Consider the following 115343-nt stretch of genomic DNA (forward strand, 5'->3'; position numbering starts at 1 on the left):
GGCTCGGTCAAGGACAGCACGAAAACGGTATCCGCCGGCGAGACGATGGCGCCATTTTCCCGCACGCGGGAAAGGATGACGCCGTCGTTCGGGGCGCGCAGTTCGGCATCTTCCAGCGAGGTGCGGGCCGAGGCCAGGGTTGCCTCGGCAGCCTTCACCTGCGCGTCGGCGGCCGCGATATCCTCGACGCGTGACCCCTCCTGCAGCAGTTTCAGCGCCTCGTTGGCGGATTGGGAGCGGGCGGCGGCCATCGCCCGTGCAGCGGTCGCCTGGTCGAGGCTCGCCTCGGAAATCGTGCCCTGCGGGCGCAACTGGCGGGCGCGGTCATAGGCAAGGTTGGCATTCTGGAGATCGGCGAGGCTTTCGTCATAGGCGGCGCGCGCCTGGGCGATTTCGGTCGGCCGTGGGCCGGCCTTCAGCTTGTCGAGCGTCGCTCGAAGGGCTGCTGCATTGGCCTCTCCGGAGCGGACGGCGAATTCATAGGGGGCGGCGTCGAGTTTCGCCAGAACCGTTCCGCTCTTGACCACATCGCCCTCGTCGACGCGCAGTTCGGAGAGGCGTCCGCTGACGCGGAAGCCGAGCGAGACCTGGCGGATATCGACATTGCCGTAAAGGACGAATTCTCGGCGGGCCTCGGCTTGCCAGCCGAGCTTTTCGGGCAGGCCGTACCACCAGGCGGCGGCACTCGCCGCAAGGAGGAGGATGGCGAGAGGAAGGATGCGTTTCATGCTGCGCCTCCCTTCGGCGGGCCGAGGACATCAACCAGTTCGGCGGCGAGGCCGCGCAGGGTTTCCACCTGTTCCGGGCCGATGGTGTCCCATTCCATCTGAGCAAGCACGGCCGCGTGGGTGACGCGAAAGACCAGGATGCTGCCGAGAAGATTGAAGGTGCGCAGGCGCACATGTTCCGAGGCGGGGTCTTCGCGAAGGATCGCGCCGATCAGCCGCCGGCCCATCTCGATCATCGGCCGCATAATACCTTGGTAGACCTTCGCAAAAGCCTCGGTCGGCTCCATCTGCTCGCGGATCAGGAAGCGCGCCCACGATTCGGATTCCTTGCCGACGAAAAGCGTCACCATGGTCTGTAGAATTTCGGTGAGGAAGAGGCGGGCCTGAGCTTCGGCGAGGCGTTCGCCGGCGGCGTCGAGCGCCAGCAGATGCGTGCCGATGCGCGCCCTCATGTCGCCGACATGCGTGTCGATGCGGGCCATCAGATACTCGGCGGTGGCGATGTAGAGACCTTCCTTGCTGCCGAAATAGTAGGGGATTGCCTGCAGGTTCACGCCGGCCGCCTCTGTCAGCTGGCGTGTCGAAGCACCGTCGAAGCCATACCGGCCGAAGACGTCGAGAGCGGCGGAGAGCATCTTCTGCCGCGCGATATCGGCGCGGGCGGGGGCCGGTGGCTGTGTGTCATGTTCTTGGGTCATGACAGATTTATAACGCCGCCAAACAAATAAGTCAATCGATTGATATATTATTAAGCCGAGCCGGCGGTCTACGCCTTCGCTGGTACAAAGGCAAAGGCAGAAACGTGGCATCGTTTCGTGGTGGATGCGTTGGCCGGATTGGGATCGAGATGGGCGTTCAGCGGTTCAGCGTGGATCGGAACAGGTGATCTCGGCTGTTCTGGAAAACGATTCGAAAGAAAGCAAAGAGGCCCGTGGGGAACGGACCTCTTAGGGTTCTCGGAGTGGGAAGAGGAACCAAGCCTCGGGGTCGGCTGCTAACAGGGTAGTGCTGCAATATCGCTAATTTTCACGACACTAATGTGTCTGGTATCAGCCGGCTGCGACCCAAAAGCCTGCCACTTTTTCGTGAAGCCTATGGCCATGTTTTGACACAAAACTGCCTTGCTCTTTCCGTATCGCCGGTTCGATGCGTATTCAGATTTATATCATTGCGCTCCTGCTCAGCGCCATCATGTGGTCGATCTCATTCGATGCGGCCCGGGAATCCTATCATGCCGCGCAAAGCGCGGGATTGATGCCGAACCTGCATATCAACAAGAAGCTGGATCGCATTCTGTAGACTGCGATGTAGCTCCCAGGTCCTTGCCGATTGCGTTCTCGGCCCGCGGCCGGGACCCTGTTTCTTTCTGCGTATCGAGCCCTTCCGGACAGAAAATCAAATTTCTTAAAATTTGACCGATCCGCTTAAAAGCGCTGAAAATACTGATGTGTAGAGTGATCTCATGAAAGCGACCGAAGCGTGGACAGACGCATCGATCGTTTGGAGCCGGGCTGAAAGCCCGCCGATCCGCAAACGGGGACCTCGACATGCGCAGAACTCTTACCGCCATCGCCTTGACCGTGACCATCAGTGCCGCTGCCGGGCCGGCGTTCGCTATGGGCCCCGCCAGCCTTGCCCGCGACCTGATGTACACATCCGCCATCGGCCATTCGCCTGAGGTTCCCTTGACCACACGCGCCGGTTTCGTGCGCCCCGGCATTCCCCTCGTTCTGCGCAGCCCCGTGACGGTCGAGGGTGAGGGTTATCGGCTCAAGACCTATTCGCGGAGCCTGACCGTTGTCGTCGACTATATGTTTTCGAAGGCGGTCGATGTCGTGAGCGCGGTGACATTTCTCCGCTGACCGGATCGACTGGAAACAGTTCAGCAATAATTAGGCGCCAAGTTCGCCGCGTACGTCGAGATACCAGTCGACGAAGGCCTTGACGCCGACATCCAGGGTCGTATCCGGCTTGTATCCCGTCAACGCGACGAGCAGATCGGGGGCGGCGAATGTGCGCGGCACATCACCCTTCTGCATCGCCAGCATCTTGCGGATAGCGGGACGGCCGAGCGCCTTTTCCACCGTTTCGACAAAATTCATTAGGCTGACCGGCTGGCCTCCGCCAATATTGACGACACGAAAGGGTGCCTGGCGCGAAAGCGTTTCGATGCCCGCGTCGTCGAGGCGGTTTTCTTCGCTCGGGGTGATTGCCGACAATCTGACGATCGCTTCAATGAGATCGTCGATATAGGTGAAGTCACGGCTCATATTGCCTTCGCCGTAGATCTCGATCGGCTGGTCTTCCAGCATGTTCTTGGTGAATTTGAACAGCGCCATGTCGGGCCGGCCCCATGGGCCATAAACGGTGAAGAAGCGAAAGGCCGTGGTCGGAATCTTGTGAAGATGGGCATAGCTGTGCGCCATCAACTCCATCGATTTCTTCGTCGCGGCATAGATGGTCAGCGGCTCGTCGGCCCGATCGGTCTCGCGAAAGGGGACGGTCTCATTGGCGCCGTAGATCGATGACGTGGAAGCCAGCATCAGGTGACGGACGTCGACGCGCCGCGCGATTTCCATGATGTTCCACGAGCCTTCGACGTTCGAACGGAGATAGGCCTCGGGATTTTCCAGGCTGTAACGCACGCCGGCCTGCGCGGCGAGGTGGATCAGGATGTCGGGCTTGGCTGCCAGAACAGCCGATTCCAGCGCCGGCCGGTCCTCGAGCATTGATATGACGGGTTTGAACGCCGGAAACTGGGAGAGTGCCGCATGGCGCATCTCCTTGAGCTTGATGTTGTAATAGGGAGTGAGGCCATCGAAGCCGGTGACGTCATGCCCTTCCTGCAGCAGGCGCCTGGCCAGATGAAAACCGATAAAGCCGGCCGTACCGGTAATGAAGTAGCGCATTCCCACCTTTTCTCGGCTCCCTGCCGACGGCAAAGAGCCGATTCCGCATCAAAGTGCCCCCACTTACAAGATAAAAAGAGGCCGAGTCGATAGGTCTTTGAAAGAGACGGCAAGAGCTTCGTCTCGGCTGCCGTCGGCCCGCCCGCCGCTGTCTTGCCGGATGACGGCCGGCCGCCGATCTTTGCCGTGCCGGCCAGCCGTCCCTCCCGGGCATTATGCTGCATTGCAACATTGAGGCTTGCATGTTATGGCCGGCTGGTCGTCTGCAAGCAGGTCAGGATCGATGAGAAACATAATCTATTGGATTCTCTGCGCGTTTCTGACCGTTGCCATCTCGATCGTGTCGCTGCGCTATGTGACGAACTTCTGGCTGCTGTCCTTCGTCTACAGCTTTCAACTCCACCTCGGTGTCGTCTTCGTTGCCGCCAGCCTCGTCATTCTGGCCGTCAAAAGGCAGATCTACGGCTTTATCCTTCTGCTTGTCTCGCTTCTTCTCATCGCACACGGCGTCGTCATGCTGCGCGAGTTCTCGCAGGATGGCAGAGCAGCGGACACGCCGCCGCTTTTTCGTCTGATGTCGTTCAACATTGCGATCGATAACTGGAAAAACTCGACCGAAATTACCGATATGGTGATTGCGTCGAATGCCGATGTCGTCAATCTGCTCGAAGCCAAGCCGCTGACATTCCATCTGCAGCAATTGTTCAAGGCCTATCCCTATCATATCGGCTGCGACAGTGGGAAAGATACGTGCGATACGCTGGTGCTGTCCAAGCGCCCGTTCGTCAGCCGGCAGGTCGCAAGCATGGGCAGCCTCCGAAAAAACAGGCTGGTGATATCGAGCGTCGACTTCGGCGGCGAGACCATCAATCTGGTGTCGGCGCACCTGACCAAACCATATTTCGACGATTTCCAGATGGCCGAATTGGAAGATCTCGGCAAAGTGCTGGGTTCGATCGACGGTCCGCTGGTGTTGTCAGGCGACTTCAACTCCTCGGTGATCGCTCCAAGCATCCAAGGTTTTCTGCGTGAACAGAAGCTGAAAACGATCGTGCCGGAACCGGCAACATGGCCGGTTGCCGCCGGCGCGCTCGGGATCGCCATCGACCATATATTTGCCCGCGCGCCGCTTCATCTGCGATCACTGAAACGTCTCGATGACAATCTCGGCTCGAACCATTCAGGCCTGATCGCCGAATTCGTTCTCGACAAGGGTGGCGAAACTTCACCGGCAAAGTGAGCTAGCCGGGGGCAAGATGACCTTGCCCGGGGCAAGAGAGCTTGCCGGGGGCAAAGTCAAAATCTCGTTCTGCCGCCTTTTTTGTCGATCATCTGAAATTTCTCGCCGTCGGTCTTCACGCTGACGCAGTCGGTCGACTTGTTGGGAAACCGGACACACACCTGGCCGTTGGTGATCTTATAGCCATTGGCGTTGCCCTTGCGATATTCGTAACCGTTGCTGCTTTCTTTCAGCTCCGACGTGCCCGGCAGGTGCTGGCGAATTTCAGCCTCGCTTGCGGTTCGCATCTTTCCCGTTTCGGCTAACGCAATTCCCGGCAACATGACTGAAAGAAATCCGGCGAGGGCGGTCATGATACGCATCAGGGGGATATCTCCAGTCATGTCTTTCGGTGCGCCCATTCTACGAGAACTCCGAGAGCGAATTCAACAGCGAAGGTGGTCGCGCCGCAGGCCGACCAGCGGCTGCGGCTGCGATTTTACGTTCTTCCGAACTCATCGACGATACGGATGATGTCGTCTTCGCCGAGATAGGAGCCGGTCTGCACCTCGATGAGTTCGAGGACGATCTTGCCGGGATTGGCGAGACGATGAACTTCGCCGAGCGGAATATAGACGCTCTCGTTCTCGCGCAGCATCCGCACGGTCTCGCCGACCGTCACCTCGGCGGTTCCCTTGACGACGACCCAGTGTTCGGAGCGATGGTGGTGTTTTTGCAGCGAGAGCTTCTTGCCCGGCGTGACGAAGATGCGCTTCACCTGGAAACGATCGCCGTTGAAGATGGAGGTATAGCCGCCCCAGGGACGGTAGGACGTCGGATGGGTTTCGGCGAATTTCGCCGTGGCGGACTTAGAGGCCAGCATCTTGACCAATTGTCCGACATTCTGGCTGTCTTTGAGCGGCCCGACATAGACGGCGTCTTCGCTGGCGATGACGGCGACATCATCCATGCCTTGGACGGCAAGATGCACGCCATGGGTCATGACGAGCGAGTTGCGGGTATTGACGACGGTGGTGTTGGCGGCGGCGACGTTGCCGTTGTCGTCGCGTGCGCCTGATTTCCAGACGGCATCCCAGCTACCCATGTCCGACCATTTGAACGGTGAGGGGACGACAGCCGCCTTGGACGTTTTTTCCATGATCGCATAGTCTATGGAGATATCGGGGCTCTTGGCGAAATGGTCGGCGTCGAGGCGGGTGAAATCGAGGTCGCGGCTTGCTTTCGAAACGGCCTTGCTGGCCGCCTTCAGCACATCGGGCGCATATTCCTGCAGTTCGGCGACGAGCTCCGCCACCGGGAACATGAAGATGCCTGAATTCCAGTAGAAGCCGCCGTCGGCGAGCATCCGTTCGGCCGTTTCCAATGCCGGCTTCTCCACGAAGCGGACGACCTTGTGCGCACCATTTTCGAGGGCATCGCCGATCTCGATATAGCCGTAACCCGTCGCTGGCTCCGTCGGCGTGATACCGAAGGTTACGAGCTTGCCGTCGGCAGCGGCGTCGCGGGCGATGCGGATGCAATCGAAATAGCTCTTGTCGGCGAGGATCTCGTGATCCGAGGCGAGCATCTGGATGATGGTGTGCTTGCCAAAGAGGTCAGCTGCAAGCGTTGCGGCCGCGGCCACCGCTGCGGCTGTGTTGCGGGCGACCGGTTCGAGCAGGATCGCTGCGAGCGGGATGGCGCGCTCGCGAGCCTGTTCGGCGACCAGGAAGCGGAATTCCTCATTGGTGACGACGATCGGGGCTTCATAGAGTTCGGGATCGGAAACGCGTTCGAGAGTTTCCTGAAACAACGTCTTGTCGCCGACGAACTGGATGAATTGTTTCGGTGCGGTGGCACGGGAAAGCGGCCAGAGCCGCGTGCCTTTGCCGCCGGCCATGATCACGGGAACGATTTTCTGCGTCATAGGCGGGTTCCTTGAGATAAACGGCTTGTTCGTCACATGTTACCGGGCGCCTGCCCAGTCTCTTATTCGATTGAGCCCTGTCTTCAGCAAGTCCAGGGCTGCAGCTTCGCTGCCGGCCTCCACGTAGCAGCGCATCTCTGGCGCATTGCCGGATGGGCGGAAGTGAATGATCCCGCCATCTCCTAGCGTCACCCGAAGTCCGTCGATATCGGATTTCGCGGCCACCTCGCCGATCGGCTGCAGGAAAGCCCGGAGATTTTCTTCCGAGGCGCGCAGATGCTCCATCAGTGCCGCGCTCGTCTCCACCGGAAAATTCTCCAGCCGATCGGCAGCGGCAAAGGGCAGGTGATAGGAGGCGGCAATGGCTGAGAGCGGCTGCCTGCGAATAGCGGCGAGCGACAGGATTGCGAGCATCGGGACAAAACAATCACGCGTCGGCAAGGCGCGCACGGCTCTGCCGTTGATATCGAAAGGGGTTGCTGTCAGCAGCCCGCCATTGGCTTCAAAGCCCATGACATGATCTTCGCCGGCCGCTACGGCCTCTTCCATACCGGATATGACGAAGGGCGAGCCGACGCGGGTGCGCCTGACGGCGAAAGAGCCTGCGGCCTCGATGCCGGAATTTGACGTAACCGGCGTCACCACCGTCCCGGCGCGCAAGAAATTGGCTGCCACAAGGCCGAGAAGGTCGCCGCGCAAGGGGGCGCCGGTTTCGTCAGCGACCAGCGGACGGTCGCCGTCGCCATCGGTCGAGACGATTGCATCGAACTTGTGCTCGGACACCCAGCGCTTCATCAGCGTGATCGTCTCGTCGGAAACAGCCTCGGTATCGACGGGGATGAAACTCTCCGAACGTCCGAGAGCGGTGATCTCAGCGCCGTAATGAGCGAGAACGTCAACCAGCAGATCGCGGGCGACGGTGCTGTGCTGGTAGACGCCGATCTTCATGCCGGACAGCGCGCCTTGCGGAAGCAGGGCGGCATTGCGTTCAAAAAAGAGCTGCCGGCAGATCGCTTCATGATCCTCCGTCTCGGCCGGCGCCTGCGTCACCGCTTCACCGGTTCGCTCGATCTCGGCGGCCGATGCGGTAATTGCCGTCTCGTCCGATTTGTCGATCTCGCCATCGGGACGATAGAACTTGATGCCGTTGCGGTCCGCCGGAATATGCGAGCCCGTAACCATCAGGCATGCGGCGTTGCTCTCGAGGCCATAGAGAGCAAGAGCGGGTGTGGGGACATTGCCGCAGTCGAATATCCGGAAGCCGAGCGCGGCGAGCGCACCTGCACAATTTCCTGAAATTTCGGGGCTTGAATCGCGAAAATCACGGCCGATCAGAATGACGTCGCCGGCCTGCGCCTTGCCGGTCTGCAACAGATATTTGCCGAACGCGGTGGCGTAGAGAGCAGAGGCGCGTCCCTTGAGATCGACTGAAAGTCCGCGAAGGCCGCTCGTGCCGAATTTCATAGGAAGACATGGCTCCGATTGCACGATCAAGTTTCTACTCAGGCCGCCTGCCGGCGTAAACACCAAAGCTCACATATAGTTAAACACGGAGGATGATGTTTCACGCAGGCTTTTGCAATCTTCTCTTGCTGAATTCTGAGGGCGTAGCCCCATTGCTGATCCAGCAGGCATTGCAGCGTAGATCGATTTTGTTAGAACCGTGTGTCTGTTGTTTCGTCCTATGCGAAGGATTTTCCTAGATGAGCGATACATCCGTCAGTCTCGAGGAGAGTTGGAAGGCTGCGCTGGAGGGGGAGTTTTCAAGCCCCTACATGCAACAGCTCAAATCTTTCCTCGTCGCGCAGAAGCAAGTCGGAAAGCGGATTTTCCCCAAGGGCAGCGAATATTTCCGCGCGCTCGATCTGACGCCGATCTCCAACGTCAAGGCCGTCATCCTCGGCCAGGACCCCTATCACGGGCTCGGGCAAGCCCATGGGCTGTGCTTCAGTGTCCGGCCGGGTGTGCGCATCCCGCCCTCCCTCGTCAATATCTACAAGGAGATGGAAACGGATCTCGGCATAGCGCCGGCACGTCACGGTTTTCTCGAGCATTGGGCAAGACAGGGCGTGCTCCTGCTGAACAGCGTGCTGACCGTCGAGGAAGGACAGGCGGCGGCTCATCAGGGCAAGGGATGGGAGCGCTTCACCGACGCCGTCATCCGCAAGGTCAATGATGAATGCGAATCCGTCGTCTTCATGCTCTGGGGTTCCTATGCCCAGCGCAAGGCCGCCTTCGTCGATACGACGCGGCATCTCGTGCTCCGGGCGCCGCATCCCTCGCCGCTTTCGGCCCATAACGGGTTTTTCGGCTGCGGGCATTTTTCGAAGGCGAACGCCTTCCTGCAGTCGCGCGGACGCGACCCGATCGACTGGCAATTGCCGGCTAATCCCCATGAAGCCTAGATGTGAACGTAAGCGAGCATTCGTTCACTAAAAGAAGACAATGCGTTTTGATCTAAGGGTCTGTTCCGCAGGAGCTGCAGCGCGCATCTTAGCCTCATCGAAAGCCCGCAACGGCGGGCATGAAAGGGGTCTCACATGCTCGATCAGATCAAGGGTCTGCACCACGTCACGTCGATGGCGCAGGACGCCCGCACCAACAACCAGTTTTTCACCAATGCGCTCGGCCTGCGCCGGGTCAAGAAGACTGTCAATTTCGACGCGCCTGACGTTTATCACCTTTACTACGGTGACGAGATCGGCACGCCCGGCAGCGTGATGACCTATTTCCCGTTCCCGAAGATGGCGCAGGGCCGTCCCGGCACCGGGGAGGTCGGCACGACTGTGTTTTCCGTTCCGCAAGGCTCGCTCGGCTTCTGGAGCGATCGCTTGGCCGCGCTTGGTCTCGGCGGACTGAAGGCGGAGGAAAGTTTCGGCGAAAAGAGGCTGAACTTCTCCGGTCCCGATGGCGACGGCTTCGCGCTCGTCGAGGTCAGGGATGATGCGCGTCAGCCCTGGACACAGGGCGGCATCAGCGAGGACCATGCCATTCGCGGCTTCCACTCTGTCGCCATGCGGCTGAGGGACGAGGGCGCCACGGCCGAACTCCTGAAGTTCATGGGCTACGAGGTCTCTGAGGAAAGGGATGGCGTCAAGCGGCTGATCAAACCCTCCGGCAATGGCGCGCATCTCATCGATCTCGAAACCATGCCGAACATTGCCCGCGCGCTTCCCGGCGCCGGCTCCGTTCACCATGTCGCCTTCGCCGTCGAAAACCGCGAGAAGCAGCTCGAAGTGCGCAAGGCACTGATGGACACCGGCTACCAGGTCACACCAGTGATCGACCGCGATTATTTCTGGGCGATCTATTTCCGCACGCCGGGCGGTGTGCTGTTCGAGGTCGCGACCAATGAGCCCGGCTTCGATCGCGACGAAGATACGGCCCATCTCGGCGAAGCCCTGAAGCTGCCGCAGCAGCACGCCCATCTTCGCGCGCTGCTCGAGCAGCATCTGCAGCCGCTCGAAGCGTAAGGAGAGGCGATATGACCGAAACCGGATATGTGCACCGGCTGTATGCCGGTGCACCGGATAAACCCATCCTGTTGATGCTGCACGGCACCGGCGGTGACGAAAACCAGTTCTTCGACTTCGGCCGGCGCCTGCTGCCCGAGGCGACGATTCTCTCGCCGCGCGGAGATGTTTCCGAACATGGCGCGGCGCGATTCTTTCGCCGCACCGGGGAGGGGGTCTACGATATGCCCGACCTTTTGCGAGCGACGGAAAAGATGGCCGCCTACGTCAAGGCGTTTGCCGACGAGCACCGGGCTTCCAAGATTCTCGGCCTGGGTTTTTCAAACGGCGCAAATATTCTTGCCAACGTGCTGATCGAGAAGGGTATCTTCGATGCTGCGGTTTTGATGCACCCGCTCATTCCGTTTCAACCTGAAGCCCAGTCGACGCTTGCGGGAAAAAAGGTGCTGGTGACGGCAGGGCAGCGAGATCCGATCGCTCCCGTTCCCATGACCGAGGCGCTGTCCGACCATCTTAAAAGCCGCGGGGCTGATGTCAGGGTGATCTGGCATCCCGGTGGCCACGAGATTGCGCCGCTTGAGATCAATGCGGTCCGCGATTTTCTCGGCGCTTATTGAAACGTACACCGCTAAAGCGCGTCGCAATCTTTACAGATTCGCTCCTGGCGCTTTAGGTCCTTGGTTTTACGCATGTCATTGTCGCAACACCGCTGCACACTTTTGGGCGACAAGCTTTAGCTGGCGGGAGACTGATTTGCGGGACCGACGATTGCCGGTCCCGCATCTTTGCTGGCACGATGATCCCATCGTCCGTTATCGATAAGACTTCAGGGGCGAGGAGGATATTTGCCCCTGATTGCCTTCATATAAAAATTTCCCGGGGATTCCGCCATCGTCAACCCGACGACGACACCCTTGGGAACGCCTTCATATTCTCGTCTCTGACCGTTGGTCAGATAGACCCGTAGATGCCGGCTGTCTTCGTCGTAGGTGATTGCCTCGATAAGTTTCGAATCAACCGCAGTTTCCACTTTGCACCCCGCAATTTTGGATCTGAGATTCCCAATCAAGAATGTCATTCACGCTCGCAACGCACCATCTTTATGCTGCCCCGCGGGGGCGTCAAGCGCGATCTTCTTTAACGTTCATTTTTTCGTGTACGCTCTCGTTATAGTTGATTAATACAGCTTTTTCGAAGGTCTCTCCTGTGGAAATCCGACAGCCGCGATTCTTCCACTCGGGAAATATTAACCGCAAAGATGACGTGAAACACCATATGCGCTCCGCTTAACGACGGATTAACCGTCATATATTAAAATATAGCGGAATATTAACCGTAGCGCTCTCCCAGATATGAACAATTACAGATTGCTGTTTCTCGCGACAGTAGTGTTACTGTCACTGGCGAGTTGCTTGAGTGGGCGTGGCCACGTGCCTCCGACAACCGATCTGCCTGCAAAATTTCGAGAAAGCGCCATCGAAGAGGTCGAGAATGCATTGTCGTCCGTTCACCGCGACACGCAAACCGGTCAGGCGCTACGCGCTCAGGCGAAGACTACGCAGGATTCCCTTGCGCTTTCAATCGGCAGCTACAAGGATGGACAATCATCCTTCACTGAGCCTCATGCCGTTGCAGCGATGGACAAGAGATGGATTATTTCCGACAGCCCGTCATCCGGTCGGGTCTCATAAATGGGTTACATGTTTAACTATCTAGGGCCGTGGCGACAACAGATACCGATACTGGCTGGCAACCGTAAAAGACGCGCTCGGCTGACGTTTGCCGAAGGCGAATTCGCTGCGGTCTACGCGATGAGCGATGTTCACGGATGTTACAATGAGCTTGTCGAGGCGCATCGCCGCATCGAGGCGGACGCCGCCCGCATTCCGGGACCGAAACTCATCGTCATGCTCGGCGACTATGTCGATCGCGGGCCTGATTCGAGTGCTGTGCTGGAGTTCCTGAGCAAGAGCCCCCCGCCGGGATTTCAGCGGTTCGTCCTGTGCGGCAATCACGATTCGGAACTGGTGCAGCTCTATCGCAAACCGGCGCGTATTCTCGAATGGCTCGGCTTTGCCGGAACGGAGACGTTGCACTCATACGGTATCGATATCGAGCATCTGCTGCAGTCGGCGGCCGGAAGCGAAACGATTGCCCGCGTCATTCGGAACATGATTCCCGAACGGCATATCGAATTCCTGGAATCGCTGCCGATCATGCTGCGGATGGGAAGGGTCCTCTTTGTCCATGCGGGCATCAAGCCGGGCATCGACCTCAAGAAGCAAAAGGACAGCGACCTCATGTGGATCCGTCAGCCCTTCCTGGAGGAAGGGCCGCAGCTTCCCGTCCTCGTGATTCACGGCCATACCCCGGCGCGAACCCCGACATTCGGTCCGCAACGCATCGGCATCGACACCGCGGTTTCGGCGACGGGCCGGCTCACCGTGCTGACGATAAAAGGGACGCGGGTCGGGATCCTCTAGCGCATCATGCTTTCCGAAAATCGGAATCGATTTTCGGAAAGCATGATGCGCAGGTTCAACGTGTTAGAGCGTCCTTTGTGCGTCCGAAAAGGACGCGCGGCGCTCTAAATCGACGAGCCCGGTGTCGGCCGAAAACCGCTTACACTGTTTCGACATCACGCTCTAAAAGCAAACGCCGCGGGCTATGCTCCGCGGCGTCAGGACGATCAGATGTTCATCTATTTCAGGAGTGGGTCACGTCCTGGTAGAGATTGGTGCCAATACCGGTATAGGTGAAGCCGTATTTGCGGACCTCATCACTGCGGTAGATATTGCGCAGATCGACCAGGATCGGAGCGCGCATCGACTGCTTCAGGCGATTGAAATCGAGCGCGCGGAACTGGTTCCATTCGGTGACGATGACAAGCGCATCCGCGCCGGCCGCCGCTTCGTAGGGGCCACTTGCATATTCGATGCTCTCGATCACCTTGCGGGCATTCTCCATGCCCTCGGGATCGTAGCCGACCACCTGGGCTCCGGCGTCCTGCAGGGTCTGGATGATGGCGATCGCCGGGCTGTCGCGCATGTCGTCGGTGTTCGGCTTGAAGGTCAGGCCGAGAATCGCGACCTTCTTGCCGCGAATGTCTCCGCCGACGGCCGAGATGACTTTGCGTCCCATCGCGCGCTTGCGGTTGTCGTTGATCGAGATTGTCGTCTCGATCAGCCGGACCGGCGCGTCGTAATCCTGCGCCGTCTTGGCAAGGGCAAGCGTATCCTTGGGGAAGCAGGAGCCACCGTAACCCGGGCCGGCATGCAGGAACTTGGCGCCGATACGGCCATCGAGACCGATGCCGCGCGAGACGTCCTGGACGTTTGCGTCGACCCGTTCGCAGAGATCGGCGATCTCGTTGATGAAGGTGATCTTCATCGCGAGAAATGCATTGGCTGCATATTTGATCAGTTCCGAGGTGCGGCGGGTGGTGAAGACCAGGGGGGCCTGATTGAGATAAAGCGGACGATAGACCTCAGTCATGGTTTCACGCGCCCGATCGTCGTTCAGCCCGACGACAATGCGGTCAGGGCGCTTGAAATCTTCGATCGCCGCGCCTTCGCGCAGGAATTCGGGATTGGAAACCACGGCGACATCCGCCGCAGGGTTGGTTTCGCGCATGATGCGTTCGACTTCGTCTCCCGTGCCGACCGGAACCGTCGACTTGGTGACGATAACGGTGAAGCCTTCCACGTAGGTGGCAATCTCGCGCGCTGCGGCGTACACATAGGAGAGATCCGCGTGGCCATCGCCGCGCCGGGACGGCGTGCCGACTGCGATGAACACGACGTCGGCGCTGCGGACGCTTTCGCCGACATCCGTCGAAAACGACAGCCGGCCGGTGCTGGTATTTTCGGCGACCAGTTGCTCCAGGCCCGGTTCGTAGATCGGAATGCGCCCTTCGCGAAGGGCTTCGATCTTGCTCAGATCCTTGTCGACGCAGATGACGTCGTGGCCGAAATCCGCAAAGCAAACGCCTGAAACGAGGCCGACATAGCCTGATCCAATCATCGTGATGCGCATATTTCCCTCAAATCATTAGAGTAGAACGTCATGCTGCGTCGCAGCATGAGTTCGTCTTAGTTAATCTGGACGAAAAGACAATACCGAAGATCGCCTTGGTACCCACATCGGACATCGAACTCCGGGCATCGCAGCTTGCTGCCGGCTACCCCGTCGACAGCCAAAACATAGGTTTATGTGGAAGATATGACAAGTCGAGCCGCTCGTCAGAGCGGCTCGACTTCAATCCGGAAACAGGATCAATCGGTCTGTGTCGTTGCTCGGCTGCTACAGCCGGTACCAGACGTAGGGGTCTGTTCCCGATTGAATCTTGTCCCAGCGCAGGTCGGTCTCGCGCCAGTTCTTGATGGTGCTTTTCCTGTTGTCGAGGACGAGATCGCCCTTGTCGGTTCTGACGACGAGGACCGCATGTCCTTCACCGGAGGGCGTATATGCGGTCGCGATCCGCAACGCGCGCGACGACCAGCCCATCGCTATCAGGCGGCTGCGTTTGGTCAATGCGAAATCTTCGCAGTCGCCGCTGCGCACATTCACTTTCCAGACGTCGCCATTCAGTTCGCTGCGGGAGTCGTTCCGGCCGATCATCGTACGATTGACGGCGGTGTTGACATCCTTCAGTTGCAGCATTTGCTTGTCCGTCAGCGCAATGACTGCCAAGCCATTGTTGTCGCGGCATTCGGCCGGGTTCTGGGCGCAGAACAGCACCTGGGCAAAAGGCGGAATGATCTTGTCTTTTTCCGAGATATAGCTGACCGACGAACTATCGGTCAGACCGCGGGCAAATCCTGCGGGACCGGCGGCAAATGCCGAGCATGCATTGCCGGCTGTAAAGGCCAGTGCCAGAAGTGTAACGACTGTTTTCTTCATCTCTTAAATCCCCGTTACGGGCAACCGATTGAGATCAGGCTTGCCTTTTGTCTCAGTCAATGGCATGGCGATTTAGTGATCTGCCAAGTATTGGCTGCAGAACGTCTGTCCCGTTCCTGCTGCTTGAAGGAGCATAGCCGGGGCTTGTCTCGATTGGTTTAAACCTTTCGCGACAATTTTAAACGATATGGATTTCTGTCAGACCTTAACATTCAAGCGCTTGATCTGCAACTTAAATTAGCATGAATAAATGATCGCAGCGGTTGCCTCACGTCTTTTGATCGCGTTTGCTTTGGTAAATAAACTCTGATGCTGTCCAATCTGATCAACAGGCCGGTCTTGCGAGAGGTTCTTCTCTCCGCCTTTATTAGCCTGGTTATACTGACACTCATTCCGTTCGGCAGCGTCACGCCCTTTCCCTTCGCCTTCGCCGCGATCGCAATGTTTGCGCTTGCCATCATTTCAGCACTGCTGTTCGGAGAGCCGCGACAAAGCCGATGGGTTTTCAGTGTCGCTTTGCTTTTGCTTGTCGTGCTGACGGGGTGGACCTTCGTCCAGACCATCGAGCTGCCTTCCGATTGGCTGGCAAATCCTGCCTGGAATGCTGCCCGGGACCTGGCAGATGTCCAGTATGCGGCGATCTCGGTCGAACCGGCCGATACGCTCGCGTCGACCCTCTGGGTCGCGCTGCCTTTTGTCACGTTCCTGACCGGGCTTCTGTTATGCGATACAGATCAGCGCGCGCGGAAAGTGCTCGCCGGCCTCGGGCTTTCGGCAGGCATCATCGCTGTTTTCGGTCTGCTGCAGTTTTCGCTGTTTCCCAACATCCTGATCGTCGTGGATAAACACGCCTATCTCGACAGCCTGACCGCGGTCTTCGTCAACCGCAATACCGCTGCGACCTTCCTCGGGCTTGGAACGCTGCTCATGCTGACCCTGGTCCGGGACATTTTCCGAACCTATTCGAACTATCCGCCCGGCGAACCGGGCCGAAACGCGCTTCTCTTGAGATCGTGGATCTACATCCTGCTCTTATGCGCATGCTTCACCGCGCTGATGCTAAGCCGCTCACGCGCCGGGATATTTGCCACCTTTGTTGCCGCCCTCATCTATTTTCCATGGCTTGTTCTCAATTGGCGCGGATCGAGGCGTCATCTGAAGCCGGCGCCAAAATGGCGTTCGATGCTGAAATTCCTTTCGGCGATTGGTTTCGTCGTGGTGCTCTTGGCGATGTTTGCAGGCCAGGCGATTTTGCGTGCGCAAGAGCGGCGGCTCGAGGATGATGATCGGTTCTGCATCCTGCCGGGCATATTGCGTGCCGTTTCGGACCATTGGTTGACGGGGACGGGGCTTGGAACCTTCCGGACCGTGTTTTCCGCCTACCGCGATCCGGCCTGCGGGATTTTCGGGATCTTCGACCGCGCACACAATTTCTATCTGGAAGGATTTCTGGGCCTCGGAATATTGTTCCCGATCGCGGCGATCCTTGCCTTCTCGGTCCTTGCCAAAGTTTTCTGGCGCGGGTTCGCCCAAAGGCGGCGCCTCAGGCATTATGTTCTTCTTGGTCTGGCGGGGACGGTTTTGGTCGCCCTTCATGCAGCGGTCGATTTCTCGCTGCAGATACCGGGTTTCGCCGTGTTTTATTCGGCCTTTCTCAGTGCGGTTGTCGCGATAAGTCTCGGGCGCAACAATGGAGAGGCGGACATGGCATATGAGCGGCCGTTAACCACTTAAAGTTTAAATGGATGGATTTTAATAAGATTTTCGGAAAAGATCGATTGTGCAGGTGCGAACGGTTGACTCTGAAACCCAAGAAATTTTATAGCGGGTGCAGCCTTCGGATTGTTGCGACGCCAGAAAAGTCGGACCGAAGTCGTTTTTCGCTTCCTAAGGGGCTCGGCGTTGCCAGCCTGCCACAGTTAGGGGAATGTTAATCGGCTTTCAGTGTTATTGATCGGGGATCGTCTTGTATTTTGTCAGATTGCGGGGCAGTAGCTTCAGGGGCGTCAACACAGGTTATTCTATGGGTTGTTCTCGTATCGGTAGTACACGCGTCGCCATTGTTGTAGCGCTAACGACTATATTGGCAAGCTGCACCTCGTTGCCAAGATCCGGTCCTGATCACAAAGATGTTGATCGGGATGCGGCAGTGAAAGTGACAACGAAGGAGCGTCGCGTCGGTATCGACTACGCCCTGATTGATCTCAGCAAGAACGTTCTCCCGTATTTTACTTCTCCCCAGCCAACCTCCTTCAAGGGCTTTGGCGGTGGTCGAGGCGGGGCGCCCGAAATTCCGCTTGGGTACGGTGACGTCGTTGAGGTCGCCATCTTCGAAGCTCAGTCCGGCGGTCTGTTCATTCCGTCCGATGCCGGCAGTCGACCCGGCAACTACATCTCTCTGCCGAGCCAGACTATCGATAGAAACGGAACGATCACAATTCCCTATGCGGGCAGGGTTCCGGCTGCCGGTCGCCTCAAAGAGACCGTGGAGCAGGATGTCGAGGATCGCCTGGCGAGCCGCGCGATCGAGCCGCAGGTGGTTATTACGACAACGACGAGCCGCTCCAGTCAGGTGGCTGTGCTCGGTGATGTCAATAATCCCCAGCGCATCGAGATCAGCCCGGCCGGCGAGCGTGTTCTCGACGTCATTTCCGCCGCTGGCGGTTTGACCACCAACAATATCGAAACGAATGTGACGCTGCAGCGCCGCGGCAAGACGGCAACCGTCGCCTACAATACGCTCTTGAAGAACCCGGCGGAGAATATCTATGTTGCGCCGGATGATACGATCTCGATCGATCACGAGCGTCGCACATTCCTTGCCCTGGGTGCCACAGGCACCAGCGGGCGCTTCGATTTCGAAGAATCCGACCTGACCCTCGGCGAGGCTATCGCCAAGGCGGGTGGCTTGCGTGACGACCGCGCGGATCCGGCCCAGGTCATGCTTTATCGCCTCGTCCCCAAGAAGACGGTTCAGGCGATGCATGTGGACACGACGAGATTTGCGGGTGAAACAGTTCCGGTGATCGTCCGTGCCAATCTTCGCGATCCGGCCACCTTGTTTGCTGCTCAGCAATTCAAGATGGAAGACAAGGATATTATCTATATTTCCAATTCGGCCTCTGTTGAACTGGTCAAGTTCCTTGACATCGTAAACTCGGTATCGTCCACTGTTTCCGGAGTGGCCGACGATGCGAATGATACCCGCAACGCGGTACAGGATCTTGGAAATTGATTTGAAATAGGTGCCGGCATCGATCGCGAATGTTCAATGCCGGCGGCCTATATAGCGGATTTGATGAAGGGCTATGGTTGTGGCAAGGTCAGGTGTTTATCGTAAGCTTGCATATAGCGGAATTGTCATCGCGATGGTTGCCGGCATGAATTCAAGCGCTTTTGCAGCAGCTTGTTTGGGTCCGGCAAATCTGACTCCGGTCGACGTCAATGGATTTACGGCTAACCCGGCCGTTCTGCTCGATATGTCCGATCCGCTGGTTTTGTCATCGCGTGTCCGTGCGCTGGTCGGAAGCAGCAATGACGCGCTTGCGCCGGTCATCGAGCAGGCCAAAAAGGCCAATGCCGCACAGATGGCGGCGATCGGTTCCGGTCTTGGCCGGGCTGCAAACAGCTGCCTGGTGTCGGATCCGCAGTTCAAGCTGGCAATCGAAAAGGCGGTCGCCGACGCTGCCACGGCCGATCCCAATCTGGCGCCGCTGCTTGCAGCCTTTGCGAAGGTTCTCGCCGAAGGCGGGACCGCGGCACTCGGCCCGGGTGCAAGTGCTTCTGCAGCAGCAGGTATCGGCAACGACGGCTCGGTTGGTCAGACGGGGCCGGGTTCCGACGACGGTACGCCCTTCGAGGGCGCCGAGACGACTGCCGGTACGCTGAAGGTTTCGAATGCCGACTCGGATTCAACGACCACGACTGTCATCGTTAGCACAGGCTCGGGAGGGCAGTCGTCTACCGATACGACGGAGTCGACGAGTCAAAGTGTGCCGGTCATACAATAGCTGGAATTGCCCTTAGATCTTAGCGCTTGACGCCTTTGTTGGAGATCGAAATTGCTATCGCCAGATAAACTTACGCCACGTATCGACCCCTCCCGCGATACGGGAAACGAAGCTGACTTCATCGATTTCGATAAGCTCATCGCAATTGCCCGCCGACAGTGGCGGATGGTTGCGGCGTGCGCTTTCGCCTTCGCCATTCTCGGCATTGTCTATGTCCTGACTTCGGTGCCGGTCTACACCGCTGATACAAGCGTGCTGATCGACCGCAGCGACAGTCAGGTGATCAACCAGCTGGCGGCTTTCGGCCAGATGGACGATGACGAAGGGACTGTGCTCAGTCAGGTCGAACTGTTGAAGTCCGACACGATCGCCTATGCCGTCGTCGACAAACTCAAACTCGTCGACAATCCGGTGTTCATGGCGCCGAAAAACTCGCTTTTTTCCGTCTCGACGCTGAAATCCTTCGTGAATTTCCGGTCATGGTTTGCCGATGACGCAGTCGTCGCACCCGATCCGGAAGCGAAGCGGCGAAGTGCTGCGGAGACTGTCGCAGGCAACATCGATGTCGAACGCGTCGGCAAATCCTATGTTCTCGATGTCAGCTATACCTCGCAGTCGCCGGATCTGGCGCGTGATATCGCGGCGGCCATCGCCGACGTCTATCTGGTTGACAAGCTCAATTCGAAATATGAGGCGACACGCCGGGCCGGCGAGTGGCTGCAGGAGCGTATCGAAGAGCTGCGCCAGCAGGCGCTGGACACCGACCTTGCGGTTCAGAAATTCCGCAGCGAGCATGGGCTTGTCGAGGCCGGCTCCGGTACGCTGCTTAGCGAGCAGCAGCTCTCCGAGATCAACACCCAATTGATCAATGCACAGGCCGAGACGGCGAAGGCCGAGGCAAAATATGCGCGCGTCAAGTCGATCATCGACGCCAAACAGACCGATGCGATCGTCACAGATGTGCTCGACAGCTCCATTTCGAACGACCTGCGCAAGAAATACCTGGAGGCTTCCAAGCTCGAGACCGAAATCGAGGCGCGGCTTGGTCCCGATCACGTGCAGGCCGTTCGGCTTCGTGCGGAAATGGAAGAATATAAAAGGCTCATGTTCGATGAGTTGAACCGCATCGCCGAGAGCTACCAAAGCGAACTGCAGGTCGCGAAATCGCGCGAAAATTCCTTGCGCGACAGTGTGACACAGGCGACGGGCGTTGCCGCGTCTGCCGGTGAAACGCAGGTGCAGCTTCGCGAGCTCGAGCGCACGCGCGATACCTACAAGAATCTCTATCAGAGCTTCTTGACGCGCTACCAGGAAGCCATTCAGCAACAGAGCTTCCCGATCACCGCCGCACGCATCATCACGACGGCGGAGACCCCGACGAAGCCGAGTGCTCCGAAGCGCGCCCTGGTCGTCGCTTTTGCGATGTTCCTGGGATGTGCAGTCGGAAGCGGCATAGGCGCTTTCCGCGAATTCCGGGATCGGTTCTTCCGCACCGGCGATGATGTCCGCGAAGTCCTCGACGTCGAGTCTCTCGGCGTCATGCCGCTGGTTGAAAATAACGTCGAGGATCCGACGCTCGTTGATCCCAGCAATCCACGCAGCATCGCCAGGGGCGGGAAGACCACGACCTATGTCGAGGAGCATCCGCTTTCGGCATTTGCCGAGACGCTTCGAAGCGCCAAGATTGCCATCGACCTCAGTGCAGCCGATCAGCGCTGCAAGGTCATCGGCGTCGTGTCGAGCTTGCCCGGAGAGGGTAAGTCGACGACATCCATCAATTTTGCCAAGCTTCTGGCAATGCAGGGTGCGCGTTGCTTGCTTATCGATGGCGACATGCGCAATCCCGGCGCCACCCGGGCGATCGGCCGCCATGCCGAGGCCGGCTTGCTCGAGGCGATCGTCGACGGTCGTCCGCTCAAGGATCTGATCCTTCTCGATCCGAAAACTAAGCTTGCATTTTTGCCGACGGTGGCACGGTATCGTGTTCCGCACTCGTCGGAACTGCTTGCGTCACGCGGCATGGATCAGCTTCTTGAAACGGCGCGTCAAAGCTTCGACTATATTATCGTTGACCTTCCACCCCTCGCGCCGGTTGTGGATGCGCGCGCAATCAATTCGAAGCTCGATGCGGTGGTTTTCGTTATCGAGTGGGGCAAGACGTCGCGCAAGGTCGTGCAGTCGACCCTGCTGTCCGAGCCGGAACTCTACGCGAAGTGCGTCGGCACCATATTGACCAAGGTCGACCCGTCGCAGATGAAACTTTACCGGACATTCGGTTCGAGCGAATATTATTATAAGCGTTATTCGCGATACTATACCGAAAGCTGATGGTCCGCAGTCAGTTCGTTTCGGTCAGCAGGATCGCTTTCATCATCGTCACCGTCGTCTTTGTGATGCTGGCCGGTCGGGAGCTCTACGCTTCGATCAGAACGGCCAGCATCTCGATCGTCGCCGAAAGGATCGAGCACGGCGACACCGTAAGTGACGATGTCGTGACCAGATATGCGTCACGCAGTGCCGAGGTGGTTGACGAGCATTACTGCCGATCCGACATTGTGGCTGCTGGCGTGACCCTTGTTCTGGCGCAACTTGACCGCCAGAACGTTAATGTCAACTACGACGCCTGGGCCGCTGCGGCGTCGAGTGCGGACCGATACCTGCGGTATGCGCTTTCGTGCATGCCGACGAACAGCAATTTTTGGCTTCGTCTTGCGGCCGTGCAGTCGATCATCGCCGAAGAGCCGCTTTCGCTTGCGGGAATGATGAAGCGTTCGGTCGCTCTCGCGCCTTACGACGAGTCGATGATTCTAACCCGGTTCTATTTCTGGAACGATTTTACCGATGCGACGCTTTTGGCGGCAAAGAGTGCCCTCGATAGCGATCTTATGACGATGCTGAAACGGGGCGATCGTTGCCGGGTCAACGCCACCATAAAAGAGATCAGCCCGCAACTCCGCCCTGTCTTCGATCGAACCTGGGCAGCCGTCGGTGATGGAGCGACAGCGCGATTTCGGCAACGCTGCCGCAAGTAATCCGCCGGCAGTTTTTCCGAGAACAGTTCCAGATGCACGTCGGCTTTGGACCAAGTGTTTACGGGCAGCAACGCCCGCCGCTTAGGGGGGCGTTGCTCATTGGATTGCTTTATTGACGATCAGACGCTGACGCCCGAAACAAAATCCGTGCCCGTGATATTCAGCGTCAGAACGCCGACATCGGTGTGGCCTTCGCCGTCGGAGATCTTGTAATACTGGATGGTTTCCGTGACGTGATCGCCGGGGGCGATATCTGCAGCCAGATCGTAAGTGAAGCTGCCGTCCGCCTTGACATGGAACGTGCCATAGGTGCCGGCGACGTCAGTCGTTGCGCTCGGGCTGCCGCTAACGTTCGTGCCGGCAAACTGGCGAAGAAAGAGATGACCATTGTCGCCGGCAATGTCGTTGTCCAGAACGTTGCCGCCGATGGCGCTGCCTTCGTTGAAGCTGTAGTGGTCGTCGACGGCGATCGGCTTCACCTGGGTTACGCCCTGAATATTCAGGGTAAACAGGCCGACGTCGGTATGACCTGCTCCGTCGGAAATCTTGTAGGAGACCTTCTCCTGAAGCAGTTCACCATTGGTGAAGTTGACCTTGGCAGCGTCGCTCAGGACATAGGTGTAGCTGCCGTCCGGCTTGACGAAGAAGGTGCCGTAGTCGCCCTGGATTTCGGTGACCTGGCTGTTGCCTTGCTTGGCGCCAACGCTTTGCTGGTCGAAGAAGCGAAGGAACAGGTTGCCGTCGGAGGTATCGTTGGCAAGCAAATTCCCCGAGATGGCGTCAGTTTCCAAGAATGTTGCAGTATCATCGGTTGCATGAATGGCCATTAATGTCTCTCCTTGAATTGTTCTTCACTGGTCAATTCTGACCTTTAGCGAGCGGCTCGATTAAGGATATCTTAATACAGAGAGTCAAGGGCGTAATTAACAGGAGATGAACATTTTCGGGTGTATCGTGTAATAATGACACACGTACAATGTGCACAAGGCGATGAAACGCCTGGTTATTATTTCATTAATAATAAGTGAAAACGCCGATGTGTAGACATGAATTCATATTTCTTCAGGGTGTAAGAATCTTTATTCAAAAGCAATTTATAAGAATACGAATCCAGGCTGATGCGCAGATGAAATTTCGATATAACCACTTCGGATTATCGATGTGGCGGTTCGATCTTGTTCGACTAGCCTCAGCTTGGCGCTTTCGATCCGCCGAAGTAACTGATGTCATTTCCTTGTCACATATGTTTACCAAGTAACGTTTCTTGCTGATCGAAATTCTGCCGACTGACCTGGAAGATAGACTTACATCCTCTACAGGTGTGAGGTAACGGATCTCGCAATTGTGCGGTGCACCTTTGTTGCAACGCGATATATTCAATACATAAAGATGTTTATGTGGAAGGCGTAAGAATTATTGCGAGATGTCACGCATTTTAGTGTTTCATTTTAGCAGGCAGAGAGAGATGCGCGATTAAAAGATTTTCCAATACCTTTGGGAGATCGCAGCATGACCGTCTATTACGTGAATTCAGCAACAGGGTCCGACCACAATAGCGGAACCAGCGAGAGTTCAGCTTTTGCGACGTTATCTGCCGTCGAATCCTTGAGGCTGAACCCCGGCGACAGCGTGCTGCTTGCTGCCGGAAGCGTATTCAATGAACAGTTCGACCTGAAATATTCAGGCAGCATTGCCGCTCCGATCACGATCGGCAGCTACGGTATCGGCGATGCGCCGGTCATTCACAGCAGCAATGATGGCATCCACGGTTCCAAGGCTTCGAATATCGTCATCGAGAATATCAAGATCGCCGATACCGGCGCCAATGCGATATATGCAGGGAATGTGTCGAACTGGACGGTGCGCAACGTCGAGGTGACCAATACGGGCCTTTCTGGAAAGCCCGGCTCGATCAGCTTCCAAAGCAGCCAAAACATCACGATTGAGAACAGCACCCTGACCGGCGTACATGCCGATGGCATTTGGATGGACAAGGTCAACGGTGTCACCCTGATCGACAATACCGTCACCAACAGCCAGGGTGCAGCAGCAGACGCCATCCAACTCAACAACAGCAGCAATATCCTGGTCAAGGACAATCATCTGGAGCAGACGGAGACCAACAGCGCCAAGGGTGTCCTTGTGCTGGTTCGGGCTATAAATGCCGTGGTCGAGGGCAACACGCTGGTCGGAGGCGGCTTTGGGTTGAGTGCTCAGGCAGGCACGAACATCGCCATCCATGACAATGATATCTCGGGATACGGCGGTTATAGCTGGTCCTACGGCATCGGCCTTGGCGATCAGGGTGACGCCAAGAACTATGATATCAGCGGAAATTATGTACATGGTGGCGTGTATGGCGTCCTCGTCAGCGCCGCTGGCAATCCCAGCTATATCCGTGAGAACATCGATATCCATGACAATGTCTTTGACGACCTGTCTTCGTCAGCGCTGAAGGTTGACAGGCCTGCATCAGGGTCCTTCTATGACAATATCATCGACAGCTTGGTCTCGACGCTGACGATGCCGGCAGCAATTGCTGCTCAGAACACGTTCTCGATCGGCGAAAACAAAACGCTCGAACAAGCGCAGGCCGAACTCGACAGCGCCGCTGGCAGCACAAGCAGCGATACGTCATCGAACAATGAGCAGACGCCCGCAGTGCCCGTCGTCGAGCAGCATGTGGAAGCGCCGGCGCAGCCGCAGACAAGCACCCCGCCGGCTACGACCGAAACGCCTACCGCCACGGTGGCTGCGGCCGTCGTTCCGAAGATTGTCGCGGTCCATGACAGCCTGAAGATCTCGGCCGACACCGGCAGCGCCTATCACGGCAATCTCCTTGAGAACGACAGTGCCGTCAACGGGACCGTGCTGCTGCGGCGTTTCGGTGACAGCGCGGTGGACAAGCATGGCCTGACGCTGACCGGGAAATACGGCGTCATCCATGTCGACAGCGATGGCGACTATACCTATACGGTCGATGCCGCTAAACTCGCCGGCCTTAGCGGAAAAGTCAGCGAATCCTTCCAGTACAAGATTTCAGATGGTGCGTCGCACATCGATACGGACTCGTTGAGCGTTGGCATCAATGTGGACGCGTTCCATAGCAGCCAGGCTTCGCACCTGCTGGTCTGAGTCCCGCCAATGCCAGAGAGTGTCGGTCGTCTTCGGCCGGCCGACCGTTCCCGGCTTGAAGGCCCGATCATGAATTGATGTCGGGGGTCGGGACCGGGGAGCTAGTCGATGACAAAAGATTTCCGCCGTTCATCAGAAGAATAAACTATAGGTCGAATTTATAGTTAATAGCCTAGTAAACATCCGATCTATGCGCGCGACACGTTCATCTTTCTGAGCCGTTATTGGGCGGTTTGCGATTTTCACTTGCTTCGGCCGGTGTATTTAGCGTAGCGTTAGGCTAGAATCCCTGAAATCGCTCGCTATAAATTGGAATATTTGGTCACTTTTCGGTTGGATTCATGCAATAAGCTATGGGCTTGCAAGCGGAGTTCGGCGCCGACGCCGGGATCCAAAGGCAGTCGTGTGATTGATCGGGCTTGATGGACCCGTAGCTGCGGTGCGCGCTCGCATATTTGCTTGTGTGCGATGCAGTAAGAGAGGGATTATTTCGTGTTTCAGAGTTCAGCAGCGGATGTCAACGAGCCGTCCAAAGCCTTGCGGAAATGCAAGGGAGGGCTTGTCTTCATTGGTATAGCAAGCGCGCTTGTCAACATCCTTTATCTTACAAGTTCGTTCTTTATGCTTGAGGTATATGACCGCGTCATACCCAGCAAAAGCATACCGACGCTGGCGGCTTTGGCAATACTTGCGCTCTTTCTCTACGCTTTTCAGGGGGCGTTCGAAGTCCTGCGCAGCAGGATGTTGGTGCGCGTTGCCGGCGCGCTCGACGAGATGACCAACGGACGTGTGTTCCGGGCGCTCATCAAGGCACCGTTGAAGGTCAAAATCGGCGGGGACGGGCTTCAGCCATTGCGCGACTTTGACCAGATCAGAACCTTCCTGTCCGGCATGGGCCCGACGGCGATGTTCGATCTGCCCTGGCTTCCGTTCTATATTGTGATCTGTTTCCTGTTCCATCCGGCGATCGGATATATCGCGATCGGCGGATCGCTGGTTCTCGCCATCCTGACGTTCATGACCAACCAGGGAACGCGCACGCTCTCAAAACAGCAATCCGAAGCCGCCAATATGCGCAATGCCTTTGCGCAGAGCTCGATCCGTAACTCGGAGGTCATTCATGCCATGGGCATGGCCGGCACCATGGGTGAAATCTGGGATCGCAAAAACGCGGAATATCGCAGCATCACCCGGCAAGCTTCGGATGTCGGCAACGGCTATGCGACGCTGTCGAAGATTTTCCGTATTGCCCTGCAATCGGGAACGCTGGCGACCGGCGCGATCCTGGTCATCCAGGGGCAGGCGTCCTCGGGCATTATCATTGCGGGTTCGATCCTGACGTCTCGGGCTCTGGCGCCTGTGGAAGCGGCGATCGGAAATTGGCGCGGTTTCGTTTCCGCCCAGCAGAGTTGGGCGCGGCTGTCGAACCTGTTGAAGACAATTCCGGAGATTCCGACTCCGCTTGCGCTTGCGGCTCCGACCAAGCAGGTCACGGTCGAGGGGGTGGCAAGCGGGCCGCCGGCGGGCCAGCGCCTCGTCATTTCCGATGTCAGCTTCGGCCTGAGGGCAGGAAGCGCGCTTGGGATCATCGGTTACAGCGCCTCGGGCAAGTCGTCCCTGGCTCGGGCGATGATGGGGATTTGGCCGACCGTCAGAGGATCCATTCGTCTCGATGGCGCAGCACTCGACCAATGGGATGGCGACGCACTTGGCCGGCATATCGGTTATCTCCCACAGGACGTGGAGCTTTTCTCAGGAACCGTCGCGCAGAATATCTGCCGTTTTGCGAAGGAAATGTCGCCTGAGGCGGTGGTAGCCGCGGCGCGGGCGGCGCGTGTTCACGATCTCATCCTTCGTCTGCCGAACGGTTATGAAACCGAGATCGGCGAAGGCGGTGCTGCGCTTTCCGCCGGCCAGAGGCAGCGTATCGCACTTGCAAGAGCCCTTTACGGTGAACCATTCCTCGTCGTGCTCGACGAACCCAACTCCAATCTCGACGAGGAAGGCGAGCGGGCGCTGAGTGCCGCGATCATGAGCGTGCGTGCACGCGGCGGCATCGTCGTCGTCATCGCGCATCGATCCGGCGTTCTGGCGGTGTGCGACTTCGTGCTGATGATGCAGGACGGCCGGATGATCGCATTCGGTCCCAAAGAGGAAGTTATGGCGCGGGTTAGCCGACCGGAAACGGCGCGCACGCCGATTGCCGAGCGCGTGGCTCAGCTCAAAGTCGTCGTCGACGGCATGAATGCGGCCGAATAGGCCGGAGGGAAGATTGTGACTAAGCTTATCAGTGAATCCAGGCGTTCTCTTAATCGCCATGTCGCGGTTGTCGGCGCATTGTCGATAGCCCTCGTTTGCGGCATTGGCGGTTGGGCGGCGACGACAGAGCTTTCGAGCGCAGTCATCGGCGAGGGCGTGGTTGTCGTCAACGGCGATGTCAAGAAAATCCAGCATCTGACTGGCGGCATCGTGTCGGAACTTCTGGTCTCCGAAAATGACCACGTGTCGGCCGGGCAGGTCCTGATACGGCTCGATGGAACGTCGACGAGAGCGAACCTTTCGATCGTCGAAAGCACGCTCGCCCAGCTCTATGCGCGCCGCGCCCGTCTGAAGGCGGAACGGATCGGTGCCGATTCGTTCGAGGTTCAGGAGAACATCAGCGATCTCACATCATCCGGCACAGCCGCGCAGGATCTTCTCGATGGCGAGCGGAAACTGTTCGACAGCCGCAGGTCGGCGCTTATCGGAATGAAGAGCCAGTTGGCGTCGCGCAAGGATCAGCTGGCCGAGCAGGTCAAAGGGTTGGTCGTTCAGATCAATGCCACCAACGATTCCCTGGGTTTGATCGAAGAGGAGCTCGAAGGAGTCGACACTCTCTACAAGAAGGGGCTCGTAACGCTTCAGCGTTTGAATCAGCTCAAGCGCGCGCGCGCCGATCTCCAGGGCAATAGTGGCCAGGAAATTGCCGCAAAGGCGGAAGCCGAAGGCAAGGCGATCGAGATCGATCGTCAGTCGATTCAGCTGGACGAGGATCGTCGTTCGGAGATCGCAAAGGATCTGACCGACGTCGAGGCGAAGATAGCCGAAAATGAAGAGCGCCGTGGGGCCGCGGTCGACCAACTCCGCCGTCTCGACATTACCGCGCCGCTGAGCGGGCGGGTTCACGAACTTTCGGTCCACACGGTCAATGGCGTCATCGATCCGGGCCAGACGCTGATGCTCGTCGTCCCTGAAAATGACGACCTTACGGTTGAGGCGAAAGTCGCTACTCGCGATATCGATCAGGTTCACGTCGGCCAATTCGTCGATGTGCGATTCAGCGCCTTTGATCAGCGCACGACGCCCGATGTGCGTGGCGAGATCACCTCCATTGCGCCTGATATCGTCAAGGATGAACGGACCGGCATCAGCTACTATCCTCTTCGCGTCAAGCCGGAGGCTGCGAGCATCGCGAAGCTGAAGTCAATAAAGCTCTATCCCGGCATGCCGGCTGAAGTCTTTATCAAGATCGGCGACAGGACGGTTATCTCCTATCTCACGAAGCCGCTGACCGATCAGATGCAGCACGTATTTCGTGAGGAGTGATTGGCGGTCGTATCGGATCGCCAAGAACGCCAACGTTTCAAAGTAGCCGTTGTCATCCGCTAAAGCGCGTCGAGAATCTTTCAGATTCGCGACGCGCTTTATGTTAATGCATGTCGATATCGTAACCGCTGCACAGTTCTGCGGAACATGCTCGAGGCTTGGGTTTGGTTATTTTGCCACGATCGAACAGGCATGAGCGGCCATTTCACGAAATTGTCTCAAGCCAGCTGCAGGGTCTCCCGATGATTGGTTTGCGGCTTTGGCGAACAGTGCGAATTCGGAGACGACGGGCTTCTGGGCTGGTTTTGCTTTTGGCTTGCCTCGGGATGTTTTCAATCACCAGGAACAGTTATGCCGAGGGTCTTGCGCCGTTGAAAATAGTGGCTTTCGGAACATCCTTGACGGCCCGCGGGGGATGGCAGCCCGCCTTGGAGGCCGAGCTTGCAGCCTGTCTGCGCCGGCCCGTGAAGGTCGACAGCGTTGCAAAGAGCGGCGAGACGTCGCTATGGGCTCTTACCCAAGTTGATCGCGTCGTTGCCGAGCAGCCGGATATCATCCTCATCGAGTTTTATGCCAATGATGCGGCATTGCAGCGGTTCGTGTCGCTCGCACAAAGCCGAAAGAATATCGGCGACATTCTCGACCAGCTTCGGCAGCGCCTGCCGCAAGCTCGGATCATCGTCATGGCGATGAATCCGTTTTCAGGATTACGTGGGCTGATCCGCCCCTTTGTGGATAGTTACATTTCGGTTCATCAGGCGGAGGCGCAAAAACGGGGTCTGGAGTTTGTCGACCACCGGCCCAACTGGCAGCGTCTTGCGCCGGATGACCTGGCCGCGGCGATTCCTGATGGCTCGCATCCTCTGCCCGACATCGCGTCCAGGATCATCGCGCCTGAACTTGTCAAACATATCGCTGGCAACAACTGCGGAGAATGAAAATTCCTGACTTGCCCGTCACCGTCGGTGACTGCAGCCGGGTTCAGGCCGTTGCGATATAGTTTTTCAGGTAGCTGACCAGCGAAGCCCGACCGGCTTCCGAGGGGTCTTCGTGAGACGGACTATCCAGGTCTTCGAGGAGATAGTTTCTGAGATCGTCATCGCTATGCGCGACGTAGATTCCCGGCCGGCCCGCAAGCTGGCTCACCGTGGCAAGCTGGTGATCGTTTCGGTGCTCGCCGAGAGCCGCTTTCCGGGGGACGAGAATGATCGGTTTCCCAAAACGCTTGGCCGTCAGAACGGTGCCGATCCCGGCATGAGAAACGATGATGGTTGCATCGCGAAAGACTCTGTCGAAGTCCTGCGGCTCGATATTCTTGATCCACTTCATGTTCTGTGGCGTGTAGCTGCCCCTGCCGATCTGTGCCAGAACCGGTTTGGACAAATCCTTTGCGAAGGTGTCGACAGCCTTGACGAGGCGATCGAATGGCAACTGCGTTCCGACGGTGACAAGGATCAAAGCACAGCTCCTGCGTAGTGGGGGCCATCCGGCCGTGAAAGATGCTGCCATTGCGTGAGCCAGAGTGTCGCAATATGGCCGGCCAATTTACCCGATAGGGAAAGCTTCTCGACATTGGCGACGCTGTCGATCCAGATCGTTCGCTTGCCTGTCAATTTGCCGGCTAGCAGGCAAAAAAGTCCGGGCGCGGCGCCGGTCGAGATGACGACGTCTGGCCTGTGCCGGAGGACGATCGAGAAGGCGCTGAAAAAACATCGGATCGACATCGGAATCGAGTCGCGGCTGCAATCGGGAAGCACCAGACCGTCACGAATGTCGTATTTGGCAAGCAGCCCGGGGATGGTCGTTGCAAAGATGATATCGCAGCCCTCGAATGCGCTGCGCATGGCCATCAGCTGCTCCCAGTGGCCGCCTCCTGACGAGGCTGCGAGAACCTTCAATTTTTTCTCAGTCATAGACAGGCATCTCCTATATTTGACCGATGATAAGAGCGAAAAACCATTCTGTTCGAACAGCGGTGGTGTCACGATCGTTCAGCGGAAGTGTACCATTTTTGGCCCGGTTGATTGAAGCCTTGAAGTTGATAAACCGCCAATTACGCATGATGTTTTCGTCCGAAACAGAATAACGGCCAAACTCGCTCAAGCGCGCCCCGCAAACGATATCAGTGAGCGGCATTGGGCCTATATTCCTGATATGCATGTCCGAGAATCCCGTTAACCATGCCCGCGCCGCGCAGAACATGGGTGAGGGCACGCATGCCCCAATAAGGTGAAATCAGGATCGCCGGCAGCATGACCAACCCAAGCACGACTCTCGTGGCGCCATAGGCCGCGCGGTAGATCCGGCGCTTCAGGTTGCCGTGCAGGACTTCGCTGACTGCGAAGGTATTGCCGAGCCGGTATTGTCTTTGCAACACCCATTTCCAGGTCATCCGGTTCGCAGGCACGATGTCGTAGACAAGTGCCTTGTCAGCCCAGAAAACCTGCATGCCCCGGCGGATGGCCTGGTTGAAGAAAAGGTAGTCCGTGCCCCCGGTAAAGCGCATCTTCTCTTCAAAACGCAGGTTCCATGAGCGGATCAGCGGATAGTCGAACATGACGTTGTTCGAGGCCGCATAGGAAATGCGTTGACCGTCGGTGTTCTTCTTGCGCTCGAACACCCTTGCCCTGATGAAATATTCCGGCGGGTTTTCGGGATAGACCGGTTGGACGGGACCGTAGACGCAATCTGCGCGGTTTTTCTCCCGGGTCTCCAGCATCGCGTCCAGCCAGCCGTCGACCGGCCATTCGTCATCATCGAGAAAGCAGAAGAGGTCGGTGCCGGGAGGCGCCGAATCCAGCGCGCGATTGCGCGCAAAGGGTATGCCCTGGTTCGGTTCCACGACATAGATCAGGTCGTAGGCGCCTGTCTGGCCAAAGGCCTCCACTGTCGCCTTTGCGCTGCCGGTCGCATCATTGTCCACGATCACCATGGTGAGATGATAGGGACGATCTGGATGCCTGACCTGGCGCGTCATCACGTCGAGCAGCTTGGCGATCCCGTCCAGGCGCCGATAGGTCAGCACGCCGACGGCGATCTTCAACGGCGAAACACCTGCCTGACCGGCGCCGACGGAGGAATGCGGGAAGGTTTCTTGCTGGTTCATGACCGTCCTCTCCGCAGCATATTTCCCAAGCGCTTGCGCGCGGCCATCAAGGCCACTTGGGTTGCGGCATCCTCGCCGAACGGACCGCCGGCCAGCGTGTTGCGCGCTTCGCTGCGAAGCTTCAGCAGCGAAGTCGTTTCGGCAATGCCGCCGGCGACCAGGCTCTTGCCGAGCGCCTGCAGCCCATCATAGCGACGCGCCAGTTCCAGCCCGGTCGCGATCATGATCTGCGGGCGTAGCGTTTTTGCCCTGCTTGTGCCCGTGTAGCGGTTCGACGCATGAATGCGCTGGAATGTCAGAGGCGTTTCGACGATGGCGCCGCGGCCGAGAAAGGCAGCGGCGAATTTGAGATAGTTGTCGCTGAGCACGACGCCATCTGCCGCGGACATCGGCAGGATCTGGCGCAGCAGGTCGCGGCGGAAGCTCAAGCCCGATGTCGGAACGGGAAGAGAGGGGAAGCCACCTTTGCCAAGCGTTTCCCGCTTGTCGAACAGCGTCACCTGCAGTTCTGCAGGAGGCTGGTCGCCTTCATTGGTCGTCACCCGATCGAAGCACCAGTCGATCTCGTTGCGATCGTAGATCTCGGTGATCCGCGCGAGCTTGCCGGGCAAAAACGCATCGTCGGCATCGAGGAGAAAGATGATGTCGCCGCTTGCCGCCGCGAAGCCTGCATTGAAGCTCGAGGCCTGGCCGCCGTTTTCCTTCAATACGGTCCGGATCTGTTTCCCGTAGGAAGCAAGGATCTCGCGGGAATCGTCCGTCGACCCGTCGTCGACCACCACCACTTCGAAATCAGGGTAGCTCTGCGACAGAACGCTGTCGATGCATGGGCGCAAAAACTGCCCATAATTGAAATTGTTGATCAGCACCGAGAGTTTCAAATTATCGTCTCCTGGACCAATCGATCACCGCGCCAGCGTCTGGGGCGCGTATCTGCGAATTCCGGCACGATAACCACGCATGTAGTAATATTTCCAGATGGCCCAGAAACGCTTCTTCGATTGCGGCAGGAGATAAAGCGTGGCTGCCCGACAAGCCCATTGCGCGCTTTCGACCCAGGTTTGCAGCGGAACGCCACTTAGCCTCATCCCTTCGGGAACCTCATCCGGGAAGAGTGCCGGCATGCCGTAGCCGAGCCGTTCGCCCCGTTTCTGTACCCAATCCTCGGTGACACTTGATGCCGGAATCCAGTGATGGACCACGGCTTCGGCGCATCGATAGGATTTGGCGCCATTTGCCGCCAGGCGAATGATGATCTCCGCATCTTCACCCATGGCGAACATCTTTCCGGGAAGAGGACCGATATCTTCCCGGTAGCGCACGCTCGTTCCAAGCAGATCCCGCCGAATGATCGTGTTCGGACCCCAGACTTTCGTCGGATCACACGGTCCGCTTTGCGTTTCGTCGACGATCGCGAAGGTGGATCCCATCGGAATCCAGTCGATAAAGCGGCCCTTCGGTTCTTTTTCCCAATCGGGGACGATACGGCCTCCGAAAACGCCGTAGGCCGGATGAGCGATGGCGCAATCAACGATCGCTTTCAGCCAGTTCGGTTCGGCGCGTATGTCGTCGTCCGTAAAGACAACGAGATCTCCCTTTACCCGATCCAAACCCAAATTCAGCGCGCCGGATTTCCCCGGCTTGCGCTGCTGCAGGATGGTGATTGGAAGCGTCTCGCTATACGATTTCAAAAGATCAAAGGTGCCGTCATTGCTGTTGTTGTCGACAGCAATCAATTCCCATCGGTCATGGGGAAGCTCCTGGCGCACCAAGGAATCCAACATGTGGCGCAGCCGCCGGCTGGCGCCATTGTAGGATGCAAAGAGCACGCTGACGAATAGATCCGACATCAGTTACCAACCCTCTTGGTGAAGTCGAAAGAGAAAAGCGTCATATTTTGACTGCCTGTGCGATGTTCGAACGGGACTGATTCCTTACGCGGGGTTTGACCGCGTCTTGCCGAAAAACTCGCGCCTATGACTTTCACCGAGTACCCTCAGCTTACGAAGATTGCGCAACCACCGCCGCGGTTTTGTCAGCACGCCGCGGTTCAGGAAATACTGTCGTAGCAGGCTCGGTGCCTGGCTATGCGATCCGCCATGGGCAACCCGATAGACCGCCCCACGAAAGGGAAGCTTCGTGAGCGGCGCTCCGCGTTGGGCAAGGATGTTCGCAATGCGGACATGGCTGCCGAGCATCGACTTGATCCAGTCGAGCGAAGCATCCTCAAAGCGTTCCGGCAGTTCATAGAGATCGGCACGAATGATCAACGAGGTACCGCAGAGATGGCTGAAGTCGTCGTGGCCAAACAGGAAATTGCCGCCATCGTCCCAGATGTAACCGTGGTCGATCGTCCATCCGTTGGCGTCCCGATGATCGGATACGTGCTGAACGATCCTGGAGCTGACGAAGTCATCGTCATCGACAATCATGAAGAAACGACTGTCGGTGGCGTTCAACATGCCACTGAGTACGCGACGGCCTTTGTCTGCCCGGAACGCATCAAGGAAGTCTTCCTTGCTGCCCTTTCCGAGCTCATGCAGGTCGTTCGGCGGAAAGGTGACGCGCACCGCGGAAAATTTCTCCGGCAAATCGGGCAAGTCGGCCCCTTCGTTTGCGACGATGATTCCGCGCCAATCTCCATTGGTCTGGTTGGAAATGGAGGTCACGGTCTGGCTGAGGTTCGCCTTCAGCCTGCTCCAATCACGGGCATTGTCCTGATGTCGGACCGGGATAATGAAGGTGACAAGTGGCATCGAATGACCCCCTTAAGCCCGCAAGCTCACAGCTTCTTTTTGATCGGCACGCCCCTTGGACGCCTGACCACGCGCCCACTCGATTCCGTCCTCGAGCGAGGTTGCCTTATATGAAAGGTCGGTTCCGCCGGAGAAAGCATTCATGAAGCGGCGGATCTTTCCATAGCTGTTATCAAGCACGGCATGCGGGCGACCGAGCAGCAGCGAGCAGATATGGACGTGCAGGCGATCGGTCACGATTGCGCGGGCGCGCGAAATCTGACTGATGCCGCGCTCGAAGCGGTTGTGTGCCGCAGCATCCAACCTGCGCAAGGCAACTTCGCTCGGCTTCAATGCGAGATAAGCCGAAGCTACCCCCAACCTCTTGGCGATATCGACCTTCCGTTTCGACTCGGTAATCCAGTCTTCCACAGGAATATCGGAAGGAATCTCGCGATCGGTACCGCCCACCCGTTCCGCATCCTCGCGCAACATGGCGAGGACGGGGATCTGTGTCGCCCTTTCCGGGAGCGGGCCGATGGCAAAAGCCATATCGGGGCACAGTCGTACGGCGCAGTCGAAGTGTTTTTCGGAAAACTCCTTCGATTCCTCGTCGCGCACAAGCAGCACGAAATTCTTGTGGCGCCCGATTGCCCGTTTGGATTGCTCGATGCGTTCAGGCGAGCTGTAGTGGATCGATTGCGGGAACTGGATGATCTGCCGATCCGGAAAACGCTCCATGATGGCTTCGCGAAAATCCTGGTGGGCAACCCAGATATCGCCGAAATTGCCGCCGCCGTGAATGAAGATCGGGCCGGTCGGTACCCGCCGTTTCAGTTCGTCGGCGGAGAAGTCGTACAGCCTGGAAACATAGTCCGGGCGCTTGCCGAAGCGATCCTTGAGATAGGCCATCTCACCCAGCCAGATTGCCGAGTCGCCGCAATTGCGGATGTCGGGAAAATCGAGAATCGCAAGCGGTTCGTCGCGCGAGACATAGTCCTTCAGGCAATCATGGATCATGCCATTGAGTTTTGCGATCAGCTCCGATCTGGATTGGCTGGTCATTCTGCCTCTCTTGTTTGTGTTCGTTTAGCTTCAGGCCGACTTGGCTACGGCAATACGTTTGGCTTTTGACAGGAACTTGACAAAGATACGCTGAACTTCGGTTTCCGGCCCGTTTGGCTTGTTCATCGCGAGCCAAAGGACAAAGCTGGAACCGATATAGATGATGCCGCCGGTGATGAGCAGAATGGCCAGATGAAGGGTCAAGCCCAGCTTATCAGTAGGCATGCTGAGGAAATGCGACAATCCTAGGACGCCGACTGCCATCAAGGCAACACTGGCAAGCGCGCGGAAGTTGGCGCCGAGCTGTTGGAAGAATGGCAAGTTGATCAAGCGCTTGACGAGAAGCATGTTGACCACGGTGGAAATCAGGCCCGTCAACACGCGCGCATAAACGACGCCAGGAAGCCCGGCCATCATGAGACCAGCGATGATGATGGGAACGCGAACCACCAGCATCTGCGTGTCGCGGATGAACAGCATCTTGGTATGGCCCTTTGCCATGCCCAGCGGCTGCACGAGCGAACCCAGGGTCTGCAGGGCGAAGACCGATGCGAGCGCCTGGACGATGAAGATCGCGGGAACCCACTTCTCTCCCAGGGCAAGCCGCATCATTGGATCGGCCACGACGGCCATGCCGATTCCCGCTGGAAGCGCCACCGCCGCCAAAAGCGCCTGGGCGCGCTGATAGGCCGCGATCAGCCGGACCGGGTCGTTGCGGACTTTCGAAAAGCCGGGATAAATAGTCTGGTTCAACGGTGCGGTCGCTTCGCGCGTCGGCAGCGTCGACAGGGTGTTGCCGACCGTATAATGGCCAAGCTGTGTGGCGCCCAGCATCTTGCCGATCAGCAGGTATTCGATGCGCCAGTTCAGCGTGTTGACGATCTGTCCGGCCGTCAGCCACACCGAGAACGAAAACAATTCGCGTGCATGACGAAAGGTGATGCGAGGCCAGAACGGCAGGACGGTGTAGGAAACGATGATATTGGTCACTTGATAGGCGAGGGTGCCGATAACGAGCGCCCAATAGCTATGATAGATGGCCGCGATTCCCACCGTGACGACAAATCCGACCAGCTTTTGCGAGACGTTGAGGACGAATTCCTGCCAGAAGATCAGGTCACGCTGGAGCATGACACGGCGCGGATTGGCTAGCCCGCTGAGCAGCAGGCTGAAACTCAAGGCAAGCATCACGCTCGTCAGCCGCGGCTCGTTATAGAATTCGGCGATCGGATAGGAGGCGGCGGCAAACAGCAGCGCCAATACCGCGCTTCTCGTCACGCTCAACGTCCACACCGCGCTGAAATGCGTTTCGCTTGGAGATTCGTGGCGGATAAGCGCCTGATTGAGCGAGAGTTCGGTGACCGAACTCAAGATGACCTGGATCGTCGTTGCAATGGCGACGAGACCAAAATCAGCCGGCACGAGATACCATGCGAGCACAAAGGTGCTGAGTGCCGAAAGTCCGTTGACGATGGCGCGGGACAGACTCAGCCACATGCTGCCCTGAATCAGGCGGTCGGTAACACTGCTCATGGGCGAACGGCTCCTGAGGTCAACAACATCGACCGTCCAAGCGGGCTGCACACCCATTCCGAGTGCGTCTCCCTCTTGCAGGAGCAAAGGGTGTTGATGGAGTTGGAAAGCATCATGCTTTGTTGCCTCGTCACGGGGTCTGCGACATTAAAGGGCGCTTGCCGTCTGCGTGGAAAAATCTTGCTTCAGCCGGCCCAGTTCGGCCAGCATTTTCTCGTGCGCTCTTACGATAGCCTCGTCGGAGCTGAGCTGTCCTTGCTTCTCGGCTACCCGCTGCAGCGTCTTGACGGTAGAGCCGAAGACATAGTTGCCGGTCAGCTGCCGGATGCGGCGGTGGCGGAACGTGATGTTTTTCAACAGGTAGGTGTTCTTCCGCACCAGCGACGCTCCGGCTTCAACCAGGTTCGACGGGCCGATCGGATCGAAATCGATCTCCAGATCCAGCGCACTCGCCCAATCATACCATTTGGCGCGATTGCCGGGTGCGATCGGCCGGATCGCCCGCCAGGGAACGCGGAGCGCATCGGATATGATGCAGCCATGCATCGCCTCGGAGACGACCTTATGCGATGCGCTGATCTCGGTTAGAACCTTTTCCACCGACCAGCGGGGATCGATATAGTGGATGCCGGCGAGATCGCAGACTTTATCCCAGCTGCCGTACATGGCGCTTTCGTAGTGCGGCATGAAGGAGACGGGATAACGCTTCTCGATGCTTTTGGCATCCCAGCAGCTGCGCGTGAGGATGCCCGAATCGCCGATCGCGTAGCTTGGGTCGATGCCGAGGATTTCCGCGGTCTTCTTTCCGCGCACGAAATAGAACGTCCAGTTGCCGTCGACTTTCGGCGGGTTGGTATATCCGCCATAGCCTGAGCCGAAGACGATCTTCTGCATCTTCGGATCGAAATTGTCGTAGAGGATCGAGCCGATGCCGAGAAAGAGCTGGCTTTCGTCTTCGTCGAAGAAGCCGGGCAGCAGACGCTCCCAAAGCCAATGGTTCAGTTCGTCGCCAAAATTCTCGTGTTTCCCCCGGTAGGCAAACATCTTCATCGTGCTTCTCCAGTCGGCAAGTGCGTCACGATCTGCGAGACCGTGTCGTCTTCGCGGGCCATGCGTCCGTAACGCGAAATGATCTTGATGTCGCTGCGGATTATCTTTGCCGGGTTGCCCGCCACGAGCGAGCGCGGCGGAACGCTCTTGGTCACCACCGAGCCGGAGCCGATGACGCATTCGTCGCCGATCTCGACGCCGGGCAGAATGATGCTGCGGGCGCCGATGAAGCAGCGTTTGCCGATTCTCGTGTGAAGATAGAGCCCGCGTGTGAGATCGTGGGTCAGGATAGCCGCCTCAAAGGCGACATAGGTTTCCGCGCCGATATGCAATCCCTTCGGATTGGTCTTGTCGAACCGCACGCTCAACGAAAAGCTGGCCGTCGGATCGATGTCCATTCCCCAGAACTTCGTATAATAGAGCCATTTGGCCTTCACAAATCCGTTCCGCAGCGGGCGAAATACGTTCAGTCCCCACTTCGGCTTTTTTCCTGTCTGCACCATCAAGTCCGACCCCGGCTGGCAAATTCGTCTAGCACGGAACTGTAATAGTCCTCGAGCATCCCCGTCTGACGACGTAAGTCGAAGCGCTCGGCCACCAGAAGCGGTGCCCGCGCGCTAAAGGCTGTCCACAAGGCCTGGTCGTTGAGCAGCCTTCCGACCGCCTCCGCCATTCCCGCGACATCCCGCTCCTCCACGAGATAACCAGTTTTCCCCTCTTCGATCGCTTCGCCCACGCCTCCCGAGCGAAATGCGACGACCGGAGTCCCGACGGCTTCCGCCTCGAGATTGGCGAGGCCGAAAGCTTCGGCGTGACCATTATCGAGGGTCACGCTTCCATGGAGATAAAGCTCCGCACTGGCGAGCAGATCCCTTATCTCAGTCTGCGACAGATTTTCATGGATCGTGACGCTTGGCAAGGAACGACGTGCCAGTGCTTCGATTTCCTCCTTCAACGGACCCTGGCCGACCATGACGAATTCGACCGGGGTACCGGCGGCAGCCACGCGCGAAAGCGCATCGATCATGAAACGATGGCCCTTGTAGTCGACGAAACGGGCAATGGAAACCACGAGCCCTTTTTTTCGCGGACGAGGCTCCATTTTGAAGAGGTCGAGGTCGATGCCGATATGATGGCGATAGACGCGCTCGGCGCGAAAGCCGAGCGCTAGCAGCCGGTCGCGGATGAAATCGGAAACGGCGATGTTCCAGCTGTTCCAGCCGGCCATCTCGCTTCGGCCTTTGGCGAAGAAGCGCACCTGATTGAAGCCGCCCGGCTTTTTCGGATCGCCGCCATAGGTGGCGTCGAAGCCGTGGAACGTCGTGACCAGCGGCTTGCCGGCGGCGCGCGCCAAGGGACCGATGACATAACCGTTCTTGCCGAAATGGGCGTGAACGAGATCGGCTTTGCCGATCGCAGGAAAGAGGAAGGGAAGGCCGATCTGCGGGATTTTCAGAAGCAGTTCACCGACTCGCGCAACGGGGGATCGACGGATGTCATGAACCGGAACAGTGGATTTTTTTGTATGGGCCGAAGAAATGCGCGAGCCGGCAAGAATTTCAGCTTCGAAAGAACGAAACGCTACTGCCTGGTTGAGAACAAATGCCTGGCTGGCAGGCAAAAATTTTTCCACATAAATAACGGCCTTTTTCATGAATCTGTTCGCGTCTCCGTTGTCTTGCGCATCACATTGCCTCTATTGCCCGCCGGATACCATCAATCGCACTTCTCGGCGCATTATTGTCGTCGTAAAGATTAACGCGCTTAGTGCAAGCCGCATTGGGATCGGCCCCCTTCTCATCGCGATCGGCATATTTTTCCGACATGCCCCATACTGTCACGCCTTTCAAGTCGCCATGCTCAGCCGCCACGGTGATCACGTCGCTGAAAATATCGGCGTAGGACGCCGGCGTGAAGCCTTTGTCGCGGTTCAGGAAGTGGCAGGAGGCATCGAGCTCGGTAATGAAAACGCCGATTCCCATCTCCTTCAGCGCCGCACAGAAGCGCCCCATTCCCTCCGGATCGATCCGGTCGAGGCCGGGGCGGAAATGCGCCTGCAGCCCGACCGCATTGATCGGCGTTTTCTTCGCGACGAGATCCTCGACGATTTTCAGGATCCGCGCGCGCTTCTGTTCGAACACGTCGGATTTTTTCTCCAGATGCGTTTCGTTGAGCACCAGCGTCGCGTCGGGATTGGCCTGGTGCGCCATGTCGAAACTCATGCGGATATATTCATCGCCAAGAAGGCGTCGGAAAACGCAATCCCGCAGGTCCGGTGCATCATACTCCAACGGCTCGTTCACCACATCCCAAGCATCGATCGAGTTCTTATAGCGAGTGACAACCTGTTTTATGTGACGGTTCATGGTCGCCTGAATGGTCTTTGCATCCGTGATATCAGACACCCACTCCGGGACGCGATACCAGATCAGCGTATGTCCATAAACCCTCATGTTGTTTTTGCGTGCAAATGCAACCATACGGTCGGCGCTGCCGAAGCTGAAAACGCCGGGTCTCTTTTCCGTGGCATTCCACTTCAGCTCGTTTCGCGGCGTTATTGAATTGACGTTGTCGATGTAGATCTCGGAAGCGATTGGATCGTTGATGTTTTGCAGATCGATTGCCGATCCGAATCGGAACGACTTCCTGTCGGCAAGGGCGCGTAGCCCTGCAGCCGGAGGCACCTGTGCAAAGGCGTGGCCCGCCCTGGCATATAACAGAGCGAGCGGAACCGAGGCGAGGAAACGTCTTCTATTCATTCTATCTCTCACTGTTGGCTTTTTTCATGTCCGCGGTGGAAATTGAAGGGCCGGGCTCGTCGGCAATGATCCATCGCGGGGTTCGCGTTCAATTGAGTAGAGTAATGCAACCTCAAATATACTTTCGCCGCAGGGGATATTGTCAGTATCTGATAGACTTTTCAGGATGCTCCAAGATATGAATCTTTGCGGAGGGTCGCTCGTGATGGAAGATTGGTTTAGCTATCTGATGAGCTGTTTTCCTATGGCATTTCATAATGCCGTTTTTTTTATGGCGACTGCACGAAACGCTCTATCCCTTCTCGATGACTGGCAGTTCATAGCCCTTGCTCTCGGCGTCATCGGCATCATTTTCCTCCTCTCTGCAGCGCTCGTCAGAATGTCGTGGCGGCTGCGTCGGTCGGAGATCGTCATCCGCTCGCTGAACGAAGATCTTGCGCAAGTCACGCAGGATCTCAATGTCGAGCGTGTCTGGCGTCTGGCGGGTGGGGACAGCACCGAACGGCCGAGTGCGGACAGTTTGAAAGAGCTTTACAGGCTTCTGGCCAGACATCACGACGATGCAAGTTACATGGCGTGATCAGCGCTAATGCGGATGCTCACGGCTCTCTGCCGGCGCCTCGGGATCGGGTGGCGTGGAGACCGATTCCGGTTGCTCGCTGCCGATCTCGGCTGCGGGGTCTGGCGATGGAAGCCATATTTTGCTCGAAAAGTAATTTCTCGTTCTTTTCTGAGGTCCTGAAGTGGCATCCAACGACAGTGTAAAATTATAATTCCCGGGATTGAGCACCTCGCGGGTGAAGCTGATGCTCGCTCCGAAGCCGTCTTCCTTGATGTCCTTCAGATTCTTGATCGCGTCGAGCGTCTCGTGAAAATCGAGCCATTGTGGCTGCCGCAGCATGATTTGGAAGATTTGCAGAATGCCGGGATCGAGCTGGCCATTTTGATCCGTCTCGGGATTGATGATTTTCACGCGCATATTGTTGATCGTGCCAGCGGCGTCACCCCGAACGATCACAAAGATAGAGTTCGGGAGCTGGTCCTTCTGTCGCTTGCCGCTGTGCTCAAAAAAGCATTCGAACGTATCGGCGTTGAAGCTCGCCGCCGCCCAATCGCTGGTTTCTATACCGGCATCGCGCAGCGCCGCGCACATTGCGGCGCCGGATATCCGCCATGTCCGTAGAAAAGTCGACGCGGTCTGCGCCGCCGGTGGTTCGATGAGATGCACGGGAAGCGTGAAGGTGACAGGTGGTTTCGGGCGGGGAAGGGCTTTGGGCGGAGGCCTAACCTCAGGAGGAAAGAGATCGTAGCCAAAATAATGGCCGACCGTCTTCAAGTGTTTCATGTCGTTGGAAAGAAGCACCGTTCCCATGATTAGCGAGAGGGAAATCGTCAGCAGCAACCAGAAGACCACGGGAACCCGCGGTTTCCCCAACGGCTGTTTCGCATATGCGGACGACGAATTATCGGGCAAGCTTGTCTTCTCCGGCACGCGAGAAGGGTTTCGATCGGCTGTCTAAATCAAGCAGTATACATTCATCCGTTAAATATCTTTGGCTTCGTGTCGGCAATTGGGCACTTTAAGGGCCGGCATCAGGGGAGGGCTGCAGATTTCGGCAGGGACGCTTCAACACCGTCACACGCGACAATCTCCAATGCAGCCCTGCAATTGCAGGGATGGATACCAGGATGACCTCGAAGCGATTGTATCGTTTTGTTTTCTTGGCAACCCCACGGATTTTTAGCGTTATTTCGGATGTTGGGCGTTTATTTATGTATAACCTAGTTTAAGTAAATAATACTTACAATTGTTTTTGCCTATTCTGCGTTGTAAATTCCTTTATCGCGTATAGGTTTTGTTTTTTATTATAAAACTTTCGATTATAATTTGACTATTATTATTGTCTGTCGGTTGCTGGTCAGGTTTAATCAAATTTTCGACGTATTCCTGGATAGGGTCTGCCGCGCAATCGCCGAGGGGGAGGGGCATGTCCGTCGAGCTAGATGCAACCACCTATATTCACGCCAAGCCGACAACCGCGCATTCCTACATCTTGCCTTCCGTGCTCGACGTGCTCGAGAGCCATTTCGAAGGTTCTGCAGAAAACGACGTCTTTGATTTGGGATGTGGCACCGGCGGCGCAGCAGCGGCTCTTGCGCGACATGGGTATTATGTCGTCGGCGTCGATCCTTCCAGCGACGGCATCGCCAAGGCCAATGTCAATTATCCCGACCTGCCGTTGAATGTCGGCTCGGCCTATGGCGACCTTTCCAGGGAATATGGCACATTCAATGCCCTGATCAGCCTTGAGGTGGTGGAGCATGTCTACGATCCGAAGGCATTCATCTCGACGGTGTACGATCTCGTGAAGCCGGGCGGTATCGCAGTCATGTCGACGCCCTATCATGGTTACCTGAAGAATCTTGCCCTGGCTGCGCTGGGGAAAATGGACGACCATTTCATGCCGTTGAAGGAACATGGTCATATCAAGTTCTGGTCGAAAAGCACATTGAGCACGCTGCTGCTGGATGCCGGCTTCGACAATATTCGTTTTGAATATGTCGGAAGGATTCCTGTTTTCGCCAAGTCGATGATCGCCGTCGCTCAAAAACCTCTTTGGCGGCGGCGTCGCAGTGGCGCATCTCCCAGAGAGCATTCGTTCCCGCGAAATGGGCGATAGAGCGCAGCGCATATCCGCGCCAAGCGGCGCCCGCTGTAATAATCCACAGGTTGTTTTTTACTGTGTGTGATGCTGAAAAAAATCCTTACGAAATATTTACTTTTAGTTGCATTCTTGCTTAAACTCTCCATTATACAGCTGGCGTGCTGATAAAGCGGGAGACTTATTCACATGAAGGCTAAATCGCCGAATTCTATCGACGTCTATGTTGGCAATCGCGTGAGAGTTCGGCGAAAGACGCTCGGGATGACCCAGCACGGTTTGGCCGAACTTCTGGGCATTACCTTCCAGCAGATCCAGAAATACGAAAAGGGAACGAATAGAATCGGCGCCAGCCGTCTTCAGCGCATATCCGAGATTCTTCGCGTGCCCGTCGGCTTTTTCTTCGAGAACGGCGGCGCTGGACCGATCGAGGGCGAGACGAGCGAGTTGAACAAGTTTTTGTCCTCGAAGGAGGGGCTGGCGCTCAACAAGGCGTTCATCGCCATCGAGGACCCCAATATCAGGCAAAAGCTGGTAGCATTGGCCAAAAGCCTGGCGGTCGCGGGATTGACTGACATCGACGGTGAGTTGCAGGATCCGGTTGTGAACGGCTGAAGGTGCACCTTGCTTCATTTGCAGACGTTCGGCGATCTACGGTTGATCGACGCGAATGGCGACCCGGTTCGCTATCCGATCAAGGGCCTGTTGATGATGGCCCATCTCTACGCGGGTGCGAGCCATGAGCTCAGCCGGTATGAATTGGCGCAGTTTCTATGGAGCGATGTCGAAGCCGAACTGGCGCGGCTCAATCTGCGCAAACTGATTTCCCGCATCCGCGAGACGGACGGCGGGCGGGCCGAAATACCCTTCGATTTCACCGCCACCACGGTTCGTCTCAACACGCAGGCGGTTTCCAGCGATCTGGATGTCTTTCGCACCGCCGGTCCGCCGCTGGAGCGGCTGAATGCGATCGCCGAACTGACCCAGCGCGGCTTCATCGGAAATATCAAACCAGCGACAAAGCTAATAGATACCTGGATGAGGGCGCAACGGGACGCTCAGGCGCTGCAACTGCGGCAAGCATTGCTGGATGCGCTGCCTGATGTAGAGAAGTCGGGGGCCGCGCGCATCATTTCGAGCGCCGCTCTGCAGATCCTCGAACGGGATCCGAACGACGAGCAGGTCCGAGCCTTGCTGCAACAGCTATCGGGCGGTTCATCGTTCGGCGAGAGATTGCCAAGCGGCAATGGTCCTGCAAGGGTGGAGGTGAAGCGCTCCGAGGCCGGTGGCGCGACCTCTGCCGATATCGAACGCGCATCGCTGCCGCTGATCCTGCCTCGGCTGGTGTTGCTTCCCCCGACATCGAAACACGCAGATGCCGGGCTGGCGCTTGCGAGCGCCCTGATCGAAGACGTCACGATCGAACTCTGCGCGCTTCGAAATATTTCCATCGTTGCACCGCATACGGCCGGACAAATCCGCCGGGATTCCGAGAAGGCGACCGTCGTCGCCCGCCATTCGATCGCCTATCTCCTGGATACGCGGTTCTCCGACGAAGGATTGTTCGCGCAGCTGATTTACTTCCCCACGGACGAGATCATCTGGGCCCATCGCTTTGTGATGACGCCTGATACGCTGCCCCGGCAGAGACGGCTGATCGCGCAGCAGTTGACCTTGTCGGTGGCCCGCGAACTGGCTGAAAAGGAGGAAGAGCGCTTACGCTTCGAAGCCAACCCTGAGGCCTATCACGCTTATCTCGTCGGCTCGAGCCTGATGAGCAAGCTAACATTGCCGCATATCCGCCGGGCACGGAAGGCTTTCAAGCAGTCGCTCTCGCATAAGGCGGATTTCTCTCCATCGTTTACCGGGCTGGCGAGAACCTTCACCAGCGAATGGCTTGTGACGGCGCAGGGGAACAATGAGCTGCTGCATCTGGCAGAGCAGAATGCGCTTCGGGCGATCGAGCGGGATCCGGCATCGGCGGCGGGCCATCGCGAGCTTGGCGTCACCAAACTCTATCTCGGCGATGTCGATGCCAGCGTCGCCGCACTTCATCTTGCGGAGGAGCTCAGCCCGCATTTTGCCGACGTCATCTACAGCCATGCCGACACGCTCGTGCATGCATCCCGGCCGGGCGATGCGCTCGCCAAGATCCAGAGAGCGATTTCGCTCAATCCGATCGCGCCTGATGCCTATCTCTGGTGTGCTGCGGGAGCGAGCTTCTTTCTGGAACAGTACGAGGAGGCCATTGCCTATGTCGAGGCGATGAAAGACAAAGCGCCGGCCCATCGCATCGCTGCGGCCAGTTGCGCAATGATCGGCGATCGAAAACGGGCGCTCTTCCATCGGCAGCGCGCCGAGGGCATCAACCCGGTGTTCGACGTCGAGAAGTGGCTCGCCATCGTTCCCTTCAAGGAGCAATGGCAAAAGGAGCTTTATCGGGAGGGCCTGTTGAGGGCTGGTTTTTAACAATCACTTAGGGGCATTACATGGCAAAGGCAGTCATTATTGGAATACCCGGCGAAGCAGGTCTCTGGCTCGCCGACCTCGATGCGGGCACGGTCAAGCCTCTCAATCCGACGGGGGATTTGGCAACCGCAAACGGCCTGCGCAAAGCCGGCGGCACATTCGTAAAGAACGTCGACCTCGGCGTCGCCGTTTCGTCGGCGCAGGTCGCCCTTTCCGGTCACGTCGACGGCTGAGCCGGCATTCTGACGCACCGGTCGATATATTCCGATAGAAGCATGTCGCCGCGGGAAACTCTTTCCCGCGTCGAACCTCTTTTGGCCAGGTTCGGCATTACCAGGGTCGCGCGACATACCGGGCTGGATGACATCGGAATCCCCGTCTGGTGCGCTTACGCCCCGAATTCGCGGTCGATCGTGATTGCCCAGGGAAAGGGCCTGACCGATCTCGACGCCAAGGTCTCCACCGTCATGGAAGCGCTCGAGCGGGCGGTTGCGGGCGAACCCTCCGTCGATCTCGTCCGCGGCACTGCTTCTCGTCTGCAGGCGATGGGGCACAAGACCGATACGCTGAACTGCCTGATCGCTCTTCATAAATCCGATCTCGGATCAGACGAGGAGACTGAATGGGTTTCCGGCGTCAATATCCTCACCGGCGACGAGGTTTATATCCCCTTCGAAGCGGTGGCGCTCGACCGGACACGCGACGCGCGATACTGGATGTCTTCGGACGGTCTGGCATCGGGAAACAATATCGAGGAGGCGATCCTTCACGGCGTCCTGGAGCGCATCGAGCGTGATGCCCATGTGCTGTGGCAGGTGAGCGGGGAAGCGGATCGTTATGCCGGCTGCGTCGATCCCCGCGGCTTTGAGGATGGCGCCCTGGACGGGCTGATCGACAAGATCGAAGCATCGGGATTGGCACTGAAGCTCTTCGATATCACCAGCGATATCGGCATCCCCTGTTTCACAGCCACGCTAGGCCCGCGGGATATTGGCGGCGACAGGGACATTCGCCTTGTCGAGGTCACCGGCGGCGCCGGTGCGCATCCGTTTCCCGTGCGCGCGGCCATTCGGGCGGTGACGGAGGCCGTGCAGTCCCGGCTGACCTATATCAGCGGAGCCAGGGACGATATTACCCCTGCAACTTTCTCAAGATCGTTGCCGCCGCTGATGCGGCGGGCCTTCGATGCTGTTGCCGCACCGCCTGTTGCCGCCATCGGCAGCGGTGGGGAGGCCGGATCTCGGCAATGGGATCTGGCGCAGCTGCTGCAGCACGTGCTCGATGCGCTGCGACAGAGGCAGATCGCTTCGGTGATTGCCGTGCGCCTCAGCGAGGAGGCGCTTCCCTTCAGTGTCGTCAAGGTTGTAATCCCCGAACTTGAAAATCCGGAGGGCGCGCGCGCCCGGCGGTTTGGAACGCGGGCGCTTGCCAGGGCGATAGGCTTTTGAAGATCATTTTCGCAGGCCCCAGTCTTCCCGATGCGACGTCGCTGGCCGGCGAGGGGATCCGCGTCATGCCGCCTGCCACGCAAGGCGATGTCCTGGCTCAGGTGGAGCAGGGCGCCAATGTCATCGGCCTGATCGACGGCGGCTTCGAATATGCCGCGCCGGTCTGGCACAAGGAAATTCTCCATGCTCTTTCGCTGGGCGTCACGGTTCTCGGGGCGGCAAGCATGGGCGCGTTGCGGGCTGCGGAATGCCATTCGTTCGGCATGGTCGGGATCGGTCGCATTTTCGACGATTATCGCAGCGGCCGGTTGGTTGACGATGCCGCCGTCGCACTTACGCATGCGCCAAGCGCGCTTGGCAGCAAGGCGCTGACGGTGCCCCTCGTCAATGTCAGCGCAACGCTCGATGCGATGGAGGATGGCGGACTGCTGGCAAGCGGGTTGCGCCGGGAGCTCGACGATGCCGCAGGCGCGATCTTTTTCAAGAAACGGACATGGCGGGCGATCGTCGAGCAATGCGCAGGGCTGACCGAACCGGATCGTCCGCGACTGTTGGCGGCCCTTCTGTCGAATGCCGTCGATCAAAAGCGCATCGATGCCTTGGCATTGCTGAAAGCCGTGCAGGAGGCGCGCGACAGTCGTTCGAATGCCGATCTGCCCTGGACACTGCACGAAACCCCGTTCCGGACACGCCCAGCATTGTGAATCGAAGATGACGATGGTCACCGGGGGTTGTGTCACGCTTTTTTCACGGGCTCGATCACGTTTGCGCGCGTATCATGCCTTCAATTCGTTGGAGAAATGGGCATGGGCGTGACATCGGTTGTCAAGATAGACGCAGACCAAGGGGCGGAAGACGGTCTGGAGGAGCTTGTCGCATTGGCGCGAATGATTGCCTATGCGCGACAGGTCGCTCAGGATGTCAAACTGCAATTCGCAACGAATTGCCTCGACCTGGCGCTCGAGGCCGTCAAGCAGGAGGTGGGGGAGGGTTTGACCAGGGAACTGGCTGAATTGAGTTCTCCGGTTCCGCAAGTGAGTGTGAGAAGTCATTAGTACGGCGCGTCCGATCGGACGGGCTGAAGAAACTCCACCGCTTCAAACCCGCGCATAACCCCGAAAATCGGCTTCGATTTTCGGGGTTATTTCTTGCGCTTGCGCAACCGGGCAATCGTCAATCGAACGGAGCCGCTTGTTTCAACCGCCGTGAGGCAACGCGCTGAAGCCGACGCCCGGTACGGGCCCATGGTTCGGCGCTTAATGTCGATTTTAGGTTGGGGAAGGCCGGCTCGTTTCCGGCCGCTGGCGCTTGGTTTAGAAGCTGTTCGATATCCATCTCACGGATGGCTTCGAAGCGAGGGGTAAGCGCTTTCGCTGACGTTGCCTCCCGGCAGGGAAGCGGCGGCGATTTCGGGTTTCACTTGTGCTCTGGACATCGGCCGCTTGCTGGCCGATCCCTGCTTTCAGTGGGTCAAATTGCGCTTCTGAGCCAGCAGCAAAATGTAATCGTCGGCAATGTCTGCGATGGCCATTGCCACTTCCGCCGGATCGCATCCGTCGACCTTGGTATTTGCAATGAACTGATAGACCGCCTTCTCGATCTGCTTCCGGCAGATCATCACGCGCTCATCGTAACCAAATTCCGGAATCTGCGATGCTATATCACTCATCAGGTCGGCTCCCTCACTACTTACAGTGACCATGACACAAATTATAAGTTGAGCAAGCAAATGCTTTATGAACGGTTAATTCGCTGCCGAGGTGAGACCATTTCGACACAGGTTAAGCATGTCGTCGAGGATCCGGCGTATTGAAACAGGGGTTTTTGACTACGCTCGGGCATATCTATTGTTTCGTTTCGGGACACTCGCCAAAGACGGCCGATGCTTCCTACGTCGCGGATTTTGCGTCGGTATTTCAAGCGGCGAGGGCGAGCCCATATGCCGACGTTCGAAATGATAGAGCGAATGTTGCTGGCCGGGTTTGTCGGTTCAACCCGCGGAAATCTATTAAAAATGTATATTTATCAATATGTTGCCTTTTGCTTGGTCGTATGGCTTTGTATCGGCAAGTTTCCGAGGCGCGGCCATCCCCGAATTTTGGACCATCGGCTGTCGTAACCTCACCAGCAATACCGGCAGGTTGTGGGAGATGTTGAGAATTCGAAGCGGACATCGCTTTCGGCAGATTTTCCGGTTCCAAAGTAAAGCTAAAGCCGACATCGGTGAACATGAAATGTACCGAATAGACTGAGATGGCCAATTTACGAAAGAAATTCAAATTTATCAAAAGGTAAAATTATGGATTTCAAATAATGGTTGTATTTAAGTATCAATTGCAAAACGATATAGGGCTTCTATTACAATAGTCTCAGGATGCATTATTCTTGATGAGTTTTGCGATACTTATAAAGTTCTATCTGGTGATGACATCAGATTGATGAAGACTGTTTCGCCTCCGAAAATATCCTGAAATCGATTGAGGCCTCGGTTAGAATATCGACCAAGGAGAGCCGGCGCTTCGACATTTGCCGCTGCGGGAGTTTCGCGTCGGGCCGATCTCAATGGGGCGATATCGTCACCCCCCACTCCGATCCACGGCTTTGATGCAGCCATTACAGCGATCGTATTTGCGGCAACCTGCCATCAGGCAAAGTTGAGGACCCGTCGGGGTGGGTGACGGGTCCTCTGGTAGGAATGTTTGCACAGTGCGCGGCTATGATGACAGTTAAATTTGATATTGTCACAGATCATTATTGGGATGATTGTTATTTTTATAGATTAATTGTTTTTTACTGACGGTAATTCTGCTTTGAAATCGAGCTTTCGAATATGGAATGACGAGATATTCAGAGGCAGATGGAGGTGTTATTTGTCAAAGCTTTAGACATTTGACAATGCTCGATCCTTGGCGCGATATGGGCGCCGAGCCAAAGGCGCCAGAGCTAATAGCCGACAGGCTCAGGCGTCCTGCGGCGAGGTCGCCGGCGAGCATTCGCCAGACCGGTCGATCTCCGACAAGCGCCTGAGCAATGCCTTGGTTCTAAAGCGCGACCAACCGCCGACCAATGGGATAAGCGGGTCTATCTCATCGAATTTCCCGAAATTCTTTTGCTTTGGTTGCCTGGCCGGCCAGGCTTTGGACAAGGCCCTGCGTGCGGCCCTGTTGGCTTTTGACAGGATCAATTTGACTATGACGCCGGAAGCAAGCAGTGGACTATGATGATAAATCTGTTTGAGCGAGGCAGCGGCGCTGGGCCAATCTTTCAAAGCGGCAAATTTTGAAAATGCATAAAGATGCGCCGATGCGCGGGCGCAGCTGACGACAAAGGCCGGAAGTGTCGGATTACGGGCAATACACTGCTCGCTCACAGCGAGAAGGGATCGCGCCATACGCGATCTATCGGCAGACATGGCTTCGGAGTGAACACGATATCCCACCAGCCCCAACGGCACCGTCTCGATCTTGAAATGCTCGGCAGTGCGAAGTTCGAAATCGAAATCCTCGCACCCTCCAATCCCCTGTCTTGCGTAACTTGGATCGTAGCCGCCGATCTTGTCGATGACGGCGCGGCGAACCATGAAACCGCTGCCATTGCCGACGAAGCGGAATACGAGATGACGGCTGAGAATGGAGTCCCGGGCGCTCAGCGACGAGCCGGATTTCGTGCAATATCCCTCAGGATCAATGAAGCGGTGCAGAGAATAGACCGCGCCCCAGCTGTCCGGCAGGCGATGGAGCGCCGAAAGCATTCTTTCGATATAGGTCGGATGCCAGATGTCATCGGCATCGAGGAAAGCGATATAGGGGGAGTTCGATGCCTGAATCCCGGTGTTGCGGGCGGCAGCGACGCCGTGGTTTTCCGTCGACAGAATCCGGATCCTTGGATCTCCATCGGCGAAGCGGCGACAGATGGAAGCGGTATCGTCCGTCGAGCCGTCGTCGATGATGACGATCTCCAGCGTCTTGTGGGTCTGGTCGACGACCGACTGCAGCGTCTCGGCAAGGTAGGAGCTGGCGTTATAGGCAGGAACGATCACCGCCACTGGAATGTTGGATGTGGTTGGCATCTCCATCACCGTCACCCGAGCTTGGATGTGAGTGCGGGCGGACGCAGATCGATCCGGTTCTTCATCAGCCTGGCCACAGCCGGCCGATGGCTGACGACGATCAGCGTTCTGCCCGCGTCTTCTCTCATCGCCGAAAATACCCGCATCTCGGTGTCTTCGTCGAGCGCGCTCGTGGCTTCGTCCAAAAGCAGGATCTGGGGCCGGCCGGCGAGCGCGCGCGCCAGGCCGATGCGCTGCCTCTGTCCGCCCGAAAGCCGGATCGCCTCGTCGCCCAGCCATTCATCGAAGCCATAGGGCAGATCTTCGATGAACTCCGTGGCGCACGCCACATCGGCGGCCCAGCGGATATCCTCGTCCGGGATATCGCGACGAAACCGGATGTTGTCGAGGACCGTGCCCTCCATCAGTTCGACATCCTGGCCGGACACGGAGAGCAGTTGCAGCCAGCTGGAGCGGTCGATGCTTGTCAGATCCCGGCCGTCGACCGTGATCACGCCTTGGGTCGGTCGGTTGAGATCGAGGATCATGTTGAGGATGGTCGTCTTGCCGGAGCCGCTTGGCCCGGTCAGAGCCGTCGTCTCGCCTGCCCTGATCGCAAAGCTCAGATCGTGAACCGCTGGCGCGTTCGAGCGCTCGTAGGCGAAGGAGACATTGTGAAAGACGATCGCCTCGGCCAGGCGGGTGACCTTCTCCCCTTGCTTGATGTCATCCTTTTCGGCAAGCAGCGCCAGGACGTTCTGCAGCGAGGCTTCCATCTCGTAAAGGCTGAGGATCTGCGAGTCGAAGCCCTTGATATGCGGCTGAAGCCGGTAGAGAAGGATGGTGGCCGAGAGTGCGGCCTTGAAATCGACCGGCAGGAATTCCGAAGACAGGATGATCGTCAGGATGACCCCGAAGGTCAGGATTTCGCTCAGAAGCGAGGTCGTCGCTCCCATCCAGTCCGACCGGCGCCAGGTCTGACCGACCTCCCTGGAAAGCGTCTCGAAGAGCTGCTGGTGGCGCTTCTCCAGGCCGAAGCTTTTGACAGCCTTCAACGTCTGCAGCGTTGTCCAGCTCAGCTGCGTCAAGGCTTCGACCGCGGCCAGGGCGGAGGTGCCGAGACGGCGGTAGGCGCCGGCGAAGAACCCCAATGCGAAATTATGGATGAAGCCGAAGGCGAGCCCGAGCAAGGCAATCGGCCAGGCCATGACCAGCATGCCGACGCCGAAGATCACGATCGTGCCGAAATTGACCCCCAGTCGGACGAGGCTGGCGTGGGCAGACGACACCGCGTAGGATTCGGTGGCGATGACATTGATCAGGTCGCTGCGCTCATAGTCCTGAAAGCGCTGGAACGGCATGGTCAGGACCTTGGCGTAGAGGCGGTCCCGCATGCTGTCGCTGATCCGATGGTTGACCGCGCTTGCAATGAGCGAATTGGCGCATCCGAGAAGAATCCGGAACAGGATCGAGCTGATGAGGATGCCGATCAGCACAGGCTTGGAAAGACTGAGGTCGATGCCGCCGAAAAACGCCGGAAGCCATGCGACGGCGCTGCCGGCAACCGGGCCTTCCTGCCCGAGAAGAAAGACGAGGCTAACCAGAAAGGTGATCCCGACCATTTCCGAGAAGCCCGTGAGGATGCCCAGGACGATCATCACCGTCATCTTCAGCCGCAACGAGGGAACGAGTTGGCGAAGCTCACGGAACCGGGCCGCGACCACCAGATAAGCGCCTGTCGGTTTAGCGGAAGCTGGTTTTCGAAACCTATTCATGGCCGGCCGTCCGCGAAGAGGTCGGGCTGATCGCCTGCTCGGCAGGCATGGCCGAGAAACGATCGCTGAATGCCGTTCCGATTTGCGGAATCTCCGCGGCGAAGTGCTTCTTTTGCCGGGCTGGCTTTCCGAGAACATGCCTTGCCATCCGCATGCCCTGGCGTTTCGTCTGGCGCCAGCCCTGCTTGATGCCATGAAGGGTCAGCTGCGGGATGTATTTTTTTGCCATCATCGGCGCCAGCTTGCTGAGCTGCGCGTAATCGGCTTGGAAAAACGCCTTGTTGAAATACCAGTGCGCCGTGTGGAATTGGGCTGCCCGGACATCCCGCGCAAGCTGCGGATAACGCGCGATGATCGGGGCCATGACCAGGTTATGGGACTTCAGCATCCGATAGGCGTTGCTGGACATGTTGCCCCTGGTGAAGCGATAGCCTGTGAGGAAATCGGGAACCAAGGCGAAGGGCAGGATCTCGGCGAGCGCCAGATAAAGCTTCAGATCCTCACAGCCTTCGGCGCCATTGTCGCGCAGGCCGGCGTCATAGCCGCCGCAGCGAAGGATCTCCGCCCGCGGCATCAAGGGGGTGCTGCCATTGCCGATGAAGTTTTCCCGCAGCAGCGGCTCGAAGATATTTCCTTGATGCATGACCGGTCGTGAATGGCCGAAGATGATGCCGTTCTCGTCGATCGCCGCATACCAATTGTAGGCGACCCCGTGTCCGCCGGGCAATGTCCTCAGCGCCTGAAGCTGGCGCTCGATCTTCTCAGGGTGCCACACATCATCGGCGTCGACGGGAGCGATATAGGGGCCGCGTGCCTCTCTTATGCCGTGGTTGCGCGCGCGTGCAACCCCGCCATTGTCCTGGCGCAGAACCCGGATACGGCGGTCGCTCAGGCCATAATCGCTCGCAAGTTCGAAGGTCCCATCCCGCGATCCGTCGTCGACCACCAGGATTTCGAGCTTGTCGTAGGACTGGGCAGAGACGCTTCGCAATGTTTCGGCAAGCGTCCTCTCGGCATTGTAAGCCGGTATGACGACGGTGATGAGAGGGGCGGCTGCGCCTGATATTGTCATCCGATAAAGGCTCCCGGCAGGCCAATAAGCTCAGGGAAGGCTTCGAGCGGATGATCGCCGCGCACTTCGAGGCGCGGCAGACCGAAGATATTGTCGGAAAAGCCGGCCTTATCCGGCCGTGTTGTGAAGCCGACCCCGTAGCCGGAAAGCGCCAGAATGCCCGGGACCCTGAAGTCCGTCGCGCCGTAGGGCAGCGCGATGGAGTCGACCGGGGCGCCCAGCCGGTTCCGCAGCACATTGCGCGACAGCATGGCTTCGGCGAGCAGGGCTTCATTGTCCAGCGCAGTGGCCGGTGTGTGGGATGCGAGATGGGAACCGAAGCTGATGCCCTTTTGGTGCAACTCCTGAATCTGCGACCACGACATCAGGGCCGCGGGCTCTCCATAGGCGGAATCCCAGTCCGACCGGCCGCCGACTTTATCGGTCACGACGAACACCTCGGCGCTGAAGCCATTCTCGGCCAGGATCGGGAAGGCGTCCGTCAGGAAATCCAGATAGGCGTCGTCGAAGGTCAGCATGACCGGCCGGCCCTGGATCGGCTTGCCGCTGCGCAAAAGCTCCGCCAGGGTCTGCGCCGTCACGGTGTAATAACCCTGGCGCCGAAGGAACTGCATCTGCTTGCGGAAGATATCAGGCGAGGTGCGGAAGCGCCGGAGTGCGGCGGGGCCATCCCGTGCGATCCGGTGATACATCAGGATGGGAACCGAGGTCGTGACCTCCGTCGTCCATGCCGCTTCGCGGTCGACGCCGTCAGGCCCCCAGATGATGTGTTTTGCCACATCCGCATCCAATGGGGTTCCATGCCCCTCGCTGCGTAGGACAGCCGCGGCAACAGGGCCTTTTCGGAACCTGTGGATGGCATAGAGTTCGGTCTCGATCGTCTCTTCCAGGGCCATCCCGGGTTGCGCGGCCAACACCTGCCGGATCGTCCCGACACCGAAAGGATTGCCCCAGTCGAAACCCGTCCGGTTGGGTTCGTCGCGGCGGATATGCGCATGGGCGGTGATGAGGTAGCCGTTCGCCTTCAGCGCGGCCGCCATCTTCCGGCAGGCAGCCGCGAGCATCTCCTCATCCTTCATGTAATACAGCACTTCGGAGCAGACGATGAGATCCTGTTCGGGCGGAAGATCCTGTCTGACGAAATCGAGAACGCGAAGCTCGATATTGCGATGGTCGCGACACCGCTCCACCGCCCTGTCGATCGCCCGCTGGGAAATATCGGTGGCCGTCAGCCGGCCGACCTTTTGCGCCAGCTTTTCGGTGAAAATCCCCTCGGCGCAGGCCAGCTCCAGCACCTTCTCGATCCCTTCCGGGATCAGGCTCAGCGTCTGCGTATATTTCACCTGCTCGTAGACCGAGACGTAGTTCCACGGATCCGGTCGTTCGAAGATATGCTCCCAGTATTCCTCCTCCGAGTGAACGGCAGGAGCTGCCTTTTCTTCCTCTGGGCGCGGCCCGGAGGGGTTTAGGGGGCGTGGCGCCGGGTCGCGCTGGAGGGTCCGCAGGCTGTCGGAGAGCCGTGCATCATTGTCATCGCTGTCGCTTGGCGCAGAGGCAAGGAGAGCTTTGCGCCCAAGGCCCACCATCAGTCTTTCCAGGCGGCCGCGCCGCCGGCCGTGCCGGATGATGATCCCGCCGAAGGCTCGGTATCCGCGCAGCGCCTCCCTCGTCCAGGAACCGATATAGGCGAGCGTCGGCGGCGTCTGCAGATGCTCGCCTGCCTGCATCTCCTGCATGATCAGCCGGATCTGCGCCCGGATCGAAAGATCGCCCCAGAGCGGCCCGACAAAGGTGCCGACATGCTGTCCGCCCGAGAAAGCGTGCATGACGAGCGTATCGGCCTGCTCGGCCTTGAGGATCCTGGAAAGCGCGCCCAGCTCGACGCTGACGACTTGGACATTGCCGAGCGTGAAAGATCGCAGGAGATTCGCGGCAGATAGCTGCCAAGCGACGTTCTCCACGATCTTCCGCCCGGTGCCGGGGAAGGAATGCCGCTGGATCAGCTCGATGAGCGAAAGAAAAGTCGGTCGCCATGTGTCGAGTGCATCGATGAGATCGTCGGCCCGATCGGAAAACACTCCCGTCTGCAATCCGTGCATGATCACGTCGACAAGAAAGCCCTCATAGCCCGTGGCATCAGGCATGTCAGGCAGCAGTGCGCCAAGGGCCGCGACATCCAAGGTCGGATCGAGCTTGGCTGCGACGACCCAGGCGAGCATGCGCAGCTGGCTGACGGCGGGCGGGATCCAGCCTGTCTGCGGCCCCTCGGCCGACAAGCCCTGCTGCCTCAGAAGCGCTTGCGCCTTCGTCGTCACGCGAACGGCGTCACGCACCATTTTGACCGGATCGCCGGAGAGCGAGCCGGCCTTCATGCGATAGAAAGCCAGGCACGTGTCGACCCGGCGAAATTCTGCGCCTGCAAAGGCCATGCGCAGCCAGAGATCCCAGTCCTCGCCGGTCTGCAGGGTCTCATCCATGCCTCCCAGCTGCTCGAAAAGGCTTTTGGGAAAGACAACCGTATGGATGGCAAGCGCGCAGAAGGAGGAGAACTCGCGCTTGGCGGCGTCTCCCGCCAGGGCGGGGGGCTGCTCCACCCGCAACAGCCTGCCGTCCGGGGCGACCCGGCGGTAGGCGCAATAGGCGATGACAGGCGGGGAGGCATCCTCTGCCACAGGCAGCATGCTTTCGATGAAGGTCGGATCCAGCCAGTCGTCGGCATCCAGCATGCAGAGCAGGGGCGCCGCCGCCAGGTGTGCGGCATGATTTCGCGCCGCGGCCGCACCGGCATTCGGCTGGCGGGCGGGTAGAATGCGGCTGTCTTTTCCTGCGATGGCCTCGAGAACCTCCCAGGTCCGGTCGCTCGAACCGTCATCGACGACGACGGCCTGCCAGTTCGAGCGTGCCTGTTGCTGCAGGCTGGCAAGACATTCGGCAAGCGTATCGTCTGCATTATAGGCAGGAATGAGGAATGAGATCTCAGGTGTCGCAGCACTCACCATGCAGGCATCTTCCATCGTCGCAGAACATAGAAAGCGCCATTCACGCTGCCGAGCATCTCCTGCTTCAGGAAAAAGTCGTTCGATGTCGCGCCTTTGCGAAATCGTTTCCTTAGCCTTCCGGCATAATATTTCGGAAAGGAGATGAGGATGCGCCTGAGATTGCCGTTATGTCCGGTGTTCTGATACTGGACCAGCAGGGCTGCGACATGGCCGCTCATATATTGGTGGATCTGCCTGGCCAGTCCCTTCATGTCCTTGCGGTGAAAGTGCCAGGCCACAGCCGTCGGCTCGTAGCGGCAGACGTGGCCATGGTGGAGCAGCCGGTTCCAGTATTCGGAATCGCCCGAGCAGCCAGCAGCGCCCATGTCGAGACGGACATCGAACAGGCCGATCTCATCGAAGACCTTGCGGCGGAAGGCCTGGCTTGCGCCGGCGCCGATCGTCCAGACCGGAGCGCCGTAACGCGTGTCCCTGGTATAGAAATCCTGATTGAAGTCCTGCCTGAGATAGCCCCGGCCGAAGCTCCAATGCTTTTCGAAGATGAACTGTGCCGGCGTTGCCAGTTCTCCGGGAAGGACCAATCCCGTCACGCAGGCGATCTCAGGCAGATCGAACCCCTTCATCAGGTTCTCCAGCCATCGCTGGTGGAGAACGACGTCGTCGTCGGTAAAGGCGACGAATTCGGTTCTCGCCGCCCGAACCGCCGCATTGCGGGCATAATCCAGCCCGACCCGGTCCTCACGGACATAGGTGGCGCCCGCTTCCTCCACGACGCGGCGCGTCGCATCGCCTGCTGAGGCATTATCCACCACGATGATCTCGACCGGCTGAAGCGACTGTTCGGGGATCGAGGCCAGGCACCGGCGCAGTTCCTCCGGCCGGTCCTTGGTGCAGATCAGAATGCTGACGTCGCGGTTGCGCACAGGGGTTTGCGCAACGTGACGCGCATGCTCGAGCGTCTCGCGTCGTACGACACGCTCGGCGAGTGCCGCCGCCGTCTCGGGCCTTTCGATATAGGCTTGTCCGACGGGAAGACCATCCGACAGAAAGACCACGAGCCCATCGGAGACCAAAGGCGAAGCGGCATCGAGGTGAGACGTGGCGAGATCAAGATAGTGGATCGGTACGGGAAAACTTATATCCTTCAGATCGGACGGAATGGGTTCTCGCATCGTCACTCTCTCAATCGCCCCGTGAACATACGCCACATGCAGCCGGGGCGCGAGTCTCGAAAGTCATCATGGTTTATTCTGCCGCGTGCGCCTTCATTTGGCTCCTGAACCAATCGAGCGTCTTCGCCACGCCCTGTTCGTAGGTGATTTTGCACGACCACTCGGGCATGACGTAATGCGCGTTGGTCAAGTCCGGCCGTCTATTCGTGGGGTCCTGCGGCGGTGACGGCTCGAAGACGATCGGCACGCCGCCGACGAGTCTGGAGACATATTGCGCGACCTCGAGAACCGAAATCTCGCGATCGTTGCCGACATTCAGGGGCCCCTTGTAGTCGGTTTGATTGATCCAGAAATAGCGCGCGAAACCGTCGACAATGTCGTCGACATAACCCCAGCTGCGCGACTGCAGGCCGTCGCCGAACACGGTAATCGGGCGGCCCGAAAGCGCCTGGGTGATGAAGTTGGAGACGGCGCGCCCATCGTCGGTGCGTGTCCGCGGACCATAGATATTGAAGGGGCGGACGACTTTGACATCGAGCCCTTGCGTGCGCTGCATCTCGAACAGCAGCGACTCCGTGCACCTTTTGCTCTCGTCATAGGACGAGCGCGGACCGGTGCAGTCGACCTGGCCCTTGTAGGATTCCGGCTGCGGCGACACCAGAGGATCGCCATAGACTTCCGAAGACGAGGTGAAACCGAAACGTCCGCCCTTCTTCAGCAAGTCGAGCAACCGGAATGCCCCGAGAAGATTGGCGGAGATCGTCCTCTTCGGCTCCTTCATGTACCACGGCGGCGATGCCGGGGATGCAAGGTGATAGATTTCGTCGAACTTATCCGAGGTCTGCAGCGTCTCGACGTCGGATTTCACGAAGTGGAAACGGGGATCCCGGATGTGCGCGATATTTTCGAAAAGCCCCGTCCAGAGGTTGTCAACAACGACCAACTTCTGAATATCCGTCCTCAGCAAAAGTCGATCACACAAGTGGGATCCGATGAAGCCAGCCCCGCCAGAAATCAATACGCTTTTCATTGCTTCGTGCCTCGTGACTTGAGATTAAGCTGATTGTTTATTAGCATTACCTGTAATGCATGACAATTATTTAGAAGAGTTCTAAGAATTACTCGCCTATTAATGTTAATTGTTAGATGTGCCTACTTTAAAGTGTTTCTGCCGATTCCGCACTCGATCACGAGCCGCCGGGCCGGACTGGATGCTGCCGATGATCGTCGCGCGATCATCACGACCTGCCCGAACTTGACTATCCGTTCCATGAGACGGCCCTACCATTTGCGGTTCGACGAAGGAGTCGGCATGGTATCGACAACCACTCAGACGCGTTCCGGACCCAGAGAGCTGAGGTTGTCTCAACGAAAAGCATGTCTGTCGGTGCAGACACCGCATGCCTGATGTGCGCTATATTTTCGAAAGATCCGCTGCAATGATTGTCAACAACAGCCAGTCTCTGGGTATCATTTTCCAAGTAGAAGTCGTCACATAAATACGATCCGATGAAGTCGAACCCGTTTCTCACGCCATCTCGCTTCGTTACTTGAGGATATAGTATTGTTATTACAGTGATCGAACGTTTTGTATGGGCACGAAGTCCGGGGTGGGTCGGACTTTGGTCTGAATTTTGCGCGTGGAAACGATCGTCATCGTCATTCGACTATCCGCCGCGCGTCTTTTTCAGGCGGGGAGATAACGCGCTAAGGCATTGAATCAAGCTCATTGTTTCCGAGAATCGGTTTCGATTTTCGGAAAGCACGTGTGGCGGTGCCCGGCTCTCCGCATAGCCCGAAACGAACTTTCATTCATCGGTGCCGGCGCCGCAAAAGACGCCGCCGACACCGTCTGCTTCGTTTAGACCTCGATAATGTAGACGATCGTCAATGCATTGGGATCGACGATCACGATGCGGCCGTCTGCAAGGATGAAGAAGCGGTAGCCTTCATATTGCGGAACGATCTTCACGATGCGCGTCGGCAACCGCTCGAGCCGGACCTTCTTCGGAATCTTCGTTCCGACGGAGACCGTGAAGTTCACTTCTTTCACCGGCTCGACATGCACCTCTTTCACCGCCGTTCGAATTTCGGTCTGCTGTTCGACCGAGATGTTGACGTTGGTCTTGGTGTTCGGCTGGTTGTTCGTCGTGGTGTTGTTCACGTTGGTTTCGGACGAACTCTTGTTCGTCGTCGCGTTCTGGTCGGCGGGCTGCTTTGACGCATCACCGCTCTTGGTGGCGCTGCCGCTATCCGTGCCTTCCGCCGGCTTGGCATTCTGCATGCTGCTCTTCGAGGTGGCGGTGCCGCTGCCATCCGTGGTGGCGGACTTTCCGGCTGGCTTCTGTTCGGCCGTGGCGCCGCCGCTGGCGTCTTGCGATCCGGATTTGGTTTCGGTCGAAGACTTGCCGGATGCACTTCCGCTCTTCGCGTTATCGTTCGAAGGCTGCTCGGCGTTCTTCTGCATGTCGGAACCCTGGCCGGATTTCTGCTGCGTTGACTGGCCCTTGCCTTGCGGGCAGGCTCCGGAAGCGTCGGGGGTGCAGTCGGTGCCTGTCTTGCCGGCGCCGGATTGCGCACCGGCGTCCATGCCCATCTGAGAACCGGGCTGCGCCTGGCCGCTGCTCTTGGTGTCCTGCTGGGCTGCGGCCGGCAGTGCTGCAAGCGGCGATACGCCAAGCGACAGCGCGGCCAGGATCATGGTGAGATGGTTGCTTTTCATAATCGATCTCCGAAGTTTGAACACGCCATACCGCCCGCATTCCCATGCGTCGCATGCGTGCCCTAATGGTTGGAAAGGGCGGCCGCAGCCGCCCGTCGGTCACTGGATGACCTGGATGACCTTCCGGGAGGAAGGTTCGACGATAACACGCTGTTCGTTGACGATCGCGTATGCATATTTCGGATCGTCGGGAATTGGCGTCACCACGACGGTCTCCGGCAGAGGCTGCCCGACGACGACCTTCTCCTTCACAACGACGCGTTCGGCCGGAGCCGGAGCCTGCTGTACATAGGTCACCACCTTCTGCGGCGGCGGGTCGATGACGCTGCCCGCCACGCCGCCGACGATGCCGCCGACAGCAGCACCGACCGGGCCGCCGACAATCGCGCCCGTTGCAGCACCACCCGCCGCGCCTGTGACCGTCGATGACTGCGCAAAGGCAGATGTCGATGCCAACAGGACGCTGGCGGCAATTCCTACTGCTTTGATATTCATCCGTTTTCCTCCTTCAATGCGGTTGGTTCCGCTGGTGAGCCAAACCTGAAAATGGAGGAAGTGTTCCCGGGCTGGGACTTCATGCCGGGGCTGGCCCGGACTATGGTCCTAGAGCCTCCAGCCCGGCCGGACAGCGTCCGTCATTGCGTCGGGAATCGACTCAACATCCGATCCTGAACGTTCTCCGGGCCGACGATCATCGCTGCCAGCGAGATGGCTTTTTCCCGGGCTTCGGGTTTTGTTATATAGCCTTCGAGCAGCACGACAGGACCGAGCATCCTGATCTCGATGGCGCTGCTGTCGAGATCCGGATCGGCGGAAAGGGCTGCTTCGATTGTTGCGATGGTCGATGCCGAACTATGGCCTTGCGGACAGCGCTCTTCATGGCTGTGGTTTTCGGGGCCGAACTTCATATACTCCTCCTGTTCCGTCCCCTCCACGGACCTTACGTTGCCTCAAACCACTATATGAGCAGCGGGTCCTCAGGCCGCCAGTCCGACTTAGGTCCGGCTTTCCCTCGCTGCCATCCTGCCTAGATTCTCCTCATCCTTGTTGAAAGGACATCAGGGAGGTTCGGTCGTTGTAGCTGAACTCCAGTCAGAACCTCCCTGGTGAAGCATCAGGTGCCGATCGGCGCGAGATAAAAGGCGGTTATCCATGCAAAAGATCGGCATAGTGGATTGGCGCAGGAGCGAAGACTTCGCGCCTGTGATGCTTGTCATCGGCGGCAAGCCCAGGCTGGTTCGCTCTCTCCATGAGGTCGCCGACGCCCTTATTGCCGCCTGGCCGACAGACGACGGCAAGGAATATATCGCAGCCATAAAAACATGCCTGGATGCCATCCAGGGCAATATTCCGGCCACGGTAGCCCGCGCCGCACTCATTCACGCTGCGGAAGAAGCCGGAATTCGCGTCATCGCGGTCGTTCACTGAGATTTTTGCAAGCTCGTGCAGCGCATCAAGCCTTGATGATTGCGGTCAGCCCTCCGGGGGCGACGCAAACCGGCTCGCATCGAACAGGTCTATGGCGGCGACCGGAGTGATGTCCTGACCTGAGGTCGCGGCATCGACCTCACGATGAACCGTGCGGGGGGAAACGCGAGGCGCGTTCAATTCCATCACCTCGCCGGGAGAATGCAGCGCCCATTTCATCAGCGCCGCGTCCGTGGTCGTTTCAAAGAAACTTGCTTCTTCCCAGGAAGCGGTCATCGGCAGGGAGGCGATCATATCCGCGCCCTGCTTGGAGGCCTGGTGTGCAACACGGAGAGGTTCGAAGCGCGCGTAGCCCGGCAATGCGGGCGCAGGTCTGGCCGGAAGCACTTCAATTGGGCCGATCGATGCCGTCTCCAGTTTGTCATCCACATCAGCGTCGTGCTCAAGGGCAGCCGGCCGCATCGCCGGTATCGGAATCGGCAAAGATGCAAGATCCCCAGCGGACCGTTTGTCATCCTGCTCGACCGCGCCGGTCTGCAGCGCCAGCGCATTCAATGCCCGGCTGCGGGGCGTGGGCAGAAGCGCCGTCATGAGCTTATTGTCTGTGGTGTCGCCGCCCGGCCCGGTCGCCGCGCCCACCTCTTCGTCTTCTCCAGCGGTGCTGGCGATCTGGATCGAGGTGGAGCTGCCGCGCTTCCTGTAGTTCGCAACCGCCTGATTGTATCCAGGCAGCGGCCGGCCATCGGCAGGGAGATGCATCGTCTGCCCGTTCGGGAACAGTCGGGCGAGTTCCTGCCGGGACATGCGGGGCCAGGCCCTGACATTGCCGACGTCGAGATGCACGAAGGGCGATCCCGAGGTCGGATAATATCCGACGCCGCCGCCCTGCATCTGCATGGCCAGCGCCCGCAGCGTCGAAAGCTTCACGCCGGGAACGTAGAAATCCATCGCCTTGCCCAGCATATGCTGGCTCTTCTTGGCGACGCCCGTGCTGCGCGAGCGGTTGCGGAGCATGTTGTTGGTGGTGGGCGAACGATAGGCGGAGACGATATGGATATAGTCCTTGCCGCCGCTGCGCTTATACACCTCCCAGACCAGGTCGAGCAGCCGCGGATCCATCCGGGTCGGCTCGTTCCTTCGCCAGTCGCGCAGAAACCGATTGATCTGGGCAAGGCCTTTGGGATCGAACTTTCCGTCGCGCTTATAGGTGATCGTGGCCCGCTCGCCGGTATGGGTAAAGAACAGCTTCAGGGCCCGGTCTTCGGCCGAGGCAACGGATGCCGAGCCGACAAGCGCCGGCAGCGCAAACAGAGCCGGCAGAATGGTCTTCGCGACCAACCGTTCCGCACGCGACAGCAGCGTGGCAATTCCGCCCAAGCCTGCGCCCGATAATCCTCGCACTGGATACTTCAACACGAACAATCCCGCCTACACCAAACACGCGACGATGTGCGGGAACCTCCGCATCCATCACGCCCAGTAAAGCCAGCTTATGGTCAACAAATCGCTAACAAGCGTAACCGGTGCTCCGCTCCTACACTGTCCTCGCCGCCCCAATCCGCCTTTCTATGGACGAGCAACGGGAGTTTTCTCCATAGCAGGCGCGATCTCTCACCCAACCGGATTATTGAAATCACCGGTCCGGTCTATATTTGAGCAGGTTTCGGCGACCCTATGAGAAATAGTCGTCGATTGGGCTCGATCTTCGCGACGAACGCTCTTTTAAAGATCATGCCCGAAGCAAGCGGATGTGGCTGGTGTAAAGGAACCCTCATGGCTGGAGCAGCCTTGATCGGTCTGAGGCTCCATGTCATCGGATGATGTTTGAAGGTAACGGCATGCGCAAAACAATGGCAGTCGGCCTCGCCGCCTTGATCGCCATGTACTTTCTCGGCGGCATGAGCGCGAGACATGAGACATTTCCTTGGCCACAACTTTCCGCGATGAGGAAAATGGTTGGCGGAGAGAAGGCGACTGCTCCAAGCCGTTATACGTTCGACGACAAGGAACGACTCATCGGGGATGAATCAAAAACGCTTGTGACCTGCCCGGCTCAAACTGACCGAACGGCTGTCTTACTCATTCTTGGCCAATCGAACGCGGCCAACGACAGTGGACAACGGTACAAGTCAAATTATGGCGCTCGCGTTATAAACGCCTTTGACAAACGGTGCTTCATCGCCGCGTCGCCACTTCTTGGATCGACCGATACCAAGGGAGAGTATTGGACGCTTCTTGGCAACAATTTGATCGCATCGGGACAAAATGACAGCGTCATCCTCGCACCCCTCGCATATTCCGGATCTGAGGTCGCACGATGGGCGAAAGGCGGTGACCTCAATCCTATGCTGGTCGATACATTGAAACAGCTTCAGGATTCCGGTTATCGGATAACGAACGTCCTCTGGATGCAAGGAGAGGCGGACCTCGTTATCGGCACCACTGCGGAGGCCTACCAGAACCGTTTCATGTCGATGGTTGACACATTGCGTCAGTACGGCGTCGAAGCACCGGTTTACATTTCGATCGCATCGAAATGCCTCGAACCGAGCAACGGCGGCTTCAAGGAGCATATTCCGGACAACGCGATAGTACGGGCGCAACTGGCCCTATCAAGAAGCGGCCCCGGTATCCGAGAGGGCGTCAATTCCGACGCGTTGCTCGATGGAGAAGACCGCTACGACGATTGCCATATCGGGGGCACAGGCGCGGAGAAACTGTCGCGGGCCTGGCTGAACCTTTTGCGCGGCGATGGCCGACTGGAAACCTCGCGATAATCTTCCCAGAACCGGTTTTCGCGCCTTAGCGAGCTTCAGCTTCAGGCTCTGAAAGCTGAACAAACTCTATGTCCTCAGAAGTTTGGACTATTCTCATGGCCCTCCAACTCAGGGCACCCCCTGATGTTGCCGAAACCGATCGTTCGCCGGTCGCCGGATTCATCCAGACCTCTGAGCACGATGATATTCTCATCCTGCTGTATAATCTCGCTACGATAGATACCGGCCCGAATCGCCCGGTTTTTCGCTTGGCTTATATTGCATTGCCCGGGCGGCGGAGTGACATGCCAGTATCTCGTACCTTGCCCATCCGAATGCCATCCGCCGGAAGCAGCGAATCCCGACAGACTGGATAGCAGTATGCCAGATGCCAATATCATGCTGCCTAGAACCAGTTTCATGTCATCTCCGTAAGCTGCGGCAGGGCTCGTCTTCATTCTGCTTGTCCTGTTTTTCAACGGACAACCGGGTTTCCCATGGCGTCACCACCACATTAAGTGGCTCGCGCTAACACTGTGCTAACGCCGGTTTCGGCGGCAATTTGCGGATATTGGCGCGGGTTGCGCCGGCGTTGCTCGCCGAGGATCAAAAGGAGCCCCGCCGAAACGCGCCTATTTGTGGAAAGGACGGACCGCACAGGAAGGAAGGGAAGCGGACAACCCCAGTTATGGGGCGCCTGTGCGATCCTTGTGCTCTAACAGTAGATAGCCGGAAAAGTTCCTTAAGGTTCCTGACCAATGAATGGCTCCGAACCGGCAGGAGAGGGCGGATCGCGAAGATTGCAAGGGGTGTGCTGCTGGAGACAGGAGACTCCTCTGCGCGATCCGCTCCGAGCCAAGTAACACTTTTGTATGACAACAGTTCCGGTGTAATTCTGCGCGGTAATAGTATTGTCGACGTCAAGGGACCTGCTAATGCCAAAAAAAGGACCCCGCTTCTGAGCGGGGCTAAGGTTGAGGTGGGCCGAACAGCTAAATGTCGTGTGGCTGTTGTATAACAAATCTCCGCACGGCCCGAAGGTATTACGATCAACGGAGCAAATTGTTCCGTGCCGACAGATTTTTTTAATCAGTCGCACAATTCGTTCCGCCACTTCGGGCTCCACGTCCTGGCGAAGCCATTCTTTAGCAGTTTCTTGTCGACTTCAGGCCGTGCTCGGCCAGCAGTCTTTCAGCCAAAGGTCGCTTCCCGCAGCGGCATCGGGCGTTCGGCTTCCGGGCGTGGATCACCCGATCCAAACCCGGATATGCTCTCTAACTCCCCGCCCTCAGCAATGCCGCCGTCCGCCTTAGCCAGTCGGCGGGATCGTGGCGGTGATAGACCTGTTCCGACGGCTCGATGTTGTCCAGGAACCGCCGATAGATCACGGCCTGCCTGGCCGCGGCAATGGGCGCGAGGAGGCCGGCCGCACGAGCGGGCTCGCAGCCGGGCAGCCGGGCCAGCCATGCGCGAGCCCAGTGCTCCTTGATCGTCTCCACGTACTCGGATGCGACGCGGTCGAGAAATGCCGGCTGGTCTAGCATCGGATGGCCGATCCCGCTGTCGCCCCAATCAAGTAGAGTAAGGGTTCGTTCTGTTCCGCGAAAGTTGCCGGGATGAAGATCGCCGTGGACCAGCGTATCAGGCAATCCGCAGGACTCGAGCGCGGCAAAGCGGTCGGCGAGACCGCTGACGAAACGCTGGAGCAGCGTAAGCTCGTTCCGAGGCAGCTCCTCGCTTGCACGCTCCGTCACATCGCCGATCGCAGCGATCAAAGCCGGACCGCCCCAGTCCGGCAGTCCCATGGAGCGCAATTGATCAACGCGGCCGGTCCACGATGACTGCAGCTCAACCAGTAGGGTCACCATCTCGAGCAGTCGCGGCAACGGCGCCTCGTACATGTCCTCGCCCGCGATTTCTGCGAGCAGCATGCGTCCGCCGTCGTGGCCAAGCAGTTCCGGAACGGGACGGCCGGCCAATGCTGTGATGACGCGCGGCTCGTGCGCGAAGAATGGCGGCACGACTTTTAGCCATACAGTTTGGCGGGCGACAGGAATGCGCCAGATGCTGGATAGATTCCAGCTTCGGATCTGGACAGGCATCCCGGCGGGCGCCAAGCCATGCCCGGCTAGTATGCGCGTCGCCCAAGCGAGATCGGCGGCAGGCCCGCCGGGTTCAGCGTAGCTTTGGCGCAGCGGGTGGGGCTCGAGTCGCCCTGCCCAGACCTCGGTCGGAACGGACTGTGCGACCTCGGCCAGATACGTGACCTCCCCACCGTGCGGTCGGTCGCGAACTGCCTCCAGCAGCCGCAGGATCGTGACATCGATCCCATAGTATTCGCGGACGGCTAGGACTACCGACTGCGCATCCTGCCACCAAGGAAGATCAACCGGGACCAGTGCCAGTCGGCCGATCACGGCACCCTCTGGCGTAACGAGCACCAGACGGGCGACACGCGGCGGCGGCTCCGATTGCTTTTCGCCGTCCATGGTTCCCCTCGCGACTCCCCAAACACAAAAGCGGGATGACGTTGGCGCAATGTGACCGTAGTGACAACGAATCCTTGCTACGACTCGTTCTGGTGTCTAGCTTTTCGATGCTCGCGCATCCGCGCTCCGCTGCATGACGCAGTTCGCTACCGCAACATTATCTCCGAGCATGCTCTCCCTGAAATGACGAGGATCTGACATGCTTGCTGAACGTCATACGACACCGGAATCCAACCCCGTCGACGCAGCTATGGCCTGGCACGGAGGGGATCCGCGCGCAACCATCGATGCTCTGCTCAAGGATCGGGAACGGCTGTGCGAACAGCTTGCAATGGCCCAGGCATGCATCAGCAAGGGCTATACGCGCGGTTGGCTGCCCGGCGCTGAATTCGAGGGGTGATGACGATAACTGCGGAGACGAGCAGCATCCCGGGGTTCGTCGCAGAACTTGTACGGCAAATGAAGTTGACCGCCGACCGCGGGCGAAATCGAGAGCTTGTTGCCTCGTGCGATGATCACGGTGCGCGATCTGCGCCAGCAAGCTGGCATCCCTCGAAGTGGTACCGAACACGATGCAATCGTCCGGCTGGATATCGTGGCAAAAGGCATCGTCACATTTTCCCAAGCGAATATTTCGGCAACCCGTCGCGAAGCGGCAGATTTGGTCCGGAGTTTCTGGATCATTGTCGACAGCGGGACCATAGTGACCTTGAAGCCGTCGCGGTAAAGCAACAGCGATCGTCCTCCCGTGTGATTTAGGCTAGTAGCCTCCCCGGCGCATGGGGGGCGTCCTTGCGATTGATCGTTATTCGAAGAGAGCACGGCGAAGATGCCGTTGGCGCGAGACCGGACGTCGAGCGCTACCCTATTGGCGGCCCAGTTTCCAACTGTCCCCAGACGGACAGGCTACGCCGTTGAAGCGCGTCATGCCGTCGAGCGATTGCCGACTGGTTACAAAACCGCGACATCCGTCCGGCCCATCGTTACTGGCATCGATCTGTTCGATAACGCCCGCGCTGCCCGTCGATGGGTTGGCCCAAGCAAGCGCAGTCGCACCGACAGCACCGCGACCGACTGTATCTGCGATCACCGCTTGATCGGTCAAAGGCGTCTGGTGCTGGATTGCTGACTGGGCGAGGGGAGTCTCAAGCGGCTCGATATGAGAGCACGCCGCCAAGGCCGCGATGCTCATTGCCGAGATGAAGTGCTTCGGAGTCATCGCTCGGATAAAGCGCTTTGCCTGTTGTGTTTCAAGTTACGAATAGTTCACATTCTGGCGAGGTCTGAAGAAAACGAGGTCGCGTTTCAACCGTTCGCTACGATTACCGTGATGACCAAGTCTCCGTTGCTCGCCCAAGCGACACCCAGTAGTCTCGTCGTCTCATCGACATATCGACAGTGGCACGCATCGATTCCATGGCAATTCTCTTCAAAACAACAATCAGCGAAAACACCGCATTCGAGATGATCGAACGGTCACTGTCAGGTGTTTACCAATATGACGGTTATCTCAATGTCGTTAGCGATGCGGGCGAGACGGCATTGTCTTGGGGTCCGGCAATGCATGCCGAAGAGTTCAAGGCAGAAGTCAGCCAAATCCTGCGGCAGACTTGGGATGCTGCCTGCTTCTGGGTCATTTATGAGCGCCGCGAAGACCGGAAGGATCCAGAAGGGACTGACATCCGTAACGCGGCTTTCCGCCTGACGCGCGGATACAGCGGCGTTATCGTTGTCACGCTCAGCCTCCTCGGGAAGCGTGACAGCGCCAACGACCTGGAACTCGTCTTCGTCTGCTTCGAGCAGGATTTTCACAGGAGGAATTTTCGCGTGCGCTATGAGGGTAAGCCGATACCAAACCCGGACTGATGTTGCGAGGACGTGTGCTCACGCGCGCGACCCGTTCTACGTTCGATTTGCAGACGAGGGCAAGGCACGAGAACTGGCGACCATCGCTTCGCTCATCGAGACCGGCAAACTCAATGCCGTCGATCCGCAGACCTATCTCACCGCCACACTCACTGCCATAGATAAGCTATTGCCGTGGAAGGAAATCACAGACTTCGACTTTGACGACGGCCCGCTTAAGATGTGTTGGAACTGGCAACACCATCGCACGCAGGATGCTCCGACAGAGTACCTATGCCCATGATCAATCGGGAGGTTGGCCGCCCGCGAACCGTCGGTGCCGAGGGTTAAGGGGGATTCCCGAAAACGAGTTTGAAAAGGGTGCTCCGGATCAGGGGCAGACACCCTTTTCGTGCTGAGTTTTGCAGTCTCAGCGGAACGGAAATTAGCAGAGAGATTGCTGTCTACCATCGGACCGAAGTCCGACTCACTCGCAATAATTCGTCGATGTCAGCAGCCGAGGTGACACCATCAATTGAGTTGCATTGTGCCTCTACGTCAGGGTTGTGGCGGACGCTTCGAGGGTCAACGCGCTTACAAAAAAACAGGCGCAGGAAGGATTGCGCAGGGCCTACATCCATGCTCTCGCGTCCGAGGCGCGCGTGCCCGCTTGTTGAAGTGGAGGGCCGAGCTGTCTCCTCGTCGGCCATGGACCCTCGACCAGGTGAAAAGGCTAAGGGGGCGCAGCTTATGGCTATGGGGCAGTCTTCATCTGCACCGCCACATAAGTACGGATTCTGAACCATTGCTTTCCCTTAAAAAAGCGACTTGTAAAATCTCATAAGTCCGCATTGGAAATTCATAAGCGTGGATTCTAGGAGGCCCAGACACCATAAACGCGGACTGGGAAAACGAGCACTCTGACACCAGATCGTCGTAAGATTCTAACGTGAGCGATCATAGTGTACAATACCGAGGCGCGGGGCCATTTCTGATCGCGCGCCTCTCTCGTGGGTTCGGTGGATCAGCGCATCTTGTGGCGGAAGAATACCTCGAACCGCCCCAACTCTTTCGTGATCGCCTGCAGGTCCGAAGGCGTCGTCGCAGAAGCTCGTGCGACGGCGCTATGTCTGTCTGTTTCCCATTCGAACGACGAAAGCGCCGCCTCGATTTGTTTTCGTCTAGCTAAGAAGACTTTCCAACTTCGCGACCATTCCGCCTTGGCGAACCGAACGGTAAAGACAACGTTGCCGTCCTCAATCTCCACATTGAAGGCACACTTCCGGGTGGTCGTCCTGATGATCGATCTGCCGTCGGATTTCAGTTCCGGTACTATGAACGAAGAGCAGTTTTCCGCCGCCGCAACCCGGAATTCCTCCCAAAGGTCGATCTCGGACTGTAGGAGGTTTGTTCGAATTCCGAATGCCGCTTCGAACTCGGACCTGCGCGCTACAAGTGCGACGACGTCGTCGTAAGGAAATTGGATGGCCAGCCCGCTCTCCCGCGCTCGCTTGGCTACGGTCAACGGCATTTCGCCGTCGGACTTGACCGCGGCTACGACATTGACGAATGCCCGGTGAAACTCAAGCGCGTCTTCACGGCAGATCGCTCCGTTGCGCCGAAGGATGCCTGTGCTCGCCAGGTAAGCGATACCCTTCGACCCGATACCCGTCATTGCTGTGAATTCTGCTGCGAGCATGAACTCGCTTCCAAGATGACGGCGCCCGGAGGTAGCGGGTTTGCCTCCCCACGTAATGTGGCCCATTCCCGACATTCGAACGAACCGAAGGGTGCCAAAGCCGCCTTGCTCCGACCGAAAGCATTCGAGCTCTCCTGATAAGACCCTCGAGATTACCGTTCCGACCTTTATATTGTTCCATCGTGCCTGCCTGACGAGACTGACCGTTTCGACGTCGGTGGGGCAGGCGGGGAACTCGCTGAGCTTTCGCACCATCAAATCGACTTCCTGACGAAGCACGTGGCGCATCGCCCGGCCACCACGAACGAGACTGACGCAGCCAGTCCATCCCTCCTTGGTCATTGCATACAGGAGTTGGTCGAGCTCCTTCTCTCCAAGTCCGACCAGTTTGCAGACCTCAGGCAGGGTAGCTGCCCCGTCAATTTCATGGGCGATTCGATCGGACGTCGATCGTTGAATCTGGACGACGCCGTTGGCGGCCTTTGTCCACGTGCCGTCGACCCGGCGCAGAAGCCGTTTCAATCCATCGGTCGTCAGACCAAGACGCCTCTTAACCGCAGAATTGCTAAGATCGTAGCCGCAGTCGATCGGTGGCGCGCAAATCTGCCCGGAGAGAGGATGATCCTCTCCCACCGCAGCCGCGTTCGAATCCTGCCGCGGCTCGGTGACACTTTCCGCCTTTCGCAAAAGAGGCCGCGCCAATCCACCAAAACGGCTCAAAGCCTTGAGCTGTGCTGCATAGATCCTTTCCCGCAGGGCATCACTGCCATTTGCTTCCCGGAGTACAAAGTTCCCATATCCTAACGAGTCGCGAGTCCCGCGGCTTCGGACGTCTGGGGGAACGTGCTCTGCAATCCATCCGGCAACTCTTCTCTCCAGATGATTCAACGTCCTGCCGAGCGCCTCGAATCCTACAGCGGCATCGCTGTTCGACGTTGGTGGTTTTGAAGCGCTGTATGGGTTTGAGAGGAACCGTCCTACTGCAACGGCGTACCTCAGCGCCATGTTCAATGGCTGGTCATCGAGCAATGGCCGCTTCCGTGAAGCGCTTGCGGCACCGAGGCGTTGCAGGACATAGGCCTCGAGCGTGTCTTTTTCCTCGCACGCAATAACGGGAGGTTCGCAAAATGCCCTGACCTGTCCGTAGAACGGCCATCGGCGCTCCTCCCAAAAGCCCATTTCCGGCCGCGCGAGTGGACCGCCATGCATCGGGCAGACGTTGAATGCGGCGATATCCCACCACGCACGATGATAGGGAGCTTCGTCGAGACACGTTGCACAATACTTGCCTTGTCTGAAGAGCCTGCTTTTCGATAGCCGCTCTCCGGAGAGGACGAATTGGCCATCCGTTGTGATGGGTGTCCAACGGATCAAGCTCTCCTTCTCCTCTTCCTTCAATGGGAGCCGCAGGACGGCTTCGAGCATCCTGGCCATTGGATCCCCGCTACCCACAAGCTTGGCCTTGACCGCGTAGGCGTCGGGCCGTCCGTAGCCGTTGTCATCGACGAGCCTGGCGATATAGGAGTTCGCCGGCTCGGCGAAGCATGGACGGGCGCGCCATCTGGAGAAGGCGCGCTCGATACGAAACCAGTTATGCAGCATCGCTTCCGAACCCGAAATACTTGAAGGTGTCGCCCTTGCGCATGCGGGTCGAGACTGCTTCGCGAAGGTGCTCTATCAGGATGTGCGACGTTCCTGCGTTGAAGGCGATGAAGGCAGCGGGCCGAATGAGGTTCATGACACGGCCGACCATCCCCTCGCTGTAGCGGAAGAGATCCTCGACGATGGTCGGATCATCGAGACCGCTGAGATTTTGAAAGGGGAGACGTTTGTCGATGCTGCGCAGAAGCCCCGCGAAACGCTTCATGTCGTCCTTGCCGCCGGAAAGCGGTGCGAGGGGGACGGAATTGTATCCCCTGTTTGCGAAAGCGTCGATGCCGTTGACGAAATCGTCGATCTTGCTGTCTCCCACCAGGAGTACCGCCAGCGTTTTGAAATCGAGGATCGTCTTGACGAGTTTGTACATGCTAGCCGCAGAGAGCTCGGTGCGTCCGAAGAACAGGTCCTGAGCGTCGTCGATGATCAGGAGCTGCGTCTTCACGCGCAGCAACTGCAGAAGCGCGTCGTCGACAAAGGTGCCGACGCCTCCGCGGGCGGGGTGTCGGTTGACAGTCAGTTCGTTGATCTTCTTGGCGAACTCGGTGGGCATCATCTGAACGCTGGCCTGCAGATGAACGACGGGGAAGAGTTCGCCCTCGTCGTCCAGGGTCGGCGGATAGGCGGCTGCGTAGTATTCGCAGACTGACGATTTGCCGGTTCTGCTAGCCCCGAGCATTGCCCCCACGGTGCCTTTGGCATGTTGCCCGCCATTCACCGGCATATGATTGCTTTTGATGATCTGGAGGCCAGTGTTAAAGACCGCGTACTTGACCAGGAGGTTTTCGACCATCCGTTGGCGGTCTGTTTTGGGCAGCTTGCTAGCTGCGTCGCGTTGTTCCTGGGTTTCAAACGCCTCTGTATGGAACCTGGTGGATGCAGCCGCGGCGATGGTATCGGCGACGCCCTTTCTTGGCGCGCTTACGGAAATGTTCATCATGTTATCCCTTCGTTGGTGGGTAGAAATCAGACGTCCCAGTCGGCGATGTCGTCCGGTGCGCCGTCTTCGTGCTTGTGGCGGGGCTCGGCGGGAATAGGATCGCGAATGGCCGACCTGCGCACCGCCGTTGCGGTGGCTTTCGGTACGGCAGCCGGATAATCGCCGTCGTCGTCGTCGTCGGCCCGTGCGGGCATCACGCCGACGGCGCGCCGGCTGAGCTTCGTTGGCGCTGCGCGTTCCGGTACGGCGGCCAGTTCGAGGCGGCCTCCGGAATATTCCACGCGGCCCATGCTGACCCGCCGGCTGCGTTCGAACTTGCGGACGTTGCTGGCGTAGAACTGTGCGAGCTTGGTCGCCGTCTTGTGCTTCTTGCGCCGATCGTGCAGTTCCACAAGGGATGCCTGCAGCTCCTCTTTGGCCTCCAGGAGCTGAAGGTCCCGGTCAGCCTCCTTGGCCTGCTCGCGCATGTATTTTACGACGGCCTTGTGGACGTAGAGCTTCAGGCCGGTCGCATAGTCGGCCTCGGCGTCGACGACCGGCACGCGGATCCACTGCTCCTTCTTCGAGTATGGGTTCTTGACCTGGATCGACCCCAGGTCGCTTGGATCGCGCCGGGCTTCGTACTTCCGTCCGGAATGGCTGGCCTGAGTGGCGAAAACCGTGAACTCCGGGCAGTCGTAGTGGAGGTAGTCCCAGCGGAAGCCTTTCGACGAGATCACGCTGGTGGTCTCCTCGCCCGCCAGCCGCACGAAGATGTCCGGGTCGATCAGCGGCGGCTCCGGCGCGTCCTTGATGCCGTCCTCCCAGATCTCGGCCGGAATTCCCTTCAGCGTGGCCAGCTCGTTCAGACCTTCTGTTGGCTTGTAGTGGTGGATGTATGCGAAGTAGTAGTCGAGGAAGCCCTTCAGTTCGCCGAGCGACAGGACCGGCATCGCCTTCTGACGATCCTCGTCGTACTTCTTGCGCTCGTCCGGCCCCATTTCGGTCGAACCTGGCATCCGATGGACGACCTTCATGCCAAGGATTCCGTAGAGATGTTCCGTGGCGCCCTTCTCCCAGCCGCGGGCCGGGCGGTAGGCAACGGTGGCGAACCCAAACTCGCGTGCGGCCGCCTTGATATTGAGGCCGGCAAGGTGCTTGGCGTTGTCCGCACCAAGCGCGATGGGTTGCCCGAACCACGGAAAGGCCACCCCGTTCATCAGGTCCGGATCCTTCTCGAAGATCGCGTGCTTCAGTCCATCCAGAAAGGTTGCGAACGACGGCGCGTTGAAGGACATCGAATATCCGATCACGATGCCGCTTTTACGCTCGCGGAACGTCAGGAGGTCCGGCCGGCCGAAGGCGATCGGATGCTCGTCGTCGAAGACCACGACGTCGAGCGTGGTGTGGTCGATGTCGACCACCTCCAGGATCGTCTCGGGCCTGGCCTGCCGAATTGCCCGCATGTGCCGCCGTTCGGCATAGTCCGGTCCATAGGTGAGGAAGTCCCGTACGAAGTCGTTCATCTTGTTGAGGACGCGCTGGATCTTGCGATCGGGAATTTTGCAGACGCCGTCTTCGTCGACGACCAGTTCTCTGAGGTGATGATACTCGCCTCCGGGTTTCACCAGGCGCGTCATGATGCCTCTGGTGCTCTCCCAGTCGCCGCTGTTCGATACCGCCCACTGCGCGGCGTCTTCGATGAGCTTGGTGACGGCGCTCCCGTACCGCGCGGTGCGGTTCCCCTTGGCGTCGTTATTGTCGACGAACCGGAGGAGAGGATCGAACTGGTTGCCGGTCCGGCTCATCTTCATGAGCGTGTACCACTGTGATCGCTTCGGTGGGTCAGGGTCGTTGATCCGGGCCGCCGTCTCTTCGATCACCGTCTTTTTCTGTTCGTCGGTCAGCCTCCAGACCCCGAGCTCCTCCGCAGCCTTCTCCATGGCGTCGGCGTATTCCATCCTGCGAAGCGCCGCGTCCCTTCTTTTTCCGGTGACGAGAAAGCTCGCACCCGGCAGGCTCTTCGCTCCATCCGGCGATCCGACGACGGGCCGAATGCGGCCATGTCGCTGCAGCTCGTTGATCTGCCCGACGGACAGCATCACCAGGTCGTTTGTGTCGACGTGTAGGAACTGGTATTTGCGCGGTGTGTCCGCAGTCGGTTGGAAGACGCCCGTGTAGAGGAAGATGCCGTACTTGGTCAGCGTCGGGTTCAGCAGGATCCACTGCGACCTGTTCTCGAAGTGACGGCCCTGCGTCGGATGCGTATGACCGCGCTCCTCGGGCAGTTCGAGTTCGTGGTGCTTCTTGATCTTGCGCCAGATGATCTCAGAGTCGGACATTTGACTTCTCCTTTCGGGTTACGATGGTCGATGGCGAGAAGCGTGCGTCGAGATCGACCTCGAGCTGTCCCGCGATCGCGAGCTGCATCACGGCCGAGAAGACCGGATTGTTTTCAGTGACGTGGCGGGCGGCTTCCTGCGGCTCGTCGCTCCAGTGTGCGAAGACCGCATTGATGGGAGCTTCCCGCATCAGCGCGCCGATGGTGGTCGGGAACCGGGTGTCGAGGATCCAGCGACGAATGGCGCTCATCTCCGCCAGTTCGTGGTCGTTCCGTTTGTGCTTCCACATCCGCTTCAGGTTTCCCAAAAGCGGCTCGAGATGAAGCGACGTCTCGTCCAGCAGGAGATACGTCGCCCCCTGGTCGAAGTAGGCCGACTTGAGCTCGCTGGTCCGCTGCCGGACGAACGGGATCGTGGGTTGAACGTGCACAGGCATGACGTCGACGACGAACACGGCGCCGTCGCGGCGAAGGATTCCGACTTCCGGAATGTGCTCCCGCATCTTGAAGCCGGACGACGTCTTCGACCTGTAGGTCGTCTCGATTGGAAAGTCGGCGATCGAGACGATTTCGGGATCGGTGTCCAGATGGAACATCAGGTCGCGGGTCAGGGGCGACGACGTCCGGACCAGACCGCGCGGGTTCTTCCTCGTGGGAAACCATCCGGGCAGGGTTACATAGCGGGTACCCGGCTTGATCTCCTTCTTCGGCTCGTTGCTGAGGAAGACGCCGCGCCAGAAGGCCTCGTTCTCCATTCGCTTCGCCAGGTCATGATCAAGGAACTGGGGCGTTGGCGGCGTCGGCCGGGCAGGCGCGGTGCTGCGGGTCCTGAGCGACGTTCTCATCGACGCCCCTCCGCCTTGTTACGAACCACCCGCCCGGTGCGGAGGTTGACGAGAGGCCTGCCAATGCTGCCATCCTCGTACATGACCATAACGTCGACCTGCCCGAGGTCATGGAGGTCGTCCCAAAGTTCGGACGGCGTCGGGCCGTCGTGACGAGCTACGCGGACATTGGCAGCCTCGCGGATCTGGTCGAAGTTGCGTGTGAGTAACGACGTGGATGCTTTAAATTGGTCTTTCATGGACATAGCTTTCCTGTTCGCGCTCCGGCCTGCCGGCAGCACGTGTTTTTCGATTAAGTTGAGGAAGTCGAGTTCTGGCGCGGACGGACGAGACCGTCAGCGGCGGTTCATATGAGGCTCAACGCGCCGGTGGAGGGGAGCGCCGACATCACGGACGTCTCGCCAACCGGGCGACTGCTTCGCGATCGAGCTGCCCGGTCAAATGCGGGTTCGTCCCTTGGGTGGGCGACCGGAGAAGCCGATGAAGGCCCCGCCGGTGCATCCAGGCGACGTCCTCGTGCCATTGAACAGCCAACGTGCGGTCCGGCATCATTTCGATCGTGTAATCCTCGCCGTACGTCAGGACGGCGAGGGCCCTTCTCGCCAGCGCGAGAAAGTGCTGCTCGACGGATCCCACCGTCATTTTACGAATGCGTGCTTCATATGCTTCAGCCATGGACATACCTTTCCCGTTCGCGCACCGCTCTTTCTCGGGGCACGCTGGCTTCTGTTCCGCTCTGTCTGCTTGCCCCGGCGACCGCCTCAGGACGAGAGGAAGCGAAACATAGAAAGATCGAATTGCCAAGCGACGGCGCGGCGGCCCAAAGTCACTGCGATGCAGGCGAATCCTTTGATCCTACTATGCTTTTTCCGACCCGACGTCCAAGGACACAAAGTCAAACCCGCGCCTAGCAGGTGTCGGTGCAAGCATCTTCCAGAAGATTTTGGGGTGTCGAATCCTGTGCCAAAGAAGAACGCGACGCACGTGCACGGAGGGAAATCGGGTCCCCGAAGTACACGCGGCCAAGGACTCGCGACAACGTCGACGAGAAGCAGGGAGTGAATTGGCAATGGATTCGATGCGGCCCGACCATGCCCGACGGTTCGGGAGGACGGCCGTCAGATGCGGCGTATTCGTCTCATCGCTGTCATGTCCGTCTCCATCATGGACCGGTCGCCGTCGTTCGGCGCGGTCATATGTTCACGATCCGTTCGAGGCGTCAAGGGCTCGGCCAGGTTGTTTTTTACAAGGCGACCTCACGCGATGGGCGCCTTGACGCCCTTCCGGGGGCGTCGGAAGGTGCCGACGGATCGGATTCGGGCGAGCGACGGAAAGAAGGCGGACGGAATGGAGAAGACGGACAAGGGGTACGAGGTCGACGGCCTGAACATATGGTACCACCCGTTCAGGCTGGACATGTATCCCGGCCTCAGGAAGAAGCAGTTGGCCAATCTGCGCGAGCGTCTCGGAGAAGAGGCGGCGACGGCCGCCATCCGTCAAGACGAGACGAAACGGCGCCAGGGCGACAGCCGGAACGTCAACCACCTGAAGCTGATCCGCGGCCATCACATCCAGAACGGCGGCGTGGTATACGACATGGCGAAGCTGGCACCCCATCTTGAAGCGACCTGGGCGAACGATATCGTCCTCGACTATGTCGAGATGACGAAGGGCTTCTATGTCCACTTCGGCGATACGCTCGAATACGACAGGGAGAACCCGGCGTCGCTCATCGAGGGCGTCTATGTCACGCACGTGGACGGCGAGGAGAGGGGATGGATGCTGACCTTCGTCACCAACTATCCCGACTGGGCTGACGCGGAACAGCAGATGCCTTCGACCTCGGAGCGGCATTTCGGCAGCAACTTCTCCTTCATCATCCCGGAGGGCTTCGACGTCGCGCAGGGAGACTATTCGAAACTGCAGATCATCAGCGACCGCGAGCTTGCTTCCGAGGCGAGCCTCTGGCACCTGGGTCGCCTCGCGACGAATGCGATGCTCTACCTGAACCGCGCGCGGCCCGACGTATGGGGCAGCCTGACCACGTACAACATGGCGCTCGACGACACCAGCCGGACACAAATATACGACTGCGGAAGCGACGAGGTCGACTGGAACATCGACTGGAATGGCGTGACGTTGAAGCCGGGCCGCTGGCGCGTGGTAGAAGACGGCCGCGAAGGCAGATCCTTCAAAGTCGAATGGATCGCGCCTCAGGTGGTGGCCGGCCCGGATCGACGCGAATTGGCTCGGGAAGGCGCCGTCGTCCTCGAATTCGAAGCCCGCAAGCGGAAAAAGGACGGGAACGCCTTAGATGATCTTTGAACAGTGCCTTGGCGAAACGGCTATCGCAGTTCCGCTACCATGGCGGCATTCTGAACAGACGGCCGTCGTCGCCTTCGTCGTGCAGGATGCATACGACCTCCCCAGGGTCGAACACCATTTCACCGTCCGACGTTTTTGGGAGATCGGAATCGATAAGGGTGATGATCGACTGAAGGCCGAGCGCGTTGTATCGCCGAATGACCTCTAGGAGGTTTTCCTTCTTCCGATCGTCTAGCGACTCGAAAACGCCGTCATGATAGGCGAAACGGGGGAACTCTTCGGACAGATGTGCCCGCAGGATCGCCAGATCGAAGGCGATGCAGAGGAGCTTCTTGTAGCTGAACCCGCGATCCGCGCTTGTCGCATTGCCCGCGGCATTCAAAAGCTCGGCACTGAAATCGAGGTGTCCTTCCTGATTGACGCGCACGCTCAATAGAGCCTTGGCGTCGATCACTTCCTCGACGATCTCGTTGAAGTAGAGTCGAATGCGCGAAAAAAGGCTGTCGTCGGCGGCGCTTTGCGCTTCGACATTCGTCTCGATCTCTCCGACCAGCCGCGCATTCTCCTCCTTCAGCCCGCGCACCTTCGAGCGGAGGTCCTGAAGGCGATGCAGCGCGTCGCGTTGACGCTCCAAGCTCGCGATGTCCGCACGAAGCGTGACGAGATCGTTGGAATTCTTCCGATATTTCGCGAACAGATCGGTCTCGCTCAGAAATGCCAAAGCGTCGGATCGGCGTTTGCCCAGGCTGCTGAGCTCGCTATTGATCGATCGCAGATCCGCATCGATCTCCTGACGCTCTTCCTCGAGATAGCCGCGGCGCTCCTCGGTTATAGCCTTGTTGAAGGCGATGAGCTGCTCGAAATCCTTTTTGATCTGTCCTGCAAACAGGACACCGGTTTCGGAGAAGAGTTCGGCGGCGTCCTCCGGATCAAAGAGGATTTGATCCTCTTGCAACGCGGTGGTGATCTTCTTGCGGTTTGCCATGAGGGAATAACGCCGCGCGTTCAGTGACGCGATCTGCACGTCGACGCTATCGGCCAGATCCTTGGTGTCGGCCTTGTCTTGCCGACGGAAATCGAAGGCGTCGACCTCGGCCTGCTTTCGTTCCGCCTCTTTCTTCTTCAGGAGCAGCATGCCGTCGATCTTGGCGAGGTCGGAGGCCTCCGGGCCGAGTTCCTGCCGTATGGTCGCCGCCTTGGTCTCTTCCTTCTCGAGCTCCTCCTCCTTCGCGTATTGCTCTTCGACAAGAGCGCCGTCGAAGCCGAGAATATGAGCCAGCGCGGGCTTCCATTCCGAGTGGGCGCCTGCGAAGCGGCGTAGTTGGAAGACGTCGCCGTAGTCCTCCTGCGATCGCAGGAAATATCCAAGAAGCTTGCGGTAATGCCACGGCTTCAAAAAATGCAGGCCGAGATAGCTGTCCAGCAAGTCCCGCGCCCGCTCGAATGGAACGTCATAGTGGTCCCATTCCCGCTCGAGAGATCTGGAAAGGTCCTGGTGTCGCAAAAAATGCTTCTTAAACGCCACGCGGCTGGCATCTGCGACGCTTCGCCGGACAGTGACGTAGCTGCCGTCACCAAGTTCGATCTCCAGGAAAAAGACGAAATCCGAGAACCTGTCGAAATGCTTGAACAGGAAGAACCGGGCGTCGCGCTTCGCGAGAAAGCCGAAGTCCAGAAGGCGCCCGACGGTGCTCTTGCCGAGATTGTGGGTGTCCCGGTCACGGTTTTCAGGTAGACGAATTTCCGCCAGGACGACGTTCAGGCCCTGATCGAATTCGATGGCCGTGAAGATTTCCGGCCTGTTCGTGTAGAGCTTAGACAGTTTCATGCTTGCCAACGTATTCGAAGGAATCTGTTTTCGAATGATATTCGACCAGACCCATCAGAAAGAGGAAATTCAACGACGGAAGAAATAGCACGTCGCCGCCGGGGACGGATCTGCGCGCATACGCCAGCAGCGAACCGTAGTCGCACAGTCGGCGCTCCTTCAGCCGCTTCAGCAGCAGAAGGGCGACGTTGACGACTGTCCGATCCGGATTGGAGTGTTTAGACGGTCGCAGCATTGTCCTCTTCCAGCCCGATATCGCAATTCCAATACATGTAGAAGACCATCGCGCGCGTCAGCCGCTTGTTCCCTCGCAAGACGGAATCGCGTCCGAAAAGGAGATCGGTCAGATATTCCATGACCTTGTCGAAGCTATGGAAAGCCTGTCGGTTGGCAATGATCTTCAATTGAAATTCTGTCACGGCGGTCTCGTAGGATTCAAGGATCTTCATGTTCTCCGGTGCCGCGAGAAAGTTTCGAATCTGCGCCGTGTCCTTTAGGAAGTATTTGCGCTGGGCCTTGGCGTACTCGACCGACATGTTGTTGATCTCGTTTTTTCGCTCGTACGGCATACGTTCGACCGGATGCATCTCGATCGCCTCCGTCAGCGCGCCGTCGTGCCTGCTGAACGCTGCGACCACCATTGCAAGCTCGTCAGGCGAAACAATCAATGGTGACTCGATCGGGTCAAGCTTCGCGAGTCTGGGCACGTCGTCGAACTGCTTCAGCCACGGCTCAATCTGTTCCAGCCCGCATAAGAGGATGGATGATTTCGGCAGCCCGGTCTCGGCGGCTATGTGGTCGGTAATCTTCTCATTGATTGTCGCACCCAGCTTCCGATTGGAAAAGAGCATATAGTGATCCAACTGGCCCGCATCCCGTAGCTTCCTGATCCGGGGCAGTTCCTTACCTATCACGGTGGTTTCGGAATTGCCGTTGAAGAAGTCGGTCTCGTGGAAGGACTTGTTGTAGGCGTTGGTGTGCTTCGCCTGGACGATCACAGTGCCCGACCATGGGCCGGTGGTGCTGGGAATGAGCTGGGCAACGCCCATGAACTTCGCGTCCCGTCCGCCGTCGGGCCCCTTCGCGAATCCTCTGACGCCCGCTCCTAGGAGATGGCGGCAGAGGATGACAATCAAATCCTCGAACTGATCGTCGCCCAGATCCTCGTATCGATACATCATCCGCTGTCTCCGCGCGCGAGCCTACACGCAAGTTATACAGCAGAGGTTGTTATAGGATTCGAACGGGATCACAAGATCCCAGGGGTTCACGCTTCGTGGTCAGGCGCAACAGGACGACGCCGGCCCGCAGCACGACGAGTCCTCGGAATCTTTCTTTTCGAGCCACCGGTCGCGCGGTTTGCAGCTCGAAGGACGGGGCGAAAGATCGACCATCACGACGCCGCCCCGCAATGAAGGGGTCGCTGCACAATACAGCGCCATCGGCGCGACGCCGTCGCTCACTTCGAAGGTCAGCTTTGCGCTCATCGGAAGGCCGACGTGCTCTGAAACCTTCCGGATGATTGCTGCGAACTTTCCCGACGGCATGTGCGTCCGATCATCCTCGTCGATATCCCAGAGCTGCACGAAGATCTCCGTCCACGATTCCGGGTTGGCCCCGCAGTCGAGAGCGTCGAAGCGACCGGTCTTCACTTCGGTCACATGATAGCCCGCCTTCACGTCGCGGCCGTCGTAGCAAAACACGAGAGGGCTGTCGGCGTGGGCGTCGAGCGCGGCTAGGAGGGCGCCCAGTTCGATGTCGTTCGATAGGGTCTTGTCGATGACGTTCATATCGGTTATCCATGATTTCAACATTTCAAGGATTATCGAAATATGGAAGAACGTCAAGCCCTCCTGTCATTCGCCGCACTCTCCCAGGAGACGCGCCTCGCCGTCGTTCGTACTCTTGTGGTGGCTGGCCCCGATGGAATGGCCGCCGGAGCGATCGCCGAAAGAATGGGCGTCTCTCCGTCCAACATCTCCTTCCACCTAAAGGAGCTGGAGCGTTCCGGACTGATCGCCCAGCGCCGCGAGTCGCGCTCGATCGTCTACAGCGCCGACTACGACGCGCTTTCCGGTCTCGTGCAGTTCCTGACGCTCGACTGCTGCGCCGGGCATCCGCGCGTCACCGGGGTACAGGAAAGCGCGGGCGCCTGCTGCGCCGGCGGACCAGAGAAAGACGTCGCGAATGTCTGAGGCGAAGGGGACAACTCCGGTGGCGACGATATCGGCGCTGGGACTGACGCAGATCATCGGCTACGGCACCCTCTACTATTCTTTCTCGATCCTCGCGCCCGGAATGGCGAAGGATCTCGGCATCTCCCTGGAACAGGTCTTCGGCGTCTTCTCGGCCTCGCTCTTCGTCGGCGGCCTGTCGGCACCGATGATCGGAAAGCAGATGGACCGGATCGGCGCGGCGACCGTCCTCACCATAGGCTCGGTGCTTTCGGCCCTAACGCTTGCGCTCTGCGCCTGGTCGCCGTCGATCGTCGTGTTCGCGCTCGCCGTTGTCCTGATCGAAGTGGCGTCCGGAATGGTCCAGTATCAGGCGGCGTTCGCGGCTTTGGTCGAGAGCGATCCTAAGACGGCATCGCGCAGCATCACCTATCTCACGCTGATCGGCGGCTTCGCTTCGACGATCTTCTGGCCCATCTCCGCCGCGCTCATGGGATACCTGACATGGCGGGAGATCTATCTCGCCTTCGCGGCGCTCAACCTGTTCGTCTGCATGCCGCTGCATCTGTGGATGGCGAGAAAGGGCAGGGCCGCGGTCGCCGCAGGTGTAGGGCGTGCTCGGGAGCACGTCGTCGGCGCGGTTCCGCCCGAGAGGCGCCGCGGCGCGATGATCGTCGTCTCGGCCGCGTTCGCGATCCTTGGGTTCACGCTGGCGTCCATTCTCGCTCACATGGTTCCGATGCTCGGCGACCTCGGGCTAGGGACCGCGGCGGTTGTCGTGGGGTCGCTGTTCGGCCCGGCCCAGGTGCTCAGCCGTCTCATCAACATGATCTTCGGGACGCGATTGTCCCCACCGGTCCTCGCGGTGATCTCGGCGTCTCTGATGGTCGTAGGCATCGTCGTCCTGGGCGTGAGCGGGGACTGGCTGCCGGGCGCGGTGGCCTTCGCCATCTGCCTGGGCCTCGGTTCGGGGATCAACTCCATCGCCCAGGGAAGTCTGCCACTCTATCTGTTCGGCAGCGACGGTTACGGAACGATCACGGGCAAGATGGCGGCCGCAAGGCTGGCGCTTGGAGCGGCTGCGCCCTTCGCCTTCGCGGCGGCGATGCAGAGCTTTGGGATCGGTCTGTCCCTGTTCGCCACCGCCGCGCTCGGCGTCGTGGGAATGGCCGCCTTCGCCAGCGTGGCGCTGACGACGAGACGGGATCTCGTCGCCGCCGAGTAGGCGACGGTCACCGGAGAACGAAATCGCGTAGGCCGCGACCTGTTTGCGGTTCGTCTTCGAAACGGCAGATCACATGCATGTGCGCGTGGAAGACGTGCTGGCCGCCCGCTTCTCCCACGTTCCATCCGATGGTGAACCCGGCGGGATGGAATTGCGCCACATGGGCACGCGCTTGAGCCAACATCTCGCCGAGGTCCCCCACTCTTCCGATGTCATTTCGAACGGGCTTTCCACATGCCGTCGGGCGACGATGAGAACGCCCGGATGCGTGGCATTCGGTTTGTCCATGAGGGCGTGCGAACGGTTTGGGCGAGTGGCACCTGTTCTGTCCCGCACCACTTGCATCCGGTCTGGCTTGTCAGCATAAGAGTTCCCGACGTGATATCTCGGGAAACATAACGAGCATGGACGCTTCTGCCAATGCGCCGATATCTCGCAGCAAGGCCGCCGCCTTCTCAGGTGGCGCGGTGATTGGTGCGTTGGGCGGCCTGATCGGACTGGGCGGTGCGGAATTCAGACTTCCTCTCCTGATCGGCATCTTCAACTTCGCCGCTCTGGAGGCAGTCATCCTCAACAAGGCCATGAGCCTGGTCGTCGTCGCGACCGCATTGCCATTCCGTGCGTCGACCGTGCCGTTCAGCGAGATCGGTTCCCACTGGCAGATCATCGTCAATCTGCTCGCCGGAAGCCTGGCAGGAGCATGGTTCGGGGCCGGATGGGCGACCCGTCTCAAGTCGGAAACGCTCTACAGGGTGATCTCCGTCCTGCTGCTGGTCATCGCGGTCATACTGGTTGTCGGACACGACGCGACGGCGGGTCAGCCATTGCTGACGGGAGGCCTCCAGCTTTTCGCCGGGGTGATCGCCGGTTTCGTGATCGGCATCGTGGCCTCGCTCCTTGGCGTGGCGGGCGGTGAGCTCCTGATCCCGACCCTCGTGCTGCTGTTCGGCGCGGACATCAAGCTCGCCGGATCCCTCTCACTGGCCGTCAGTTTGCCGACGATGCTTGTCGGATTCACGCGATATAGCCGGGATCAGAGCTTCTCAGTGCTGGGACGCAACAAGGCGTTTCTGATCGTCATGGCTGCCGGTTCGATCGTCGGGACGTTCATCGGCGGATTGCTGCTCGGTGTCGTGCCCAACGCGTTTCTGCTTCCCGCCCTGGCCGTGATCCTACTGCTTTCCGCCGTGAAGGTGTGGCGACACAAGTAGGCGTCAGATGGACCTCAACTGCACGCGCTCTTCAAGCTTTGCGGCGTCTTCCCTCCTCTCGCTGTAGCGGTCGGTGAGGTAGGACGAGGCGTCGCGGGTCAGCAGCGTGAACTTCACGAGCTCCTCGCAGACGTCGACGACGCGGTCGTAGTAGGACGACGGCTTCATCCGTCCGTCGGCGTCGAACTCCTGAAAAGCCTTGGCGACCGACGACTGGTTGGGGATGGTGATCATCCGCATCCAGCGACCGAGAATGCGGAGCTGGCCGATGGCGTTGAACGACTGGCTGCCGCCCGAAACCTGCATCACCGCGAGCGTCTTGCCCTGCGTCGGCCGCACGGAACCTAAGGCCAAAGGAATCCAGTCGATCTGGGACTTCATGACGCCCGTCATCGCGCCATGGCGCTCCGGGCTGACCCAGACCTGCCCCTCGGACCACTCTGAGAGCTCCCTAAGTTCCTGGACCTTCGGATGGCTGACCGGCGCGTCGTCGGGCAAGGGAAGTCCCTTCGGATCGAAGACCCTGACTTCGCATGCGAGACGCTCCAGCAGGCGACGGGACTCGTGGGCGAGCAGCCGACTGTACGAGACTTCGCGGATCGATCCGTAGAGGATCAGGATCCGAGGCTTGTGCGTGGAGAACGGCGGACGAAGCGCCGCCAGGTCAGGTTCGCGGAGATGTCCCTCGTCAAGTGCCGGGAAGTCTTCAGACAATTCGCTTTCCCTCCTCGTCGAGAACCCGTTCGCCGTCTTCCTTGGTGAAGGCGCCCTTGTGGGTCTCGGGCAGGATGTCGAGCACGACTTCGGACGGGCGGCTCAGGCGGGTGCCGAGCGGAGTCAGGACGAACGGCCGGTTGATCAGGATCGGGTTCTTGAGCATGGCGTCGAGCAACTGGTCGTCGGTCAGATCGGGATTGTCGAGGCCGAGTTCCGCGTAGGGCGTTCCCTTCTCGCGGATGGCCTGCCGGACGGTCAGGCCGGCGTCGGCGATCATCTTCGTCAGCTCCGCGCGCGACGGCGGTGTCTTCACATATTCTATCACGGTCGGTTCGATGCCGGCGTTGCGGATCATCTCCAGCGTGTTGCGCGAGGTCCCGCAATCGGGATTGTGGTAGATCGTGACGTTCATAGTTTCGCCTCTGACGATACGGTTGATGACGCACCGGGCTGCAGGAGCCAGGTGAACAGGAAGAGGGCTGTAACGGCGCCGACAATCTCCGCGACCCAGAAGCCGGGAAGATCGATCGGACGGACGCCGGAGAAGGTGTCGGTCAGCGACCGCGCCAGGGCGACGGCGGGATTGGCGAAGGATGTCGAAGCCGTGAACCAGTAGGCGGCGGTGATATAGAGTCCGACCAGCCATGGCACCGCCTTCTGCTCGAACTTGATACCGGCGAGGATGGTGGCCACCAGCCCGAAGGTTGCGACCCCTTCGGAGAACCATTGCGCGCCACCGGTGCGAACCTTGGTCGACAGCTCGATCAGCGGTAGGTTGAACATCAGATGCGCGGCCAGCGTCCCAAAGGTGCCGCCGACGATCTGCGCAACGACATATCCGCCGAAGTCGCGCTTTGGGAGCGATCGGGACATCGCGAAGATCAGCGAGACGGCCGGATTGAAGTGAGCGCCGGATATCGGCCCGAGCACGGTGATCAGCACCACCAGAATGGCGCCTGTCGCCAGCGTGTTGCCCAGCAGCGCCAGTCCGACATCCTGGGTCAGCGACGTCGCCATGACGCCGGATCCGACCACGGTTGCGACCAGCATGGCGGTGCCAAGTCCCTCGGCGACAAGCCGGCGTGACAGATCGAAGCCCATCAGCTTGCCGTGGGCTGCTTGATGCTGGCGCCTTCCATCGTGCCGATCTGGCGCACGTGCTGCTGGAGCGCCAGTCGGTCGATGGAGGCGAGCGGAAGATTGATGAAGGCGGAGATGCGGTTCTTGAGGAAGCGGGCGGCCTGCGCGAAGGCCCGCTGGATCTCGATCTCGGTGCCGACGACGGCCGCAGGATCCTCGACGCCCCAGTGGGCGGTCATCGGATGGCCGATCCAGACGGGGCATGCCTCGCCGGCCGCGCTGTCGCAGACCGTGAAGATGAAGTCCATCTCGGGAGCGCCCGGTTCGGCGAAGACGTCCCAGCTCTTCGACGAGAAGCCCGTCGTAGGATAGCCGAGCGCTTCCAGCTCCTTGAGCGCGTGCGGGTTCACTTCCCCCTTGGGCTGGCTGCCCGCGGAATACGCCTTGAAGCGTCCCGCGCCCTCCTTGTTGAGGATGGATTCGGCGAGAATGGAGCGTGCGGAATTGCCCGTGCACAGGAAGAGCACGTTGTAGGTCTTGTCGGTCATGGTCGTGTTCCGTGTTAGGTCGGTGGCCTGTTCAGTCTCATGATGGTCGCCGACGCCGGGCAGAGCCCCGAGAGCTGGCGGGTCGAAAGGATTGCCGGCGGCACCTGGTCTCGCTGGACGCGGGCGAAGCCGATGGATTCGAAGAAGGATGCCGCGCTGGTGGTGGCGAGGTAGATGTCGGAGGAGGGGGATGTCCCGGCGAGGGTCAGATCCACCAGGCGCCGTCCGTATCCCTGAGCCCGAAACTCGGGGACAACGACGACAGAGCGGAGAAAGGCGGCCTTCTCGTCACACGTCTCGATGCCCGAGTAGCCGACGACACGGCCATCGGCGTCCACGAAGGCGAAGTAGCTGCGGTCGGAACCTTCAAGATCGTCGATCAGGAGACCCGAGGACGTCAGGGCCGCCCGCAGCGCATCGGAAACCGGGACTGGTTCGAGGGTCAGTTCGCGCATGACTGGGCGTTCTCCGGCACGCAGCAGGGGGTGAGATCGGCGATCAGAGGCGCGCACAGTTCAGCGTTCCCGCCGCAACAGTCCTTGAGCAGGAAGAGCGACAGAGCGCGGAACCCTTCAAGGTCGGCGCGGTAGATGATGGAGCGGCTCTGCCGCTCGCTCTTGACGATGCCCGCGCGCTGCAACGTCGCGAGATGGGCGGACATCGTGTTCTGCGGGACGTCGAGCATCCGTGCGAGTTCGCCGGCGGGCACGCCGTCCGGCTCCGCCTTTACGAGCAGACGGAAGGTTTCGAGCCGGGTGGTCTGTGCCAGTGCGGCCAATGCCGCGATCGCAAATTTTGATTCCATATATCCAGAATAACGGATATATCGAGCACGTCAACCCTTTTGCGGGTCGTCTTCGTGAACGGCTTCGCCAGTTCCTTTCCGGGATCATGCCCGACGACATCCTTCGGCGGACGACGGCCTTTTCGGTGTGCCGTGGCTTGCATCACATAACTAGCAGGCCGGCGCCCGTCCGCGTCTCCAAATCAGGAATCAGTGGTGGTCGTCTTCGCCCTCGTGCTCGTGTTTCAGCCACGAGCACAGCTCGGCCGGAAGCAGCTTCTCGTAGGCGTCGTCGCTCCCGACGAACTTTCCGAGGATGCCTAAGGAGGCCACGGCCACGACCATGCCGCAGGGGCGAGCGCCCGCATGCTCGGATGGGCTCTCGGACTGACGTCGACCTTCCTCGTCGCGGAAGTGGTGGCGGGCGTCTTTTTCAACAGCCTCGCGCTTCTGTCCGACGCCGCGCACATGATGACCGACGTCGTCGCCCTCGCGATCGCCCTGATGGCGATCAAGGTGGGGAACAGACCGGCGGACGAGCGCAGAACCTATGGCTACAAGAGGCTCGAAATCCTCGCGGCAGCGTTCAACGCGGTTCTCCTCTCCGCCGTCGCAATCTACGTGCTCGTCGTGGCGGCGACAGGAAGGAAGCGTGGAACGAGACGGCTCGGCGCAAGGCGCACCGCGCCTGGGAGCGTGTGCCGTCGAAGTGTCATTTCAACTTTGAATATTAGTGTTATGTTGGCCCGTCAGCACGCATTGATCGCAAGGGGGAACGGCGATGAGGGACATGCGCAGCACGGATTTCGATTTTTCCACGTTATCGCTCGCGGACCTGATCGAGGCACGCGACACCTTCCATTTCCATCTGATGAGCAAGGCCAACGTCGTTGGGACGGCGGTGGGGCTTTATCTGATCCGCAACGACGAGGAGTGGCCACAGAACCCAGGCGAAGGCGCAAATCCTCCTAGAAAGAAGACCTATCCCCGAGAGTTCGGCAACTCGCAGGTGCGCGACTATTCGTGGCCCTGCATCATCGTGCTCGTCCGCGAGTGGGTCGACGAGCACGCGTTCGGACAGGCGGGAATGCCCTCGTCGGCGGACATGGTTCCGAAACGCATATATCTTCCGGACGGACGGATCGTTCCGGTCTGCACGGTCCTCGCGCCACCTCTTCCGCAGGGAGCCCCTCTGCCGATGACGCCTGTCGTCTGGCCGCAGGAGACCCTGGGCGGCGGTCTGCCGCTGCTCGTCGAGGTGCAGAAGGAGCAGCATGTCGCAACGATCGGCTGCCTCGTCTCGGACGGCCACACGACCTACGCGCTCACCGCCCGGCATGCCTGCGGCGAACCTGGCACGGAGGTGCTGGCCACCCTGCGCGACGGCACGAGAAGGATAGGGACGAGCAGCGAACGCCAGATCACGCGCCGGCTCTTCTCGGAAGTATATCCGGCGCTCCCCCTGAGGCAGACATGGCTCGGTCTGGACGTCGGGCTCGTGCGGATCGACGACATGCGCGACTGGACCGCGAACATCTATGGGCTACCGAAGATGAAACCTCTCTTCGACGTCTACGAACAGAATCTGTCGCTCCGCCGTCTGATGGACCAGCCGGTGGTCGCCGTCGGCGGCGCCTCGGGGCTGCTTCAGGGCAAGACAAAGGCGATGTTCTACCGGTACCGGAGCGTCGGAGGTTTCGACTACGTCTCCGATTTCCTGATTGCGCCTGCTCCAGGCGGCAAGGTTCCCCGGCACGGGGATTCTGGGGCGCTGTGGCACCTTCAGATGCCAGGCCCGGATGGGAAGGAGGACAAGCGTCCCATGGCACGGCGCGACCTGCGACCGCTTGCAATCGAATGGGGCGCGCAGGTCTTCGCCGACGGCGGCGAGCGCTCGACCTATTCGGTCGCCACCAGCTTGAGCAACATCAGCAAGCTTCTCGACGTCGAACTCGTGATGGAGGACGCGGACGGCGTCTCGGGGACCTGGGGGGCTGTCGGCCATTACTCCATCGGGTCTCTGGCGATCGACCTCGTGAGGGATCCACAACTGAAGGCGCTGCTGGTGGCAAACGCCGATCTGATGAGCATTCCGCTCGACAACCTGACGAAGGAGCCGAAGCAGAGGGACCTCCTGGAATCCGGCTTCGTCCCCCTCGCGGACGTTCCCGACATTGTCTGGAAGAAGTACCCGTCGCCGCACCGGAACCGGAAGGGCGAAGACATAGGCGTGGTCGGCGGACGCGATACGATGACCGTGGATCGTCGGTCGTCCGGCCCCGAACATCCGAACCACCATTGCGACGCCGACCAGCCCTTCCGCGGCCATGAGACGCTCCTCGACGCCTGTCTCGCCGAGCCGGACCTGATCTCCGCCGAGTCATGGAACGAGTACTTCAATGGTCTGGGCGAGAACAACCCGCTCAGGAAGGGCATCCTGCCGCTCCGGATCTGGCAGTACTTCGAGAGGCTGAAGGACTATGCCGCCACGGATCCGGCGAAATTCGTCGCCGCCGCAGGAACCCTCGCGCACTACGTCGGAGACGCCTCCCAGCCCCTGCACGGCTCCAGCCTGAGCAACGGCGACGAGTCGCAGCAGCCCGACATTCCTCGCAACAGTCCGACCCGCGAGAACCCCGACGGCTCGAAGAAGCCCGCCTACCGGGGCGAGGGCGTCCACGGCGCGTTCGAGACCGACATGATCTCGTCCGCCGCCAGCCGCGGCCTCCTGTTTCAAGCGATCCGCAGAAATCTCGATGCCGATCATGGACTCGACCTCTGCACGGACGGGCGCTCGGCGGCGCTGGCCGTTATCAAGCTGATGAAGGCGGTCGCAGGAATATTGCCGCCCACAGAAATCATCGACTCCTACGAGCAAAGCTTCGCGCCGGGATCGCCGTCTCACAACAAGGCTCTCTGGGCCGATCTCGGCGTCCGCACCGGTGAGGTGATGGCGCTGGGGGTGAGGACGCTTGCTATGATATGGGACGCCGCCTGGAGAGAGGGGCATGGAAGCGCGCAGGCCGTCCGGCTTGATCCCGACGACCTGAGAACGCTCTACGAAAATCCCGATTTCATGCGGTCGGTTACCGTCGACGAGATCGAACACGAGATTTCAGACCCGACCGTGTGAGCAACGGTTAGACGGGGGCTTCCTTGCCCGACGTCAGTCACCGTCGTGACGGTTGGCCTCGGCAATGGGGTCCGAACTCCGCACGACCGCCAAGGTGGTGATCCTCCGGCCGTTCGACAGCGACACGGTCACCGCCGTCTGGTCGCCGCTTCTCCTGCCTCGTGCCGCGCGCAGGAACAGCGTGTCGTCGCTCATCGAAATCTCGGTGCGGGCCGGAATGGTCACGAGACTCTGATCCGCGGGCTGGTCGAGCACTTCGTCCTCCTCCGCGCCCACGATGTCGACGCCTTCGTATCCGCTCATGGAGACGTTGGTTACCACCACGTCCTGATCGGCACCGTTCCAGATCGTTAGGTAGGCCGCGTCTGCGCTCGGATCTTCGGTCCGCTCCACGTCCACCTGCTCCAGAGTGACGACGCCAGGCGTGTGGATGCCTCCGTCATTCGCGGCGGCGGGGTTGCCGGGCGGCATGAGGGACAGGGCGACGAGGCTGACCAGGCGGAACATGTGCTTCTCCAATTGAACTTCAAAACATAGAGGCATGACCGTCTTTGAACAGCCCAATGCTGATTGGCGGAGCGGGATGCTGCTCAGCCTTGACCTGCCCCGGTCGACGGAAGCTGCGCCGGCCTATTTGAACAGACCCTCGACCTTGTCCCAGAAGCTCGGCTCTCCATGTGGATGGGGTTTCTGCGATCTGTTGGTGAGCGCGTTGACGAACGTCACCAGATTGACCGGTTCGAACTTCAGGCCATGGAACCGTGCCCGCAACTGCCCGTCCTGGTCGATCACGTGCGTGACGATGCCATGCATCTGCATGCCGTCGTCCTCCGCAACGAATTTCAGGCCGTATGCCTCGGCGATCCTGCGGGTGCTGTCCTCCGGCTGGTCGGGGCCGGCGGTGAGGAGGATCCAGTTGACGGGATCGACACCGTGGGCCGAGCCATAGTCGCGGAGCACCTGCGGAGTGTCGCGCTTTGGATCCGTCGTGATGGTGACGAACGTGACCATCGTCTTCATCGGCGTCTGCTTGACCATGGCCTGGATCTGGGCGATGCGCTCCGTATGCAGCGGGCAGACGTCCGGACAGCTCGTATAGATGAAGTTGAGCACCACGACCTTGCCGTGGAGATCGGCGAGGCTGACGGCCCGACCGGCCGAACCCTGTAGCGTGAAAGCGGGCGCCGGGCTGTCGGCCGGCTGGAAGTACTTCTCGTTGTCGCGCAGGTTCTGGTCGACCTCGTCCAGGGAATGCGCGAGCACGGGAGTGATCAGCGTTGTCATCAGCGCAAGTCCCAGCAACCCAGAACGTAGGAAGGCTATGACCTCCCGCTGCGCAGATCCTGCGGATGAGGAAAATGAAACGGCGGTCGAAGTCGAGGTGATCATGAGCTATTCCTTCTGCGGCTTGAGGACGAGTCCGTCCTGCCTCTGGGTGATGACCGATTGGAGGAAGGCGATCATGTCGGGTGCATCCCATTCGGCCGGTCCGACGAGCCTTCCGAGCTCCTGTCCCTGCCGGTCGACCAGCAGCGTCGTCGGCAGGCCGAAGGAAACAAGCGCAAACCCGGCCTGGCTGGTCGCATCCACGTGAATGCCGAGATGCTGGATGCCGGTCTCGGCATAGAACTTCTTCACCGCCTCCGGTCCGCCGCGATCGATCGAGAGGGCCACCACCTCGAAATCCGGCCCGCCGAGCGAGAACTGAAGCCGATCAAGCGTCGGCATCTCCTTCCGGCAGGGCAGGCACCATGTCGCCCAGACATTGAGGAGGACGACCTTGCCGCGGAACATCTCCAACGTCTGCGGCCTGCCGGCTTCGTCGGTGAATTGAAGCGCAGGCACGGGCTCCGGCGTATCGCGAAGTACGAAGGTCTTCGGCGGCCCGGCGGCGGCGGAAGATGTCAGGACAAAGACGAGGGCTGCCATGAGAAACCATTTCATGGCGTCTCTCCCCCCGCGCTGATTTCGCTCATCGACATGTTCCGATGTCCTCGATCACTCCGTCGCGTAGACGGCCGGTGGCTTGCCGTCCTTGGTGACAGAATAGATCACGAAGTTTTCAGTCTTGGGGCCGCTCATGCCGGGCGAGCCCATCGGCATCCCCGGCAATGTGATGCCGGCGATGGCGGGCTTTTCCGACAGGAGCTTGCGGACAACGTTTACCGGCACATGTCCGTCGATCACATAGCCGTCGATGAACATGGTGTGGCAGCCCTCCAGATCTTCGGGCACGCCGGCCTTGCGGCTTATCTCGGCGAGGTCGTTGGTCGCCTTGACGTCGACTTCGAAACCGTTGTCGCGGAGATAGGCGGCATAGCCTTCGCAACAACTGCATTGAGGGTTCTTATAGAGCGTTGCGCGACCGGGGCCGTCCGCCATCGCGGGAAGCGGCAGGAGCAGGGCGGCGGTGCCTGCGAGGAGAAAAGTTCGTCTTTGCATCAGAGTTTCCTTTCACAAGGTTCGAGTTCAGGCGACACGCAGCACGGTCATCATGCCGGTCATCTGGTGGTCCATGACGTGGCAGTGCAGCATCCAGTCGCCGGGGTTGTCGGCGACGAAGGCGACTTCGACGACGTCCTTCGGCGCCATCAGAACGGTGTCCTGCCATTGGCGGTGCGGGACCGGCGCACCATTGCGGCTCAACACCCGCATGCTGTGGCCGTGCAGGTGCATCGGATGCCACCAGGCGGTCTGGTTGCGCACGATCAGTACGACACTGCATCCGCGCTGGAACGTTAGGGCAGGCTCCATGCCCGCATGGCCGTCGCCAGTCATCGACATGCCGTTGATCGCCCAGGCGGGACCGCCGCCCATGCCCATCATTCCCGGCATCATCATCCCCCCGCCGTTCATTCCTCCCATTCCTGCCATCATGCCTCCGCCCATCATGCCGCCCTGGAGCGTCAGGTCATGTCGCTCGGCCGTACCAAGGTCGGGTTCCGGCAAAGGATTGCGCGGAAGGTCGAGCGACGCGTCGAGGGGACGCTCGCGAAGGGGCGGCTTCCGGTCATAGGCCAGTTGCGTCAGTCGATAGGACAGGCCGTCGTAGAAGTCGTCGACGACTTCGTAGCGCCGTCCCGGTTCCCCTTGCATGTCCAGGACGACGTCGACGCGCATGGCGGGCCCGAGCAGGATGCGACCGCCGTCGGGCTCGTGGGGTTCGCAGGGCTGGCCGTCGATCGCCACGATCACCGGCTTATGGCCCTCGAAGCGCAGCGCCATGATCCGCGCGAGCGAACCGTTGACGAGGCGGAGGCGGACACGTTCGCCGGCGCGGACGGGTTCCGTCTCCGAGACTTGGCCGTTCAGGGTGACCGTGTTGCCGACGCGGCCGGACATCGCCGCCTCCATCCGGTTGCCAAAGCCGGAGGCGATCTCGCCCGTCTCCGTGAGCCGCCAGTCGGCCAGAAGCCAGAGCAGGTCGCGGTCGACGGCGACCGGGTCGCGTACCTCGACGATCACGGCTCCGGCGAGACCGCGGCCGAGCTGCTCCAGGCTGTTGGCGTGCGGGTGGTACCAGAACGTCCCTGCATCCGGTGGCGTGAACTCGTAGACGAAGCTCTCGCCGGACCTGATCGGCGGCTGCGTCAGGCCGGGCACGCCATCCATGGCGTTGGGCAGCCTGATGCCATGCCAATGGACCGTGGTGTCCTGGTCGAGCCGGTTGTCGACGATGAGCCGAGCTGGTTCGCCTTGCCGCAGGCGCACGAGCGGCCCCGGCACGGTTCCGTCATAGGCCCAGACGCCGGTCTCCGGACGATCCGGGCCGGCGAGACGTGCGCGGGCCGGCGCGGCGACGATCCGGTACTCGTTCGAGCCTGCCGCACGCACCGGCGATGGTGGCAGCCCAGCGGCCAATAAGAGGCCCGCGCTGGCTTGGACAAAACCCCGACGCGACATGCGGCCATTGAATTCGGTATTCACAGTCGATCCTTCCGATCATCGTTGATGGCGGAACGCGCGGCCTTCGTGGATGTGGACACCTATGGGCAGGTGGCGCGACAGGGCGCATGCGCGTTCGCTTACCCGGCTCGGTCGCGTCAGACGACCGCCGGAACGTCAGCCGATGTCGGTGGTTCGCGGAGGATGGAGATCGGGTGGCGCTCTCGTGCCATGGAGGAGCGAGTCGCTCATGGGGAACGAGACGAGCTGTTCGACGACCGGCACGGATACTCCCTCGGGAAGAACGGCGAGGACGGGCGTCGTGCAAACGACGCTGCATGTCATCGCCTTCATGCCGTCGTCACCACCGTCCGGGCAGTCCGGGCAGCCGTCATGCATCGAACCGGTCATCTCGGAGGCCATCGCCATTTTTATCGACATGCCGGTTGCCTGAACGACGGACAGGCTCATCCCCACGGCGACGAAAACCGCGAGGAACAAGGCGACAAGCTTGCGAGCCGACCAGCGTTTCATGGCAGTAGAGAAGATGACGCTAAAATACATCGAACACAAGCGCGGGCGTCGGGCTGCGGACGCGGGCGCACGCTTCAGCGGTAGAACAGATACTTGATCAGCGCCGCAATCACGAGGACGACCAGGACGAGTCCGAGAAGACCCGCGAGACCCATGCCCCACATCATGCCGCCGCCCATCATATCGTTCATCATCGCATCCTCCTTTCATTCGGCCGCCTCGAGCCTGTCGTCGCTCTCTTCGACGGAGGGATCGGACAGGGATGCCGACGGGAGCCGCCAGCCCTTGATCAGCCCGTAGACCGCCGGGATGACGATCAGCGTCAGCAGAGTCGACGACACCATGCCGCCGATCATCGGCACGGCGATGCGCTGCATGATCTCGGAACCCGTACCCGTCCTCCAGAGGATCGGAACGAGGCCGGCCATGATGGCGACGACCGTCATCATCTTCGGCCGGACGCGTTCGACCGCACCGACCATGATCGCCCGGTTGAGATCCAGCTTGGAGAAGGAACGGCCTTCCTTTTCGCAGGCTTCGCGCTGTTCGTTCAGGGCGTGGTCGAGGTAGATCAGCATGATCACGCCCGTCTCGGCCGCGACGCCCGCAAGGGCAATGAAGCCGACGGCGACCGCAACGGAGGCATTGAAGCCCATCCACCACATCAGCCAGATGCCGCCGACCAGTGCGAACGGCAGGGACAGCATGACGATCATCGTCTCGGTCAGCGCCTTGAAGTTCAGGTAGAGCAGCAGGAAGATCAGCGCCAGCGTCAGGGGCACGACGACGGCGAGCCGCGCCTCGGCCCGTTCGAGATATTCGAACTGACCGCTCCAGGCGACGGAATAGCCGGGCGGCATCTTCACGGTTTTCGCGACCGCCTGCTGGGCTTCCGCCACATAGCCGCCGAGATCGCGGTTGGCGATGTCGACGTAGATGTAGACCGCAAGCTGGCCGTTCTCGGTACGGATCGTCGTCGCGCCTCGGGTCAGCTTGACGTCCGCGACCTCGCCGAGAGGAACCGTTCCGCCGCCCGGCAGAGATATCTGCACGTCCCTGGCGATGGATTGCGGATCGCTTCGAGACGCCCGCGGATATCGTATCGCCACGCCGTAACGTTCCCGGCCTTCGACCGTCTGGGTCACGACCTCGGAACCGAGCGCCATGCCGACGACGTCCTGGATGTCATTGATGGACAGCCCGTAGCGGCCGAGCGCCGTTCGGTCGGGAACGATGTCGAGGTAGTAGCCGCCGATCACCCGTTCCGCATAGGCGCTGGACGTGCCGGGGATTGTCTTCAGCACGCTCTCGATCTGGCGGGCGATCTTCTCCATCTCGCCGAGATCGGTACCATAGACCTTGACACCGACCGGCGTCCTGATCCCGGTGGACAGCATGTCGATGCGAGCCCGGATCGGCATGGTCCAGGCGTTGGAGACGCCGGGGAACTGCAGGGCGGCGTCCATTTCATGCTTCAGGCTCTCGGTGGTAACCCCCGGCCGCCATTCCGACTTCGGCTTCAGCGTGATGATCGTCTCGAACATCTCCGTCGGCGCCGGGTCGGTGGCCGTCAGCGCCCGGCCGGCCTTGCCGAAGACGCTTTGCACTTCGGGGAAGGACTTGATGATGCGGTCCTGCGTCTGCATCAGCTCGGCGGCCTTGGTGACCGATATGCCGGGCAATGTGGTCGGCATGTACATCAAGGTGCCCTCGTCGAGGTTGGGCATGAACTCGCTGCCGATATGCTGGACGGGCCAGGCGGTGACCGCCAGGATGGCGACGGCGGCAAGGATGGTCAGCGTCTTCGCCCTCAGGACTCCGGAGATAACCGGACGGTAAATCCAGATGAGGAACCGGTTCAGCGGGTTCTTGTGCTCGGGGACGATGTAGCCGCGAACGAAGAGGATCATCAGCGCCGGCACCAGCGTCACCGACAGAAGCGCGGCGGCGGCCATCGAGAAGGTCTTGGTGAAGGCGAGCGGGCCGAACAGGCGGCCTTCCTGCGATTCCAGCGTGAAGATCGGCAGGAACGACACGGTGATGATCAGCAGGCTGAAGAACAGCGCCGGGCCGACCTCGCTTGCCGCCTCCACTAGGATGTCGATGCGCGGCTTGTCAGGCGGTGCCCGTTCGAGATGCTTGTGCGCGTTCTCGATCATGACGATTGCCGCGTCGATCATCGCCCCGATGGCGATGGCGATGCCGCCGAGGCTCATGATGTTCGCGCCGATGCCCAGCAGCTTCATGGCGATGAAGGCCATCAGGATCCCGACGGGCAGCATGATGATGGCGACCAGTGCGCTGCGGACATGAAGGAGGAAGGCGAGCGTGACCAGCGCGACGACGATGGATTCCTCGACCAGTGTGCCTTTCAGGGTCTCGATCGCCGCCTCGATCAGTGTCGAACGGTCGTAGACCGGAACAATTTCCGTTCCCGCCGGGAGGCTGCTCTTGATCGAATCGAGGCTCTTCTTGGCGTTGTCGATGACCGTCAGGGCATTGGCACCGAACCGCTGCAGCACAATGCCGCTGGCGACCTCGCCTTCGCCGTTCAGTTCGGTGATGCCGCGTCGTTCGTCCGGAACCAGCTCCACTCTGGCGACGTCGCTCAGCTTGAGAGGCACCCCGTTCTGGCTCTTCAGCACGATGCCCTCGATGTCCGGAATGCCCGTGAGATAGCCCCGCCCGCGCACCATGAACTCGAACTCCGACAGCTCGACGGTACGGCCGCCGACGTCGGTGTTGCTCGCACGCACGGCATTGGCCACGTCGTTGAGCGTGACACCCTGCGCCTTCAGCCGGGCCGGATCGACGACGATCGAATACTGCTTGACGAAGCCGCCGACGCTCGCGACTTCCGAGACGCCTTCGGACTTGGAAACGGCGAAGCGCACCACCCAGTCCTGCAGGGACCGCAGTTCGGCGAGCGACAGCTCCTTGGCGACGACGGCATACTGGTAGACCCAGCCGACGCCCGTCGCGTCGGGACCGAGCGTCGGCGTGACGCCCTGAGGAAGGCGGCTCTGCGCGGCGTTCAGATATTCCAGCACGCGGCTTCGCGCCCAGTAGGGATCGGTGCCGTCGTCGAAGATCACATAGACGAAGGAGACGCCGAAGAAGGAGAAGCCGCGCACAACCTTCGACTTCGGCACGGTCAGCATCGACGTCGTCAGCGGATAGGTAACCTGGTCCTCGACGACCTGCGGGGCCTGGCCGGGATATTCGGTGTAGACGATGACCTGGACGTCGGAGAGGTCGGGGATGGCGTCGAGCGGGAGGGACCGCAGGGCGTAGATGCCGCCGGCGACGGCAAGTGCCGCGCCGACGAAGATCAGCACGAGATTATGGGCCGACCAGGAAATGACGCGCGAGATCATGGCTTGGCCTCCTCGGTCATGGCGTTGAGCGCCGAGTTCAAGTTGCTTTCTGCGTCGAGCAGGAAGTTCGCGGACACCACGACCTTGTCGCCGGCGGCGACGCCCTTGGTGATCTCTGTCTGGTTCTCGCCCCGGACGCCGAGCGTGACGTCCTTCGGCTCGAATTTTCCGTCGCCCTTGTCGATGAAGACGACCTGACGGTCACCGGTATCGATGACGGCGCTATTCGGCACCGCGACGACGGCTTTCGGCGCACCGGCCTCGATCTCGACGTCGGCGTACATGTTGGCGAGGAGAACCCCGTCCGGGTTGGGAAGCTCGATGCGGACCTTGGTAGTTCGCGTCTGCGTCTCGACCTCGGGATAGACGAGGTCGACCGTGCCCTTGAACGTCCTGCCGGGAAGGCTCCGGACGGTGACGTCGGCCTTTGCGCCGATCCTGACGGAGGCAAGGTCGTATTCGGGTATGTCGGCGATCACCCAGACGTTGGAGATGTCCGCGATGCGGAACAGCACGTCGCCGGGCTTGGCCATCATGCCGGTCGTCGCCGAGCGTTCGAGCACGATGCCGTCGCGCGGGGCGGTGTAGGTCATGCTCGCCGGCACCTGGCGGGTACGGGCGATGCCGTCGATGACCTCCTGCGGAACCCCGAGGTTCTTCAGGCGCAGCGCCGAGCCGGCATCGTCGCTGCCGCGCGAACCTTCGCGCCCGGCCGCGTATTCCGAGGCGGCAGTGGCGATCTCCCTGGAATAGAAGCGGAAGAGCTTCTCGCCCTTGCCGATGTGGTCGCCCGTCGTGACGTTGGCGACATCGTCGACAAAGGAATCCGTGCGCATCGAGATGATGCTGACAAGGCGTTCGTCGAGCGCCACGGTGCCCGGCACGCGCACCTTGCGGCCGACGCTTGCCATCTCGGCGGTCGCCGTCTTCACGCCCGTTCGCTGCAGCTTGCCGAGCGAGACCTTGACGGTCGAGGCGTCGGACTGCTCGCCTTCGTAGACAGGGATGTAGTCCATACCCATGGAATCCTTCTTCGGCACCTTCGAGGTGTCCGGCAGGCCCATCGGGTTGCGATAGTAGAGGATGCGCCCCTTCGACGGCCCGGCCTCCGGTGCGACATCCGCTGCTGCAGTGGCGGTGGGCGCCTTCGCCTTGTCGTCGAAGCTGACGTCCTCGCTGGCGTGCACCGCTATGAACGGTCGTCCATCGTCGGCGTTCTTCGTCGTCGCCGAGAACTGCGGCAAGCCGTCCGGATGACGATAATAGATGACTGTGCCTGCGGGAGACGGTCCAGAGGCTACGGGCGTTGCGAGCGCCGTCTCGGCCAGATAGAGGCCGAGTGCAGAACCAAGGTTCTTTGTGCCAGCCCAATAGCCTCCCCCGCCGAGCAATACGGCGAGGAAGAGCGTGGCTGCCACACGGGATGGCGTGTTCAAGGCGCTGCCTTGAGGACGACTTCGCCCTCGACTGTGTCCGGCTCGCCCTGGACCTTGGCGGCTAGCTTGAATCGCCAGCCTCCCGCCATGCTGAAGTCGGTCTTGAAGGCGTAGACGCCCGGCTCCGTCGAGGTTGCCGCTTCGACCGGGGTCGTCATCATCTCCATGCCCTCCGGGGCCATGTCCATGCGGGTGGTGAAGATGACTGCGTCGGGCACCGGCTTGCCCGTCCGCTTGTCGACCAGGCGGACGGAGACCGGCGATCCCTGGCCCTGCTTGACGTCGGTCGAAACCGGCTGGAACTCGTAGTCCTGCGCGGCTGCGAAGGACACGGTGGAGGAGCCGACGACCAGCGCGCCGGCGAGGAGCATCGCTCCTGCTGAAAAGGAAGTCTTGTTCATGATTCCGATCTCATCGGGACGGATCTCCTTGATCGCGTCCTCGGGTCAAAATTGATGGCCGTCGGATTCCATCGAACGCTTTCGTGCGTCCGGCGTGAACCGCAGGCGTGTTTCAAGAATGGTTTGAGATCAGGCTTTCGGAGGACGGGCCGGAGGCTCGAGGAATGCCGACGTCAGTTGCGACGTCGCCAGGATATCATAGCGGTGGGTCTGCCAGGAAATGGCAAACGACCAGCCGTAGTTGTCTGGAGCATGGGCGAAGATCGAGGTCGTGCAGACCAGCGCCAGCGGACAGCCCTTGGCGCAGTCCGGCTTGACGGGCCGCTTCTCCGGGCAGCAAGGCATCTCCTCGGTCATCTGCATGCCGGGCATAGCGCTGCTCATACCATCGGTCATCGCCGTGACGGAGGACGCCATGGCGCTACCTGCCAGCCCGATGCTCATCGGGCCGACGACGACCGCGAGCATGGCGACAAGCAGAAACAGGCGATGGATGGCCCTCAGGAAGTTCATGCGCAAAGTATTGGCATACCGATTGCTGATTTGGAAGCGGGCTCACGGAGATGTGTTGCGCCCCATCGCGCCAAGGCCGACTTTCCCAATTGAATCCTTTTCAACCGGATGACGGAGGGTGTGCGAAGCTGCTACAACCCAGTACTTCGGAAACCGAACGGCCCCACATGTTCAAGAACAAGAAATTCGACGTCGAGCATGCGCTTGTCCTCTACGCGCTCAGCTACGTCACACTCCCAGCCGAGGGCCTGTATGATCGTAAACACCTCAAGGCCTTCGAGAAGCTCACAAAGAAGTGCCATATCTACATCGTCGGGTTTGTACCCAAGACCGAGTTCGTGGGTCCGAGCGTGGAGGGCGGCAATCTTCGAATGTCGTTCCGCGTCCTTGGAAGAGAATATGATTTGAAATGGCCAGTCCCAGCAGGCGTCGAGGTCGTCGACTCTCCGGACGGTTGGCTTCTTTCCCATGACGGCAACCTGGGAAATCTTCCATCACGTGACGAGTGCACCACTCGGCTCAACCGCGAACACGGCACGGGCAAGTTTTTGGTGAAGTACATCGGGCAGGCATATGGCAAGAACGGTTCACGGAATGCGCTGGACCGCTTGATGAAGCACGAGAAGCTTCAGGAGATCGCCATCAAAGGCGTGCCGGAAGGCTATCGTTTCCAAGTCCTGATGCTGGCGATGGACACAGGGAACACCATGGTCACCATGTTCAACCCACATGCAGACGACAGCTCCCAGGGCAACAAGCGCATAGGCCAAGGGCTCGACAAGCTTTTTGGCACGACGGAGAAGGAGCGCGTGGCGCTCTACGAGGCCGCGCTGATCCGCTACTTCTTTCCGACGTTTAATGCAGAATTCAAGGACAGCTTTCCATCAACCAATCTCAAGATATTGCAGGACTGCTACGAGAAGGACTTCTCTGCTGTAAGCGCAGAAATCCTGTTCGATGATTTTCCGTTTACTCTCTACTCGGAAGTCGCTCCCGCCAAACACCATCACCTGGCGTATTTCGACCTTCACGACGACAAGGCACGCAAAGTCTTCTTCGCAGAGCCATGAACGATGGCCGGGCATGGGCATCTTGGAGCGGATCCCTTTGAAATTAACGGGAAAAGGGTTCTTGACGCCCTTTGATTTGTTCTCTAAACGTTCACGTCATCATGTTGTACATCGCTCGCCATCACTCGGTCCGAATACGTTGACTGACCGCCGGATCTAGTTCGGCGTCCGCCTTATCGTATTGTGTTTCCGAGGGTGCCATGACGAGCATTCCATTCGAGACCCCGCCGGGCGATGTCGACCCGCGACGAGCGTCTCCTCGCTTCTACTATCCGCTTGCCACCATCAAGTGCGCCGGGACTCCGATCTTTCGGAGCCAGGACGCCCGCGACTTCGCATGCCTGCTTGATGTCGATCCGGATGTCGCGAGCTGGACCTGCGTCGGCGTCGAGCTGTCCTATGCCGCCGAGACCTATCCGACCGACTTCGTCGTCACGGGCGTCGACAACCAAACCTTCGTGGTGGACGTCGCCCACAACCTCCCAAAACCGCCCGACTGGATCGCGCTGGCCGCCGAACGGGCAGGGCACGGCTACCGTCCCGTTGCCATGGAGGAATTCGCCGACAGCTACCGGCTCCGCAACGCTAAAGACCTCCTCCGCTATGGTTTCTATCGATGCCCGCTTGGAGACAGGATTCGGCTGCTCGCGGCGCTCGACGAAATGGGATCACTCACCGTGGCCGAGTCCCTGGCCGCTTTCAGAGAAGGTCGCCCCATGGGGTGCCTGGCGGCACTCATCCTTCAAGGATTCCTCGAGATCCCCCTGGACGACGCCCTGATCGGCCCCGACACGGCAGTCCGCCGGATACGCGACTGAGAGACTGCACCCATGCATCTCCAGTATCGAATCCAGGACAGGATCATGAGAAATCCAAAATCGCTCAAGGAGGGCCACGGCCTTCCGGAATACGTCGCCTATGCGAACCTCAGGCAGGGCATCCGCCCGCTCCTGCGCGCCACCAGCTATTCCATTGCGGTCATCCGCCCGCCCGACACGGAGCCCGCCGCGTACCAGTCTGCCGCCCGCGTCTACGTCGGGAGCCGCCGCTTCGAATCCAATAGGGTCGTCGACTTCTCGAAGGAGAAGCCGCACCACGCCAATGCGCTCGCCTTCGAGGCGATGCGGCATCCAAAGTCCATCCTCCTGTTTCCGGACTTGGCCTCGGTGCCGGAACTCGTCCGGGTGTCGGTCGACTTGCTCGTCGAACTGAAACCACCGACGATCGCCCTGATGAAGGGCGTCTTCCAGTGGCGAAACAAGGTGTCGATCACCGACAAGCAGGCGGAAATCTTCCTGCTGCTCGACGACGATATGAAGCGGGCGATCGCCCGTCCGGGCCGGAACGTCGGCCGCATGCTCGCCCAGCTCGTCATGCGGCCGCGCGATCGGGAACCGCAGCCGCTGGCGCAGCCCGTCGCACCGGACAACGGCGACTTCGAATACAGGCTCGAATCCATGCCCGGCTATGGCGAGGCGAAGGACTGGGGTATGCAGCTCTCCGACGATCTCGCCGACTGGAAAGCCGGCCGCATTCCGTGGAGCGACGTCGACACGGGCCTTCTGCTTTCCGGGCCGTCCGGCGTCGGCAAGACCATCTACGCGCAGGCGCTCGCGAATACCTGCGACGTCGCGCTAGTCGTCGCCTCGGCCGCCCGTTGGCAGTCGAAAGGTCATCTCGGCGACATGCAGAAGGCCATGTTCGCTTCCTTCGCGGAGGCGAAGAAGAAGGCGCCCGCCATCCTCTTCATCGACGAAGTCGACAGCTTCACGGACCGCGACCGCGAGCTGAGCAACAACGCGTCCTATGTCCGGCAGGTGATCAACAGCTTCCTCGAATGCCTCGATGGGACGGCCGGCCGGGAAGGAGTGGTCGTCGTCGGCGCCTGCAACAACCCGTCCGTCATGGATCCCGCAATCCTTCGTCCCGGTCGGCTCGACCATCACATCCGGCTGGGATATCCGGACGCCGAGGCGCGTGTTGGAATCCTTCGTCTCCATCTCCGGGGCGACTTGCCGGACGCGGACTTCTCGCAGTTCGCCGACGACAGCTTTGGCCTGACCGGTGCGGATATCGCGCGGCTCGTCAGGCTCGCCCGCCGCGTCGCCCGTCGTCATCGCCGGGCGGTCACCGTTGAGGATGTCATGGCGAGCCTGCCCGGTCGCATCGTGCTCTCGGAGAAGTTCCGCTGGGCTCTTGCGATCCACGAGCTGGGGCACGCTGCCGTCGCCGTGGCGACGGGCGCTCAGAAAGTCTGGGCCGTCTCCATCGAAAGCAAGGCTTCTGCCACCGTTGAGCGGCAGATCCTCGGCGGCGCGGTCATGGAGGTCGGCGAGTTCGAGAACCACGGGAAGCAGTTCTATCTCGACAACATCGCCATCCATCTGGGCGGCATGGCCGCCGAGCAGGTCTTCCTTGGCGAGCACGGGAGCGGTGTCGCTTCCGATCTCGACGGGGCGACACGCCTCGCGATCATCGTCGACCGTCATCTCGGCATGAACGGCGTGCTGAACGCCTGGCCGGCGGGCATCGACGAGCGCCTGATCGACAGCGTCCGCAGGATCGACGCGCCGCTGCTCATGCGGATCGAACCCGTCCTGCAGGAGCAGCTCGCCCGCGCGAAGACCATCATCGAATCCCACCGAACCTCGCTCGAGGGCCTTTGGCTCGAACTTATCGGGGGCGGTCACCTCACTGGTCAGCAGATCGTCGACGGCCTGCGACCCGACAAGATTTCCGCCGACCTACCGACGCCGAAGACGCGCCGGAAGATCAGACAGAGGCTCCACGGATAAGAGGAGAGAACGCGTGCGCGAATCCACGACGACTGCCCAAGCACCGAAAGTCACCGGCTGGAAGGGCTTGAGCGACGCCGCCCACTTCGAGCGGCTGAAAACCGCCCTGTTCCGGACGCGGGGACGAACACGCTTCGACCAGGCGGCCGCCGACCGAATCCTAGACGACCTTCGGCACGTCGCCTACCGAAACGGCGTCGCCGCTGCGCGGGCCTTCCAGTTCCTCGAGCAGGACTTCATCGACACCGACGAAGACCTTTCGATGGCGCAGGACGACCTGAACCGCATGTCGCGAAATCTTCCATTCCTGCGGGAGGTTACGGCCGTTGTCGAAGAAATTGAATCCATACGGGATGAGATGTCGGCAGAGGCTCGAATCTTCTTCGGGTGGCGGCCTTACGCGGAGAAGTGGGCGTTCCCGAATCCCGTGTGGACAGAGCTGCGGACGGCGTTTCAGGAGGGTAGGGATGACGCGGAGAGGAACCGACGAGAGCTTCGATGCCCCTCCTACGTATCATGAGGCGTCGCACTACGTTTTCGCAGCAATAAGGTAGGTTGGCCCAAAACCACCCTTGCCAACCGAGGCGCTGGATCGTGCGAGCGCTTCTGCCTGACGTTTAGGGCCAGCACGGAAGTCGTGTTGTGACTGGTTTCCAGTAGACGTGACTCGCCATGCTCCGAATCCTTGGTCGAATACGACGGTGGCTGAGGTTCCATCGTCAAAGATCAGCTTCATGTAGCGACCATGTGGAACCTGCTCGAACCGCAACGTCAACGACACGCCCTTCAAGGCCGCATATTCGGTGATCACGGCTTGCGCGAGATTAGCGTCTCGCCAATCTTCGTGAAGACGCGACGGAAGGCCTGACTTTCCTCCTGGGGCGCTTGTCGACAACAACACGGAATGAGATGGAGCCCCCTTCACCAAAGCAGCTACAGTGTCGATGAACATTTTTGCCGTGAGTGGCGATTTGACGTAGGGATCGGTATATGTGACCGACGTCAGCTTACGGTTTGCCGAGACCCCCAGTTCTTCCAGAAGGCCACGAATGCGATTTGCCATCGCTCCGCCGAACAACGTCAGACCACGGTCGAGTTCTGTAGTGATCGTGTCAAACTTCGACCCTGGAGAAGGCAGCAGCAAGGACTTATCGAGCGGCGTTGTGTGCGCGATGCCATCGACCGTTCCGTAAACGATTGGAAAAGTGGCGGGCTGCCCCCAGTCCGCCGGCACCTCCCAAGAGGCCGGATCCCGTGTCGCCCACGCCGTGCTTTTGCTACCACTGGTCACGACGACACCTGCAACGGCACCGGCGCCTAGTGTGAGAGGCGCTCCAACGTGTATGGGAAAGTTCCTGCCTGCTTTCGCATAGCGCAGACCCAAGTCATACAAGGCAATCAGATCACCGTTGTTCCCTCGACGCAGCAGGATTTCCGGGACGACGAAGACAATCTCGCTACTGTGGCTCAGCCATCTCTCCAATGCTGCGTTTACAGGCCAGTTTGCGAGCTGTCCGAGATCAGTCGTCCCCGGAAGGTAGAGCCGTAACGATGGTTTGATGGATTCCCGCAACGCCCGAGCGACCTCGTCCTCGACGCTGATAGAAATCACCGCGTCCTTCGATATCCGATCTTCGTCGGGCAGGGCATGGTGGAAAGAGAGATGCTGATCCAGGAAGCTGAGTGCCGAGCGGCGGTCAAGAGTTCCTTCTTCGAACGGTGCGTCCGGCACCAGGACGCACGCGGCGCAACCCGTAGTGCAGCCGGTGTTCGGGCAATCCAGGACGTTGCGAGCCTCCGCGAGAACCTGCGGAAGCCGATCAGCGATCGATGCCGCAAACCCAGCGCCACCCGCCGCGCGGTCGAATATTAGCACTGAACGCGAGCGCGTTCCAAACTGTGCGTCCGCCGTCTGCGTTGCGTAACCCATCTCATCAGCTTCGATGCCAAGAATACGCGCTATACCCTCTCGCATCGCGATAACCAGCGCCGTCGCGGTGGCTTTCGTCGAGGGTATAGCCGGCTGGAGTTCGAAAACGTCAGTCGAAATCTCATATCCTAGATCGAGATTGCGTCTCACCGCCCATGCATTGCCATTGCCCTCGCAGACCTGTGCGTTCTCGCCCTTTTTCCAGCGGAGTGGTGCATGGAGGGCGAGTGGTGAAGCTACGGTCTGATCGACGTCCCCGTTGTCCAGCCTCGGATAGTCGGGAGACGCCCGGCCGCAGTGCAGGCACAGCGCATATCCGTGTTTCATCTGACCGCGATTGCTGTAGTAAACAGCGCCTTCACGGCTGCTGCGATAGCGGCCAAGATCCGGGATCGGCAGCGATGTCCAAGGGCTCGCCCTGACGGAAACGCTTGGTTCTTCTGGTGCTACGTAGGAAACAATGTCCGTCTCTGCATGCGCTTTGTCGCGCACGTCCACGGAGAACCCCGCAGGTCTCAGATAGGGAGAGTTCGTTACCGCTCCAGCGCATACCGGGCACTCGTTGAGTTCCGTACGGCTGGTATCGCTCGTCCCACATCGCCGGCATGTCCAATGTACTTTCAGGCTCTGCACGTCTCGAATGTTACTTTCGCTGGCCGGACGTTTCCAGTTCAGGAGGACGCCTGCCGACTTGTGCACAAGTCCGTCAAGAACGATCTCCGAACCGGGAGCATAATCTCTTATCGCGAGATCGAGCGATCGTTGCGGCCCGGTAAGGCGTGTCATTCTTCTTCCGTCCAGTGGCGCGTCGCTCCGCGGCTTGTGCGGAAGAAACGTGACGACGCCCGTCGGGAATCCATGACCCGGTAGAAAACCTCTGTCCGCCAGGGCGCTCAACAGAAATTCATCGCAGAGCCGCTTGAGTTCAAGGGCCATCCTGCTCTTGCCGGCGTCCTTCACACCTTCGTCTTTGGCGAGAGCCTGAAGACCTTCCCACTCGCTCTCGAAACCTGATTCCAAGTCCGACATGATCTGAGAGCAGGTGTCGACCAGGGTCGTCTCGCCCTCCAGAACGGAGTGCTTGACCAGCTTCTCGAGGTCGGGCGATACTATCTTGAGCGTCGATGGGGCCGCGAGCCATTCCTTGAAGGAGTGGACAGGTCGTTGATCGAGCGCGACCCTCTTTTCACCGACAACGGCCGGCGTTCCGATGAACGGCCCGATCATCATGCGAATTGGATCCCCCCCACGGTCGAGCATGAACCGTCGGAGGAGATGGGCGTTGACGTGCCGTTGGACGATCGGGCGGCTACTGAGCGCGACTTTTGGGGCGGCTAGGTTCCTGTTGAGGTATCCGGCGGGGGAAAGAAACGCTTCCCGATCGAGCGGTCGGTCTCGGCAGAACGTGAATGCCAGCGAGAACGGTTGTCCGCGGCGGCCCGCCCGGCCGACGCGCTGCTTGTAGCTCGCGATCGATGGGGGTACGTTCGTCATCATCACGGTTGAGACCGATCCGATGTCGACGCCCATCTCCATCGTGGTGGAGCAGTTCAAGATATTGATCTCGCCGGCTTTGAACTGTTCTTCGTAACGCCGTAGCAAAGCGCTCTCCTGCTGAGCAGAGTGTTCGGCGGAACGCGCATAGTCGGCGAACATCGCGACGCGGTCGGAGATGTTATTCCAGGCACCATCGTCGCGAAGTTTCTTGATCTGACCCGCCTGCTCAAGCCAGTCCTTGATCACAGCCCGGTTTGCGTCGATGTCGACGTTGCCAAGCAAAATACTTGGAAGCGCCGGTAGCTGGACGCGATCAGCGTTGCGCCTAGCGGCGTGCCTCGACGCCCGAGACACTGGGCTCAGCCCGAATGGAGCGCCTTCGAGAATTCTACGGGTGAGGGGGCAAAGGAACCCCTCGGTCATCGGAGCGATGTACGCCTTGCGTATGTCGAGCGCCCGGTTTTCTGGATCGCTGTTGAATAGCGGCTGGAGCTGATGCCATGCGCGGTCGAAGCACTCCTCTATATCGGCCTTGTGCTCCTGGTTTGAGATATCCAAACCGAGGCCGTTGATCAGCAATATCTGGGGCGTAGAAAGGGTCGCAGCGTTCTTCGGAGCGAACGGCCATGCCTTGTAGCGCTTGTCCCCGCTGGCCTTCTGCCCCGGTCCGAGCAAATACTTGTTCTTCGCCCGAGGGGTGATCCAGTGCATCAGTTCAGAATGCACCGCCACCGCAGCGTTCGCGCGCATGAAGTACGTCGTGATCGCGTATAGGAACGCCCGCCATTCCTCGATCGTCTTGCCGTAGCGAGTGAAGGCGGATGGCATCACCTGCTGGTCGTCGATCGCCGCGAATCTAAGCCGTGCCAATCCGAGCGTCTCAATCGAAAGCGCCTTGCGCGGACGGCGGGCGAACTCACGCATGAGCAGGAAATCGGCAAGCTTGACGCTGTCGTGGAAGAACCGTCCGTCTCGGGGTTCCCACACGTCCTTCATCCATCGTTCCACTTCCGGACGGCGGGCGAGCCTCTCAACGAGATCTTGCCATTGAATGCCCGACGAGTTACCGCCACGCGCTTTGACAAGGTCTTCCTTCATCTTTGCGAGCAGATTTTCGACAGTCACGTTCGGCGCGGCGGCAAGGACCGCCTCCAGGCCTGCGATGTCGGCTTCGAGCTTGCTGGTGTCGGCTCCCGTTCCCGCGGAAAGAGAATGCTGCACTGAATGGTAGACGAACGAGCGAACGAAATTTCGTTCGGCCTCGGCCTGCATTTTTGCCGACATCCGAGCCGTGCCTTGCCGGCTGTCTGTAAAAGAGAGCAGACGCCGACCCTGCGAAGGAACGGCGTCTTCTTCATGGCTCGCATCGACTCCCTCAAGAAGGATCGGAGCGGCATTCGTAATCATGAACGGGGCGCCGAAGCGCATCGGACGGAGCAACCGGTCTATCACTCCCTTGGGGGCGTTCGTAGCACAGCACGGGCAGGAGTCGCCTTTCAGCTCGTATGCCATCGCGACTGTTTCGTCCGTCTGGAACGGCGCTATGCGCCAATCTTTCGTCGACAGATGCATTGGACGGAAGCGACCGCTGGCTACGCCGGTGACCAGGATCTTCTGTTGGACCGAAGGAGCCGATGGTTCGGTATCTTGCGGCTCGTCATCCTCTGTGTCCTCCCCATCATCGCCATCGCGACCAGCTTCAAACTCGAATTCGTCTTTGTCCACGACACGTCGAGTGGGAAGGATTCGATCTTTCCCTGCATCCTGCTCTCCTTCGAGCAGAACTTCCCCGCAGTCGTTGCAACTAATCACCTCGAGGACCGGCGCGTCGCATGTGGGGCACTCGTCTCGCCTGTCCAGGAAAATTGTGCCGAAGGACCAGCCGTCCGCCGAGCCACGGCACTGCGGATTCACGCAGCTCCAGATGCCGGGGACTGCCCGCTCGAAACTATGGATCCTCATCGGAGCAAGTCTTTCATCCTCGCCCGTCTTGGGATGAGGCCGAGCCGCCTGGGAGAGGACGTCGAGAAAATCGTCGGCATCAAGACCGACGCCCCGTGCGACCCGTTCAAACTCTGCCAAAGGCTGCGGGTTCTCGAAAAGCTTCTTCTCGATGAAATTCCAAACGGACTCGTCGGCCGACAGGGTAGTGAAAAGCTCCCCGGCGTCGAGCGTCTCAAGTTGCGCCTTGGCGGGTAGCTTGCTGCGCTTAACGGGGCGCTCCGGAAGCTGCCTCTTGCCTTCCACCACATGGACGTTCGCGTCGGCGATGCCAGCCACATCGGCTAGGAAACGCTTCAACTGATTCTGAACATCGTTCCCGCTGCCGATCGTCGCCGATGTCGCGACGAAGTGGACGTCCTCTGGCTTGCAATCGAATGCCAGGAGAACTCGACGAAGAAGAAGTGCGATTTCGGCTGCAGCCGCGCCGACGAGCGAGTGCGCCTCGTCCAGCACGATCCACTTCAGTTTGCCCCTCGACTTCTGGATGATTGGCTGATCTTCGGATCGAGCAAGCATGTACTCGAGCATGGTGACGTTGGTGACGAGCACCGGAGGCGGACTGTCACGAAGCTGCTCGCGATCGATCAGTTGCTCGGGCTTTGCCCGGCGGTCACTTGCAGGGAGGGACTTCTCGAGGTCGCCGTTGTAGAGGCAGTATCGAATCTTCCCGCCGAACGGTTTCGTCCAGGCCGAAAGGCGCTCTCTCTGACTTTCGATGAGGGCGTTCAGGGGGTAGAGCATGATCGCCTGAACGCCTTCCAATGGAACTGTCGTGGAAGGGAGCTGGGATACTAGATCACTCAGGATTGGGAACAGAAAACACTCAGTCTTTCCCGAACCCGTCCCCGATGTGACAAGCACGGACTGGGGCGACGCCGTATTTGAGAGATGCTGCCACGTTTGCAACTGGTGCCTGAATGGGAGACGTGTCTTCGGAAAGCGGTAGTCGCCGGCCGGGAGGGCGTCGAGGGCCGCGACGAGCTGAGGATTCAAAACAGACGCTGAGACGTTCCCCATGTTTACTTCGGCGGGAACGAACGGATGGGCACCCTCGATCACGGGCTCCTGCAGCAATCCGCCATTCGATGCATCTGCCGAGTTGAACTTCCTACGAAGCTCTTCGATTAGGGCGAGATCCCGAATGTTCGCCTGCGAGATGATTGCCTCGGCGGAACGGCGGCGGATTTGCGAAAGTGTCGAGAAGGGCTTCAAGTACGAACCTCGTAAAAGCGGAGAAGATGAGGATATGCAGACGAGATGTAGCGACCATGCTCTCGCAGCGTCTTGCGAAGCACGAGTTCGCATTGCGACGTCAGGGTAAGCCGGCCGACCGCGACAGCGGCCAGCGCAGCGGGCACTGCCATACCTTCGAAGTCGTTCACGCTGAATCTATCGAACTCAGGTGGCAATTTGATCGCGGCTTCGATCAGATGCTCGAGGACGAGATTTCGTTGGAAAGGGTCGTGTTGGCTATCGTCGTCGTACATCCGTTGATCCTTGACGTACCCTTCAAGCGCGCGATGGAGCGTAGGAAACGTCACCGACCCGACGCCGAGCTGGTCGAACCTGAGATCAAGGGCAGGTTCCAGCGCTACGAGCTTTTCGCGCAGGTTCTTGAAGTGCCCGACGATCAGTTCGTTGCGAGTGCTATCCGGAAGCGATGCGAGCGCCTCCAAGAGACCGTCGAATTCCGATGCGAGGACCGCCTGCCAATCCTTTGTCGGAAGCGTCAGCCAGATGAACGGCAGCTTCTCCTGAAGGGACCAGACCGCTTGCCTTTCCACATCGCTGCCGGCCGACGTCAGCAGCCTTAACAACGCTCGGGGTCGGCGAGCAATTTCCTTCAGGATGTCGAACACCGTTGCGGGAAGCCCATTGAGGCCGCAGGCAAGCGAGTGAAGGTAACGAACATCAGGGACGGGAAGTTTGCCGTCCTCGAAGGAAGTAAGTACAGTCGCCATCTTAGCCACACGTGAGGGAACGTTGGTCTCCGCAAGGGCCGACATGAGTGGAGAGCTCGTCGGTCCTCGTACCGGTAGGATCACCAGAAGTGGGCGCGCGACGACGTCGGGACCGTCTCGAAGATAGACAAGGCATGGCCCCTCGCACCAGTCAGGTATGAGATAATTTCCCTCGCTCGACCGCATGAGAAGATGCTCGCGATCCGGCTTCAGAATCATTCGGACCACGGGGGTCTCGATGAACTCGGCGCCAAACACCACAGCGCCATGGACGAACGCTGGGCGAGGGTAGCGGTACTGTTTGAGCTTTATCGGCTTGCGGCTGTCACCTATGAACTCCAGCTCGAGCATGGCGTCTTGGTCGGCCATGGGGGCCATCAACTCTTCGACGACAGGTTTGAGCGCCGCGAGCGGAAACTCTCCCGAGAACCTGAACTGCAAAGAGCTTGATCGCGCATTGCGCGTGGAGAGCGTCAATGCCGTCGCGTGCGGCGATGCCGCGACCGCGCCGCGGAGCGCGGTTATGTCAATCTCCTGGCCGGGAGCAACAACCGACCCGTCGCTCAACACAATAGAAGCCTGCCGCGCCTTCAGTTGTATGAGGACATCGAAAGGTCTTCCCCCCGGCGACCGCAGCGAGGCCGAAATCCGGAAGCGAGGACGGCCATTGAAGGTGAAATGCAATTCGTCGGGTTGCCGTTGGGTTTCAACGCCAGCCTCGGTGACGTCGATGTCCCATCCCGGAAGGCGATCCAGCACAATAGCGCCGAGTGTCGAACTCCGCATTTCCCCAAGGATTCGAGCGCCTGCTGGAACGATGGCAATCTTTCGCCTTTCGAGCTGGATATCGGCGACCGGGTCGCGCCAAGATATCTCGTAAACTCCCGGCGTCGAGATCCTTCTGTCGGTCAGTTCGCGCCAATTCTCACCTGTCTTACGGACGCGAAGTTCTCCGGCTCGCGTCTGCCGAAGGCTTCCGATGCCATGGATTCCGAAGCTCACCGGACTGACCATGATTTCCAGGTCGCCGGTCGTCTCTATGGTCGAGGAGCCGGAACCGGAGATTTCGAGGCTTTCTTGACGCTCGTCCTTGCCAGCTTCGACCCGGTACCGTTCGTCCGAACCTGCACCGGGCTTCATGAAGTACGTCGTTCCCATCACCTCGTGGACAATGCGCCTTCCGATTGCCGGCCACTGCCGTCCGGTGGGAGACCCCTCGCCAGGCACAGCTATCCATCCGGCGGGGGCAAGCACATAAACCTTCGATGCCGGTAAGCTCGCCGACCCAGTTTTCACGAGACGCAGCTTTTTCGGCTCACCATCCTCAGAGGCGTTCTCGGGCAGGAAAGACATGATCGGAGACCGGGAACCTGAGCCACCCGGCCATGCGAACGGGACTGC

Annotated in this window: 106 protein-coding genes and 2 pseudogenes (2 of these 108 running past the window's edge); 40 read left to right on the top strand and 68 right to left on the bottom strand. The window is 59.4% G+C overall.

All coding sequences use genetic code 11. The annotated features are described in order from the left end of the window. Together hlyD and FHT69_RS00795 are read right to left on the bottom strand one after the other, a co-directional pair. A protein-coding gene (gene hlyD / locus FHT69_RS00790) for a secretion protein HlyD (protein WP_183904764.1) crosses the window boundary here: on the bottom strand, nt 1-728 show its 5' portion. Its footprint begins 283 nt before the window's first position; the window shows 728 of its 1011 coding nt (coding positions 1-728); the start codon lies at nt 726-728; its stop codon lies beyond the left edge, outside the window. After that, nucleotides 725-1426: a CerR family C-terminal domain-containing protein gene (locus FHT69_RS00795; RefSeq protein WP_097596444.1), complete on the bottom strand. Its 702-nt coding sequence runs from the start codon at nt 1424-1426 to the stop codon at nt 725-727. The genes hlyD and FHT69_RS00795 overlap by 4 nt, the downstream gene beginning before the upstream one ends. Nucleotides 1427-1874: 448 nt before the next feature. Between FHT69_RS00795 and FHT69_RS00800 the strand changes: the two genes are divergently transcribed. Beyond that, on the top strand, nt 1875-2027 hold the full coding sequence (locus tag FHT69_RS00800) for a hypothetical protein (RefSeq protein ID WP_009988813.1): 153 nt from the start codon (nt 1875-1877) through the stop codon (nt 2025-2027). 248 nt (nt 2028-2275) lie between these two features. Continuing rightward, nucleotides 2276-2590 carry a hypothetical protein gene (locus FHT69_RS00805; protein WP_047611556.1) on the top strand — a complete coding sequence of 105 codons (315 nt, stop codon included), beginning with the start codon at nt 2276-2278 and terminating at the stop codon, nt 2588-2590. 30 nt (nt 2591-2620) lie between these two features. On the opposite strand, the gene FHT69_RS00810 is transcribed toward FHT69_RS00805, so the two are convergent. Then, entirely contained in the window at nt 2621-3637 is a 1017-nt protein-coding gene (locus tag FHT69_RS00810) for an NAD-dependent epimerase/dehydratase family protein (protein WP_029868434.1), read from the bottom strand. 283 nt (nt 3638-3920) lie between these two features. Between FHT69_RS00810 and FHT69_RS00815 the strand changes: the two genes are divergently transcribed. Beyond that, on the top strand, nt 3921-4877 hold the full coding sequence (locus tag FHT69_RS00815; protein WP_132573174.1) for an endonuclease/exonuclease/phosphatase family protein: 957 nt from the start codon (nt 3921-3923) through the stop codon (nt 4875-4877). 56 nt (nt 4878-4933) lie between these two features. Here the strand turns inward: FHT69_RS00815 and FHT69_RS00820 are convergent, their stop codons facing one another. From FHT69_RS00820 to FHT69_RS00830, 3 genes are all read right to left on the bottom strand, one after another. Then, nucleotides 4934-5239, bottom strand: a complete 306-nt coding sequence (locus FHT69_RS00820; protein WP_132573325.1) for a hypothetical protein — start codon at nt 5237-5239, stop codon at nt 4934-4936. A gap of 116 nt (nt 5240-5355) precedes the next feature. Next, nucleotides 5356-6783, bottom strand: a complete 1428-nt coding sequence (locus FHT69_RS00825) for a mannose-1-phosphate guanylyltransferase/mannose-6-phosphate isomerase (RefSeq protein ID WP_063474422.1) — start codon at nt 6781-6783, stop codon at nt 5356-5358. A 39-nt stretch (nt 6784-6822) separates the two neighbouring features. Further along, nucleotides 6823-8247 carry a phosphomannomutase gene (locus tag FHT69_RS00830; protein WP_179867777.1) on the bottom strand — a complete coding sequence of 475 codons (1425 nt, stop codon included), beginning with the start codon at nt 8245-8247 and terminating at the stop codon, nt 6823-6825. Nucleotides 8248-8486: 239 nt separating this feature from the next. Here FHT69_RS00830 and ung point away from each other — a divergent pair, with 239 nt between their 5' ends. The 3 genes from ung to FHT69_RS00845 all read left to right on the top strand — a co-directional run bounded on the left by ung (nt 8487) and on the right by FHT69_RS00845 (nt 10873). Continuing rightward, nucleotides 8487-9188, top strand: coding sequence for a uracil-DNA glycosylase (gene ung, locus FHT69_RS00835; protein WP_097542014.1), 702 nt, complete (start codon nt 8487-8489; stop codon nt 9186-9188). Nucleotides 9189-9323: 135 nt separating this feature from the next. Beyond that, a complete protein-coding gene (locus FHT69_RS00840) occupies nt 9324-10256 on the top strand; it encodes a VOC family protein (RefSeq protein ID WP_047611547.1) in 933 nt (310 codons plus the stop codon). Between the two features lie 11 nt (nt 10257-10267). Next, entirely contained in the window at nt 10268-10873 is a 606-nt protein-coding gene (locus FHT69_RS00845) for an alpha/beta hydrolase (RefSeq protein WP_097542015.1), read from the top strand. Nucleotides 10874-11082: 209 nt separating this feature from the next. On the opposite strand, the gene FHT69_RS00850 is transcribed toward FHT69_RS00845, so the two are convergent. Beyond that, nucleotides 11083-11334, bottom strand: coding sequence for a KTSC domain-containing protein (locus FHT69_RS00850; protein WP_029868399.1), 252 nt, complete (start codon nt 11332-11334; stop codon nt 11083-11085). 613 nt (nt 11335-11947) lie between these two features. Between FHT69_RS00850 and FHT69_RS00855 the strand changes: the two genes are divergently transcribed. Next, nucleotides 11948-12739, top strand: coding sequence for a metallophosphoesterase (locus FHT69_RS00855; RefSeq protein WP_047611543.1), 792 nt, complete (start codon nt 11948-11950; stop codon nt 12737-12739). Between the two features lie 223 nt (nt 12740-12962). On the opposite strand, the gene FHT69_RS00860 is transcribed toward FHT69_RS00855, so the two are convergent. After that, entirely contained in the window at nt 12963-14291 is a 1329-nt protein-coding gene (locus tag FHT69_RS00860; protein WP_047611541.1) for a UDP-glucose dehydrogenase family protein, read from the bottom strand. A 267-nt stretch (nt 14292-14558) separates the two neighbouring features. Beyond that, entirely contained in the window at nt 14559-15158 is a 600-nt protein-coding gene (locus FHT69_RS00865; protein ID WP_097542016.1) for a transglutaminase-like cysteine peptidase, read from the bottom strand. A 309-nt stretch (nt 15159-15467) separates the two neighbouring features. Here FHT69_RS00865 and FHT69_RS00870 point away from each other — a divergent pair, with 309 nt between their 5' ends. The 5 genes from FHT69_RS00870 (at nt 15468) to FHT69_RS00890 (ending at nt 22200) form a co-directional block, all read left to right on the top strand. Further along, nucleotides 15468-16892: an O-antigen ligase gene (locus FHT69_RS00870; protein WP_183904765.1), complete on the top strand. Its 1425-nt coding sequence runs from the start codon at nt 15468-15470 to the stop codon at nt 16890-16892. 289 nt (nt 16893-17181) lie between these two features. Further along, a complete protein-coding gene (locus FHT69_RS00875; RefSeq protein WP_047614405.1) occupies nt 17182-18393 on the top strand; it encodes an SLBB domain-containing protein in 1212 nt (403 codons plus the stop codon). Nucleotides 18394-18466: 73 nt separating this feature from the next. After that, entirely contained in the window at nt 18467-19168 is a 702-nt protein-coding gene (locus tag FHT69_RS00880; RefSeq protein WP_047614403.1) for a hypothetical protein, read from the top strand. 51 nt (nt 19169-19219) lie between these two features. Continuing rightward, nucleotides 19220-21496, top strand: a complete 2277-nt coding sequence (locus FHT69_RS00885; protein WP_047614401.1) for a polysaccharide biosynthesis tyrosine autokinase — start codon at nt 19220-19222, stop codon at nt 21494-21496. Further along, entirely contained in the window at nt 21496-22200 is a 705-nt protein-coding gene (locus FHT69_RS00890; protein ID WP_183904766.1) for a hypothetical protein, read from the top strand. Before FHT69_RS00885 ends, FHT69_RS00890 begins: the two co-directional genes overlap by 1 nt. Before the next feature lie 119 nt (nt 22201-22319). Here FHT69_RS00890 and FHT69_RS00895 read toward each other — a convergent pair whose 3' ends face one another. Next, nucleotides 22320-23027, bottom strand: a complete 708-nt coding sequence (locus FHT69_RS00895; RefSeq protein WP_047611531.1) for an Ig-like domain-containing protein — start codon at nt 23025-23027, stop codon at nt 22320-22322. Between the two features lie 682 nt (nt 23028-23709). Between FHT69_RS00895 and FHT69_RS00900 the strand changes: the two genes are divergently transcribed. From FHT69_RS00900 to FHT69_RS00915, 4 genes are all read left to right on the top strand, one after another. After that, entirely contained in the window at nt 23710-25335 is a 1626-nt protein-coding gene (locus FHT69_RS00900; RefSeq protein ID WP_183904767.1) for a right-handed parallel beta-helix repeat-containing protein, read from the top strand. 492 nt (nt 25336-25827) lie between these two features. Beyond that, nucleotides 25828-27594: a type I secretion system permease/ATPase gene (locus FHT69_RS00905; protein WP_025554630.1), complete on the top strand. Its 1767-nt coding sequence runs from the start codon at nt 25828-25830 to the stop codon at nt 27592-27594. A gap of 15 nt (nt 27595-27609) precedes the next feature. Next, nucleotides 27610-28920 carry an HlyD family type I secretion periplasmic adaptor subunit gene (locus FHT69_RS00910; RefSeq protein WP_025554628.1) on the top strand — a complete coding sequence of 437 codons (1311 nt, stop codon included), beginning with the start codon at nt 27610-27612 and terminating at the stop codon, nt 28918-28920. Between the two features lie 242 nt (nt 28921-29162). After that, nucleotides 29163-29858, top strand: a complete 696-nt coding sequence (locus tag FHT69_RS00915; RefSeq protein WP_063474430.1) for an SGNH/GDSL hydrolase family protein — start codon at nt 29163-29165, stop codon at nt 29856-29858. Between the two features lie 43 nt (nt 29859-29901). Here FHT69_RS00915 and FHT69_RS00920 read toward each other — a convergent pair whose 3' ends face one another. The 13 genes from FHT69_RS00920 to FHT69_RS00980 all read right to left on the bottom strand — a co-directional run bounded on the left by FHT69_RS00920 (nt 29902) and on the right by FHT69_RS00980 (nt 41168). Further along, on the bottom strand, nt 29902-30378 hold the full coding sequence (locus FHT69_RS00920) for a glycosyltransferase (RefSeq protein WP_025554624.1): 477 nt from the start codon (nt 30376-30378) through the stop codon (nt 29902-29904). Next, on the bottom strand, nt 30375-30833 hold the full coding sequence (locus tag FHT69_RS00925; RefSeq protein ID WP_025554622.1) for a glucuronosyltransferase: 459 nt from the start codon (nt 30831-30833) through the stop codon (nt 30375-30377). Before FHT69_RS00925 ends, FHT69_RS00920 begins: the two co-directional genes overlap by 4 nt. A gap of 13 nt (nt 30834-30846) precedes the next feature. Continuing rightward, entirely contained in the window at nt 30847-31056 is a 210-nt protein-coding gene (locus FHT69_RS00930; RefSeq protein ID WP_183904768.1) for a hypothetical protein, read from the bottom strand. Beyond that, entirely contained in the window at nt 31043-32026 is a 984-nt protein-coding gene (locus FHT69_RS00935) for a glycosyltransferase (RefSeq protein ID WP_047611522.1), read from the bottom strand. The genes FHT69_RS00930 and FHT69_RS00935 overlap by 14 nt, the downstream gene beginning before the upstream one ends. Continuing rightward, nucleotides 32023-32907 carry a glycosyltransferase family 2 protein gene (locus FHT69_RS00940; protein WP_028758142.1) on the bottom strand — a complete coding sequence of 295 codons (885 nt, stop codon included), beginning with the start codon at nt 32905-32907 and terminating at the stop codon, nt 32023-32025. Before FHT69_RS00940 ends, FHT69_RS00935 begins: the two co-directional genes overlap by 4 nt. 24 nt (nt 32908-32931) lie before the next feature. Further along, the gene (locus tag FHT69_RS00945) at nt 32932-33876 is read right to left on the bottom strand and encodes a glycosyltransferase (protein ID WP_028758141.1); all 945 of its coding nucleotides are present in this window, start codon (nt 33874-33876) and stop codon (nt 32932-32934) included. A gap of 84 nt (nt 33877-33960) precedes the next feature. After that, entirely contained in the window at nt 33961-34782 is an 822-nt protein-coding gene (locus FHT69_RS00950; protein WP_028758140.1) for a galactosyl transferase, read from the bottom strand. A 12-nt stretch (nt 34783-34794) separates the two neighbouring features. Beyond that, nucleotides 34795-35826, bottom strand: a complete 1032-nt coding sequence (locus FHT69_RS00955; protein WP_047611520.1) for a polysaccharide pyruvyl transferase family protein — start codon at nt 35824-35826, stop codon at nt 34795-34797. Between the two features lie 30 nt (nt 35827-35856). Further along, complete coding sequence (locus FHT69_RS00960; RefSeq protein ID WP_047611816.1) at nt 35857-37359, bottom strand: lipopolysaccharide biosynthesis protein; 1503 nt, start codon at nt 37357-37359, stop codon at nt 35857-35859. A gap of 147 nt (nt 37360-37506) precedes the next feature. Next, nucleotides 37507-38409, bottom strand: a complete 903-nt coding sequence (pssM, locus tag FHT69_RS00965) for an exopolysaccharide glucosyl ketal-pyruvate-transferase (RefSeq protein ID WP_047614392.1) — start codon at nt 38407-38409, stop codon at nt 37507-37509. Further along, entirely contained in the window at nt 38406-38912 is a 507-nt protein-coding gene (locus FHT69_RS00970) for an acyltransferase (protein ID WP_047611515.1), read from the bottom strand. Before FHT69_RS00970 ends, pssM begins: the two co-directional genes overlap by 4 nt. Further along, complete coding sequence (locus FHT69_RS00975) at nt 38912-40063, bottom strand: glycosyltransferase (protein WP_028758135.1); 1152 nt, start codon at nt 40061-40063, stop codon at nt 38912-38914. The genes FHT69_RS00970 and FHT69_RS00975 overlap by 1 nt, the downstream gene beginning before the upstream one ends. Before the next feature lie 31 nt (nt 40064-40094). After that, on the bottom strand, nt 40095-41168 hold the full coding sequence (locus FHT69_RS00980) for an endo-1,4-beta-xylanase (protein WP_047611512.1): 1074 nt from the start codon (nt 41166-41168) through the stop codon (nt 40095-40097). A 205-nt stretch (nt 41169-41373) separates the two neighbouring features. Between FHT69_RS00980 and FHT69_RS00985 the strand changes: the two genes are divergently transcribed. Beyond that, nucleotides 41374-41748: a hypothetical protein gene (locus tag FHT69_RS00985; protein ID WP_244604782.1), complete on the top strand. Its 375-nt coding sequence runs from the start codon at nt 41374-41376 to the stop codon at nt 41746-41748. A 6-nt stretch (nt 41749-41754) separates the two neighbouring features. Here the strand turns inward: FHT69_RS00985 and FHT69_RS00990 are convergent, their stop codons facing one another. Further along, nucleotides 41755-42642, bottom strand: a complete 888-nt coding sequence (locus FHT69_RS00990; RefSeq protein ID WP_097542023.1) for a DUF6030 family protein — start codon at nt 42640-42642, stop codon at nt 41755-41757. Nucleotides 42643-43156: 514 nt separating this feature from the next. Between FHT69_RS00990 and FHT69_RS00995 the strand changes: the two genes are divergently transcribed. The 7 genes from FHT69_RS00995 to FHT69_RS01025 all read left to right on the top strand — a co-directional run bounded on the left by FHT69_RS00995 (nt 43157) and on the right by FHT69_RS01025 (nt 48803). Continuing rightward, nucleotides 43157-43849 (top strand): bifunctional 2-polyprenyl-6-hydroxyphenol methylase/3-demethylubiquinol 3-O-methyltransferase UbiG, encoded by a 693-nt coding sequence (locus FHT69_RS00995; protein WP_244604783.1) that lies wholly within the window; start codon nt 43157-43159, stop codon nt 43847-43849. A gap of 171 nt (nt 43850-44020) precedes the next feature. Continuing rightward, the gene (locus tag FHT69_RS01000) at nt 44021-44446 is read left to right on the top strand and encodes a helix-turn-helix domain-containing protein (RefSeq protein WP_028758131.1); all 426 of its coding nucleotides are present in this window, start codon (nt 44021-44023) and stop codon (nt 44444-44446) included. Nucleotides 44447-44455: 9 nt separating this feature from the next. Continuing rightward, nucleotides 44456-46300, top strand: coding sequence for a peptide antibiotic resistance protein (locus tag FHT69_RS01005; RefSeq protein WP_183904769.1), 1845 nt, complete (start codon nt 44456-44458; stop codon nt 46298-46300). 20 nt (nt 46301-46320) lie between these two features. Then, the gene (locus FHT69_RS01010) at nt 46321-46533 is read left to right on the top strand and encodes a hypothetical protein (RefSeq protein WP_028758129.1); all 213 of its coding nucleotides are present in this window, start codon (nt 46321-46323) and stop codon (nt 46531-46533) included. Between the two features lie 42 nt (nt 46534-46575). Further along, nucleotides 46576-47748: a YcaO-like family protein gene (locus tag FHT69_RS01015; RefSeq protein ID WP_183904770.1), complete on the top strand. Its 1173-nt coding sequence runs from the start codon at nt 46576-46578 to the stop codon at nt 47746-47748. Further along, nucleotides 47745-48452, top strand: coding sequence for a TfuA-like protein (locus FHT69_RS01020; protein ID WP_183904771.1), 708 nt, complete (start codon nt 47745-47747; stop codon nt 48450-48452). Before FHT69_RS01015 ends, FHT69_RS01020 begins: the two co-directional genes overlap by 4 nt. Before the next feature lie 102 nt (nt 48453-48554). Continuing rightward, complete coding sequence (locus FHT69_RS01025) at nt 48555-48803, top strand: hypothetical protein (protein ID WP_028758126.1); 249 nt, start codon at nt 48555-48557, stop codon at nt 48801-48803. 407 nt (nt 48804-49210) lie between these two features. Here the strand turns inward: FHT69_RS01025 and FHT69_RS01030 are convergent, their stop codons facing one another. The 10 genes from FHT69_RS01030 to FHT69_RS01075 form a co-directional block, all read right to left on the bottom strand. Continuing rightward, the gene (locus FHT69_RS01030; RefSeq protein ID WP_028758125.1) at nt 49211-49417 is read right to left on the bottom strand and encodes a hypothetical protein; all 207 of its coding nucleotides are present in this window, start codon (nt 49415-49417) and stop codon (nt 49211-49213) included. Nucleotides 49418-50707: 1290 nt separating this feature from the next. Then, complete coding sequence (locus FHT69_RS01035; RefSeq protein WP_097542026.1) at nt 50708-51832, bottom strand: glycosyltransferase family 2 protein; 1125 nt, start codon at nt 51830-51832, stop codon at nt 50708-50710. Continuing rightward, nucleotides 51829-53571, bottom strand: coding sequence for an ABC transporter ATP-binding protein (locus tag FHT69_RS01040; RefSeq protein ID WP_183904772.1), 1743 nt, complete (start codon nt 53569-53571; stop codon nt 51829-51831). Before FHT69_RS01040 ends, FHT69_RS01035 begins: the two co-directional genes overlap by 4 nt. Continuing rightward, nucleotides 53564-54637: a glycosyltransferase family 2 protein gene (locus FHT69_RS01045; protein ID WP_028758122.1), complete on the bottom strand. Its 1074-nt coding sequence runs from the start codon at nt 54635-54637 to the stop codon at nt 53564-53566. The genes FHT69_RS01040 and FHT69_RS01045 overlap by 8 nt, the downstream gene beginning before the upstream one ends. A gap of 2 nt (nt 54638-54639) precedes the next feature. Further along, the gene (locus FHT69_RS01050; protein WP_028758121.1) at nt 54640-57642 is read right to left on the bottom strand and encodes a trifunctional glycosyltransferase/class I SAM-dependent methyltransferase/polysaccharide deacetylase; all 3003 of its coding nucleotides are present in this window, start codon (nt 57640-57642) and stop codon (nt 54640-54642) included. Beyond that, nucleotides 57636-58856: a glycosyltransferase family 2 protein gene (locus FHT69_RS01055; protein ID WP_183903324.1), complete on the bottom strand. Its 1221-nt coding sequence runs from the start codon at nt 58854-58856 to the stop codon at nt 57636-57638. Before FHT69_RS01055 ends, FHT69_RS01050 begins: the two co-directional genes overlap by 7 nt. 31 nt (nt 58857-58887) lie before the next feature. Beyond that, a complete protein-coding gene (locus tag FHT69_RS01060) occupies nt 58888-59844 on the bottom strand; it encodes an NAD-dependent epimerase/dehydratase family protein (RefSeq protein ID WP_028759115.1) in 957 nt (318 codons plus the stop codon). A gap of 831 nt (nt 59845-60675) precedes the next feature. Further along, nucleotides 60676-61536 (bottom strand): DUF1236 domain-containing protein, encoded by an 861-nt coding sequence (locus FHT69_RS01065; protein WP_028759114.1) that lies wholly within the window; start codon nt 61534-61536, stop codon nt 60676-60678. A 99-nt stretch (nt 61537-61635) separates the two neighbouring features. Then, a complete protein-coding gene (locus FHT69_RS01070; RefSeq protein ID WP_063474446.1) occupies nt 61636-62031 on the bottom strand; it encodes a DUF1236 domain-containing protein in 396 nt (131 codons plus the stop codon). Nucleotides 62032-62171: 140 nt separating this feature from the next. Next, nucleotides 62172-62444 carry a BON domain-containing protein gene (locus FHT69_RS01075; RefSeq protein WP_063474447.1) on the bottom strand — a complete coding sequence of 91 codons (273 nt, stop codon included), beginning with the start codon at nt 62442-62444 and terminating at the stop codon, nt 62172-62174. Nucleotides 62445-62688: 244 nt separating this feature from the next. On the opposite strand from FHT69_RS01075, the gene FHT69_RS01080 reads away from it, so the two are divergent. After that, nucleotides 62689-62964, top strand: a complete 276-nt coding sequence (locus tag FHT69_RS01080; RefSeq protein WP_047611492.1) for a DUF982 domain-containing protein — start codon at nt 62689-62691, stop codon at nt 62962-62964. 45 nt (nt 62965-63009) lie between these two features. On the opposite strand, the gene FHT69_RS01085 is transcribed toward FHT69_RS01080, so the two are convergent. Further along, nucleotides 63010-64386, bottom strand: coding sequence for a DUF882 domain-containing protein (locus FHT69_RS01085; protein WP_063474448.1), 1377 nt, complete (start codon nt 64384-64386; stop codon nt 63010-63012). A 416-nt stretch (nt 64387-64802) separates the two neighbouring features. On the opposite strand from FHT69_RS01085, the gene FHT69_RS01090 reads away from it, so the two are divergent. Further along, nucleotides 64803-65741, top strand: coding sequence for a sialate O-acetylesterase (locus FHT69_RS01090; protein ID WP_063474688.1), 939 nt, complete (start codon nt 64803-64805; stop codon nt 65739-65741). A 74-nt stretch (nt 65742-65815) separates the two neighbouring features. Here the strand turns inward: FHT69_RS01090 and FHT69_RS34020 are convergent, their stop codons facing one another. Continuing rightward, on the bottom strand, nt 65816-66178 hold the full coding sequence (locus tag FHT69_RS34020; protein ID WP_245294557.1) for a hypothetical protein: 363 nt from the start codon (nt 66176-66178) through the stop codon (nt 65816-65818). Nucleotides 66179-66994: 816 nt separating this feature from the next. Beyond that, on the bottom strand, nt 66995-68209 hold the full coding sequence (locus tag FHT69_RS01095) for a phosphotransferase family protein (RefSeq protein WP_063474449.1): 1215 nt from the start codon (nt 68207-68209) through the stop codon (nt 66995-66997). A gap of 199 nt (nt 68210-68408) precedes the next feature. On the opposite strand from FHT69_RS01095, the gene FHT69_RS01100 reads away from it, so the two are divergent. After that, nucleotides 68409-68609 (top strand): hypothetical protein, encoded by a 201-nt coding sequence (locus FHT69_RS01100; protein WP_063474450.1) that lies wholly within the window; start codon nt 68409-68411, stop codon nt 68607-68609. Between the two features lie 99 nt (nt 68610-68708). Continuing rightward, nucleotides 68709-68936 carry a hypothetical protein gene (locus tag FHT69_RS01105; RefSeq protein WP_143541105.1) on the top strand — a complete coding sequence of 76 codons (228 nt, stop codon included), beginning with the start codon at nt 68709-68711 and terminating at the stop codon, nt 68934-68936. Between the two features lie 138 nt (nt 68937-69074). On the opposite strand, the gene FHT69_RS01110 is transcribed toward FHT69_RS01105, so the two are convergent. Further along, a complete protein-coding gene (locus FHT69_RS01110; protein WP_063474452.1) occupies nt 69075-69428 on the bottom strand; it encodes an RT0821/Lpp0805 family surface protein in 354 nt (117 codons plus the stop codon). 197 nt (nt 69429-69625) lie between these two features. On the opposite strand from FHT69_RS01110, the gene FHT69_RS01115 reads away from it, so the two are divergent. Both FHT69_RS01115 and FHT69_RS34750 read left to right on the top strand, forming a co-directional pair. After that, complete coding sequence (locus tag FHT69_RS01115; protein ID WP_063474690.1) at nt 69626-70075, top strand: hypothetical protein; 450 nt, start codon at nt 69626-69628, stop codon at nt 70073-70075. A gap of 64 nt (nt 70076-70139) precedes the next feature. Next, nucleotides 70140-70253 (top strand): annotated as a pseudogene (locus FHT69_RS34750) (transposase domain-containing protein); the annotation flags it as partial. A gap of 825 nt (nt 70254-71078) precedes the next feature. On the opposite strand, the gene FHT69_RS01125 reads toward FHT69_RS34750, so the two are convergent. The 6 genes from FHT69_RS01125 to FHT69_RS01150 all read right to left on the bottom strand — a co-directional run bounded on the left by FHT69_RS01125 (nt 71079) and on the right by FHT69_RS01150 (nt 78189). Beyond that, a complete protein-coding gene (locus tag FHT69_RS01125; RefSeq protein WP_183904773.1) occupies nt 71079-73355 on the bottom strand; it encodes a TniQ family protein in 2277 nt (758 codons plus the stop codon). Continuing rightward, nucleotides 73345-74346, bottom strand: a complete 1002-nt coding sequence (locus FHT69_RS01130) for a TniB family NTP-binding protein (RefSeq protein WP_183904774.1) — start codon at nt 74344-74346, stop codon at nt 73345-73347. Before FHT69_RS01130 ends, FHT69_RS01125 begins: the two co-directional genes overlap by 11 nt. Nucleotides 74347-74375: 29 nt before the next feature. Continuing rightward, complete coding sequence (locus FHT69_RS01135) at nt 74376-76670, bottom strand: hypothetical protein (RefSeq protein ID WP_183904775.1); 2295 nt, start codon at nt 76668-76670, stop codon at nt 74376-74378. Further along, nucleotides 76657-77514, bottom strand: a complete 858-nt coding sequence (locus tag FHT69_RS01140; RefSeq protein ID WP_183904776.1) for a hypothetical protein — start codon at nt 77512-77514, stop codon at nt 76657-76659. Before FHT69_RS01140 ends, FHT69_RS01135 begins: the two co-directional genes overlap by 14 nt. Beyond that, the gene (locus FHT69_RS01145; RefSeq protein WP_183904777.1) at nt 77511-77753 is read right to left on the bottom strand and encodes a hypothetical protein; all 243 of its coding nucleotides are present in this window, start codon (nt 77751-77753) and stop codon (nt 77511-77513) included. Before FHT69_RS01145 ends, FHT69_RS01140 begins: the two co-directional genes overlap by 4 nt. Before the next feature lie 148 nt (nt 77754-77901). Beyond that, on the bottom strand, nt 77902-78189 hold the full coding sequence (locus FHT69_RS01150) for a hypothetical protein (RefSeq protein WP_183904778.1): 288 nt from the start codon (nt 78187-78189) through the stop codon (nt 77902-77904). A 672-nt stretch (nt 78190-78861) separates the two neighbouring features. Here FHT69_RS01150 and FHT69_RS01155 point away from each other — a divergent pair. Further along, a complete protein-coding gene (locus tag FHT69_RS01155; protein ID WP_183904779.1) occupies nt 78862-79839 on the top strand; it encodes a hypothetical protein in 978 nt (325 codons plus the stop codon). Nucleotides 79840-79873: 34 nt separating this feature from the next. Here the strand turns inward: FHT69_RS01155 and FHT69_RS01160 are convergent, their stop codons facing one another. The 4 genes from FHT69_RS01160 to FHT69_RS01175 all read right to left on the bottom strand — a co-directional run bounded on the left by FHT69_RS01160 (nt 79874) and on the right by FHT69_RS01175 (nt 83457). Continuing rightward, nucleotides 79874-81667 carry a DUF2326 domain-containing protein gene (locus FHT69_RS01160; protein ID WP_183904780.1) on the bottom strand — a complete coding sequence of 598 codons (1794 nt, stop codon included), beginning with the start codon at nt 81665-81667 and terminating at the stop codon, nt 79874-79876. Beyond that, a complete protein-coding gene (locus tag FHT69_RS01165) occupies nt 81654-81902 on the bottom strand; it encodes an ABC-three component system middle component 8 (protein WP_183904781.1) in 249 nt (82 codons plus the stop codon). The genes FHT69_RS01160 and FHT69_RS01165 overlap by 14 nt, the downstream gene beginning before the upstream one ends. Next, nucleotides 81886-82848 carry an ABC-three component system protein gene (locus FHT69_RS01170; RefSeq protein ID WP_131720830.1) on the bottom strand — a complete coding sequence of 321 codons (963 nt, stop codon included), beginning with the start codon at nt 82846-82848 and terminating at the stop codon, nt 81886-81888. Before FHT69_RS01170 ends, FHT69_RS01165 begins: the two co-directional genes overlap by 17 nt. A gap of 99 nt (nt 82849-82947) precedes the next feature. Next, nucleotides 82948-83457 carry a DUF6428 family protein gene (locus FHT69_RS01175; protein WP_183904782.1) on the bottom strand — a complete coding sequence of 170 codons (510 nt, stop codon included), beginning with the start codon at nt 83455-83457 and terminating at the stop codon, nt 82948-82950. A 42-nt stretch (nt 83458-83499) separates the two neighbouring features. Between FHT69_RS01175 and FHT69_RS01180 the strand changes: the two genes are divergently transcribed. Next, entirely contained in the window at nt 83500-83862 is a 363-nt protein-coding gene (locus FHT69_RS01180; RefSeq protein ID WP_183904783.1) for a helix-turn-helix transcriptional regulator, read from the top strand. Beyond that, nucleotides 83855-85066, top strand: a complete 1212-nt coding sequence (gene arsK, locus FHT69_RS01185) for an arsenite efflux MFS transporter ArsK (protein ID WP_183904784.1) — start codon at nt 83855-83857, stop codon at nt 85064-85066. Before FHT69_RS01180 ends, arsK begins: the two co-directional genes overlap by 8 nt. 7 nt (nt 85067-85073) lie before the next feature. On the opposite strand, the gene FHT69_RS34755 is transcribed toward arsK, so the two are convergent. Then, entirely contained in the window at nt 85074-85268 is a 195-nt protein-coding gene (locus FHT69_RS34755) for an HIT family protein (RefSeq protein WP_409527520.1), read from the bottom strand. 202 nt (nt 85269-85470) lie between these two features. Here FHT69_RS34755 and FHT69_RS01195 point away from each other — a divergent pair, with 202 nt between their 5' ends. Continuing rightward, a complete protein-coding gene (locus FHT69_RS01195; RefSeq protein ID WP_183904786.1) occupies nt 85471-86277 on the top strand; it encodes a sulfite exporter TauE/SafE family protein in 807 nt (268 codons plus the stop codon). A gap of 3 nt (nt 86278-86280) precedes the next feature. Here the strand turns inward: FHT69_RS01195 and arsH are convergent, their stop codons facing one another. From arsH to FHT69_RS01230, 7 genes are all read right to left on the bottom strand, one after another. Further along, nucleotides 86281-86991, bottom strand: coding sequence for an arsenical resistance protein ArsH (arsH, locus tag FHT69_RS01200; RefSeq protein ID WP_183904787.1), 711 nt, complete (start codon nt 86989-86991; stop codon nt 86281-86283). Next, on the bottom strand, nt 86984-87406 hold the full coding sequence (arsC, locus tag FHT69_RS01205) for an arsenate reductase (glutaredoxin) (RefSeq protein WP_183904788.1): 423 nt from the start codon (nt 87404-87406) through the stop codon (nt 86984-86986). The genes arsH and arsC overlap by 8 nt, the downstream gene beginning before the upstream one ends. Continuing rightward, a complete protein-coding gene (locus tag FHT69_RS01210) occupies nt 87403-88098 on the bottom strand; it encodes an MIP/aquaporin family protein (protein ID WP_183905357.1) in 696 nt (231 codons plus the stop codon). Before FHT69_RS01210 ends, arsC begins: the two co-directional genes overlap by 4 nt. Then, nucleotides 88095-88622 (bottom strand): arsenate reductase ArsC, encoded by a 528-nt coding sequence (locus FHT69_RS01215; RefSeq protein WP_183904789.1) that lies wholly within the window; start codon nt 88620-88622, stop codon nt 88095-88097. Before FHT69_RS01215 ends, FHT69_RS01210 begins: the two co-directional genes overlap by 4 nt. Nucleotides 88623-88636: 14 nt before the next feature. Continuing rightward, complete coding sequence (gene arsN2 / locus FHT69_RS01220; protein WP_183904790.1) at nt 88637-89077, bottom strand: arsenic resistance N-acetyltransferase ArsN2; 441 nt, start codon at nt 89075-89077, stop codon at nt 88637-88639. Then, on the bottom strand, nt 89065-89427 hold the full coding sequence (locus FHT69_RS01225; protein WP_183904791.1) for a helix-turn-helix transcriptional regulator: 363 nt from the start codon (nt 89425-89427) through the stop codon (nt 89065-89067). Before FHT69_RS01225 ends, arsN2 begins: the two co-directional genes overlap by 13 nt. Nucleotides 89428-89616: 189 nt before the next feature. Beyond that, complete coding sequence (locus tag FHT69_RS01230) at nt 89617-89874, bottom strand: hypothetical protein (RefSeq protein WP_183905392.1); 258 nt, start codon at nt 89872-89874, stop codon at nt 89617-89619. Between FHT69_RS01230 and FHT69_RS34030 the strand changes: the two are divergent. Together FHT69_RS34030 and FHT69_RS34035 are read left to right on the top strand one after the other, a co-directional pair. Then, nucleotides 89773-90042, top strand: a pseudogene (locus FHT69_RS34030) (cation diffusion facilitator family transporter); the annotation flags it as partial. The gene FHT69_RS01230 and the pseudogene FHT69_RS34030 sit on opposite strands and share 102 nt — an antisense overlap. A 154-nt stretch (nt 90043-90196) precedes the next feature. Continuing rightward, nucleotides 90197-92539 carry a hypothetical protein gene (locus FHT69_RS34035; protein ID WP_246780683.1) on the top strand — a complete coding sequence of 781 codons (2343 nt, stop codon included), beginning with the start codon at nt 90197-90199 and terminating at the stop codon, nt 92537-92539. A gap of 33 nt (nt 92540-92572) precedes the next feature. Here FHT69_RS34035 and FHT69_RS01240 read toward each other — a convergent pair whose 3' ends face one another. The 10 genes from FHT69_RS01240 to FHT69_RS01285 form a co-directional block, all read right to left on the bottom strand. After that, the gene (locus FHT69_RS01240) at nt 92573-93046 is read right to left on the bottom strand and encodes a copper chaperone PCu(A)C (protein WP_183904793.1); all 474 of its coding nucleotides are present in this window, start codon (nt 93044-93046) and stop codon (nt 92573-92575) included. A 123-nt stretch (nt 93047-93169) separates the two neighbouring features. Next, nucleotides 93170-93823, bottom strand: coding sequence for an SCO family protein (locus tag FHT69_RS01245; RefSeq protein ID WP_246780706.1), 654 nt, complete (start codon nt 93821-93823; stop codon nt 93170-93172). A gap of 108 nt (nt 93824-93931) precedes the next feature. Beyond that, the gene (locus FHT69_RS01250) at nt 93932-94483 is read right to left on the bottom strand and encodes a TlpA disulfide reductase family protein (protein ID WP_183904795.1); all 552 of its coding nucleotides are present in this window, start codon (nt 94481-94483) and stop codon (nt 93932-93934) included. A gap of 54 nt (nt 94484-94537) precedes the next feature. Next, nucleotides 94538-94981, bottom strand: a complete 444-nt coding sequence (locus FHT69_RS01255) for a DUF411 domain-containing protein (protein WP_183904796.1) — start codon at nt 94979-94981, stop codon at nt 94538-94540. A gap of 27 nt (nt 94982-95008) precedes the next feature. Next, nucleotides 95009-96442 (bottom strand): multicopper oxidase family protein, encoded by a 1434-nt coding sequence (locus tag FHT69_RS01260; RefSeq protein ID WP_183905358.1) that lies wholly within the window; start codon nt 96440-96442, stop codon nt 95009-95011. Nucleotides 96443-96601: 159 nt separating this feature from the next. Beyond that, nucleotides 96602-96988, bottom strand: coding sequence for a hypothetical protein (locus FHT69_RS01265; protein ID WP_246780684.1), 387 nt, complete (start codon nt 96986-96988; stop codon nt 96602-96604). Between the two features lie 176 nt (nt 96989-97164). Then, on the bottom strand, nt 97165-100335 hold the full coding sequence (locus tag FHT69_RS01270; RefSeq protein WP_183904797.1) for an efflux RND transporter permease subunit: 3171 nt from the start codon (nt 100333-100335) through the stop codon (nt 97165-97167). After that, nucleotides 100332-101771, bottom strand: coding sequence for an efflux RND transporter periplasmic adaptor subunit (locus tag FHT69_RS01275; protein ID WP_210304172.1), 1440 nt, complete (start codon nt 101769-101771; stop codon nt 100332-100334). Before FHT69_RS01275 ends, FHT69_RS01270 begins: the two co-directional genes overlap by 4 nt. Beyond that, entirely contained in the window at nt 101768-102172 is a 405-nt protein-coding gene (locus tag FHT69_RS01280) for a FixH family protein (RefSeq protein ID WP_246780685.1), read from the bottom strand. Before FHT69_RS01280 ends, FHT69_RS01275 begins: the two co-directional genes overlap by 4 nt. Before the next feature lie 129 nt (nt 102173-102301). Beyond that, nucleotides 102302-102685 (bottom strand): hypothetical protein, encoded by a 384-nt coding sequence (locus FHT69_RS01285; RefSeq protein WP_183904798.1) that lies wholly within the window; start codon nt 102683-102685, stop codon nt 102302-102304. A gap of 167 nt (nt 102686-102852) precedes the next feature. Between FHT69_RS01285 and FHT69_RS01290 the strand changes: the two genes are divergently transcribed. The 4 genes from FHT69_RS01290 (at nt 102853) to FHT69_RS01305 (ending at nt 107070) form a co-directional block, all read left to right on the top strand. Then, on the top strand, nt 102853-103755 hold the full coding sequence (locus FHT69_RS01290) for a hypothetical protein (RefSeq protein WP_183904799.1): 903 nt from the start codon (nt 102853-102855) through the stop codon (nt 103753-103755). 200 nt (nt 103756-103955) lie between these two features. After that, on the top strand, nt 103956-104573 hold the full coding sequence (locus tag FHT69_RS01295) for a hypothetical protein (RefSeq protein ID WP_183904800.1): 618 nt from the start codon (nt 103956-103958) through the stop codon (nt 104571-104573). A 45-nt stretch (nt 104574-104618) separates the two neighbouring features. Continuing rightward, nucleotides 104619-106550: an AAA family ATPase gene (locus tag FHT69_RS01300; RefSeq protein ID WP_183904801.1), complete on the top strand. Its 1932-nt coding sequence runs from the start codon at nt 104619-104621 to the stop codon at nt 106548-106550. 13 nt (nt 106551-106563) lie between these two features. Beyond that, nucleotides 106564-107070, top strand: coding sequence for a hypothetical protein (locus tag FHT69_RS01305; protein WP_183904802.1), 507 nt, complete (start codon nt 106564-106566; stop codon nt 107068-107070). Nucleotides 107071-107079: 9 nt separating this feature from the next. Here FHT69_RS01305 and FHT69_RS01310 read toward each other — a convergent pair whose 3' ends face one another. Then, nucleotides 107080-113193 (bottom strand): DEAD/DEAH box helicase, encoded by a 6114-nt coding sequence (locus FHT69_RS01310; protein WP_183904803.1) that lies wholly within the window; start codon nt 113191-113193, stop codon nt 107080-107082. Beyond that, nucleotides 113190-115343: the 3' portion of an STY4851/ECs_5259 family protein gene (locus tag FHT69_RS01315; RefSeq protein ID WP_409527529.1), read on the bottom strand. 1104 nt of this gene lie beyond the right edge of the window; only the last 2154 of its 3258 coding nucleotides appear in the window; its start codon lies beyond the right edge, outside the window — the gene reads right to left on this strand; the stop codon is at nt 113190-113192. The genes FHT69_RS01310 and FHT69_RS01315 overlap by 4 nt, the downstream gene beginning before the upstream one ends.

It is taken from the genome of Rhizobium sp. BK008, from assembly GCF_014197345.1.
In the GTDB taxonomy this organism is placed as follows: Bacteria; Pseudomonadota; Alphaproteobacteria; order Rhizobiales; family Rhizobiaceae; genus Rhizobium; species Rhizobium anhuiense.

Excerpts from the sequence above, each read along its gene's own strand:
- FHT69_RS00795 (WP_097596444.1), bottom strand. The coding sequence starts at position 1,426 with ATGACCCAAGAACATGACACACAGCCACCGGCCCCCGCCCGCGCCGAT.
- FHT69_RS00800 (WP_009988813.1), top strand. The coding sequence starts at position 1,875 with ATGCGTATTCAGATTTATATCATTGCGCTCCTGCTCAGCGCCATCATG.
- FHT69_RS00805 (WP_047611556.1), top strand. The coding sequence starts at position 2,276 with ATGCGCAGAACTCTTACCGCCATCGCCTTGACCGTGACCATCAGTGCC.
- FHT69_RS00810 (WP_029868434.1), bottom strand. The coding sequence starts at position 3,637 with ATGCGCTACTTCATTACCGGTACGGCCGGCTTTATCGGTTTTCATCTG.
- FHT69_RS00815 (WP_132573174.1), top strand. The coding sequence starts at position 3,921 with ATGAGAAACATAATCTATTGGATTCTCTGCGCGTTTCTGACCGTTGCC.
- FHT69_RS00820 (WP_132573325.1), bottom strand. The coding sequence starts at position 5,239 with ATGCGTATCATGACCGCCCTCGCCGGATTTCTTTCAGTCATGTTGCCG.
- FHT69_RS00825 (WP_063474422.1), bottom strand. The coding sequence starts at position 6,783 with ATGACGCAGAAAATCGTTCCCGTGATCATGGCCGGCGGCAAAGGCACG.
- FHT69_RS00830 (WP_179867777.1), bottom strand. The coding sequence starts at position 8,247 with ATGAAATTCGGCACGAGCGGCCTTCGCGGACTTTCAGTCGATCTCAAG.
- ung (WP_097542014.1), top strand. The coding sequence starts at position 8,487 with ATGAGCGATACATCCGTCAGTCTCGAGGAGAGTTGGAAGGCTGCGCTG.
- FHT69_RS00840 (WP_047611547.1), top strand. The coding sequence starts at position 9,324 with ATGCTCGATCAGATCAAGGGTCTGCACCACGTCACGTCGATGGCGCAG.
- FHT69_RS00845 (WP_097542015.1), top strand. The coding sequence starts at position 10,268 with ATGACCGAAACCGGATATGTGCACCGGCTGTATGCCGGTGCACCGGAT.
- FHT69_RS00850 (WP_029868399.1), bottom strand. The coding sequence starts at position 11,334 with ATGACATTCTTGATTGGGAATCTCAGATCCAAAATTGCGGGGTGCAAA.
- FHT69_RS00855 (WP_047611543.1), top strand. The coding sequence starts at position 11,948 with ATGGGTTACATGTTTAACTATCTAGGGCCGTGGCGACAACAGATACCG.
- FHT69_RS00860 (WP_047611541.1), bottom strand. The coding sequence starts at position 14,291 with ATGCGCATCACGATGATTGGATCAGGCTATGTCGGCCTCGTTTCAGGC.
- FHT69_RS00865 (WP_097542016.1), bottom strand. The coding sequence starts at position 15,158 with ATGAAGAAAACAGTCGTTACACTTCTGGCACTGGCCTTTACAGCCGGC.
- FHT69_RS00870 (WP_183904765.1), top strand. The coding sequence starts at position 15,468 with ATGCTGTCCAATCTGATCAACAGGCCGGTCTTGCGAGAGGTTCTTCTC.
- FHT69_RS00875 (WP_047614405.1), top strand. The coding sequence starts at position 17,182 with ATGGGTTGTTCTCGTATCGGTAGTACACGCGTCGCCATTGTTGTAGCG.
- FHT69_RS00880 (WP_047614403.1), top strand. The coding sequence starts at position 18,467 with ATGGTTGTGGCAAGGTCAGGTGTTTATCGTAAGCTTGCATATAGCGGA.
- FHT69_RS00890 (WP_183904766.1), top strand. The coding sequence starts at position 21,496 with ATGGTCCGCAGTCAGTTCGTTTCGGTCAGCAGGATCGCTTTCATCATC.
- FHT69_RS00895 (WP_047611531.1), bottom strand. The coding sequence starts at position 23,027 with ATGGCCATTCATGCAACCGATGATACTGCAACATTCTTGGAAACTGAC.
- FHT69_RS00900 (WP_183904767.1), top strand. The coding sequence starts at position 23,710 with ATGACCGTCTATTACGTGAATTCAGCAACAGGGTCCGACCACAATAGC.
- FHT69_RS00915 (WP_063474430.1), top strand. The coding sequence starts at position 29,163 with ATGATTGGTTTGCGGCTTTGGCGAACAGTGCGAATTCGGAGACGACGG.
- FHT69_RS00925 (WP_025554622.1), bottom strand. The coding sequence starts at position 30,833 with ATGACTGAGAAAAAATTGAAGGTTCTCGCAGCCTCGTCAGGAGGCGGC.
- FHT69_RS00930 (WP_183904768.1), bottom strand. The coding sequence starts at position 31,056 with ATGCCGCTCACTGATATCGTTTGCGGGGCGCGCTTGAGCGAGTTTGGC.
- FHT69_RS00935 (WP_047611522.1), bottom strand. The coding sequence starts at position 32,026 with ATGAACCAGCAAGAAACCTTCCCGCATTCCTCCGTCGGCGCCGGTCAG.
- FHT69_RS00945 (WP_028758141.1), bottom strand. The coding sequence starts at position 33,876 with ATGTCGGATCTATTCGTCAGCGTGCTCTTTGCATCCTACAATGGCGCC.
- FHT69_RS00950 (WP_028758140.1), bottom strand. The coding sequence starts at position 34,782 with ATGCCACTTGTCACCTTCATTATCCCGGTCCGACATCAGGACAATGCC.
- FHT69_RS00955 (WP_047611520.1), bottom strand. The coding sequence starts at position 35,826 with ATGACCAGCCAATCCAGATCGGAGCTGATCGCAAAACTCAATGGCATG.
- FHT69_RS00960 (WP_047611816.1), bottom strand. The coding sequence starts at position 37,359 with ATGAGCAGTGTTACCGACCGCCTGATTCAGGGCAGCATGTGGCTGAGT.
- pssM (WP_047614392.1), bottom strand. The coding sequence starts at position 38,409 with ATGAAGATGTTTGCCTACCGGGGGAAACACGAGAATTTTGGCGACGAA.
- FHT69_RS00970 (WP_047611515.1), bottom strand. The coding sequence starts at position 38,912 with ATGGTGCAGACAGGAAAAAAGCCGAAGTGGGGACTGAACGTATTTCGC.
- FHT69_RS00975 (WP_028758135.1), bottom strand. The coding sequence starts at position 40,063 with ATGAAAAAGGCCGTTATTTATGTGGAAAAATTTTTGCCTGCCAGCCAG.
- FHT69_RS00980 (WP_047611512.1), bottom strand. The coding sequence starts at position 41,168 with ATGAATAGAAGACGTTTCCTCGCCTCGGTTCCGCTCGCTCTGTTATAT.
- FHT69_RS00985 (WP_244604782.1), top strand. The coding sequence starts at position 41,374 with ATGGAAGATTGGTTTAGCTATCTGATGAGCTGTTTTCCTATGGCATTT.
- FHT69_RS00995 (WP_244604783.1), top strand. The coding sequence starts at position 43,157 with ATGTCCGTCGAGCTAGATGCAACCACCTATATTCACGCCAAGCCGACA.
- FHT69_RS01000 (WP_028758131.1), top strand. The coding sequence starts at position 44,021 with ATGAAGGCTAAATCGCCGAATTCTATCGACGTCTATGTTGGCAATCGC.
- FHT69_RS01010 (WP_028758129.1), top strand. The coding sequence starts at position 46,321 with ATGGCAAAGGCAGTCATTATTGGAATACCCGGCGAAGCAGGTCTCTGG.
- FHT69_RS01015 (WP_183904770.1), top strand. The coding sequence starts at position 46,576 with ATGTCGCCGCGGGAAACTCTTTCCCGCGTCGAACCTCTTTTGGCCAGG.
- FHT69_RS01025 (WP_028758126.1), top strand. The coding sequence starts at position 48,555 with ATGGGCGTGACATCGGTTGTCAAGATAGACGCAGACCAAGGGGCGGAA.
- FHT69_RS01030 (WP_028758125.1), bottom strand. The coding sequence starts at position 49,417 with ATGAGTGATATAGCATCGCAGATTCCGGAATTTGGTTACGATGAGCGC.
- FHT69_RS01040 (WP_183904772.1), bottom strand. The coding sequence starts at position 53,571 with ATGAATAGGTTTCGAAAACCAGCTTCCGCTAAACCGACAGGCGCTTAT.
- FHT69_RS01050 (WP_028758121.1), bottom strand. The coding sequence starts at position 57,642 with ATGGTGAGTGCTGCGACACCTGAGATCTCATTCCTCATTCCTGCCTAT.
- FHT69_RS01060 (WP_028759115.1), bottom strand. The coding sequence starts at position 59,844 with ATGAAAAGCGTATTGATTTCTGGCGGGGCTGGCTTCATCGGATCCCAC.
- FHT69_RS01065 (WP_028759114.1), bottom strand. The coding sequence starts at position 61,536 with ATGAAAAGCAACCATCTCACCATGATCCTGGCCGCGCTGTCGCTTGGC.
- FHT69_RS01070 (WP_063474446.1), bottom strand. The coding sequence starts at position 62,031 with ATGAATATCAAAGCAGTAGGAATTGCCGCCAGCGTCCTGTTGGCATCG.
- FHT69_RS01075 (WP_063474447.1), bottom strand. The coding sequence starts at position 62,444 with ATGAAGTTCGGCCCCGAAAACCACAGCCATGAAGAGCGCTGTCCGCAA.
- FHT69_RS01080 (WP_047611492.1), top strand. The coding sequence starts at position 62,689 with ATGCAAAAGATCGGCATAGTGGATTGGCGCAGGAGCGAAGACTTCGCG.
- FHT69_RS01090 (WP_063474688.1), top strand. The coding sequence starts at position 64,803 with ATGCGCAAAACAATGGCAGTCGGCCTCGCCGCCTTGATCGCCATGTAC.
- FHT69_RS34020 (WP_245294557.1), bottom strand. The coding sequence starts at position 66,178 with ATGAAGACGAGCCCTGCCGCAGCTTACGGAGATGACATGAAACTGGTT.
- FHT69_RS01095 (WP_063474449.1), bottom strand. The coding sequence starts at position 68,209 with ATGGACGGCGAAAAGCAATCGGAGCCGCCGCCGCGTGTCGCCCGTCTG.
- FHT69_RS01100 (WP_063474450.1), top strand. The coding sequence starts at position 68,409 with ATGCTTGCTGAACGTCATACGACACCGGAATCCAACCCCGTCGACGCA.
- FHT69_RS01110 (WP_063474452.1), bottom strand. The coding sequence starts at position 69,428 with ATGACTCCGAAGCACTTCATCTCGGCAATGAGCATCGCGGCCTTGGCG.
- FHT69_RS01115 (WP_063474690.1), top strand. The coding sequence starts at position 69,626 with ATGGCAATTCTCTTCAAAACAACAATCAGCGAAAACACCGCATTCGAG.
- FHT69_RS01125 (WP_183904773.1), bottom strand. The coding sequence starts at position 73,355 with ATGCTGCATAACTGGTTTCGTATCGAGCGCGCCTTCTCCAGATGGCGC.
- FHT69_RS01130 (WP_183904774.1), bottom strand. The coding sequence starts at position 74,346 with ATGAACATTTCCGTAAGCGCGCCAAGAAAGGGCGTCGCCGATACCATC.
- FHT69_RS01135 (WP_183904775.1), bottom strand. The coding sequence starts at position 76,670 with ATGTCCGACTCTGAGATCATCTGGCGCAAGATCAAGAAGCACCACGAA.
- FHT69_RS01140 (WP_183904776.1), bottom strand. The coding sequence starts at position 77,514 with ATGAGAACGTCGCTCAGGACCCGCAGCACCGCGCCTGCCCGGCCGACG.
- FHT69_RS01145 (WP_183904777.1), bottom strand. The coding sequence starts at position 77,753 with ATGAAAGACCAATTTAAAGCATCCACGTCGTTACTCACACGCAACTTC.
- FHT69_RS01150 (WP_183904778.1), bottom strand. The coding sequence starts at position 78,189 with ATGGCTGAAGCATATGAAGCACGCATTCGTAAAATGACGGTGGGATCC.
- FHT69_RS01155 (WP_183904779.1), top strand. The coding sequence starts at position 78,862 with ATGGAGAAGACGGACAAGGGGTACGAGGTCGACGGCCTGAACATATGG.
- FHT69_RS01160 (WP_183904780.1), bottom strand. The coding sequence starts at position 81,667 with ATGAAACTGTCTAAGCTCTACACGAACAGGCCGGAAATCTTCACGGCC.
- FHT69_RS01165 (WP_183904781.1), bottom strand. The coding sequence starts at position 81,902 with ATGCTGCGACCGTCTAAACACTCCAATCCGGATCGGACAGTCGTCAAC.
- FHT69_RS01170 (WP_131720830.1), bottom strand. The coding sequence starts at position 82,848 with ATGATGTATCGATACGAGGATCTGGGCGACGATCAGTTCGAGGATTTG.
- FHT69_RS01175 (WP_183904782.1), bottom strand. The coding sequence starts at position 83,457 with ATGAACGTCATCGACAAGACCCTATCGAACGACATCGAACTGGGCGCC.
- FHT69_RS01180 (WP_183904783.1), top strand. The coding sequence starts at position 83,500 with ATGGAAGAACGTCAAGCCCTCCTGTCATTCGCCGCACTCTCCCAGGAG.
- arsK (WP_183904784.1), top strand. The coding sequence starts at position 83,855 with ATGTCTGAGGCGAAGGGGACAACTCCGGTGGCGACGATATCGGCGCTG.
- FHT69_RS01195 (WP_183904786.1), top strand. The coding sequence starts at position 85,471 with ATGGACGCTTCTGCCAATGCGCCGATATCTCGCAGCAAGGCCGCCGCC.
- arsC (WP_183904788.1), bottom strand. The coding sequence starts at position 87,406 with ATGAACGTCACGATCTACCACAATCCCGATTGCGGGACCTCGCGCAAC.
- FHT69_RS01215 (WP_183904789.1), bottom strand. The coding sequence starts at position 88,622 with ATGACCGACAAGACCTACAACGTGCTCTTCCTGTGCACGGGCAATTCC.
- arsN2 (WP_183904790.1), bottom strand. The coding sequence starts at position 89,077 with ATGCGCGAACTGACCCTCGAACCAGTCCCGGTTTCCGATGCGCTGCGG.
- FHT69_RS01225 (WP_183904791.1), bottom strand. The coding sequence starts at position 89,427 with ATGGAATCAAAATTTGCGATCGCGGCATTGGCCGCACTGGCACAGACC.
- FHT69_RS34035 (WP_246780683.1), top strand. The coding sequence starts at position 90,197 with ATGCGCAGCACGGATTTCGATTTTTCCACGTTATCGCTCGCGGACCTG.
- FHT69_RS01240 (WP_183904793.1), bottom strand. The coding sequence starts at position 93,046 with ATGTTCCGCCTGGTCAGCCTCGTCGCCCTGTCCCTCATGCCGCCCGGC.
- FHT69_RS01245 (WP_246780706.1), bottom strand. The coding sequence starts at position 93,823 with ATGACAACGCTGATCACTCCCGTGCTCGCGCATTCCCTGGACGAGGTC.
- FHT69_RS01250 (WP_183904795.1), bottom strand. The coding sequence starts at position 94,483 with ATGAAATGGTTTCTCATGGCAGCCCTCGTCTTTGTCCTGACATCTTCC.
- FHT69_RS01255 (WP_183904796.1), bottom strand. The coding sequence starts at position 94,981 with ATGCAAAGACGAACTTTTCTCCTCGCAGGCACCGCCGCCCTGCTCCTG.
- FHT69_RS01260 (WP_183905358.1), bottom strand. The coding sequence starts at position 96,442 with ATGTCGCGTCGGGGTTTTGTCCAAGCCAGCGCGGGCCTCTTATTGGCC.
- FHT69_RS01265 (WP_246780684.1), bottom strand. The coding sequence starts at position 96,988 with ATGTATTTTAGCGTCATCTTCTCTACTGCCATGAAACGCTGGTCGGCT.
- FHT69_RS01270 (WP_183904797.1), bottom strand. The coding sequence starts at position 100,335 with ATGATCTCGCGCGTCATTTCCTGGTCGGCCCATAATCTCGTGCTGATC.
- FHT69_RS01280 (WP_246780685.1), bottom strand. The coding sequence starts at position 102,172 with ATGAACAAGACTTCCTTTTCAGCAGGAGCGATGCTCCTCGCCGGCGCG.
- FHT69_RS01285 (WP_183904798.1), bottom strand. The coding sequence starts at position 102,685 with ATGAACTTCCTGAGGGCCATCCATCGCCTGTTTCTGCTTGTCGCCATG.
- FHT69_RS01290 (WP_183904799.1), top strand. The coding sequence starts at position 102,853 with ATGTTCAAGAACAAGAAATTCGACGTCGAGCATGCGCTTGTCCTCTAC.
- FHT69_RS01295 (WP_183904800.1), top strand. The coding sequence starts at position 103,956 with ATGACGAGCATTCCATTCGAGACCCCGCCGGGCGATGTCGACCCGCGA.
- FHT69_RS01300 (WP_183904801.1), top strand. The coding sequence starts at position 104,619 with ATGAGAAATCCAAAATCGCTCAAGGAGGGCCACGGCCTTCCGGAATAC.